The 115,343-nt window shown below is 52.1% G+C and carries 95 protein-coding genes and 2 tRNA genes (1 of these 97 running past the window's edge); 58 read left to right on the top strand and 39 right to left on the bottom strand.

All coding sequences use genetic code 11. The features are described 5' to 3' along the window. The 9 genes from EYY67_RS13585 to EYY67_RS13545 all read left to right on the top strand — a co-directional run. Nucleotides 1–696 carry the 3' portion of a replication-associated recombination protein A gene (locus EYY67_RS13585; RefSeq protein ID WP_119822935.1) on the top strand. It extends 648 nt beyond the left edge of the window, so the window shows 696 of its 1,344 coding nt (coding positions 649–1,344); the start codon falls outside the window, past its left edge; its stop codon occupies nucleotides 694–696. Nucleotides 697–803: 107 nt separating this feature from the next. Continuing rightward, the gene (serS, locus tag EYY67_RS13580; protein ID WP_131693728.1) at nucleotides 804–2,096 is read left to right on the top strand and encodes a serine--tRNA ligase; all 1,293 of its coding nucleotides are present in this window, start codon (nucleotides 804–806) and stop codon (nucleotides 2,094–2,096) included. A gap of 200 nt (nucleotides 2,097–2,296) precedes the next feature. Continuing rightward, nucleotides 2,297–4,753 (top strand): selenate/tellurate reductase subunit YnfE, encoded by a 2,457-nt coding sequence (ynfE, locus tag EYY67_RS13575; RefSeq protein WP_131693727.1) that lies wholly within the window; start codon nucleotides 2,297–2,299, stop codon nucleotides 4,751–4,753. 81 nt (nucleotides 4,754–4,834) lie between these two features. Beyond that, complete coding sequence (gene dmsA, locus EYY67_RS13570; RefSeq protein WP_131693726.1) at nucleotides 4,835–7,282, top strand: dimethylsulfoxide reductase subunit A; 2,448 nt, start codon at nucleotides 4,835–4,837, stop codon at nucleotides 7,280–7,282. 11 nt (nucleotides 7,283–7,293) lie between these two features. After that, nucleotides 7,294–7,911 (top strand): DMSO/selenate family reductase complex B subunit, encoded by a 618-nt coding sequence (locus EYY67_RS13565; RefSeq protein WP_095922658.1) that lies wholly within the window; start codon nucleotides 7,294–7,296, stop codon nucleotides 7,909–7,911. Between the two features lies 1 nt (nucleotide 7,912). Continuing rightward, nucleotides 7,913–8,770: a dimethyl sulfoxide reductase anchor subunit family protein gene (locus EYY67_RS13560; protein ID WP_131693725.1), complete on the top strand. Its 858-nt coding sequence runs from the start codon at nucleotides 7,913–7,915 to the stop codon at nucleotides 8,768–8,770. Between the two features lie 71 nt (nucleotides 8,771–8,841). Beyond that, nucleotides 8,842–9,450: a Tat proofreading chaperone DmsD gene (dmsD, locus tag EYY67_RS13555; RefSeq protein WP_119822218.1), complete on the top strand. Its 609-nt coding sequence runs from the start codon at nucleotides 8,842–8,844 to the stop codon at nucleotides 9,448–9,450. After that, entirely contained in the window at nucleotides 9,450–10,025 is a 576-nt protein-coding gene (napF, locus tag EYY67_RS13550) for a ferredoxin-type protein NapF (protein ID WP_131693724.1), read from the top strand. The genes dmsD and napF overlap by 1 nt, the downstream gene beginning before the upstream one ends. A 130-nt stretch (nucleotides 10,026–10,155) precedes the next feature. Continuing rightward, on the top strand, nucleotides 10,156–11,301 hold the full coding sequence (locus EYY67_RS13545) for an MFS transporter (protein WP_095922654.1): 1,146 nt from the start codon (nucleotides 10,156–10,158) through the stop codon (nucleotides 11,299–11,301). Between the two features lie 203 nt (nucleotides 11,302–11,504). Here EYY67_RS13545 and pflA read toward each other — a convergent pair whose 3' ends face one another. From pflA to ycaO, 4 genes are all read right to left on the bottom strand, one after another. Further along, complete coding sequence (gene pflA / locus EYY67_RS13540; protein ID WP_015689580.1) at nucleotides 11,505–12,245, bottom strand: pyruvate formate lyase 1-activating protein; 741 nt, start codon at nucleotides 12,243–12,245, stop codon at nucleotides 11,505–11,507. Between the two features lie 272 nt (nucleotides 12,246–12,517). Next, a complete protein-coding gene (gene pflB, locus EYY67_RS13535) occupies nucleotides 12,518–14,800 on the bottom strand; it encodes a formate C-acetyltransferase (protein ID WP_095922617.1) in 2,283 nt (760 codons plus the stop codon). Between the two features lie 75 nt (nucleotides 14,801–14,875). Next, nucleotides 14,876–15,733 (bottom strand): formate transporter FocA, encoded by an 858-nt coding sequence (gene focA, locus EYY67_RS13530; RefSeq protein WP_095922616.1) that lies wholly within the window; start codon nucleotides 15,731–15,733, stop codon nucleotides 14,876–14,878. A gap of 475 nt (nucleotides 15,734–16,208) precedes the next feature. Further along, the gene (ycaO, locus tag EYY67_RS13525; RefSeq protein WP_119822220.1) at nucleotides 16,209–17,972 is read right to left on the bottom strand and encodes a 30S ribosomal protein S12 methylthiotransferase accessory factor YcaO; all 1,764 of its coding nucleotides are present in this window, start codon (nucleotides 17,970–17,972) and stop codon (nucleotides 16,209–16,211) included. Between the two features lie 160 nt (nucleotides 17,973–18,132). Here ycaO and EYY67_RS13520 point away from each other — a divergent pair, with 160 nt between their 5' ends. The 15 genes from EYY67_RS13520 (at nucleotide 18,133) to EYY67_RS13450 (ending at nucleotide 34,572) form a co-directional block, all read left to right on the top strand. Then, the gene (locus EYY67_RS13520) at nucleotides 18,133–18,822 is read left to right on the top strand and encodes a DUF421 domain-containing protein (RefSeq protein WP_131693723.1); all 690 of its coding nucleotides are present in this window, start codon (nucleotides 18,133–18,135) and stop codon (nucleotides 18,820–18,822) included. Between the two features lie 172 nt (nucleotides 18,823–18,994). Next, nucleotides 18,995–20,080, top strand: coding sequence for a 3-phosphoserine/phosphohydroxythreonine transaminase (gene serC, locus EYY67_RS13515; protein ID WP_095922614.1), 1,086 nt, complete (start codon nucleotides 18,995–18,997; stop codon nucleotides 20,078–20,080). Nucleotides 20,081–20,182: 102 nt separating this feature from the next. Further along, complete coding sequence (gene aroA, locus EYY67_RS13510; protein ID WP_131693737.1) at nucleotides 20,183–21,466, top strand: 3-phosphoshikimate 1-carboxyvinyltransferase; 1,284 nt, start codon at nucleotides 20,183–20,185, stop codon at nucleotides 21,464–21,466. Between the two features lie 197 nt (nucleotides 21,467–21,663). Beyond that, complete coding sequence (cmk, locus tag EYY67_RS13505) at nucleotides 21,664–22,362, top strand: (d)CMP kinase (protein ID WP_095922612.1); 699 nt, start codon at nucleotides 21,664–21,666, stop codon at nucleotides 22,360–22,362. Nucleotides 22,363–22,518: 156 nt separating this feature from the next. Then, complete coding sequence (gene rpsA, locus EYY67_RS13500; protein ID WP_095925166.1) at nucleotides 22,519–24,192, top strand: 30S ribosomal protein S1; 1,674 nt, start codon at nucleotides 22,519–22,521, stop codon at nucleotides 24,190–24,192. Nucleotides 24,193–24,252: 60 nt separating this feature from the next. Continuing rightward, complete coding sequence (gene ihfB / locus EYY67_RS13495) at nucleotides 24,253–24,537, top strand: integration host factor subunit beta (protein WP_013574835.1); 285 nt, start codon at nucleotides 24,253–24,255, stop codon at nucleotides 24,535–24,537. 225 nt (nucleotides 24,538–24,762) lie between these two features. Next, nucleotides 24,763–27,054 (top strand): ComEC family protein, encoded by a 2,292-nt coding sequence (locus EYY67_RS13490; protein WP_326838840.1) that lies wholly within the window; start codon nucleotides 24,763–24,765, stop codon nucleotides 27,052–27,054. A gap of 38 nt (nucleotides 27,055–27,092) precedes the next feature. Then, the gene (msbA, locus tag EYY67_RS13485; protein ID WP_119822223.1) at nucleotides 27,093–28,841 is read left to right on the top strand and encodes a lipid A ABC transporter ATP-binding protein/permease MsbA; all 1,749 of its coding nucleotides are present in this window, start codon (nucleotides 27,093–27,095) and stop codon (nucleotides 28,839–28,841) included. Next, nucleotides 28,838–29,827, top strand: coding sequence for a tetraacyldisaccharide 4'-kinase (gene lpxK / locus EYY67_RS13480; protein ID WP_095922609.1), 990 nt, complete (start codon nucleotides 28,838–28,840; stop codon nucleotides 29,825–29,827). The genes msbA and lpxK overlap by 4 nt, the downstream gene beginning before the upstream one ends. A 350-nt stretch (nucleotides 29,828–30,177) precedes the next feature. Continuing rightward, entirely contained in the window at nucleotides 30,178–30,387 is a 210-nt protein-coding gene (cspE, locus tag EYY67_RS13475) for a transcription antiterminator/RNA stability regulator CspE (protein WP_013574839.1), read from the top strand. 260 nt (nucleotides 30,388–30,647) lie between these two features. After that, a complete protein-coding gene (locus tag EYY67_RS13470) occupies nucleotides 30,648–30,860 on the top strand; it encodes a cold-shock protein (RefSeq protein WP_095922608.1) in 213 nt (70 codons plus the stop codon). 96 nt (nucleotides 30,861–30,956) lie between these two features. Further along, nucleotides 30,957–32,180, top strand: coding sequence for a winged helix-turn-helix domain-containing protein (locus EYY67_RS13465; RefSeq protein ID WP_119822225.1), 1,224 nt, complete (start codon nucleotides 30,957–30,959; stop codon nucleotides 32,178–32,180). Nucleotides 32,181–32,562: 382 nt separating this feature from the next. Further along, the gene (locus EYY67_RS13460) at nucleotides 32,563–32,745 is read left to right on the top strand and encodes a Trm112 family protein (protein ID WP_056771818.1); all 183 of its coding nucleotides are present in this window, start codon (nucleotides 32,563–32,565) and stop codon (nucleotides 32,743–32,745) included. Then, nucleotides 32,742–33,500, top strand: coding sequence for a 3-deoxy-manno-octulosonate cytidylyltransferase (gene kdsB / locus EYY67_RS13455; protein ID WP_131693721.1), 759 nt, complete (start codon nucleotides 32,742–32,744; stop codon nucleotides 33,498–33,500). Before EYY67_RS13460 ends, kdsB begins: the two co-directional genes overlap by 4 nt. 178 nt (nucleotides 33,501–33,678) lie before the next feature. Next, nucleotides 33,679–34,572, top strand: coding sequence for a YcbJ family phosphotransferase (locus tag EYY67_RS13450; protein WP_095922605.1), 894 nt, complete (start codon nucleotides 33,679–33,681; stop codon nucleotides 34,570–34,572). Nucleotide 34,573: 1 nt separating this feature from the next. Here EYY67_RS13450 and elyC read toward each other — a convergent pair whose 3' ends face one another. Further along, nucleotides 34,574–35,353, bottom strand: coding sequence for an envelope biogenesis factor ElyC (gene elyC, locus EYY67_RS13445; protein WP_095922604.1), 780 nt, complete (start codon nucleotides 35,351–35,353; stop codon nucleotides 34,574–34,576). A gap of 156 nt (nucleotides 35,354–35,509) precedes the next feature. On the opposite strand from elyC, the gene cmoM reads away from it, so the two are divergent. The 7 genes from cmoM to EYY67_RS13410 all read left to right on the top strand — a co-directional run bounded on the left by cmoM (nucleotide 35,510) and on the right by EYY67_RS13410 (nucleotide 46,411). Further along, nucleotides 35,510–36,295, top strand: a complete 786-nt coding sequence (cmoM, locus tag EYY67_RS13440; RefSeq protein ID WP_131693720.1) for a tRNA uridine 5-oxyacetic acid(34) methyltransferase CmoM — start codon at nucleotides 35,510–35,512, stop codon at nucleotides 36,293–36,295. After that, on the top strand, nucleotides 36,292–37,614 hold the full coding sequence (mukF, locus tag EYY67_RS13435; protein WP_095922602.1) for a chromosome partition protein MukF: 1,323 nt from the start codon (nucleotides 36,292–36,294) through the stop codon (nucleotides 37,612–37,614). The genes cmoM and mukF overlap by 4 nt, the downstream gene beginning before the upstream one ends. Further along, on the top strand, nucleotides 37,595–38,326 hold the full coding sequence (mukE, locus tag EYY67_RS13430; protein WP_095922601.1) for a chromosome partition protein MukE: 732 nt from the start codon (nucleotides 37,595–37,597) through the stop codon (nucleotides 38,324–38,326). Before mukF ends, mukE begins: the two co-directional genes overlap by 20 nt. Next, entirely contained in the window at nucleotides 38,323–42,771 is a 4,449-nt protein-coding gene (gene mukB / locus EYY67_RS13425; RefSeq protein WP_119822227.1) for a chromosome partition protein MukB, read from the top strand. Before mukE ends, mukB begins: the two co-directional genes overlap by 4 nt. 362 nt (nucleotides 42,772–43,133) lie before the next feature. Continuing rightward, nucleotides 43,134–44,984, top strand: coding sequence for a L,D-transpeptidase (gene ldtD / locus EYY67_RS13420; RefSeq protein WP_131693719.1), 1,851 nt, complete (start codon nucleotides 43,134–43,136; stop codon nucleotides 44,982–44,984). A gap of 178 nt (nucleotides 44,985–45,162) precedes the next feature. Continuing rightward, nucleotides 45,163–45,714 carry a peptidoglycan L,D-endopeptidase MepK gene (mepK, locus tag EYY67_RS13415; protein WP_095922598.1) on the top strand — a complete coding sequence of 184 codons (552 nt, stop codon included), beginning with the start codon at nucleotides 45,163–45,165 and terminating at the stop codon, nucleotides 45,712–45,714. A 49-nt stretch (nucleotides 45,715–45,763) separates the two neighbouring features. Then, nucleotides 45,764–46,411 carry an MBL fold metallo-hydrolase gene (locus tag EYY67_RS13410; protein ID WP_095922597.1) on the top strand — a complete coding sequence of 216 codons (648 nt, stop codon included), beginning with the start codon at nucleotides 45,764–45,766 and terminating at the stop codon, nucleotides 46,409–46,411. Nucleotides 46,412–46,486: 75 nt separating this feature from the next. Here EYY67_RS13410 and EYY67_RS13405 read toward each other — a convergent pair whose 3' ends face one another. From EYY67_RS13405 to EYY67_RS13385, 5 genes are all read right to left on the bottom strand, one after another. Further along, nucleotides 46,487–47,677, bottom strand: a complete 1,191-nt coding sequence (locus tag EYY67_RS13405) for an amino acid aminotransferase (protein WP_131693718.1) — start codon at nucleotides 47,675–47,677, stop codon at nucleotides 46,487–46,489. A gap of 241 nt (nucleotides 47,678–47,918) precedes the next feature. Then, the gene (gene ompC, locus EYY67_RS13400) at nucleotides 47,919–49,040 is read right to left on the bottom strand and encodes a porin OmpC (RefSeq protein WP_278248211.1); all 1,122 of its coding nucleotides are present in this window, start codon (nucleotides 49,038–49,040) and stop codon (nucleotides 47,919–47,921) included. A 300-nt stretch (nucleotides 49,041–49,340) separates the two neighbouring features. Further along, entirely contained in the window at nucleotides 49,341–50,741 is a 1,401-nt protein-coding gene (asnS, locus tag EYY67_RS13395; protein WP_095922595.1) for an asparagine--tRNA ligase, read from the bottom strand. 256 nt (nucleotides 50,742–50,997) lie between these two features. Further along, entirely contained in the window at nucleotides 50,998–52,203 is a 1,206-nt protein-coding gene (pncB, locus tag EYY67_RS13390; RefSeq protein ID WP_095922594.1) for a nicotinate phosphoribosyltransferase, read from the bottom strand. Between the two features lie 336 nt (nucleotides 52,204–52,539). Continuing rightward, a complete protein-coding gene (locus tag EYY67_RS13385) occupies nucleotides 52,540–53,952 on the bottom strand; it encodes an MFS transporter (RefSeq protein WP_095922593.1) in 1,413 nt (470 codons plus the stop codon). Nucleotides 53,953–54,288: 336 nt separating this feature from the next. Here EYY67_RS13385 and pepN point away from each other — a divergent pair, with 336 nt between their 5' ends. Continuing rightward, on the top strand, nucleotides 54,289–56,904 hold the full coding sequence (pepN, locus tag EYY67_RS13380) for an aminopeptidase N (protein ID WP_119822229.1): 2,616 nt from the start codon (nucleotides 54,289–54,291) through the stop codon (nucleotides 56,902–56,904). Nucleotides 56,905–56,970: 66 nt separating this feature from the next. On the opposite strand, the gene ssuB is transcribed toward pepN, so the two are convergent. Genes ssuB through ssuE form a run of 5 tightly spaced genes read right to left on the bottom strand, consistent with a single transcriptional unit; the run spans nucleotide 56,971 to nucleotide 61,341 of the window. Beyond that, a complete protein-coding gene (gene ssuB, locus EYY67_RS13375; RefSeq protein WP_131693717.1) occupies nucleotides 56,971–57,753 on the bottom strand; it encodes an aliphatic sulfonates ABC transporter ATP-binding protein in 783 nt (260 codons plus the stop codon). Further along, entirely contained in the window at nucleotides 57,750–58,541 is a 792-nt protein-coding gene (ssuC, locus tag EYY67_RS13370; RefSeq protein ID WP_095922590.1) for an aliphatic sulfonate ABC transporter permease SsuC, read from the bottom strand. Before ssuC ends, ssuB begins: the two co-directional genes overlap by 4 nt. An 11-nt stretch (nucleotides 58,542–58,552) precedes the next feature. Beyond that, a complete protein-coding gene (gene ssuD, locus EYY67_RS13365) occupies nucleotides 58,553–59,707 on the bottom strand; it encodes an FMNH2-dependent alkanesulfonate monooxygenase (RefSeq protein WP_095922589.1) in 1,155 nt (384 codons plus the stop codon). Between the two features lie 59 nt (nucleotides 59,708–59,766). Continuing rightward, complete coding sequence (locus EYY67_RS13360) at nucleotides 59,767–60,741, bottom strand: sulfonate ABC transporter substrate-binding protein (RefSeq protein WP_131693735.1); 975 nt, start codon at nucleotides 60,739–60,741, stop codon at nucleotides 59,767–59,769. An 18-nt stretch (nucleotides 60,742–60,759) separates the two neighbouring features. Continuing rightward, nucleotides 60,760–61,341, bottom strand: coding sequence for an NADPH-dependent FMN reductase (gene ssuE, locus EYY67_RS13355; RefSeq protein ID WP_095922587.1), 582 nt, complete (start codon nucleotides 61,339–61,341; stop codon nucleotides 60,760–60,762). A 315-nt stretch (nucleotides 61,342–61,656) separates the two neighbouring features. Here ssuE and pyrD point away from each other — a divergent pair, with 315 nt between their 5' ends. Then, entirely contained in the window at nucleotides 61,657–62,667 is a 1,011-nt protein-coding gene (gene pyrD / locus EYY67_RS13350) for a quinone-dependent dihydroorotate dehydrogenase (RefSeq protein ID WP_119822231.1), read from the top strand. Nucleotides 62,668–62,852: 185 nt separating this feature from the next. Next, a complete protein-coding gene (locus EYY67_RS13345) occupies nucleotides 62,853–63,398 on the top strand; it encodes a cell division protein ZapC (protein ID WP_095922585.1) in 546 nt (181 codons plus the stop codon). Between the two features lie 139 nt (nucleotides 63,399–63,537). Here EYY67_RS13345 and EYY67_RS13340 read toward each other — a convergent pair whose 3' ends face one another. Beyond that, nucleotides 63,538–64,641: a YcbX family protein gene (locus EYY67_RS13340; protein ID WP_131693716.1), complete on the bottom strand. Its 1,104-nt coding sequence runs from the start codon at nucleotides 64,639–64,641 to the stop codon at nucleotides 63,538–63,540. A gap of 110 nt (nucleotides 64,642–64,751) precedes the next feature. Between EYY67_RS13340 and rlmKL the strand changes: the two genes are divergently transcribed. The 6 genes from rlmKL (at nucleotide 64,752) to rmf (ending at nucleotide 72,780) form a co-directional block, all read left to right on the top strand. Continuing rightward, on the top strand, nucleotides 64,752–66,872 hold the full coding sequence (gene rlmKL, locus EYY67_RS13335) for a bifunctional 23S rRNA (guanine(2069)-N(7))-methyltransferase RlmK/23S rRNA (guanine(2445)-N(2))-methyltransferase RlmL (RefSeq protein WP_095922583.1): 2,121 nt from the start codon (nucleotides 64,752–64,754) through the stop codon (nucleotides 66,870–66,872). 5 nt (nucleotides 66,873–66,877) lie between these two features. Further along, nucleotides 66,878–68,782, top strand: a complete 1,905-nt coding sequence (locus EYY67_RS13330) for an ABC transporter ATP-binding protein (protein WP_119822233.1) — start codon at nucleotides 66,878–66,880, stop codon at nucleotides 68,780–68,782. 78 nt (nucleotides 68,783–68,860) lie between these two features. Beyond that, nucleotides 68,861–70,129 (top strand): membrane integrity-associated transporter subunit PqiA, encoded by a 1,269-nt coding sequence (gene pqiA / locus EYY67_RS13325; RefSeq protein ID WP_408637238.1) that lies wholly within the window; start codon nucleotides 68,861–68,863, stop codon nucleotides 70,127–70,129. Further along, on the top strand, nucleotides 70,116–71,768 hold the full coding sequence (gene pqiB / locus EYY67_RS13320; RefSeq protein ID WP_095922580.1) for an intermembrane transport protein PqiB: 1,653 nt from the start codon (nucleotides 70,116–70,118) through the stop codon (nucleotides 71,766–71,768). The genes pqiA and pqiB overlap by 14 nt, the downstream gene beginning before the upstream one ends. Further along, nucleotides 71,768–72,337 (top strand): membrane integrity-associated transporter subunit PqiC, encoded by a 570-nt coding sequence (pqiC, locus tag EYY67_RS13315; protein ID WP_095922579.1) that lies wholly within the window; start codon nucleotides 71,768–71,770, stop codon nucleotides 72,335–72,337. Before pqiB ends, pqiC begins: the two co-directional genes overlap by 1 nt. A gap of 275 nt (nucleotides 72,338–72,612) precedes the next feature. Then, nucleotides 72,613–72,780, top strand: a complete 168-nt coding sequence (gene rmf, locus EYY67_RS13305) for a ribosome modulation factor (protein WP_013574871.1) — start codon at nucleotides 72,613–72,615, stop codon at nucleotides 72,778–72,780. Between the two features lie 138 nt (nucleotides 72,781–72,918). Here the strand turns inward: rmf and fabA are convergent, their stop codons facing one another. After that, nucleotides 72,919–73,437 (bottom strand): bifunctional 3-hydroxydecanoyl-ACP dehydratase/trans-2-decenoyl-ACP isomerase, encoded by a 519-nt coding sequence (gene fabA, locus EYY67_RS13300; RefSeq protein ID WP_013574872.1) that lies wholly within the window; start codon nucleotides 73,435–73,437, stop codon nucleotides 72,919–72,921. A 68-nt stretch (nucleotides 73,438–73,505) separates the two neighbouring features. Continuing rightward, nucleotides 73,506–75,272 (bottom strand): AAA family ATPase, encoded by a 1,767-nt coding sequence (locus EYY67_RS13295; protein WP_119822235.1) that lies wholly within the window; start codon nucleotides 75,270–75,272, stop codon nucleotides 73,506–73,508. A 210-nt stretch (nucleotides 75,273–75,482) separates the two neighbouring features. On the opposite strand from EYY67_RS13295, the gene matP reads away from it, so the two are divergent. Beyond that, a complete protein-coding gene (gene matP / locus EYY67_RS13290; RefSeq protein WP_095922577.1) occupies nucleotides 75,483–75,944 on the top strand; it encodes a macrodomain Ter protein MatP in 462 nt (153 codons plus the stop codon). A gap of 110 nt (nucleotides 75,945–76,054) precedes the next feature. Here the strand turns inward: matP and ompA are convergent, their stop codons facing one another. Both ompA and sulA read right to left on the bottom strand, forming a co-directional pair. Next, nucleotides 76,055–77,131, bottom strand: coding sequence for a porin OmpA (gene ompA / locus EYY67_RS13285; protein ID WP_131693715.1), 1,077 nt, complete (start codon nucleotides 77,129–77,131; stop codon nucleotides 76,055–76,057). 357 nt (nucleotides 77,132–77,488) lie between these two features. Beyond that, nucleotides 77,489–77,995: an SOS-induced cell division inhibitor SulA gene (gene sulA / locus EYY67_RS13280; RefSeq protein ID WP_119822941.1), complete on the bottom strand. Its 507-nt coding sequence runs from the start codon at nucleotides 77,993–77,995 to the stop codon at nucleotides 77,489–77,491. A 217-nt stretch (nucleotides 77,996–78,212) separates the two neighbouring features. Between sulA and EYY67_RS13275 the strand changes: the two genes are divergently transcribed. Continuing rightward, nucleotides 78,213–78,845: a TfoX/Sxy family DNA transformation protein gene (locus EYY67_RS13275; RefSeq protein ID WP_119822237.1), complete on the top strand. Its 633-nt coding sequence runs from the start codon at nucleotides 78,213–78,215 to the stop codon at nucleotides 78,843–78,845. A 22-nt stretch (nucleotides 78,846–78,867) separates the two neighbouring features. Here the strand turns inward: EYY67_RS13275 and yccS are convergent, their stop codons facing one another. Further along, nucleotides 78,868–81,009, bottom strand: coding sequence for a YccS family putative transporter (yccS, locus tag EYY67_RS13270; protein ID WP_095922574.1), 2,142 nt, complete (start codon nucleotides 81,007–81,009; stop codon nucleotides 78,868–78,870). Nucleotides 81,010–81,053: 44 nt separating this feature from the next. Continuing rightward, the gene (locus tag EYY67_RS13265; RefSeq protein ID WP_131693714.1) at nucleotides 81,054–81,515 is read right to left on the bottom strand and encodes a YccF domain-containing protein; all 462 of its coding nucleotides are present in this window, start codon (nucleotides 81,513–81,515) and stop codon (nucleotides 81,054–81,056) included. 176 nt (nucleotides 81,516–81,691) lie between these two features. On the opposite strand from EYY67_RS13265, the gene helD reads away from it, so the two are divergent. Continuing rightward, on the top strand, nucleotides 81,692–83,746 hold the full coding sequence (gene helD, locus EYY67_RS13260; protein ID WP_095922573.1) for a DNA helicase IV: 2,055 nt from the start codon (nucleotides 81,692–81,694) through the stop codon (nucleotides 83,744–83,746). A 50-nt stretch (nucleotides 83,747–83,796) separates the two neighbouring features. On the opposite strand, the gene mgsA is transcribed toward helD, so the two are convergent. Continuing rightward, entirely contained in the window at nucleotides 83,797–84,258 is a 462-nt protein-coding gene (gene mgsA / locus EYY67_RS13255; RefSeq protein WP_095922572.1) for a methylglyoxal synthase, read from the bottom strand. A gap of 118 nt (nucleotides 84,259–84,376) precedes the next feature. Next, a complete protein-coding gene (locus EYY67_RS13250) occupies nucleotides 84,377–85,027 on the bottom strand; it encodes a DUF2057 family protein (RefSeq protein WP_131693713.1) in 651 nt (216 codons plus the stop codon). A 188-nt stretch (nucleotides 85,028–85,215) separates the two neighbouring features. Here EYY67_RS13250 and EYY67_RS13245 point away from each other — a divergent pair, with 188 nt between their 5' ends. Further along, a complete protein-coding gene (locus EYY67_RS13245) occupies nucleotides 85,216–85,629 on the top strand; it encodes a CoA-binding protein (RefSeq protein WP_119822240.1) in 414 nt (137 codons plus the stop codon). A gap of 87 nt (nucleotides 85,630–85,716) precedes the next feature. Here the strand turns inward: EYY67_RS13245 and hspQ are convergent, their stop codons facing one another. After that, a complete protein-coding gene (gene hspQ, locus EYY67_RS13240) occupies nucleotides 85,717–86,034 on the bottom strand; it encodes a heat shock protein HspQ (protein ID WP_131693712.1) in 318 nt (105 codons plus the stop codon). A gap of 124 nt (nucleotides 86,035–86,158) precedes the next feature. Beyond that, nucleotides 86,159–87,352, bottom strand: coding sequence for a 23S rRNA (cytosine(1962)-C(5))-methyltransferase RlmI (gene rlmI / locus EYY67_RS13235; protein WP_095922568.1), 1,194 nt, complete (start codon nucleotides 87,350–87,352; stop codon nucleotides 86,159–86,161). Between the two features lie 98 nt (nucleotides 87,353–87,450). Here rlmI and yccX point away from each other — a divergent pair, with 98 nt between their 5' ends. Beyond that, nucleotides 87,451–87,729, top strand: coding sequence for an acylphosphatase (gene yccX, locus EYY67_RS13230; protein ID WP_095922567.1), 279 nt, complete (start codon nucleotides 87,451–87,453; stop codon nucleotides 87,727–87,729). 6 nt (nucleotides 87,730–87,735) lie between these two features. Here the strand turns inward: yccX and tusE are convergent, their stop codons facing one another. Further along, nucleotides 87,736–88,065 carry a sulfurtransferase TusE gene (tusE, locus tag EYY67_RS13225; RefSeq protein ID WP_131693711.1) on the bottom strand — a complete coding sequence of 110 codons (330 nt, stop codon included), beginning with the start codon at nucleotides 88,063–88,065 and terminating at the stop codon, nucleotides 87,736–87,738. 106 nt (nucleotides 88,066–88,171) lie between these two features. Beyond that, nucleotides 88,172–88,834: an FtsH protease modulator YccA gene (gene yccA / locus EYY67_RS13220; RefSeq protein ID WP_095922565.1), complete on the bottom strand. Its 663-nt coding sequence runs from the start codon at nucleotides 88,832–88,834 to the stop codon at nucleotides 88,172–88,174. A gap of 260 nt (nucleotides 88,835–89,094) precedes the next feature. Between yccA and EYY67_RS13215 the strand changes: the two genes are divergently transcribed. After that, nucleotides 89,095–89,182 (top strand) — tRNA-Ser (locus EYY67_RS13215). A gap of 196 nt (nucleotides 89,183–89,378) precedes the next feature. Beyond that, a tRNA-Ser gene (locus tag EYY67_RS13210) sits at nucleotides 89,379–89,466 on the top strand. 74 nt (nucleotides 89,467–89,540) lie between these two features. Here the strand turns inward: EYY67_RS13210 and EYY67_RS13205 are convergent. Beyond that, nucleotides 89,541–90,458, bottom strand: coding sequence for an AraC family transcriptional regulator (locus tag EYY67_RS13205; RefSeq protein WP_119822241.1), 918 nt, complete (start codon nucleotides 90,456–90,458; stop codon nucleotides 89,541–89,543). Between the two features lie 123 nt (nucleotides 90,459–90,581). On the opposite strand from EYY67_RS13205, the gene EYY67_RS13200 reads away from it, so the two are divergent. The 6 genes from EYY67_RS13200 to EYY67_RS13175 all read left to right on the top strand — a co-directional run bounded on the left by EYY67_RS13200 (nucleotide 90,582) and on the right by EYY67_RS13175 (nucleotide 98,055). Continuing rightward, the gene (locus EYY67_RS13200; protein ID WP_131693710.1) at nucleotides 90,582–91,472 is read left to right on the top strand and encodes an SDR family oxidoreductase; all 891 of its coding nucleotides are present in this window, start codon (nucleotides 90,582–90,584) and stop codon (nucleotides 91,470–91,472) included. 198 nt (nucleotides 91,473–91,670) lie between these two features. Next, nucleotides 91,671–92,759 carry an ABC transporter substrate-binding protein gene (locus tag EYY67_RS13195; protein ID WP_095922562.1) on the top strand — a complete coding sequence of 363 codons (1,089 nt, stop codon included), beginning with the start codon at nucleotides 91,671–91,673 and terminating at the stop codon, nucleotides 92,757–92,759. An 87-nt stretch (nucleotides 92,760–92,846) separates the two neighbouring features. Beyond that, a complete protein-coding gene (locus tag EYY67_RS13190; RefSeq protein ID WP_131693709.1) occupies nucleotides 92,847–94,616 on the top strand; it encodes an ABC transporter permease in 1,770 nt (589 codons plus the stop codon). Further along, nucleotides 94,609–95,676: an ABC transporter ATP-binding protein gene (locus EYY67_RS13185; RefSeq protein WP_095922560.1), complete on the top strand. Its 1,068-nt coding sequence runs from the start codon at nucleotides 94,609–94,611 to the stop codon at nucleotides 95,674–95,676. The genes EYY67_RS13190 and EYY67_RS13185 overlap by 8 nt, the downstream gene beginning before the upstream one ends. A gap of 244 nt (nucleotides 95,677–95,920) precedes the next feature. Beyond that, nucleotides 95,921–97,513 carry a methyl-accepting chemotaxis protein gene (locus tag EYY67_RS13180; protein ID WP_415838656.1) on the top strand — a complete coding sequence of 531 codons (1,593 nt, stop codon included), beginning with the start codon at nucleotides 95,921–95,923 and terminating at the stop codon, nucleotides 97,511–97,513. A gap of 65 nt (nucleotides 97,514–97,578) precedes the next feature. After that, nucleotides 97,579–98,055, top strand: a complete 477-nt coding sequence (locus EYY67_RS13175; protein ID WP_095922558.1) for a GNAT family N-acetyltransferase — start codon at nucleotides 97,579–97,581, stop codon at nucleotides 98,053–98,055. Nucleotides 98,056–98,061: 6 nt separating this feature from the next. Here EYY67_RS13175 and EYY67_RS13170 read toward each other — a convergent pair whose 3' ends face one another. Beyond that, the gene (locus EYY67_RS13170) at nucleotides 98,062–98,661 is read right to left on the bottom strand and encodes a cupin (protein ID WP_119822245.1); all 600 of its coding nucleotides are present in this window, start codon (nucleotides 98,659–98,661) and stop codon (nucleotides 98,062–98,064) included. Nucleotides 98,662–98,903: 242 nt separating this feature from the next. On the opposite strand from EYY67_RS13170, the gene osmE reads away from it, so the two are divergent. Continuing rightward, complete coding sequence (gene osmE, locus EYY67_RS13165) at nucleotides 98,904–99,236, top strand: osmotically-inducible lipoprotein OsmE (protein WP_095922556.1); 333 nt, start codon at nucleotides 98,904–98,906, stop codon at nucleotides 99,234–99,236. Between the two features lie 50 nt (nucleotides 99,237–99,286). Here the strand turns inward: osmE and EYY67_RS13160 are convergent, their stop codons facing one another. Then, a complete protein-coding gene (locus EYY67_RS13160) occupies nucleotides 99,287–101,014 on the bottom strand; it encodes a potassium/proton antiporter (protein ID WP_095922555.1) in 1,728 nt (575 codons plus the stop codon). A gap of 194 nt (nucleotides 101,015–101,208) precedes the next feature. On the opposite strand from EYY67_RS13160, the gene EYY67_RS13155 reads away from it, so the two are divergent. Beyond that, nucleotides 101,209–101,403, top strand: a complete 195-nt coding sequence (locus EYY67_RS13155) for a hypothetical protein (protein ID WP_162928528.1) — start codon at nucleotides 101,209–101,211, stop codon at nucleotides 101,401–101,403. Nucleotides 101,404–101,444: 41 nt separating this feature from the next. Here EYY67_RS13155 and EYY67_RS13150 read toward each other — a convergent pair whose 3' ends face one another. From EYY67_RS13150 to puuD, 3 genes are read right to left on the bottom strand one after another with little or no spacing between them, the layout of a single operon-like run. Next, nucleotides 101,445–102,758, bottom strand: a complete 1,314-nt coding sequence (locus EYY67_RS13150; protein ID WP_131693707.1) for an NAD(P)/FAD-dependent oxidoreductase — start codon at nucleotides 102,756–102,758, stop codon at nucleotides 101,445–101,447. Between the two features lie 50 nt (nucleotides 102,759–102,808). Further along, a complete protein-coding gene (gene puuR, locus EYY67_RS13145) occupies nucleotides 102,809–103,366 on the bottom strand; it encodes an HTH-type transcriptional regulator PuuR (RefSeq protein ID WP_095922552.1) in 558 nt (185 codons plus the stop codon). A gap of 4 nt (nucleotides 103,367–103,370) precedes the next feature. Further along, the gene (puuD, locus tag EYY67_RS13140; RefSeq protein WP_095922551.1) at nucleotides 103,371–104,174 is read right to left on the bottom strand and encodes a gamma-glutamyl-gamma-aminobutyrate hydrolase; all 804 of its coding nucleotides are present in this window, start codon (nucleotides 104,172–104,174) and stop codon (nucleotides 103,371–103,373) included. Nucleotides 104,175–104,545: 371 nt separating this feature from the next. Between puuD and EYY67_RS13135 the strand changes: the two genes are divergently transcribed. Together EYY67_RS13135 and EYY67_RS13125 are read left to right on the top strand one after the other, a co-directional pair. After that, entirely contained in the window at nucleotides 104,546–105,964 is a 1,419-nt protein-coding gene (locus tag EYY67_RS13135) for a glutamine synthetase family protein (protein WP_119822945.1), read from the top strand. Between the two features lie 461 nt (nucleotides 105,965–106,425). After that, a complete protein-coding gene (locus EYY67_RS13125) occupies nucleotides 106,426–107,802 on the top strand; it encodes an APC family permease (RefSeq protein WP_095922549.1) in 1,377 nt (458 codons plus the stop codon). Nucleotides 107,803–108,204: 402 nt separating this feature from the next. Here the strand turns inward: EYY67_RS13125 and sbcB are convergent, their stop codons facing one another. The 4 genes from sbcB to EYY67_RS13100 all read right to left on the bottom strand — a co-directional run bounded on the left by sbcB (nucleotide 108,205) and on the right by EYY67_RS13100 (nucleotide 112,909). Then, nucleotides 108,205–109,632, bottom strand: a complete 1,428-nt coding sequence (gene sbcB / locus EYY67_RS13120; protein WP_131693706.1) for an exodeoxyribonuclease I — start codon at nucleotides 109,630–109,632, stop codon at nucleotides 108,205–108,207. 518 nt (nucleotides 109,633–110,150) lie between these two features. Next, nucleotides 110,151–111,623: a hypothetical protein gene (locus EYY67_RS13110; protein WP_131693705.1), complete on the bottom strand. Its 1,473-nt coding sequence runs from the start codon at nucleotides 111,621–111,623 to the stop codon at nucleotides 110,151–110,153. A gap of 14 nt (nucleotides 111,624–111,637) precedes the next feature. Then, nucleotides 111,638–112,549 (bottom strand): glycosyltransferase family 2 protein, encoded by a 912-nt coding sequence (locus EYY67_RS13105; RefSeq protein ID WP_131693704.1) that lies wholly within the window; start codon nucleotides 112,547–112,549, stop codon nucleotides 111,638–111,640. Nucleotides 112,550–112,552: 3 nt separating this feature from the next. Then, nucleotides 112,553–112,909 (bottom strand): GtrA family protein, encoded by a 357-nt coding sequence (locus tag EYY67_RS13100; protein WP_131693703.1) that lies wholly within the window; start codon nucleotides 112,907–112,909, stop codon nucleotides 112,553–112,555. 955 nt (nucleotides 112,910–113,864) lie between these two features. On the opposite strand from EYY67_RS13100, the gene EYY67_RS13095 reads away from it, so the two are divergent. Continuing rightward, nucleotides 113,865–114,836, top strand: coding sequence for an acyltransferase family protein (locus tag EYY67_RS13095; RefSeq protein WP_131693702.1), 972 nt, complete (start codon nucleotides 113,865–113,867; stop codon nucleotides 114,834–114,836). A 90-nt stretch (nucleotides 114,837–114,926) separates the two neighbouring features. Here the strand turns inward: EYY67_RS13095 and EYY67_RS24510 are convergent. Then, nucleotides 114,927–115,343, bottom strand: a 417-nt coding sequence (locus EYY67_RS24510) for an SGNH hydrolase domain-containing protein (protein WP_278248210.1), incomplete at its 5' end; no start/stop codon positions are given.

Raw genomic sequence — 115,343 nt, 5'->3', positions numbered from 1 at the left:
ATGATGGCGGATATGGCGGAAATCGACGCCAAAGGTTACCGGACATTAACGCCGGAACTGCTCACTGAGATAGCCGGTGAGCGCAGCGCGCGATTCGATAACAAGGGCGACCGTTTTTACGATTTAATTTCTGCATTGCATAAATCGGTGCGCGGTTCCTCACCGGATGCGGCGCTTTACTGGTACGCCAGAATCATTACCGCCGGTGGTGACCCGTTATATGTTGCCCGTCGTCTGCTGGCCATTGCGTCTGAAGATGTCGGTAACGCTGATCCGCGTGGCATGCAGGTGGCGATTGCAGCCTGGGATTGCTTCACCCGTGTCGGTCCGGCGGAAGGTGAGCGGGCCATTGCTCAGGCTATCGTCTATCTGGCTTGCGCGCCGAAAAGTAATGCCGTCTACACGGCATTTAAATCTGCCATGCGCGATGCACGTGAAATGGCCGATTACGATGTGCCTGAACATCTGCGCAACGCGCCTACAAAACTGATGAAAGAAATGGGGCTTGGGGCTGAGTATCGCTACGCGCATGACGAGCCGAATGCATACGCCGCCGGTGAAGATTATTTCCCCCCTGAAATGGCCCGCACACAGTATTATTACCCGACATCACGCGGGCTTGAAGGCAAGATCGGCGAAAAGCTGGCATGGCTTGCCGGACAAGATCAAAATAGCCCGACAAAACGCTACCGCTAACTTTATCGTTGCGGTAAGGTTACCCGTGATAACTCTTTGACACGCTGTCGTTTCAGACAGCGTGCATCATCAAATTAACATTCAATAACGACACGTACAGGATTAGCATGCTGGATCCCAATCTGCTGCGTAATGAGCTAGACGCAGTTGCAGAAAAACTCGCTCGCAGAGGTTTTAAACTCGATGTGGAAACGCTGCGTTCTCAGGAAGAACGCCGCAAAGTCTTGCAGGTAGAAACGGAAACTCTACAGGCTGAACGTAACTCCCGATCGAAATCTATCGGTCAGGCAAAAGCCCGTGGCGAAGACATCGAACCCCTGCGTCTGGAAGTGAATACGCTGGGTGAGAAGCTGGATGCAGCGAAAGCTGAGCTGGATGCATTGCAAAATGATATCCGCGATATCGCTTCTGCGATCCCAAACATGCCTGATGACTCCGTGCCTGCCGGTAAAGACGAGAACGATAACCAGGAAGTAAGCCGCTGGGGTACGCCTCGCCAGTACGATTTCGCTGTGCGTGATCACGTATCGCTGGGCGAAATGGCGGGGGGGCTTGATTTTGCGGCTGCCGTTAAACTGACCGGTGCGCGTTTTGTGGTGATGAAAGGGCAGATTGCCCGTATGCATCGCGCGCTGTCCCAGTTCATGCTGGATCTGCACACAGAACAACACGGCTACCTGGAAACTTACGTTCCGTATCTGGTCAACCAGGAAACCCTGTACGGTACCGGTCAGTTGCCTAAATTTGGCGAAGATCTGTTCCATACCAAGCCACTGGGTGAAGAAGCGGGCAGCAGCAACTATGCACTGATCCCGACGGCAGAAGTGCCGCTGACCAACCTGACCCGTGACGAAATTCTTGAAGAAGACTCTCTGCCACTGAAAATGACGGCGCATACCCCCTGCTTCCGTTCAGAAGCCGGTTCTTATGGTCGTGACACCCGTGGTCTGATCCGTATGCATCAGTTCGACAAAGTCGAGATGGTGCAAATCGTTCGTCCTGAAGACTCCATGAACGCACTGGAAGAACTGACCGGTCATGCGGAAAAAGTGCTTCAGTTGCTGAATCTGCCATACCGTAAAGTGCTGCTGTGCACCGGTGATATGGGCTTTGGCTCTTGCAAAACGTACGATCTGGAAGTGTGGCTGCCAGCGCAAGATACGTACCGCGAAATCTCTTCCTGTTCCAACATGGGTGATTTCCAGGCGCGTCGTATGCAGGCACGTTGCCGTAACAAGACAGATAAAAAACCACGTCTGGTACATACCCTGAACGGGTCTGGTCTGGCGGTGGGGCGTACTCTGGTGGCTGTGCTGGAAAACTATCAGCAAGCTGACGGTCGTATCGAAGTGCCGGAAGTATTGCGTCCTTACATGGGTGGTTTGGAATATATCGGTTAATCCCGCTGTATATTCAATGAAATAACGAAAAAGCGCCTGAGGGCGCTTTTTTTATGCATAAAACCGTGCGCTGGGTTAAGAATTCCGTATTTCTCTTCTCCAACCCTGTCTTTTTTGATAGCAGACAAAGTTTCCTACCTCCTAATTAGTAGTATCCCTGCATTCTGAGTGGGTAACTACCTCATTACCGGAGCGGGAAAATGTCGGAAACTAAACCAGAAATCACCACGGCAAAAAGTGGTATCAGCCGCCGGACGCTGATGAAAACATCCACCCTGGCAGGGCTGGCGATTGCCGCCGGTGGGGTATCGCTTCCTTTCAGCCGTAAAGCGCTGGCTGAGGCGGTGAGTGATGCGAAACCTTCAGCGCCTGAAGATAAAGTGGTCTGGGGTGCCTGCTCGGTCAACTGCGGCAGCCGCTGCGCATTACGTTTGCATGTGCGCGATGATGAAGTTTACTGGGTTGAGACGGATAACACCGGACAAGATATTTATGGCGACCATCAGGTACGCGCCTGTCTGCGCGGGCGCTCTATCCGCCGCCGCATGAATCATCCGGAACGTCTGAATTATCCGATGAAGCGTGTCGGCAAGCGGGGTGAAGGCAAGTTTAAACGCATCAGCTGGGAAGAAGCCTTCGATGAAATTGCCGGTAATCTGAAGCGTATCGTCGCCCGCTACGGCAATGAAGCGGTGTATATCAATTACACCTCCGGCGTTGTGGGCGGTAACATTACCCGTTCCTCGCCTTATGCCTCTCTGGTTGCCCGTCTGATGAACTGCTACGGCGGTTTCCTCAGCCACTACGGCACATACAGTACCGCGCAAATCGCCTGCGCGATGCCGTACACCTACGGCAGTAATGACGGCAACAGCACGTCAGATATTGAAAACAGTAAGCTGGTAGTGCTTTTCGGTAACAATCCTGCGGAAACGCGCATGAGCGGCGGCGGGATCACCTATTATCTCGAACAGGCGCGCCAGCGTTCCAATGCCCGCATGATCGTCATTGATCCGCGTTATACCGATACCGCCGCCGGCCGTGAAGATGAGTGGATCCCCATCCGCCCGGGAACCGATGCGGCGCTGGTCGCGGGTCTTGCGCATGTGCTGATCACCGAGAACATGGTCGATCAGCCTTTCCTTGATGCGTATTGCGTGGGCTACGACGAAAAAACGTTACCTGCGGATGTACCGGCAAACAGTCACTATAAAGCGTACATCCTGGGGCAGGGCGAAGATAAGACGGCGAAAACTCCGCAATGGGCGTCCCGTATTACCGGTATTCCGGCCGATCGTATTGTCAAACTAGCCCGCGAAATCGGACAGGCTAAACCCGCCTACATTTCACAGGGCTGGGGACCGCAGCGTCAGGCCAATGGCGAGCTGACATCGCGCGCTATCGCCATGCTGCCAATTTTAACCGGCAATGTCGGCATAAATGGCGGCAACAGTGGCGCGCGTGAGTCCACCTATACCATCACCATTGAGCGTATGCCGGTGCTGGAAAACCCGGTGAAAACGCAGATCTCCTGTTTCAGCTGGACGGATGCCATTGCCCGTGGCCCGCAGATGACCGCCAAAGCGGACGGTGTACGGGGCAAAGACAAGCTGGACGTACCGATTAAGTTCATCTGGAACTACGCCGGTAACACCATCACCAACCAGCATTCCGACATCAATAAAACCCACGATATTCTGCAGGACGATGCGCAGTGCGAAATGATCGTTGTGCTGGAAAACTTCATAACCTCCTCGGCAAAATACGCCGATATCCTGCTGCCTGACCTCATGACCGTCGAACAGGAAGACATTATTCCGAACGATTATGCCGGGAATATGGGCTACCTGATTTTCATCCAGCCTGCGACGTCCGCTAAGTTCGAACGCAAAGGCATCTACGAGATGATGAGTGAAGTGGCGCGTCGCCTTGGCCCGGACGTTTACAGCAAATTCACCGAGGGCCGCAGCCAGCGGGAATGGTTGCAGTATCTGTATGCCAAAATGCTGGCGAAAGATCCGGCATTACCTGCCTATGAAGCACTGCGGGAAATGGGGATTTATAAGCGTAAAGACCCGGCGGGGCATTTCGTGGCCTACAAAAAATTCCGTCAGGATCCTCAGGCCAATCCGCTGAAAACACCTTCCGGTAAAATCGAAATCTACTCCTCCGCGCTGGCAAAAATTGCCGGCGAATGGGAACTGCAAAAAGACGAAACCATCAGTCCGCTGCCGGTGTATGCCTCAACCTTTGAAGGCTGGGATGACCCGAAACGCAGCCAGTTCCCGCTGCAAATGTTCGGCTTCCACTACAAAGCCCGTACCCATTCAACCTACGGCAATATCGATGTTCTGCAGGCGGCCTGCCGTCAGGAAGTGTGGATTAATCCGATGGATGCGAAAAGCCGGGGCATTGAAAACGGCGACAAAGTGAAAGTCTTCAACGATCGCGGCGAAGTGCGTGTGGCGGCGAAAGTCACGCCGCGCATCATGCCCGGCGTGGTGGCGATGGGGCAGGGCGCATGGCACCAGGCCAATATGAGTGGTGATCGTATTGACCATGGCGCCTGCATGAACACGCTGACGACCCAACGTCCTTCCCCGTTGGCGAAGGGGAATCCTCAGCATACTAATTTGATTCAAATAGAAAAAGTCTAAAGAAGCTACGGACAAAGAGCCACGCTCGATGACACGGTTGTTACATTTTGTCCTTATGATAAGGACGTTACGGAGTAAGCAATGTCAGATTCAAACAGTCAAAAACCTGATACAGGCGGCGGGATCAGCCGCCGTGATTTGGTTAAGGGAACCACGCTCGCCGGTATGGCGGCAGCGGTCGGCGGAATATCGCTGCCGTTCAAATCCATTCGTGCTGAGCAGATTAAGGCGCCGGTCAGCGCCGCAGATGAGAAAATCGTCTGGAGTGCCTGTACCGTAAACTGCGGTAGCCGTTGCCCGCTGCGCATGCATGTCGTTGATAACGAAATCCGCTATGTCGAAACCGATAATACCGGTGACGATAATTATGAAGGGTTACATCAGGTACGTGCCTGCCTGCGCGGGCGCTCAATGCGCCGTCGCGTGTATAACCCCGATCGCCTGAAGTATCCGATGAAACGGGTAGGCAAACGGGGTGAAGGCAAATTCAAACCTATAAGCTGGGATGAAGCCTATGACACGCTGGCGGCCAGCCTCAAAGACATTATTCACCGTTACGGTAATGAAGCGATCTACCTGAATTACGGTACCGGTACGCTGGGCGGTACCATGACCCGTTCATGGCCGCCGGGCAAAACACTGATCGCCCGTCTGATGAACTGCTGCGGCGGTTATCTGAATCATTATGGCGATTACAGCTCGGCGCAAATCGCGGCTGGCCTGAATTACACCTACGGCGGCTGGGCAGACGGTAACAGTCCGTCTGATATCGAAAACAGTAAACTTGTGGTGTTGTTCGGTAACAATCCCGGCGAAACGCGCATGAGTGGCGGCGGGGTAACCTATTACCTTGAGCAGGCCCGTCAGCGTTCGAATGCCCGCATGATCATTGTCGATCCGCGATATACCGATACCGGTGCCGGTCGTGAAGATGAATGGGTACCGATCCGTCCGGGGACGGATGGCGCACTGGCCGCTGCACTGGCACACGTGATGATCACCGAAAACCTGGTTGATCAGCCCTTCCTCGATAAGTATTGCGTCGGTTACGACGAAAAAACCTTACCGGCCGGTGTCCCTGAGAATGCGCATTACAAAGCCTATATTCTCGGCAACGGGCCGGATGGCGTAGCGAAAACGCCGGAATGGGCGGCAAAAATCACTGGCATTTCCGTGGATAAAATCGTCAAGCTGGGGCGCGAAATCGGGCAGGCGAAACCGGCGTTTATAACGCAGGGCTGGGGTCCGCAACGTCATGCTAACGGCGAAATTGCCACCCGTGCGATTGCGATGCTGGCGATCCTGACCGGTAACGTCGGCGTTCACGGCGGTAACTCCGGCGCCCGCGAAGGCGCCTACGAAATTCCGTTTGTCCGTATGCCAACGCTGGAAAATCCGGTTCAGACCAGCATTTCTATGTTCCTGTGGACGGATGCGATTGTGCGTGGTCCGGAAATGACGGCCACGAAAGATGGCGTGCGCGGCAAGGAAAAACTGGATGTGCCGATCAAGTTTATCTGGAACTACGCCGGTAACTGTCTGATCAACCAGCATTCTGATATCAACCGCACTCACGATATTCTGCAGGATGACAAACAGTGCGAGATGATTGTGGTGATTGATAACCACATGACGTCGTCAGCGAAATACGCAGATATTATCCTGCCCGACTGCACGGCCTCTGAGCAGATGGACTTCTGCCTTGATGCCTCGTGCGGCAATATGGATTACATCATTTTTGCCGATCAGGCGATCACGCCACGATTCCAGTGCAAAAATATTTATGAAATGACCAGCGAATTGTCCCGCCGTCTGGGCGTTGAGCAGCAGTTCACCGAAGGACGTACGCAGGAAGAATGGTTGCGCCATCTGTACCAGCAATCCCGCGAAGCGCTGCCGGAGCTGCCTGATTTCGACACTTTCCGCAAACAGGGCATGTTCAAAAAACGCGACCCCGATCAGCATCACGTGGCCTACAAAGCATTCCGTGAAGATCCGGCGGCGAATCCGCTGAGCACGCCATCTGGCAAAATTGAAATCTACTCTGCCGAACTGGCCAAAATTGCCGCTGAATGGGAACTCTCCAAAGAGGACGTGATTGATCCATTGCCGGTGTATGCCGCCGGTTTCGAGAACTATGACGATCCGCTGGCCAGCAAATATCCGCTTCAGATGACCGGTTTCCACTACAAAGCGCGTACTCACTCCACTTACGGCAACGTGGATGTCCTGAAAGCAGCCTGTCGTCAGGAAATGTGGATCAACCCGATGGATGCCGCGCAGCGTGGTATCGCCAATGGCGACATGATCCGCATCTTTAACGATCGCGGCGAAGTGCACATTGCTGCAAAAGTAACGCCACGCATGATGCCGGGTGTTGTCGCACTGGGCGAAGGTGCCTGGTATTCACCGGACAGCCAAAAAATCGACCGTGCGGGCAGCATCAACGTACTGACTTCTCAAAGACCTTCACCGCTGGCGAAAGGTAACCCCTCTCACACCAACCTTGTGCAAGTGGCTAAGGTTTAACGGAGTAAAACATGACAACTCAATATGGCTTTTATATTGACTCAAGCCGCTGCACCGGGTGCAAAACCTGTGAGCTGGCTTGCAAGGACTTCAAAAACTTAACGCCGGACGTCAGTTTCCGCCGCATTTATGAATATGCCGGGGGTGACTGGCAGAAAGACGGGGACGGCTGGCATCAGAATGTGTTCGCGTATTATCTGTCTATTTCATGCAACCACTGCGCGGATCCGGCCTGTACCAAAGTCTGTCCGAGTGGCGCAATGCATAAGCGTGAAGACGGTTTTGTGGTGGTGAACGAAGATGTGTGCATCGGTTGCCGCTATTGCCACATGGCATGCCCGTACGGCGCGCCGCAGTACAACGAAGCGAAAGGTCACATGACCAAATGTGACGGTTGCTACGAGCGCATTGCCGAAGGTAAAAAACCGATCTGTGTGGAATCCTGCCCGCTGCGTGCGCTGGATATGGCCCCGATTGAAGAGTTGCGTGCGAAATACGGTGATCTGGCCGAAGTGGCACCGTTGCCGGCTTCACACTTCACTCACCCAAATATCGTCATCAAACCCAATGCGAATTGCCGTCCTGTAGGCGATACCACGGGTTATCTGGCTAACCCGAAGGAGGTTTGAGATGGGAAACGGATGGCATGAATGGCCTTTAATGGTCTTTACCGTTCTGGGGCAATGTGTAGTGGGTGCCTTTATCGTGCTGGCGATTGCCTTACTGTCGCGACGCACTGTCGATGAATACCGCAGGATCCACCTGTCGATGTTCTTCCTGTGGGTGCTGATGGCGATCGCGTTTATCGCCTCAGTGTTGCATCTGGGTTCGCCGCTGCGCGCATTCAATTCGCTTAATCGTCTGGGCGCTTCGCCGCTGAGCAACGAAATTGGCAGCGGTTCATTGTTTTTTGCGCTTGGCGGGATTTACTGGCTGCTGGCGACTCTCAACAAGATGCCGCGCGCACTGGCTAAAATCTGGTTAATCATGACCATGCTGGCAGGCATTGGGTTCGTTTTCGCGATGTGTCGTGTCTATGAAATCAATACCGTGCCGACCTGGGACAATGCCTACACCGCGTTGCATTTTGCTCTGACGGTGCTGATTGGCGGTCCGGTTCTGGGCTATTTGCTGCTGCGTGGTGCCGGTATCAATGGCTGTGCGCTGCGTCTGCTGCCGGTCGTCAGTCTGGTGGCGCTGATCGTGAGCATGGCCGTGGTGGTCTTGCAGAGTGCGAGTCTGGCGGGCATTAACAGCTCTGTTCAGGCAGCTTCAACCCTGATCCCGCAATACGGCGTGTTGTCAGTATGGCGGCTGGTGCTGATTGTTCTGGGATTGGGCTGCTGGTTCTGTCCGCTCATCATGCGTAAACGTCCGGCACTGGCGTCAATGATTCTGGCTTTCGTGCTGGTGTTTGGCGGTGAGTTGATTGGCAGGGCGATTTTCTACGGTCTGCATATGACAGTAGGTATGGCAGTCAGCGGGTAATTTCGGGTCGTCAGGTTTATCAGGAGGCACGTCACCGGTGGTGATGTGCCTCTGCAACAAATGAGTCAATTATGTCAGCAGAATCAATCAGTTTAACCGGTAAAGTTTTAGGCGCGACATTGTTTTATCCGCCGGGAACCGAAGAAGTCCAGCCTCTGGTCGCATTACTTAAAGCGAATGACTGGATGTCACAGTGGCCTTTCGCTTCTGAGGAGGCAAAAAATCAGGCGAGGCAAATGTTCAGTCAGATTGATGCCGCACCTGAGAATCTGGATGACGCTTATCAGCGCCTGTTCGTGGGGCCTTATGCATTACCTGCGCCGCCGTGGGGCTCGGTGTATCTGGATAAGGAATCCGTAGTGTTTGGCGATTCCACCCTGGCGCTTCGTCAGTGGATGCGTGAAAACGGCATTGAGCCGCATCTGGCGCAGGCGGAGCCGGAAGATCATATTGGCTTGCTGCTGATGATGTCTGCGTGGTTAGCCGAAAACTCGCCGTCATTGCTGGATGATTTTTTGACGCTGCATGTATTGCCGTGGGCGGGCCGCTACTTCGAACTGCTCATTCAGAGAGCTGAACACCCGTTTTATCTTGGCGTGGCTTTACTTGCCGGGTCCACGTTGCAAGGCTGGAAACAGCAGCGTGGGTTGCAGACACCGGTCGTGGATCTGTATTTCTGATGAGCGACTCCCGTGACGCCGGTTATTACCGTGCCTGGATGAGCAGCAGAACAGTCAGCCGCCGTGGATTATTCCGCGGCTTGCTGTCTTCGGGCAAACAGGCGATGGAACAGTCGGCAGGCCCCTCCGCCACCTTGCTGGAACGTCGGGTTTCCCGCCCGCCGCAGGCCGTTGCGGAGCCCTTATTTCTGCAACAGTGCAGCGGGTGCGGACATTGTGCAGTGGCCTGTCCGGTCGGCATTATCCGTGTTCCGGACGGGAAGGCTTCGCTGGCAATTGATTATGCCGAATGTGATTTTTGCGGAGCCTGCACACAGGCCTGTGAAAGCGGGGCGCTGGATCTGAGCGTGCCGATGGATACCGGCTTACGTCCGACAGTTTTGTCACAGTGCCTGGGGCGGATGGATGACTTGTGCAGAATGTGCGAAATTGCGTGCCCACGCACGGCAATATTTTTTAATCAACAGAATCAACCTTCTGTTGATGACGCAAAATGTAATGGCTGCGGTAAATGTAAACTTGTTTGTTATCATGGCGATATCAACTTGTCATTAAAGCGTCATGTATCTTCATAGCCAGGCTTGATTAGCGTTTTCAATCATTCCTCTCCACTTTGTGCTCAGGTCAATTTTTGCCAGATTGACTTTTAATCCGCCAGTGGCATGATGCGCGCAATTTCCTCCTCTTTGTGGTCTTCATCGCCCTATGTCCGCCTATTCCCGACCCGTCGCATTATTGCTGTGCGGACTCCTGCTGCTGACGATTTCTATCGCCGTCTTAAACACGCTGGTACCTTTGTGGCTAAGCCATGAGCAACTCCCAACCTGGCAGGTCGGGATGGTCAGTTCATCCTATTTTACCGGTAATTTGCTGGGGACGTTGCTCGCGGGCGGGCTGATTAAACGTATCGGGTTTAACCGCAGTTATTACCTTTCCTGTGTTTTGTTTGCCGTCGCGACCGCAGGGCTGGCGCTGTCGATGAGCTTCTGGGGCTGGGTCAGTGCTCGTTTTGTCGCAGGAGTCGGCTGCGCACTGATTTGGGTGGTGGTGGAGAGTGCTTTGCTGCGCAGCGGAACGGTGAAGAACCGGGGGCAGCTGCTGGCCGCTTATATGATCATGTATTACATCGGCACGGTGGTCGGTCAGCTTCTGGTGGGCACTGTGCCAACAGCTATCTTCAGCGTGTTGCCGTGGGTAACGGCGCTGATTGTGATTGCTATGCTGCCGCTGCTGCTGACGCATATTGAGAATCAGGACAGCGAGCAGCCGCGTCATGCCGTGATGCCGATGTTCAGACGCCGTAATGCGCGTCTGGGGATCAATGGCTGCATTATTTCCGGCATTGTTCTGGGGTCGTTATACGGGCTGATGCCACTGTTCCTGACCCATCAGGGAATGAGTGATGCGAATGTGGGTTACTGGATGGCCTTGCTGGTCAGTGCCGGGATTATCGGTCAGTGGCCGGTAGGGCGTCTGGCAGACCGTTATGGTCGCCTGATGGTTTTACGTATCCAGATTTTTTGTGTGATCCTCGGCAGCATTGCGATGCTCAGTGGCTATGCGATGGCACCAACACTGTTCATTTTGGGATGTGCGGGATTCACACTTTATCCGGTTGCGATGTCATGGGCTTGTGAGAAAGTGAGTGCTGATGAGCTGGTGGCGATGAATCAGGCGTTACTGATGAGTTATACCCTCGGCAGCCTTGCTGGACCGACGATGACCGCAATGCTGATGCAGAGCTATTCTGACCGCCTGTTGTTCGTGATGATCGCTGTAGTCTCACTGGTGTATCTGGTGATGCTGATGCGTAAAGCGGATCATACGCATAACCCGGTGGCTGCCGCCTGATTACCCTGCATACTTGAAGCCGCCACTGCGTTAGCTACGCTCCCGAACCCGAATCACTGACTTAGGTCAGCGCATCGGGATCTCGTCACTTACCGCTTTGTTGCAACTCCAATTATTTTGGGTAAGGTTTCATTGAGAATCTTAGTCTCATAAAGCAAAAAAGACGCCAAATGGCGTCTTTTTTAATGGGCATAATCGGGTGATTAATAAATCACTTTATGCCCGTAGCTGGCGAGAATGTTTTTCACTCTTTCCATGATCTCTTTGGTCGGTGGGTTTACGCCATCCAGACCATATTTCTCACCCATTGCCGTCCATTTGTGTTTGCCCAACTCATGATAGGGCAGCAGCTCGATTTTCTCGATGTTGGTCATGTCCTTGGTGAACTCGCCCAGTTTATGCGCGGAATCATCATCATCTGACCAGCCCGGTACCACCACATAACGGATCCAGGTGCGCTGATTACGTTTCGCCAGATAGCGGGCAAAATCCAGCGTGCGGTGGTTGGATACGCCCACCAGATTCTGGTGAATATCGTCATTCATCTGCTTCAGATCGAGCATGACCAGATCCGAGACATCCAGTAACTCGTCGATCACCGGATCATAACGGCGGACAAAACCGTTGGTGTCCAGACAGGTGTTAATCCCTTCTTTCTGGCAGGCGCGGAACCAGTCGCGCACAAATTCAGCCTGAAGAATGGCTTCACCACCGGATGCGGTCACACCGCCGCCGGAAGCATTCATAAAGTGGCGATACGTCACCACTTCTTTCATTAAATCATCGACATTGATCTCTTTACCGCCATGAGTGTCCCAGGTATCGCGGTTGTGGCAATACATGCAACGCATCAGGCAACCCTGGAAGAAAACAATGAAACGGATACCTGGGCCGTCAACGGTGCCACAGGATTCATATGAGTGGATGCGACCTTGAACTGACATTGCGGGTTATTCTCCATATTGACCAATGAATAGCAGTCTACATGTGCGGGTGCTGGCCTGGCAGAGATAAACTGGAAACCACAGGTTTATGATACCAGACAATCAATAAGGTTGATTGTCAGCAATGGCGGTACTGCTTTGCCAGAGGTCCACAACGTATAGCGCTCTGGCAAAACAGACTGTCGTACAGACAGTGCAGGGCAGGGAGGGATGAAACAAAGGCTCCACGTTGTGGAGCCTTTTATATCAGACCAGATTACAAGGCTGAATTATTACAGGGACTTGGTGAAAGTACGGGTAATAACATCTTGTTGCTGTTCTTTAGTCAGTGAGTTGAAACGCACTGCGTAACCAGAAACACGGATGGTCAGCTGAGGATAGTTTTCAGGATGTTCCATCGCGTCTAACAGCATTTCACGGTTCATCACGTTCACGTTCAGGTGTTGACCACCTTCGATGGACGCTTCGTGGTGGAAGTAACCATCCATCAGACCCGCGAGGTTGGCTTTACGCACATCATCGTCTTTACCCAGCGCATTTGGAACGATAGAGAAGGTATAAGAAATACCATCTTTCGCGTAAGCAAACGGCAGTTTAGCAACGGAAGTCAGAGAGGCAACCGCACCTTTCTGGTCACGACCGTGCATTGGGTTCGCACCTGGACCAAATGGAGCGCCAGCGCGACGACCGTCAGGGGTGTTACCGGTTTTCTTACCATAAACCACGTTAGAGGTGATGGTCAGAACAGACTGAGTAGCCACAGCGCCACGGTAGGTACGCAGTTTCTGAATTTTCTTCATGAAACGTTCTACCAGGTCACAAGCGATGTCATCTACACGAGAATCGTTGTTACCGAACTGTGGATATTCGCCTTCAATTTTGAAGTCTACAGCCAGGCCGTCTTCGTCACGGATGGTGCTCACTTTTGCATATTTGATAGCGGACAGGGAGTCGGCAGCAACTGACAGACCTGCGATACCACATGCCATGGTGCGATAAACGTCACGGTCATGCAGAGCCATCAGCGATGCTTCGTAGCTGTATTTGTCATGCATGTAGTGAATGATGTTCAGCGCAGTCACGTACTGTTTAGCCAACCAGTCCATGAAGTGATCCATGCGATCCATGACTTTGTCATAGGTCAGCACTTCATCCATCATTGGCGCTTCTTTAGGGCCAACCTGGATTTTCATTTTTTCATCAACGCCGCCGTTGATTGCGTACAACATGGTTTTCGCCAGGTTTGCACGAGCGCCGAAGAACTGCATTTGTTTACCCACAACCATTGGGCTCACACAACACGCGATAGCATAGTCATCGTTGTTGAAGTCAGGACGCATCAGGTCATCGTTCTCATACTGTACAGATGAGGTATCGATAGACACTTTTGCTGCGTACTTTTTGAAGTTCATTGGCAGCTTTTCAGACCACAGAATGGTCATGTTCGGCTCTGGTGAAGGCCCCATGGTGTACAGGGTATTCAGGAAGCGGAAGCTGCTTTTGGTGACCAGCGTACGGCCGTCAACGCCCATACCTGCCAGGGATTCAGTCGCCCAGATTGGGTCACCGGAGAACAATTCATCATATTCAGGTGTACGCAGGAAACGTACCATACGCAGTTTCATGACCAGGTGGTCAATCAGTTCCTGAGCTTGTTCTTCGTTCAGTTTGCCAGCTTTGATATCACGTTCGATGAACACGTCAAGGAAGGTAGATACGCGGCCGAAGGACATTGCAGCGCCGTTCTGAGATTTAACTGCAGCCAGGTAGCCGAAGTAAGTCCACTGTACAGCTTCTTGTGCATTGGTCGCAGGACCAGAGATATCGCAGCCATATTTAGCCGCCATTTCTTTAATCTGACCCAGAGCACGGTGTTGTTCTGAGATTTCTTCACGCAGCTGGATGGTCATTTCCAGATTTACGCCGTTTTCCAGATCGTCTTGCAGAGACTGGAATTGTGCGTATTTGTCGGCCATCAGGAAGTCGATACCGTACAGTGCAACGCGACGGTAGTCACCGATGATACGGCCACGGCCATAGGCATCTGGCAAACCGGTCAGAACACCGGATTTACGGCAGTTCAGGATGTCTTTAGTGTAAACATCGAAAACGCCCTGGTTGTGGGTTTTGCGATAATCAGTGAAGACTTTTTTCAGTGCCGGATCCAGTTCACGACCATAAACTTTACATGAACCTTCCACCATTTTGATGCCGCCGAATGGGATCAGGGCACGTTTCAATGGCGCGTCAGTTTGCAGACCAACGATAGTTTCCAATGATTTGTTGATGTAGCCGGCATCGTGCGAAGTGATGGTAGAGGCAACGTCGGTATCGAAATCTACTGGAGCCTTGGTACGGTTCTCCAGTTTGATACCATCCATTACTTTATCCCACAGGGTGGTTGTCGCTTGGGTAGCGCCAGCCAGGAAGGACTCATCACCTTCATACGGTGTGTAGTTCTTCTGAATGAAGTCACGGACGTTTACGCCATTCTGCCATTCACCAGCACTAAAACCTTGCCATGCGTTGGTCAATTTTTCATTGAGCTTGGACATTTTGCACCTACCTTCTAATTTGGATTTCTTTAAAAATCACGTGTAAAACTGTCGTAACAAGAGTGCCACGTTGGATCAGTGGTGTTTCTCATCGCGAAGATATATGACCCAGTACGTTAACCCTACCAGCAAACCGCCCCCGATAATGTTACCGATGGTCACAGGGATAAGATTGTCGATGATAAAGTTAGTGATGTTCAGTTCTGCGAATTGCGCCGGGGTTGCTCCGACGGCCTGCCAGAATTCGGGAGTCGCAAAGTTTTTCACTACGATGCCTAAAGGGATCATGAACATGTTGGCAATGCTGTGTTCAAAGCCGCTGGCGACGAACATACCCACCGGTAAAATCATGGCGAACATTTTATCCATCAGACTGCGGCCGGAGTAACTCATCCATACCGCAAGGCAAACCATCAGGTTCGCGAGGATCCCCAGACAAACAGCTTCGATAAATGTGTGATGCATTTTATGGTCAGCAGTTTGCAGAACATTCAGTCCCCACAAACCGTTATCAACCATGTATTCACCTGAGAACCAAATCAGAGCCACAAAGAACAGGCAGCCAATCAGGTTACCAATATAGACATTGACCCAGTTGCGCGCCAATTGCCCCCAGGTAATACGCCCGCTGGCTTTCGCAATCACGATAAGCACAGTGGAAGTGAACAGGTCAGCGCCACACACCACGACCAGCATCAGACCCAGTGAGAAGCAGATGCCCCCGACGAGTTTTGCAAGACCATAAGGTACGGTACCGGTGCCTGTAGTGGCGGTGATATAAAAAGCAAAGGCAATAGAAATAAAGACGCCAGCAGTAATGGCTAAAAAGAATGTTTTTAACGGCTGTTTGGTGGCTTTATAAACGCCGGCATCTTCAGCAACTTTTGCTGTAGCGGCGGGTAAAATGAGATCGAAGGGGTTGTCAGCTTTCACATTAACTCTCTTATTCAGGGCTATGCACTGCGCAACGAGATACTAGCAAAGCAGTATAACGTAAAAATTGACGTGGATCATACGAGGGGGTTTTTGGTGGTTTTCAGGGTACTACTGAAGGGGTGGTTTTTTAGTTAACTTATTGAAAATAACAGTGTAAAAACATTTTAATTTTTACAAATAAAGTTGATGGCAGGAGGATTTACTTTTCTTTTTGCGTTAATGGGAATAACTCATTGTTAATTAATGTCGTTAATTTGACTTTGTAAATTTCACCGCCATTTAACGTAAAAAAATAAGTGCCATACTTTTGTCGTAAAAAAGACATCCGGGCTTTATTTCGCGCGGAATTACACGTCATTTTTAAGGCTGAGTCAAACCCCGGAGGTCAAATAGCGCACCGCAAGCGTAAACGCAGGAATAAAAAAACCGGCAGGAATTCTGCCGGTTTGAAAGAGTTTTTATCTGAGTGAGATCAGCTTTTTGCCCAGTGGCGACGTTTCGCCACCTGCAACTTCTCATACGCACCCAGCAGCGCCTGATGAGCCGGTAAGGCTTTAAGCGCCGGATCTACCGCAAACAGGCTGTGGAAACGGACGTCGCCACTGATGGCGGCGGAGGCATCTTCAACTGCTTTCTGGCCGTACATTTTCACAAATGCATTGTAATATTGTGCCGGATCGCGATCTTCTTCCAGAGACAGTTGCAGCAGCGTTTGCAGGCAACGGTAGTAGTTGTTGCGCTCATCGCTGTACACAGACGAGTTGAACTCGTGTGCCCACTCAGCCCAGGTCAATGCCTGATCTAAATCGCCACCCGCCAGCGCCAGCATGGATTTCAGTTCGCCCACACGCAGGGTGTACCAGCCGTTGTCCTTACCGCTGGCAATACCCAGTAATTCACGGACGCGGGTAAAGTCATCGAGACCTTCATCATCGAGCTGAGTGATCATCTCAAGATAGGTTTCTTTCGGCAGATCACTGTCCGGCAAGGCCAGCAGCTGATCACGCAGATGTGCGCCCATGCTGTTATTCGCCAGCAGCAGGTCTTCTGCAGGGTAGATATCCGACATACCAGGGACAATAATGCGACAGGCATACACGTCCAGATGCTCGTAATCTGCGATATACACTTCGGCATCTTCTTTATCAAAGATAGCCATCAGGGTCGCGAATTCTTGTTCTGTCGTGCCGCTGAAACTCCAGTCAGCAAACGGATAGTCGGCGTCCTGCTTGAACATGTCCCATGAGATCAGACCGCTTGAATCGATGAAATGGGTTTCAAGGTTAGCGTGTTCCGCCACTTCTTCGTCATCGAAGGTTGGTGCCGTGAAGACATCCAGATCTTTCAGGCTGCGGCCCTGCAGCAGTTCAGTCACGGTACGTTCCAGTGCGACACCAAAATCAGGGTGTGCGCCAAAGGAGGCGAAACAGGTGCCGTTTGCCGGGTTGAACAGCACCACGCAAATGACCGGGTAGTTTCCACCCAGAGAAGCGTCATAAGAAAGAATAGGGAAACCTTCTTCTTCCAGTTTGGCGATGGCTTCCACCACGCCCGGGTAACGTGCCAGCACGTCAGCAGGAATTTCCGGCAGGCTGATGGATTCGGCAATAATGCGGTTCTTGACGTAACGCTCGAAGACTTCTGACAGCCCCTGCACACGTGCTTCATTGGCTGTGTTACCGGCAGACATCCCGTTAGAGACGTACAGGTTGCCAATGATGTTCATCGGAATGTAAACGGTTTGCAGGTCAGACTGACGGGTAAACGGCAGGGCGCAGATACCGCGATCCGGATTGCCGGACTGCAGGTCGATCAGATCACTGGCAACCAGTTCTTTATCGGCATCATAAAAGGCATGCAGGCGTTCATCCAGAATGCCAGCCGGCAGGCTGTCGTCTTCAGGCAGCGGGAACCACTTTTCATTCGGATAATGCACGAAGTCGCCGTTGGCAATCTCTTTGCCCAGATAGAAATCGGCAAAGAAATAGTTTGTCGACAGACGCTCAAAATATTCCCCCAATGCCGACGCGAGAGCGGCTTTCTTGCTGGCGCCTTTACCGTTGGTGAAGCACAGCGGGCAGTCGCGATCGCGAATGTGCACTGACCAGACGTGGGGAACCGGATTCAGCCAGGAAGCTTCTTCGATATTAAAGCCGAGATCGGTGAGTTTTTGTTGGAAGCGGGAAATGGAGTCTTCCAGCGCCGCGTCTTTACCAGGAATAAAAGTTTGCGTCATTGAGTTCACTTTTGAGCGTGCTAAAAACGCGCAATGATACGGGGTTTTGCGTATGAGCTCCATGTATTCGTGTTAAGAATGTAATCGCGGTGTAACGCGCTAAGCTTGTCTGTAAATCCGCGGCAGGTAAGCCGCTGTTTTCTCTTCCCGTGAGGCATCTATGCAGGCTTTTGATCTGAAACGTATGACGCTGGATAAGTTCCCTCTGGAGTATCTCGGAGAGGTGACATTCCGCTGCTTTTTCATTTTTGTTGTGGTGTTTGTCTTTCTGAAACTGACCGGGCGTCGGGGCGTGAACCAGCTTTCATTGTTCGAAGTGGTGATCATTCTGACGCTGGGTTCTGCCGCCGGTGACGTGACGTTTTATGATGACGTCCCGCTGTTGCCCGTGTTTGCGGTCTTTTTCTCAATTCTGCTGTTTTACCGTCTTTCAACCTGGCTGATGGATAAAAGTCCCCATTTCCAAAACTGGATGGAAGGCAAACCGCTGATCATCATTCGTGACGGCATGTTTGAATGGGAAACCATGGCGCGCGAGAACATCACCAAAGGCGAATTCTACATGGAGTTGCGGCAGAAAGGGGTGGAGCATCTCGGCCAGGTGCGGCTGGCGTTTCTTGAAGCTAACGGCGGCCTGAGTGTTTATTTCCGGCTGGACGAGGATGTCCAACCGGGCCTGCCTGTGTTGCCGGAAGATTACATTGATATCGAGACCCTGATGCTCACCAGCGGGCTGTATGCCTGCCATCAGTGCAGCCTGATTCAAACTTTCAAAGTGGGCGAAAAAGCGGCCTGTCCGCGTTGTCAAAATATCACCTGGGTAAGGGCGCTGAGTACCGTACGGGCGTGAACAGATAATCCTGTTAAATCAGCTTTCCAGGGAGGAATGAACCTTGTGACCTATATCTCATCGCTGTTTATCAGGTCGTGGTGAATAAGCGTTGCAGACTGCTTGTCTCGGATGATAAAACCGTTAAATTAGTGGTTACTATGTGGCTGTCTCAGAGAAGTGGTGAGGGGAAATGACTCAGGTTTATAATTTTAGTGCAGGCCCGGCAATGATCCCGGCTGAAGTGTTGCGTCGTGCGGAACAGGAACTTTGTAACTGGCACGGACTGGGTACATCGGTGATGGAAATCAGTCACCGTAGTAAGGAATTTATCCAGGTTGCTGAAGAATCCGAAAAGGATATCCGTGACCTGCTGAATATTCCCCCGAACTACAAGGTGCTGTTCTGCCACGGTGGCGCGCGCGCGCAATTCGCTGCCGTCCCGATGAACCTGCTGGGCGACAAATCCTCCGCTGATTACATTGATGGCGGTTACTGGGCGCACAGCGCCGTAAAAGAAGCCCAAAAATACTGCTCGCCTAACGTGATTGATGTCACCACCACGATTGATGGCAAGCGTGGCATTCTGCCGATGAACGAATGGCAGCTGAGCGCAGATTCCGCCTACGTGCATTACTGCCCGAATGAAACGATCGATGGTATTGCTATCGATGAAATGCCTGATTTCGGCGACAAAATCGTGGTTGCCGACTATTCCTCTTGTATCCTTTCCCGCCCGATCGATGTCAGCCGTTTTGGTGTTATCTATGCCGGTGCGCAGAAAAATATCGGTCCGGCCGGTCTGACGCTGGTCATCGTTCGTGAAGACCTGCTGGGTAAAGCCCGCACAGAACTGCCGTCTATTCTGGATTATACCGTGCTGGCTGAGAACGATTCTATGTTCAATACCCCGCCAACATTTGCATGGTATCTGTCAGGCATGGTGTTCAAATGGCTGAAAGAACAGGGCGGTCTGCGCGAGATGGAAAAACGCAATCGTGCAAAAGCCGAGCTGCTCTATGGCGCCATCGACCGTACCGGTTTCTACCGTAACCCGGTTGCGGCAGCCAACCGTTCGTGGATGAACGTTCCTTTCCAGATGGCGGATGCTTCTCTGGATAAACTGTTCCTCGATCAGGCGCAGGAAGCCGGTCTGCACGCATTAAAAGGTCACCGTGTTGCTGGCGGTATGCGCGCATCTATTTATAATGCAATGCCCCTTGAAGGCGTCAAAGCCCTGACCGACTTTATGGCGGAGTTCGAAAAGCGCCACGGTTAAGTGCTGGTTTTCGGGCCAGCAAAATGCTTGAGTAAGAAGCCTTAAAAATGACCCCGGCTCACTGTCCGGGGTCATTTTATGAAAAGAAGAATTGGAGAAAGAGTGGAATCCCTGACATTACAACCCGTTGCACTGGTTAACGGCAGCATCAATCTACCTGGCTCAAAAAGTGTTTCCAACCGCGCACTTTTACTGGCTGCTTTTGCACAGGGCACTACCCGCCTGACGAATCTGCTCGACAGCGACGATGTTCGCCATATGCTCACCGCACTGACGCAACTGGGCGTCACACATCGTTTGTCTGCCTCCCGTACCGAGTGTGAAATCGACGGTCTGGGCACGGCTTTTTCCAATGCTAAAGGTCTGGAACTGTTTCTGGGTAACGCAGGGACGGCCATGCGTCCGCTGGCTGCCGCGTTATGTCTGGGTGAACAGGATGTGGTCCTCACCGGTGAGCCACGCATGAAAGAGCGCCCGATCGGACATCTGGTGGATGCATTACGGCAGGGCGGCGCGCAGATTGATTATGTAGAGCAGGAAAACTATCCGCCACTGCGTCTGCGCGGCGGCTTTAGTGGCGGCAATGTCAGCGTTGATGGCAGCGTATCCAGCCAGTTCCTGACGGCGTTGCTGATGACCGCGCCACTGGCAATGAATGACACCACCATTCAGATTAAAGGTGATCTGGTTTCCAAACCTTATATCGATATCACCCTGAACCTGATGAAAACCTTCGGTATTGAAGTGGAAAACCACCAGTACCAGCAATTCAGCATTAAAGGCCAGCAACACTATGTGTCGCCGGGTGCTTATCTGGTCGAAGGTGATGCTTCTTCTGCGTCCTACTTCCTGGCTGCTGCAGCCATCAAGGGCGGTACGGTTCGTGTGACCGGTATTGGTAAAAACAGCATGCAGGGTGATATTCGTTTTGCCGATGTGCTGGAGAAAATGGGCGCAACCATTCACTGGGCTGATGATTATATTGAATGTACCCGTGGCGACCTGAAAGGTATCGACATGGATATGAACCATATTCCTGATGCTGCCATGACCATTGCCACAGCCGCCTTGTTTGCGGAGGGCCCGACAACGCTGCGCAACATTTACAACTGGCGTGTCAAAGAAACCGACCGACTGGCAGCCATGGCCACTGAGCTGCGTAAAGTCGGGGCGACGGTGGAAGAGGGTGAAGACTACATCCGCGTTGAGCCACCACAGTCGCTGAAATTTGCCGAAATTGGCACCTACAATGATCATCGCATGGCGATGTGTTTCTCACTGGTGGCGCTGTCCGATACCCCGGTCACGATCCTTGATCCGAAATGCACAGCGAAAACCTTCCCTGATTACTTCGAACGTCTGGCGGCAATCAGTACGCTGGCATAGTCTTACGTTGTGTCTGCAAAGATAACGGGCATCTATTGATGCCCGTTTTTTGTTACTGAGATTTCGGAACCGTCCGCTTTTTAGGCAACTGAAAAATGGGGGGGTAACAGTTGACTTAAAGGCAGCGTATAATGCCGCTCCTGAATGAGTCCTCTATGGCGAGTGAAGCGGGTATACCCCACCGAAAGGAGACAAAAATGACGGCTTTAACCCCGGTAATCACCGTTGATGGGCCAAGTGGTGCAGGTAAAGGTACGTTGTGTAAAGCGCTGGCCGAAGCCTTTAACTGGCACTTGCTGGATTCCGGTGCCATTTACCGCGTGTTAGCCCTGGCAGCGCTGCATCACCAGGTTGATATTGTCTCAGAAGAGGCGTTAGTTCCGCTTGCCGCACATCTCGACGTTCGTTTTGTTGCTCAGGATGGGCAGTTACAGGTTATTTTGGAAGGTGAGGATGTCACCAATGAAATCCGCACCGAAACGGTAGGCAATACGGCTTCACAGGCGGCGGCATTCCCGCGTGTCCGTGAGGCATTGCTGCGCCGTCAGCGCGCATTCCGCGATGCCCCGGGCCTGATTGCAGATGGCCGCGATATGGGCACGGTTGTTTTCCCTGATGCGCCTGTGAAGATATTTCTTGATGCGAGTTCAGAAGAACGTGCAAACAGAAGAATGCTACAGTTGCAGGAAAAAGGCTTTAGTGTTAACTTTGAACGGCTTTTAGCCGAGATCAAAGAACGTGATGACCGTGATCGTAACAGGGCTATCGCGCCTTTAGTGGCTGCTTCCGATGCGTTATTGCTGGATTCAACCAGCATGTCCATCGACGAAGTCATCGAAAAAGCGCTGGCATATGCCACAGAAATTCTAGGATTACCGCAAAAACAAACCCGGTAATCGAGCCGTAATCTGGTGCTGAAGAATATTCAGTGCCAGTTTTGGCTATAGTTTTTTTTAACCTCGCCGCAAGGATCTGTAGCGGGGCATTTGAAACAACCCCATCCAGCAGGAAGCCAGATGGACGTTAAACTTAAGAACCTAAAGATTATCAACATGACTGAATCTTTTGCTCAACTCTTTGAAGAATCCTTAAAAACAATCGAAACCCGTCCTGGTTCCATCGTTCGTGGTGTTGTTGTGTCTATCGACAAAGATATCGTACTGGTTGACGCCGGTCTGAAATCTGAGTCTGCAATCCCGGCAGAACAATTCAAAAACGCACAGGGCGAACTGGAAATCCAGGTTGGCGACGAAGTTGATGTTGCGCTGGACGCTGTTGAAGACGGCTTCGGTGAAACTCTGCTGTCCCGTGAAAAAGCTAAACGTCATGAAGCTTGGATCACGCTGGAAAAAGCTTACGAAGAATCTGCAACTGTTACCGGTGTTATCAACGGTAAAGTGAAAGGCGGTTTCACTGTTGAGCTGAACGGTATCCGTGCGTTCCTGCCAGGTTCACTGGTAGACGTTCGTCCTGTTCGCGACACGCTGCATCTCGAAGGCAAAGATCTTGAGTTCAAAGTCATCAAACTGGACCAGAAACGCAACAACGTTGTTGTTTCCCGTCGTGCAGTAATTGAGTCTGAGAACAGCGCAGAGCGCGATCAACTGCTGGAAAACCTGCAGGAAGGCATGGAAGTTAAAGGTATCGTTAAGAACCTCACTGACTACGGTGCATTCGTTGATCTGGGCGGCGTTGACGGCCTGCTGCACATCACTGACATGGCTTGGAAACGTGTTAAACACCCAAGCGAAATCGTTAATGTTGGCGATGAAATCACTGTTAAAGTCCTTAAATTTGACCGCGAGCGTACCCGTGTGTCACTGGGTCTGAAACAACTGGGCGAAGATCCTTGGGTCGCTATCGCTAAACGTTACCCAGAAGGTACTAAACTGACGGGTCGCGTTACCAACCTGACTGATTACGGCTGCTTCGTAGAAATCGAAGAAGGCGTTGAAGGTCTGGTTCACGTTTCTGAAATGGATTGGACTAACAAAAACATCCACCCATCTAAAGTTGTTAACGTGGGCGATGTTGTTGAAGTTATGGTTCTGGATATCGACGAAGAACGTCGTCGTATCTCCCTGGGCCTGAAACAATGCAAAAACAACCCATGGCAGCAATTCGCAGAAACCCACAACAAGAACGACCGTGTTGAAGGTAAAATCAAGTCAATCACTGACTTCGGTATCTTCATTGGTCTGGACGGCGGCATCGACGGCCTGGTTCACCTGTCTGACATCTCCTGGAACGTTGCAGGCGAAGAAGCAGTACGTGAATACAAGAAAGGCGACGAAATCGCAGCTGTGGTTCTGCAAGTTGACGCAGAACGTGAACGTATCTCCCTGGGCGTGAAGCAACTGGCTGAAGATCCATTCAATAACTACCTGTCTGTTAACAAGAAAGGTACTATTGTTACTGGTAAAGTCACAGCAGTTGACGCCAAAGGTGCTACAGTTGAATTAGCTGGTGGCGTAGAAGGTTACCTGCGCGCTTCAGAAGCTTCTCGCGACCGTATTGAAGACGCAACTCTGGTTCTGAGCGTTGGTGATGAAGTTGAAGCTAAATTCACCGGTGTTGATCGTAAGAACCGCGTAGTAAGCCTGTCCGTCCGTGCTAAGGATGAAGCAGACGAGAAAGATGCAATCGCTGTTGTTAACAACAAACCAGACGAAAGCAACTTCTCTAACGCTATGGCTGAAGCGTTCAAAGCGGCAAAAGGCGAGTAATGACGGGGGGCGACTCTGTTGCCCCGAAACGGTAGTTTAGCTGCAAAGCTTGGAGGTACTATGACCAAGTCTGAACTTATTGAAAGACTTGCTGGCCAGCACTCTCATATCCCGGCGAAAGCTGTTGAGGATGCAGTGAAAGAGATGCTTGAGCATATGGCTGCAACCTTGGCTGATGGTGAACGCATCGAAATCCGTGGGTTTGGCAGTTTTTCTCTTCACTACCGTGCTCCGCGTGTTGGGCGCAACCCTAAAACGGGCGATAAAGTTGAGCTGGACGGCAAGTACGTTCCTCACTTTAAGCCAGGTAAAGAGCTGCGCGATCGCGCGAATATTTACGGTTAAGGTTTTCGCCTGAACGTAAATGTCTGCCTATAGCGAACGTAAAACGGTACCCATTGGGTGCCGTTTTTTTTGCCTCATAATCTAAGAATTCCCCCCACTTCTGTTCTGAAAACAAAAAGTTTGCGTAATGTCTCGCAGCCTTTTGCTCTCCTGCTTGCCCCTGCCTTGCGTGAAAATCATACTCCGCCACGAACATATGTCCGATAAATGTGAAAGGAGTAAAACATCAAAATCTCACTGGATGAGGCTTCTTTAGCTGTGATAGCCGGCATGATGCCGCTGCTCCTTCTCCCGCAACTTCCTTCCTCTCTTCAGATGATCATGCTGTGTATTGCTGCCGGGTATTGCGTCAGATGTCATCACAAACTGTTCAGCTTGCTGGCTATCTGCCTGCTGAGTTTCAGCTGGGCCGCAGTTCAGGGCAGCATTCAACTGCGCCAGATCTCAGCACTTCAGGGTACCCCGCGCCATGTTATTGCGGTGGCAGAGAGTACTCATCTCGGAAACACCCGTACGTCGTCAGTGTTCTTCAAAATTGAAAAAGTGGACGGCAAAAGGGTATTTCCACCGGTCATGTTCCGTACGAAATGGGACGCGGGAGGAGAAGCACTTTTGGCCGGTCAGCGCTGGGATATGACCGTTAGTTTGCGGCCTGTTCACAGCTTGCTGAATGAAGGCGGATTTGATGCCCAGCGCTGGGCGCTGGCTCAGCATGCCCCGCTGACAGCCACTGTTCGTCGTAGTCAGAGGTTGTCGGCGCAAAGTTCGCTTCGCCAGCAGTTTATTCAACGAGTGCAGCTGAAAATGCCGCCAATGGAAAATACGGCCATTCTGGTCGCACTGGCGTTTGGCGAAAAAGGATTAATCCGGGATGCGGATAAGTTGCTGTTGCAGCACTCAGGCATCGCACATCTGGTGGCGATCTCAGGCTTACATATTGGCATTGCGGCGCTGTTCGGATGGTGGCTGGCACGCGGAATACAATATTTTATGCCGGTAAAGTTAATCGATTATCGTTTTCCGCTATGGGTAAGCGCGGTATTTTTACTGGTTTACACCTGGCTTTCAGGGGGCAACGCACCCGCCATACGTGCAGCGTTAGCAGTATCCTTGTGGATTTTATTGCGCCTTTTCCGTATCCGTTGTCATCCGTGGCAGATATGGCTTTGGGTGGTTTCTGTTCTTCTTCTCGCTGACCCGATGAATTTATTATCCGACAGCTTCTGGTTGTCATGCTTCGCGGTGGGAACACTGATTTTCTGGTTCCAGTGGGCACCGCTTCCTGCCATGTTTCAGCAAGCAAGATATTGGGCGCTGTTACGCTGGGCGCATCTGCAACTGGGGATGACACTTCTCCTGTTACCCTTACAGGTGTGGATCTTTCATGGCATAAACCTTTTTTCCTTTCCGGCAAATATGTGGGCAGTACCGGTAGTTTCGCTGGTCACCGTTCCGCTGGTATTGCTGGCCTTACTGATGAACCTGATGCCATCCGTGCTAATGGATAATGCGCAAACACTGCTCTGGCAACTGGCGGACGCGACGTTAAGGCTGGCGCTGTGGGGAGTCAAAGCATTACCGGATGGCTGGATCCCGCTAGGCGAATCATTTCTGGTCGCAAGCCTGACAGGGTGGATAATGCTTCTGTGCTGGCGGATTTGCCCGTGGAGATATTGCGTTTCACTCCTGCTGTCGATCTTTGCGATCTCATTCGTCTGGCTGAACAGGAACCCGGAAGAGCGCTGGCGGGTGGATATGATTGATGTCGGCCACGGTTTGTCTGTTCTTATCAGTAAAAACGGCAGGGGGATCCTTTACGATACCGGCAACCGCTGGGAAGGGAGTTCCGCCGCTGAGCAAAATATCATCCCTTTCCTAAACTGGAAGAATATTCAGCCAGAACTGATCATTATCAGTCATGATGATATGGATCATCGTGGCGGATTGCCTCTGTTACAAAACCGGTTCCCTGCCGCCAGTGTACGTGAAAGTGCGTTGTCCGGTCAGCATCATCTGAAATGTAAGGCGGGTGAGCAATGGCACTGGCAGGGGCTGGCTTTCAAAGTCTTATGGCCAGAGAAGATGTCAGCGGATGTCGGAAATAATGACAGCTGCGTGATCCGCATTGATGACGGAACATTCAGTTTGCTTCTGACCGGTGATATTGAGGCTGAAACCGAAAAAGCATTAGTCAGGAAATGGCGGAGTGAGCTACAGGCCACGGTGCTTCAGGTTCCTCATCACGGCAGTAATACCTCGTCAACGCCGCCTTTTCTGCGCGCCGTTAAGCCGGTTATCGCACTGGCTTCCGCATCCCGCTTTAATAAATGGCGTCTTCCGGCTGATAAAGTTGTTAGCAGATACAACAAAGCACGCTATGACTGGCGTTCAACGTCCCGTTCGGGTCAGCTTATTCTCTTCATTTATGACGATTATTGGACAATTAAAGGCTTACGCGAGCAATTAATCCCCCGCTGGTATCACCACCGGTTTGGAGTATCGGAAGATAATGAGTAGAATAGACCGCTATTTCTTTCGATGCTGGTTGATATTGCATGATGAACGATAAAGATCTCTCTACGTGGCAGACATTCCGTCGCCTGTGGCCGATGATCACACCTTTTAAAGCCGGGCTGATCGCTGCGGCAATCGCGCTGGTCGCTAACGCCGCCAGTGACACTTTCATGCTGTCTTTGCTGAAACCGTTGCTGGATGATGGTTTTGGTAAAGCTGACCGCTCAATTTTACTGTGGATGCCTCTGGTCGTTATCGGTCTGATGATCGTACGTGGTGTCAGTGGCTATATATCCAGTTACTGTATTTCGTGGGTTTCGGGCAAAGTGGTGATGCATATGCGTCGTCGCCTGTTTGGTCACATGATGAGAATGCCTGTCGCATTTTTTGATCAGCAGTCTACCGGTACCTTACTTTCCCGTATCACCTATGATTCAGAGCAGGTGGCGTCTTCGTCTTCCAGCGCGCTGGTGACGGTAGTGCGTGAAGGTGCGTCCATCATCGGTCTGTTTGTCATGATGTTCTATTACAGCTGGCAGCTTTCGGTGATCCTGATTGTGATTGCGCCAATTGTGTCTGTTGTTATCCGTGTCGTGTCAAAACGCTTCCGTAACATCAGTAAGACAATGCAAAACACCATGGGGCAGGTTACCACCAGCGCCGAGCAGATGCTGAAAGGTCATAAAGAAGTACTGATCTTCGGCGGTCAGAAAGTGGAAACCGCGCGTTTTGATAAAGTCAGTAACCGCATGCGCCAGCAAGGTATGCGTATGGTTTCGGCTTCTTCAATTTCAGACCCGATCATTCAGCTTATTGCCTCTCTGGCGCTGGCATTCGTATTGTATGCAGCGAGCTTCCCGTCCGTCATGGAAACGCTCAGCGCGGGTACCATCACCGTGGTGTTCTCATCGATGATTGCCCTGATGCGTCCGCTGAAATCCCTGACTAACGTCAACTCCCAGTTCCAGCGCGGGATGGCAGCTTGCCAGACACTGTTCTCCATTCTGGATATGGAACAGGAAAAAGACGAAGGGAAACTGGAAGTCAAACGCGTGAAAGGGGATGTCGAGTTCAAAAATGTGACCTTCACTTATCCCGGGCGTGATATTCCGGCTCTGCGCGATATTTCCTTCAGCCTGCCAGAAGGCAAAACGGTGGCCCTGGTCGGTCGTTCCGGCTCAGGAAAATCGACCATTGCGAACCTGCTGACGCGTTTCTATGACATCCAGGAAGGCTCTATTCTGATGGATGGTCATGATCTGCGTGAATACACGCTGTCATCACTGCGTAATCAGGTGGCGCTGGTTTCTCAAAACGTTCACCTGTTCAACGACACCATTGCCAACAACATCGCTTATGCGCGTACCGATATATACTCCCGCGAAGAGATCGAAAAAGCAGCGACTATGGCTTACGCCATGGACTTTATCAGCAAGATGGATAAAGGACTGGATACGGTTATTGGTGAGAACGGCGTACTGCTTTCAGGCGGTCAGCGTCAGCGTATTGCGATTGCTCGTGCCTTACTGCGTGATTCGCCGGTCCTGATCCTTGATGAAGCGACCTCTGCACTTGATACCGAATCTGAGCGTGCCATTCAGGCAGCGCTGGATGAATTGCAGAAAAACCGTACCTCGTTGGTGATTGCGCACCGCTTGTCGACCATCGAAAAAGCCGATGAAATTCTGGTTATAGAAGATGGTCGTGTCGTTGAACGTGGTTCACATGCTGATTTGCTTGAAGAGCGTGGTGTTTACTCGCAGCTATACCGGATGCAGTTTGGCCAATGATTGAGCGCATCTGGTCAGGCAAGTCACCGCTTTATCTGTTACTCCTGCCTCTTTCGTGGCTGTACGGGTTAGTCTCGTCTGTGATCCGTTACAGCTACAAAGCGGGGCTTAAAAAAAGCTGGCGGGCTTCAGTGCCCGTCGTGGTGGTCGGAAATCTGACTGCCGGGGGTAATGGTAAAACGCCGGTGGTGATCTGGCTGGTTGAAACACTTCAGCAGCATGGTTTTCGGGTTGGCGTGGTTTCACGCGGTTATGGTGGTAAGGCTGAGCACTATCCGTTATTACTGACGGAGGCGACGCCAACCACGCAGGCGGGTGACGAGCCTGTGCTGATATTTCAGAGAACGGCCGCACCGGTTGCGGTCTCTCCCGTGCGTTCAGACGCGGTAAAGGCACTGCTCGCGGCTCACGAACTGGATGTGATTATCACTGATGATGGCTTGCAGCATTACGCCCTCAGCCGTGATATAGAAATTGTGGTCGTCGACGGTATTCGCCGTTTTGGTAATGGTCACTGGCTACCCGCTGGCCCGATGCGTGAACGGGAGTCCCGTTTGCGTTCCGTCGATGCGGTGATTACCAATGGCGGCGTTCCTCACGCAGGTGAACTGGCCATGACCCTGCAACCCGGCAAGGCGATAAACCTGAAGACGGGTGAACAGCGCGATGCCGCATCGTTACGAAATGTGGTGGCTATGGCCGGGATCGGGCATCCACCTCGTTTCTTTGCCACGCTGAAACAGCTCGGCCTGACGCTGCAACATGAAGTCGCGTTTTCAGATCATCAGTCATACTCCCCAGAACAACTTTCCGGCATTCTGCAGGCGGATCAATCCCTGCTGATGACGGAAAAAGATGCGGTGAAATGCCGTGCTTTTGCTCAACCGGACTGGTGGTATTTACCGGTCGACGCAAAAATTTCGGGCGTTCTGGCTGAAAAATTACTGCAAAAAATAACTGACCTTATTTTGCAAAAGACCCGCTGAATGCTAAAAAACTCATGAAATGAGCGGTTCTCATAAAAATTTACGTAAATTTAAATCCTGAAGCTCTCTGATTTTAAAGGATTATATTTACGATTCACATTTATTTGCGGAATAATGAAGTAACATGGCTTGCTAATGGTCTGCGCTTATGAGTAAATGCGTGCAGCCTGTGTTGCAGCGCTATTTATGTATGAGTGTAGAGTAAAGCAGTTCCTCCCAGACGTTATCTCTTTCCCGATGATTCCGCTTCCAAGACGAACCTTCTAAGTCCTCCCCATAAGTAATTGTCTGAACTATTGGCTCACATTGCCGAATGGCAGGATTTTATATTTCGTAAAAAGGTTTTAAATATGTCTAAGAAAAATGGTCAGGTTAAGTGGTTCAATGAAAGCAAAGGTTTTGGTTTTATTGAGCAAGCTGATGGCGGTAAAGATGTATTCGTACATTTTTCTGCAATCGCGACCGATGGTTTCAAAACTCTGGCCGAAGGTCAGCGTGTAGAATACACCATTCAGGATAGCCCGCGCGGTCCTGCTGCTGCTAACGTTATTGCACTCTGAGAAGAGGCTGACGTGATGATATGAGTAAGCGTTAATTGCTAATCATATCAGCAGAGTAAAACCCGCCGGATGGCGGGTTTTTCATACCTGAAAAGGTAAAGCGACGTGAATAAAATGTCGCGAAATTTGTAAAAATAATCTTTAAAACAAAATCGCTCATTAGAGGTTTTTTATAAAAAAATAACTTAGAAATGGGCAAACGCATCCGAACAATAATAAAAAAGTGTGTTCATGGATGCCCAAAAGAAAGGATAGAAATTATGATGTTAAAAATGGGTTTAGTTAAATGGTACAATCAGGCTAAAGGCTATGGTTTTATTTGTCCGCTCGATGGTTCTTCTGAAATTTATGTTCAGCGCACTTCCATTGCAAATACGGGTAATAAATCTCTGAGTGCCGGTCAGAAAGTCGAATTCACGACTTACCGCAGTGTTGCGCATGGCCCTTCAGCGGCTGATGTGATTGCGTTCTGAGTCTGATTTTTGTTGTTCGCCGTTGAGCTGAATTTTACGCTCCGGTAAAAATATGCTATCGGTATCCACAGTTAATTAGCTGCCTCGGATACCGATATGTCTCACCCGGTTATATCTCTCGCTTCAGCCCGCACCCTGCATTTATCTGCGCAACACCTTCTCAAGCCCGTCACCCGAAAACCTGTGGCATCTGATGTCGTACAGGCCATCCGCGATATGGGATTACTGCAAATCGATACAATCAGCGTCGTCGCCCGCAGCCCTTATCTGGTGTTGTTCAGCCGTCTCGGCAATTATCCGCCGCAGTGGCTTGAAGATGCGCTGTCCGCTGGCAATATTTTCGAATACTGGGCGCATGAAGCCTGTTTTATTCCTGCTGAGGATTACGGTCTGCTGCGCCACCGGATGTTAAATCCGCAGGGCATGGGATGGAAATTTTCTCAGGCCTGGTTTGATGAACATCAGACAGATATTCAGGCGCTTCTTGGCCATATTGCAGAAAACGGTCCGGTGCGTTCCGCTGATTTCAGTGCAGAAAAAAAATCTAACAGCGGCTGGTGGGACTGGAAACCGCATAAAAAGCATCTGGAAACGCTGTTCACCGCAGGAAAACTGATGGTGTCTGAGCGGCGAAATTTTCACCGCGTATATGACCTGACAGAACGCGTGATGCCCGGCTGGGACGATGCCAGCCAGACCTTAGAACAGGCGGCTGCGGAATACCAGATGCTGCGCCAGTCTGCGCAATATCTGGGTATTTTCAAACCGGAGTGGCTGGCGGATTACTACCGGCTCAAGCGGATCAACACCAAAGCCGTGATCGCTCAGTTGCTGTCTGATGACGAAATTACGCCGGTAGAGGTATCCGGTCTGGACGGAGTTTATTATGTGCATTCCCGGCAGTACTCCTTACTGCAACAGGCCATTGATTCCGGGATCCGCTCTACGGTCACCACACTGCTTTCTCCTTTTGACCCCGTCGTCTGGGACCGAAAGCGTGCCTCAACGTTGTTTAATTTTGATTACCGCATCGAATGTTATACGCCGGAAGCAAAGCGGCAATACGGCTATTTCACGCTACCGGTCTTACAACGCGGTGAACTGATTGGCCGGCTGGATGCAAAAATGCATCGTAAGGAAAAGATACTGGAACTCAAAAGCCTGCATCTTGAACCGGGTGTGGCAGTGACATCACGGCATGCGCGGGATATTCAGGGAGCGATAAGTCGTTTTGCGCAATGGCAGGGTGCGGAGAAGGTTATGAGCGGGCAGTTGCCTGAGGCTCTGAGAAAGATGTGGGGTACGGGCTGGCAGCTTTGATACCGCAAAATAAAACGGCTGCATCAGGCAGCCGTTATTTCACGATGATTGCAGGTGTGACTCAGCATTAGTGGCTGAAGTTAGCGAACATTGCGATGATTTTGTTAATGGTTTTCATTTTTCGTGCTCTTGTCTGAAGTTGATAGTGTGATGTTCATCACAAAAAAATTGTACTCCCACTCAATCTGCAACGCAATCACCCTTCAGTGAAATTTTTTATTCACATCGCTGTAACTTTAAGCGGCCCTTCTCAGAGAGTGATGTGAGGATTAACCCCGGGCGGGGCGTTATGCTATTCTCTGGAACCGCTATCTTATGTTTCCAATGCTTTTTTGCGTCACGCCATGCTGAAAATGGGCGTATTCGCTTCCGGGAGGAATTTATGGATCATCGTTTACTTGAAATCGTTGCGTGCCCTGTATGTAACGGGAAGCTTTACTTTAATAAAGAGTCGCAGGAACTGGTGTGTAAGGCTGACAGTCTGGCTTATCCGGTCCGTGACGGGATCCCTGTTTTATTAGAAAACGAGGCACGCCCGCTTTCTGTTGACGAGACACATCCATGAGTTTTATCGCCATTATTCCTGCCCGCTATGGCTCGAGCCGTCTGCCGGGTAAACCTCTGGCAGAAATCAACGGCAAGCCGATGGTTGTGCATGTCATGGAACGTGCTCTTGAATCCGGTGCAAAACGCGTGATAGTCGCAACCGATCATCCTGATGTCGTGAAGGCGGTGGAAGCCGCAGGTGGCGAGGTCTGTCTGACCCGGCCTGATCACCAGTCAGGTACTGAGCGCCTCGCGGAAGTCATCGAATTGTGTCAGTTCGCCGATGACGAAATTATCGTGAATGTGCAGGGCGATGAGCCTTTGATCCCGCCGGTGATTGTCCGTCAGGTTGCAGAAAATCTGGCAAACAGCGAAGCCGGGATGGCAACACTGGCCGTGCCGATTGAATCGGCAGAAGAAGCGTTCAACCCTAACGCGGTGAAAGTGGTGCGGGATGCCAGAGGCTACGCCATGTACTTTTCACGGGCGGCGATCCCCTGGGAGCGTGAACGTTTCGCGGTGTCAAAAGATACCATCGGCGATACCTTCCTTCGTCATATCGGTATTTACGCTTATCGTGCAGGTTTTATCCGTCAGTACGTTAAGTGGGAGCCGAGCAAGCTGGAGCATATCGAACTGCTCGAACAACTCCGGGTGCTGTGGTACGGTGAAAAAATCCATGTTGATGTCGCGAAAGCGATTCCTTCGGTGGGCGTTGATACGCCAGAGGATTTGGAACGTGTGCGCGCGATCCTGGGGCATAAACGTGCCTGACTGAACGTCATCCGAACGGAATGTCCCGGCATTCCGTTTATTTTTAGTGGTCTCTTTGTTTTGCGCGATGCCTTCCTTTTTCTGCCCCAATTATCCGGTTTTATTTGATCTGAAACGGGGTAATCCTTCGCTGAAGCTTTCATCATAAACGTTACTTTTTCGTCACTGCGAACACGTTATGGAACAGCTAAAAGCCGAACTCAGTATTGTATTAGGCGAACGTCTCTCCCGCCTTGAATGCGTCAGTGAGCAGCCTTATGCCCATCTTTTTTCTTTATATGATGAGCAGGGCTATGCCATGCCTTTGCTGGCGAAAAGTTTTGTCTGTCAGGGGATTGCGGGGCAGGAGGCGTATAAGCTCTCGATGCTGGCGCGGGAAGGCGTGGTGCGGGTGCCGACAGTGTACGGTATGGTCACGACCCATCAGAAACCCTATCAGGAAATTTTGCTGATCGAACGCCTGCGCGGTGTTTCGGCGGAAGCCCCGACAAGAACGCCTGAACGCTGGCTAATCCTGCAGGAACAGATCGTTGAGGCGATGCTGGCATGGCACCGGATTGACAGCCACGGATGCGTTGGCTCGGTCGACAGCACGCAGGAAAATCGCTGGGAAAACTGGTATCCGCAGCGCGTCGAAGTGCTGTGGGCGACGCTGTCTAATCTCCAGGCTCCTGAACTCACACCGGAGGACCGCACGCTTCTGTTCCGCTCGCGGGCGTGCATACCGGCATTGTTTGAGGGATTCGACGATACGCCGGTGCTGGTTCACGGTAATGTGTCATTACGCGGCATGCTCAAAGATCCGCGCAGTGATCAACTGCTGGCGATGATCAATCCCGGCACCGTGTTATGGGCTCCCCGCGAATTTGACCTCTTCAGGCTGTGGGAAAAAGGGATGAGTGAGCAGCTGCTGTTCAGCTATCTGCAAAAAGCACCGGTTTCAGAAAGCTTCCTTGCCCGCCGCTGGTTATATCTGGTGTGGGAATCCGTCGCCCACATGATCCATACCGGAAAACTGGACCGCAGGCAGTTCGATTTTGCACGGCAACAGTTGCTGCCGTGGCTTAACTGAGTTATCTGACTTCAGGCGCGGGAAGGGTTATCCATTGCCATATCCGCCCCAGCGTTTCATACCATGCCCGTTCACTGTGAGAGAGGAACAACGCCTGAGGTAAGGCTTTTTCCCACGGATTGAGCGGGGAATCTATTGCCAGCTGATTGGCCGGTGCCGGAATCGGGTTCAGGCCCAGTTGGCGGAAGAAGATGATTGCGCGCGGCAGATGGTTTGCGGAGGTCACCAGCGCAAAGGGTTGTTCTCCCATCATCGCTTTAACCTGCAAGGCTTCCTGATGGGTGTCCTTCGGTTTATCGAGCAAAATAATATCGCTCTCAGGCACGCCTAAACTGATTGCCACCTTTCCCGCCACTGCCGCACTGCTCATCGGGTTGCTCATGGCCTGCGCACCGGTAAAGACCATTTTAGCGCCCGGATTTGCGCGATAAATACGGATCCCTTCCGTCACGCGCGGAAGACTGTTGCTGATCAGATTAGAACTCGGTGCCCAGGCCGGGTTATAGGTGTAACCGCCACCCAGCACCACGACATATTTTACCGGCGTATGGCCCTGAGTCTGGTAAGTGGGGTAGACCGATTCAATGGGGCGCAGCAGCTTATCAGCCACCGGTTGCAGGCTGAGCAGCAACAGAAGCAGCCAACTCAGTGAAAAAAACACTTTTCCGGTTTTTTGCCAGCGGGTCATCCACAACAACACCAGCGCAACCGCCATCATAAGCAAAATAAAAGGCAGAGGTAATAACAGCCCGCCGAGTGTCTTTTTTAGGATAAATAACATCAAAAACGGGTCCTTTTGAGTGAAAAAACGACATCCGGGCGTGAATCCGAGTCAGGATGATTTATTCTAAGCCAGCCTGTGCCAAAATAGCACTTCACACGGCATCGCCGCAGAGACATCATCAGACAAATTGTTTTCAGAAACAGGGTTCACTTCATGCAGGATCGTAATTTCGACGATATCGCCGAAAAATTTTCGCGCAATATCTACGGCACCACCAAGGGACGTATCCGTCAGGCGGTGCTGGGTCAGGATCTGCATGATTTGCTCCAGATGTTGCCACAGCGGCCACTTCGTATTCTTGATGCGGGCGGCGGTGAGGGGCAAATGGCCTGTGAACTGGCCGCTTTAGGACATAAGGTCTTGTTGTGTGATCTCTCCGGTGAGATGATCCGGCGCGCCGAAGCGGCCGCGCGGGAAAAAGGTGTGAGCGACAACATGCAATTTGTACAATGTCCCGCTCAGCATATCGCCGAACATTTGGAACAGCCGGTTGATCTGATATTGTTCCATGCGGTCATTGAATGGCTGGCCGAGCCTCAGCAGGCACTGGCCGCGCTGGTCGATTGTCTGGCCCCCGGTGGCGCAATATCGCTGATGTTTTACAATATCCACGGTCTGGTCATGCGGCATATGATCCTCGGCAATTTTGCTCATGTCGAGGCAGGTGTGCCTAAAATCAAAAAAAGCTCCCTGTTACCCGATCATCCGCTGGAACCGGCAAAGGTTTATCAGTGGCTGGAACAGTTGGGGATGCAGATCAGCGGCAAAACCGGTGTTAGAGTGTTCCACGATTATTTGCGAAACAGACAACAACATAAACAGGATTTTGATGAGCTTCTGGCGCTGGAACAGCGTTATTGCCGTCAGGAACCTTTTGTTAGTTTGGGACGTTACATCCATGTAATGGCGCACAAACCCATTCTGAAGGACGAATTATGAGTGAATTTTCCCAGACTGTACCCGAACTGGTCGCCTGGGCACGGAAAAATGATTTCTCAATTTCGCTGCCAACGGAGCGGCTGGCTTTTCTTCTGGCGATTGCCACGTTAAACAGCGAGCGCCTTGACGGGGAAATGAGTGAGGGTGAGCTGGTCGATGCGTTTCGTCACGTCAGCAAGGGTTTCGAGCAAACCAATGAGACCATCACCGTACGTGCCAACAACGCCATCAATGACATGGTGCGTCAGCGTTTGCTCAACCGTTTTGTCAGTGAGCTGGCCGACGGCAATGCTATCTATCGCCTGACGCCTCTGGCGATCGGCATTTCAGATTATTATATCCGTCAGCGTGAATTCTCCACGTTGCGCTTGTCTATGCAGCTGTCGATCGTGGCGCAGGAACTCAAGCGAGCGGCGGATGCGGCCGACGAAGGCGGTGATGATTTCCACTGGCATCGCAATGTGTACGCCCCTCTCAAATATTCTGTGGCTGAAATTTTCGACAGCATCGACATGACCCAGCGGATCATGGACGAACAGCAGCAGGGCGTAAAAGATGATATCGCGGCGCTGCTTAATAAAGACTGGCGTGCGGCGATTTCCAGCTGTGAAATCCTGCTGTCAGAAACGTCGGGCACGCTACGTGAATTGCAGGATACGCTGGAAGCGGCGGGCGACCTGTTGCAGGCGCACCTGTTGCGTATTCAGGATGCCACCATGGTGGAGATGGACCTGAGCTTTGTTGATAAGCTGGTCTTTGATTTACAGAGCAAACTCGACCGTATTACCAGCTGGGGCCAGCAGGCGATTGACCTGTGGATTGGCTATGACCGGCATGTACATAAATTTATCCGTACTGCCATCGACATGGATAAAAACCGGGTATTTGCCCAGCGTTTACGCCAGTCGGTGCAGAACTATTTTGATCAGCCGTGGACCCTGACGTTTGCCAATGCCGATCGTCTGCTGGATATGCGTGACGAAGAGCTGGCCTTGCGCAGCGAAGAAGTGACCGGCGAGCTTCCGCCTGATCTCGAATTTGAAGAATTTAACGAAATCCGCGAACAACTTGCGGCATTGATTGAACAGGCATTACAGGTCTATCAGCAACAAAAAACGCCGCTCAATCTGGGCATGGTAATGCGCGAATACCTCAAACAGTATCCGCGTGCCCGACATTTTGATGTCGCGCGAATTGTGGTCGACCAGGCGGTACGCCTCGGTGTGGCTGAAGCAGATTTTTCAGGGTTGCATGCCGAATGGCAGGCAATCAATGATTACGGAGCCAAGGTGCAGGCCCATGTCATCGACAAATATTGAACACATAATGCCAGCTAAGCTGGCGCAGGCACTGGCTAACTCAGTGTTTCCTGCTCTCGACAGCCAGCTGCGTTCTGGCCGTCATATCGGCATTGATGAACTGGATAACCACGCTTTCCTGATGGATTATCAGGAAGAAATGGAACTGTTTTACAGCCGCTACAGCGTGGAGTTGATCCGGGCGCCGGAAGGTTTCTTCTATCTTCGCCCGCGTTCCACCACGCTTATCCCGCGTTCCGTCTTATCGGAGCTGGACATGATGGTCGGGAAAATTCTCTGCTATCTGTATCTCAGCCCGGAACGTCTGGCGCATGAAGGTATTTTTACCCAGCAGGAATTGTACGACGAATTACTGAGCCTGGCAGACGAAAGCAAATTGCTGAAATACGTCAACCAGCGTTCTACCGGTTCAGATTTGGATCGTCAGAAACTCCAGGACAAAGTCAGAACGTCGCTGAACCGTCTGCGTCGTCTGGGTATGGTCTATTTCATGGGCGTCGACAGCAGCAAATTCCGTATTACCGAAGCGGTATTTCGTTTTGGTGCGGATGTCCGCAGTGGCGATGACGCGCGTGAAGCGCAGTTGCGGATGATCCGCGACGGCGAAGCGATGCCTGTCGACAGTGCGTTGTCATTGAACGACGAAAGTGAAGACGGCGAGCCGCTGGCAGGGCCGCAAGGGCATGAGGGCGCAGAGGATGAACAGGAATGATTGAACGCGGTAAATTTCGCTCACTGACGCTGGTGAACTGGAACGGGTTCTTCGCCCGTACTTTTGACCTCGACTCACTGGTCACCACACTTTCCGGCGGCAACGGGGCGGGTAAATCCACCACCATGGCCGCTTTTGTGACGGCGCTGATCCCCGATCTGACCTTACTGCATTTCCGTAATACCACGGAAGCAGGCGCGACCTCTGGTTCACGTGATAAAGGCCTGCACGGTAAATTGCGTGCCGGTGTCTGTTACTCGGTTCTGGACGTGGTGAACTCCCGTCATCAGCGCATTGTGGTTGGCGTTCGTCTGCAACAGGTTGCCGGGCGTGACCGTAAAGTGGACATCAAACCGTTCACCATTCAGGGCTTGCCGGTGGCAGTGAACCCGACGGAAATGCTGACGGAAACCGTTGGCGAACGTCAGGCGCGTGTGTTGCCTTTGCATGAACTGAAAGAGCGCGTTGAAGCAATGGAAGGCGTGCAGTTCAAGCAGTTCAACTCGATTACCGATTACCATGCGCTGATGTTCGATCTGGGTGTGATCCCGCGTCGTCTGCGTTCAGCGTCTGATCGCAGTAAATTCTACCGTCTGATTGAAGCGTCACTGTACGGTGGTATTTCCAGCGCCATCACCCGTTCCCTGCGCGATTACCTGTTGCCGGAAAATAGCGGTGTGCGTAAGGCTTTCCAGGATATGGAAGCGGCGCTGCGTGAAAACCGTATGACGCTCGAAGCGATTCGCGTCACTCAGTCAGACCGTGACCTGTTCAAGCATCTGATTTCTGAAGCAACCTCTTACGTGGCCGCTGACTACATGCGCCACGCCAATGAACGACGTATCCATCTGGATGGTGCGCTGGTGTTGCGTAATGAGTTGCTGTCGAGCCGCAAACAGTTGTCCGGTGAGCAATATCGTCATGTTGAAATGGCGCGTGAGCTGGCCGAGCAAAGCGGTTCGCAAAGTGATCTGGAAACCGATTATCAGGCTGCCAGCGACCACCTGAGTCTGGTTCAGACCGCGATGCGTCAGCAGGAAAAAATTGAGCGCTATGAAGGCGACCTCGAAGAGCTGACCTACCGTCTGGAAGAACAAAACGAAGTCGTTGCCGAAGCCAGCGAACTGCATGCCGAACATGAAGCCCGCGCGGAAGCGGCTGAACTGGAAGTGGATGAGCTGAAAAGCCAGCTGGCAGATTATCAGCAGGCGCTCGATGTGCAGCAGACGCGTGCCATCCAGTACCAGCAGGCGTTGCAGGCCATCGAGCGTGCGCGTGATCTGTGCCAGATCCCGGATCTGAGTATTCAGAACAGTGAGGAATGGCTGGAAACGTTCCAGAGCAAAGAGCAGGAAGCGACTGAAATCCTGCTGATGCTGGAACAAAAAATGAGTGTGGCGTCTGCCGCGCACAGTCAGTTTGAGACGGCGTATCAGCTGGTGGTGAAAATCGCCGGTGAAGTGAGCCGCAGTGAAGCCTGGCAGACGGCGCGTGAATTGCTGCGCGACTGGTCTTCTCAGCAACATCAGGCCGAGCGCGTCGAACCGCTGCGCATGCGTTTATCCGAACTCGAAGGCCGCCTGCGTGAACAGCAGGATGCCGAACGTCAGTTGCAGGAATTCTGCAAACGCACCGGGCAGGATGTGCATCCGGAAGATCTGGACGACATGCAGCGTGAGCTGGAAGTGCAGATCGAAGAGTTGCAGGGTGTCGTTTCTCAGGCGGGTGAACGCCGCATGGAAATGCGTCAGGAGCTTGAGCAGGTTCAGTCGCGCATTCGCGAACTGACCGCCCGTGCGCCGGTCTGGCTGGCTGCACAGGAAGCCCTCAGCCAGCTGAGCGAGCAGAGTAAGGAACCGCTGGAAAGCAGCCAGCAGGTCACCGAATACATGCAGCAGTTGCTGGAAACGGAACGCGAAACTACGGTTGAACGCGACGAAGTGGCTGCGCGTAAACGTCGTATTGAAGGGCAGATCACCCGTCTCAGCCAGCCAAGTGGTGCGGAAGATTCCCGCATGATTGCCCTGGCCGAACGTTTCGGTGGTGTACTGCTGTCTGAGATTTACGACGACGTCACTATCGACGATGCGCCTTACTTCTCTGCGCTGTACGGTCCATCGCGTCACGCGATTGTGGTCCCTGATCTGTCGCTGATCCGCGATCAGCTGGAAGGGCTGGACGATTGTCCTGAAGATCTCTACCTCATCGAAGGGGATCCGCAGTCCTTTGATGACAATGTGTTTGAAGTGGATGAAATGCAGGGCGCGGTACTGGTCAAGACAGGTGACCGCCAGTGGCGTTATTCGCACTTCCCGCAGGTGCCTTTGTTTGGCCGTGCGGCGCGTGAAAACCGTCTGGAAACCCTGCATAAAGAACGCGAAAACCTGTCAGAACGTTACGCGACACTGTCGTTTGACGTGCAGAAAATTCAGCGTGCGCATCAGGCATTCAGCCGCTTTATCGGCAGCCATTTAGCCGTCGCGTTTGACGCCGATCCTGAAGCGGATATTCGTACCCTGAGCGGCCGTCGTGGCGAACTTGAACGTGCGCTGAATGCCCATGAAGGCCAGAATCAGCAGCAGCGTCAGCAATTTGAGCAGGCGAAAGAAGCCATCGGCATGCTCAATAAATTGCAGCCGCGTGTGGGTCTGTTGTGCGACGAAACGCTGATCGACCGCGTGGAAGAGATTCGCGAAGAAATGGAAGAGGCGCAGGATTCTGCCCGTTTCATTCAGCAACACGGCGCCTCACTGAGCAAACTGGAACCGCTGGTATCGGTGCTGCAAAGCGACCCGGAACAGCATGAGCAACTGAAAGAAGATTACGCACAGGCGCAGCATGCACAACGTCTGGCGAAGCAACAGGCCTTCGCCCTGACCGAAGTAGTTCAGCGCCGTGCTCACTTCAGCTATACCGACTCTGCCGGTATGTTGAATGAAAACAGCGACCTGAATGACAAACTGCGTCAGCGTCTGGAACATGCGGAAGCGGAACGTACCCGCGCCCGTGAACAGATGCGTCAGCATCAGACACAACTGACCCAATACAGTCAGGTTCTGGCGTCTCTGAAAAGCTCGTTCGATGCCAAGCGCGATATGCTCAAAGAGCTAAGCCAGGAATTGCAGGATATCGGCGTTCAGGCTGATCCGAACGCGGAAGCCCGCGCCAAAACCCGTCGTGACGAATTGCATACCGCGCTCAGCACCAACCGTGCGCGCTGCAATCAGCTGGAAAAACAAATCACCTTCTGCGAAGCCGAAATGGATAACCTGCAGAAGAAATTACGCAAACTTGAGCGTGATTACCATCAGAGCCGCGAACAGGTAGTGACCTCGAAAGCGGGCTGGTGTGCGGTGATGCGTCTGGTGAAAGACAACGGCGTTGAACGTCGTCTGCACCGTCGCGAGCTGGCTTACATGGATGGCGACGAACTGCGTTCCATGTCGGATAAATCCCTCGGTGCGCTGCGTCTGGCGGTATCTGATAATGAACATCTGCGCGACGTGCTGCGTTTGTCGGAAGATCCGAAACGTCCTGAGCGTAAAATTCAGTTCTACATCGCCGTGTATCAGCATCTGCGCGAGCGTATCCGTCAGGATATTATCCGTACTGATGACCCGGTTGAAGCTATCGAACAGATGGAAATCGAGCTGGGACGCCTGACCGAAGAACTGACCGCCCGTGAACAACAACTGGCGATCAGTTCCAAGAGCGTGGCGAATATCATCCGTAAAACCATTCAGCGCGAGCAGAACCGTATCCGTCAGCTGAACCAGGGCCTGCAGGCAGTGGCGTTTGGTCAGGTGAAAAGCGTACGTCTGAACGTGAATGTGCGTGAAGCGCATGCCGGTCTGCTGGATGTGCTTTCTGAGCAGCAGGAACAGCATCAGGACTTGTTCAGCAGCAACCGCCTGACCTTCTCGGAAGCGCTGGCGAAACTGTATCAGCGTCTTAATCCGCAAATTGATATGGGACAGCGCACACCGCAAACCATCGGTGAAGAACTGCTGGACTACCGAAACTATCTGGAAATGGAAGTGGAAGTTAACCGCGGTTCCGATGGCTGGTTGCGTGCAGAAAGTGGCGCGCTGTCAACGGGTGAAGCGATCGGTACCGGTATGTCGATTCTGGTGATGGTAGTACAGAGCTGGGAAGATGAATCGAGCCGCATGCGGGGCAAAGACATTTCGCCTTGCCGTCTGCTGTTCCTCGATGAAGCAGCCCGTCTGGATGCCAAATCGATCGCCACGCTGTTTGAGCTTTGCGATCGTCTGGAGATGCAGCTGATTATCGCGGCGCCGGAAAACATCAGCCCTGAAAAAGGCACGACCTATAAACTGGTGCGTAAAGTGTTCGGTAATAATGAACACGTGCATGTGGTCGGGTTACGTGGCTTTGCGCCGGAACTGCCGGTACTGGCAGATACGGAAGCTGACGTATCCTGATGGTTTGCAGATAAATCAGACGGTTGAAATTCAAAAGCCCTGGCATAAACGCCGGGGCTTTTTATTTTTCTTCCATTCATTTTGCTTATATTTCTATAAAAAATATCTGGTGATTTAAATAACGGTCAACACAATGCGAAGGCGTTGCGTAATTTATAACCGAATGTCTAAAAACAGCACATAAACACTCAACGGAAGGCTTTATTTCGGCTTGCCGCTGGCTTAGAGTCTTTACGTTATACGCGGACTCTATTTCATTGAGTTCCTACGCAAAAAAAGAAATCTCTTTATATACTTAATCCAAGAGCTGCTGGCTCAATTTTGCGGATTAAATTGGGCACTTTATCGGGAGGCAAGGGAAGATGTTGATGAATCAAAGGTCTCTCAGGTTTTTAGTCGCCAGCTGTCTGCTGGCGAGCGGCCTGTCGCCATGGTTTGCAGCCTGGGCGACGGTACCTACGATGCCGCTGGGGAAAACCACGCTGTCCAGCGTGCAGAGCATGAGTCAGCTTCAGGCGGAACTGCTGCCGCGAGGGATCCGGCCGCTGTATCTGTCGTCCCTGTCATCGCTTTATGCGGCGAACCATATGCAACCTATGTGGAATGATCGGGAAACCGTGCAGATATTCCAGCAACAGTTAGCTGAGCTGGCGATTTCGGGCATCCAGCCTCAGTTCACGCAATGGGTGAAATGGCTGACAGATCCGGAAGTAAAAGGCATGGCGCGCGATGTGGTGTTGTCGGATGCGATGCTGGGCTATTTGCAGTTTACCAGCAGCGTGGAAGCCAATGGCGAGAAATGGTTATACAGCACGACGCCATACAAAATGACCACGCCTTCACTGACGGTGATGAATCAGTGGCAGCTGGCTGTGCGTCAGGGCACCACCGCACATTATTTATCGACGCTGGCACCACAACATCCTTATTACAGCAAAATGCATGATGCGCTGAAAACCATGCTGGCGGATAACCGTCCGTGGCCGGTCATGAGCGGAACGGCCAGTTTACGTCCGGACCAAATCAGCGATGATGTGCCTGCGTTACGGGAGATTCTCACCCGCACCGGCATGATGGTCGCCTCACCGGAAGAGAACAAATCACCAAAACCGACGGACGAAACGATCGCGCCAAATGCGCCGGGTAGTGCCGCCAATGACGATTTATCTGTCGATGAAACGGCGGATAAAGCCCAGCAATCCACGCCAGCCGTCAGCCCGTCTGCGACCTCGGTGCAGGACGTCCTGCCGTCGGTACAGAATGCTGAAACGCCTGCGCCAGCCCCTGCGTTGGCAGTGGCGAATAATCAGTACACCCCTGAATTAGTCGACGCAGTAAAACGCTTCCAGAAATGGCAGGGGCTGGAGGATGACGGAGTTATCGGCGCGCGTACGCGTCAGTGGCTGAATGCGTCTCCGCAATTGCGGGCCACCTTGCTGGCGCTGAATATTCAGCGTCTGCGTATTCTGCCGGGCAATGTAAACACCGGTATCATGGTGAACATCCCGAACTATCAGCTCACTTATTACCTCAATGGCAATGAAGTGCTGTCTTCGCGTGTGATTGTCGGGCGTCCGAGCCGCAAAACGCCGTTAATGAGCAGTGCGCTCAATAACGTGGTGGTGAATCCGCCGTGGAATGTGCCGACTACGCTGGTGCGTGAAGATATTATGCCGAAGGCCATGAATAATCCGACGTACTTCCAGCAACATGGTTATCAGGTGTTGTCCGGCTGGAGCAATGACGCCGAAGTGATCGACCCGTCGATGATTGACTGGGCGATGGTTTCACCGAGCCATTTCCCGTATCGCATTCGTCAGGCACCGGGCGCGAATAATTCCCTCGGGCGTTATAAATTCAATATGCCAAGTTCTGATGCCATCTACCTGCATGACACGCCGAACCATAATCTTTTCAGCAAGGATATTCGCGCGCTGAGTTCAGGGTGTGTGAGGGTAAATAAAGCATCGGAATTAGCCAATATGCTGTTGCAGGATGCTGGCTGGAATGACACCCGTATTTCGTCTGCCTTACAGGGCGGCAATACCACTTATGTGGCGATACGCCATCATATACCGGTAAAACTGTTTTATCTGACAGCGTGGGTGGCGGATGACGGTAAGCCGCAGTTCCGCACAGATATTTACAATTATGATGCGACAGTGAGATCGGGTGCACAAATTTTGCCTCAGGCAGAAATTTTGCTCCAATAAATGCAGTAAAACTAGTCTGATAACGGTCAGAGTATTTGGCCATATGACGAGCGTGAGCCACTGGCACGCTCGTTTTGCATATCGGGGTCCCTTGACTCGCTGAAATTTGCCAGTTAAGGTTCGAAACGGTCCGTTCTGTGACCTATTTTTGACTCTCTTATCGGATAGTAAACTGTACATGAATGAAATCGACAAACATCGCCGTAAATGGCTGGCACTGGGCAGTGCCGCTATGGGGATTGCATTGCTTCCAGGTCGTGCATTCGCCACTCTTTCCACGCCTCGTCCCCGTATTTTAGTGGTTAATAATATAAATACCGGCGAAACCCTCAAAACCGAGTTTTTTGATGGAAAGCGTTACAACAAGGATGAGTTGGCCCGGTTGAATCATTTGTTCAGGGACTATCGCGCGGAAAAAGTTAAGACTATCGATCCTGCCTTGTTCGATCACCTTTACCGTTTGCAGGTCATGCTGGGCGGAACCAATAAACCGGTTCAACTGATTTCCGGCTATCGTTCACTGGCAACCAATAACAGTATGCGTGAACCGGGAAGCGGGGTAGCGAAACACAGTTATCACACCCTCGGGCAGGCAATGGATTTCCATATTCAGGGCATCGAACTGAGTAATATCCGCAAAGCAGCATTAAAAATGCGGATGGGTGGTGTAGGATATTATCCACGAAGTAACTTTGTGCACATCGATACCGGCCCCGCCCGGACCTGGTGATGTGTGTTATTAATGGCCTGCAAATATGCAGGCCATTTTGTGGAGCCTTATGAAAATCCATCTTATTACTGTCACGGCGTTCAGCCAGAATTGCTCACTGATTTGGTGTACCAAAACCAATCAGGCCGCGCTTGTCGATCCGGGCGGTGAAGCCGCAAGAATTATTCAGGAAGTGTCTGCTAAAGGCGTTCTGGTCACGCAAATTTTGCTGACCCACGGCCATCTCGATCACGTCGGCGCGGCGGCAGAACTGGCCGCCCATTATCAGGTGCCGGTCATCGGGCCTCAGAAAGAAGATCAGTTCCTGCTTGATGCGCTGCCAACGCAGAGCCAGATGTTTGGTCTTGATCATTGCGACCCGCTGACGCCGGATACCTGGCTGGAAGAGGGCGATACGGTCAGCGTGGGTGAAGAAACGCTGTCGGTGCTGCATTGTCCGGGCCATACGCCGGGTCATATTGTCTTCATCAATGATAAAGCGCGTATCGCTGTTTCAGGTGATGTGATTTTTAAAGGCGGCGTGGGGCGCAGTGATTTCCCGCGTGGCGATCATCAGGCGCTGATCCATTCCATTAAAACGAAACTATTGCCACTCGGCGATGACATCGTCTTTATCCCCGGTCATGGCCCGATGTCTGATTTTGGCTATGAGCGCAAAACCAATCCTTTCCTGCAGGATGAAATGCCGGTCTGGTAAAAGGTCATGCCTGAAAAGCAAAAAGCCCGTCAGTTTCCTGACGGGCTTTTTTAATCGAGCAACAACGCTTACCTTTTACAGCACCGCGACAATCGCTTCACACAGCGGGGCCATGTTTTCGAGCGTAATACCCGCGACGTTAATACGGCCTGAATTTACCGCATACACACCGAATTCATCACGCAAACGCAGCACCTGATCTTTCGTCAGGCCGCTGAATGAAAACATACCGTTCTGATTAATAATAAAGCTGAAGTCTTGCTGCGCGCCTTTTTCCTGCAATGTGCTGACAAATAACTGGCGCATGCGGTGGATACGCTGTCGCATATCGCTCAGTTCCTGCTCCCACAAGGTGCGCAGGGCATCATTACCCAGAATAGTCGCCACTACCGCTGCGCCGTGTGACGGCGGGTTGGAGTAGTTTGCGCGGATAACCGATTTCATCTGGCTGAACGCACGTTCTGCCGTTTCGGCATCGGCGGTCACCAGCGTACAGGCACCGACGCGCTCATTATATAACCCGAAGTTTTTCGAGTAAGAACTGGCGACCAGTAATTCTTTATGGTTTGCCACGAACAGACGCAGGCCAGCAGCATCTTCTTCAAGACCTTTTGCAAAGCCCTGATAAGCGAAATCAAACAGCGGTAACCAGCCTTTAGCCACTGACAGTTCTGCCAGCTGTGCCCATTGTTCTTCCGTCGGATCAATACCGGTCGGGTTATGGCAGCAACCGTGGAATAACACCACGTCGCCGGCAACGGCTTCGCTCAGACTTTTCAGCATGCCGTCGAAATCCAGACTATGACTGGCGGCGTCATAATAATTGTATTCTGCGACTTCGAGACCGGAAGCAGAGAACACGCCTTTGTGATTTGGCCAGCTCGGATTGCTTACCCATACACGTCTGGCGCTGGTTTGTGTCGCGATGAAATCAGCAGCGATGCGCAGGGCACCGGTACCGCCAGGCGTCTGGGCAGTACGTGCACGTTTATCAGCGATGACCGCGCTGTCTTTACCAAACAGCAGTTCCTGCGTGCAGCGGGCAAAATCAGGCAATCCGTCGATGCTCAGATAGGTTTTAGTGGTTTCATTTTCCAACAGGAATTGTTCGGCTTTCTTCACGCTGGCCAGAACCGGCGTTTTACCCGTTTCATCTTTATAAACACCAATCCCAAGATTGATTTTATTTGAGCGGTCATCAGCGCGGAAAAGATCGGAAAGACCCAGGATCGGGTCGGCAGGTGCTGCAGTGATTTTTTCAAACATGTTGGAAACGTCCATTAGCCTGATATGACGAAAGAGGGCATCAGGTTAACGCCAGCGTCCCCGTTTGCCAACCGTTTGCGGCAAAAAGAAAGCAGAGTTGTGAGAAGGCGTGGGAGATTAAAATATTTTATGAGGGAAGGCAGAAAAACGAAGGCGTCGAGGTTCAAAAATGCAAAAGGCAGAGCCGAAGCTCTGCCTTGATATCCCTTTGATACGCCCGTAAGCGAATCGTTAAGCGATATTAGAACTGGTAAACCAGACCCAGTGCGACGATATCGTCAGTTGCGATGCCGTTAGCTTTGGTGAAGTCATTTTCGTCCAGCAGGTTGATTTTGTAGTCAACATAGGTAGACATGTTTTTGTTGAAGTAGTAAGTCGCACCCACTTCAGCATATTTCACCAGATCCTGGTCGTCGCCGTAAGTGCTGTTCAGGCTCTTACCTTTAGACTGCAGGTACGCTACAGAAGGACGCAGACCGAAGTCGAACTGGTACTGTGCAACCACTTCGAAGTTCTGAGTTTTGTTAGCGAATTGCTGTAAACCATCACGGTTACCGTTGTCTGCGCCGTTACCCGCTTCAGTGTTACCGAACGGAGTCATGTTGTTGGTTTCTGCATACATTGCTGCCAGGTATACGCCGTTAGCGTCGTATTTAGCACCAACAGTCCAGACGTCAGCTTTGTCGCCGTTGCCATCAGCAGTCTGCGCATCAGTACGGTCAGAAGACGCGTATGCTGCACCCAGGTTTACGCCTGCGCCGATGTCATAAGTCGTGGAGATTGCATAGCCGTCGCCGTTTTGTTTAGACACGCCACGGTCGTCGTTCTCGTTTTTACCCTGATATTGCAGAGCAAAGTTCAGGCCATCAACCAGACCGAAGAAGTTGGTGTTACGGTAAGTTGCAACGCCGTTAGTACGACCAACCATGAAGTTATCAGTGTAGGTGTAGGTGTCGCCGCCGTATTCTGGCAGGTTATCGGTCCATGCTTCAACGTCATAGACGGCGCCGTAGTTACGACCGTAGTCGAAAGAACCCGCATCGCCAAATTTCAGACCAGCAAAGCCCAGACGGGTTTTGTTGCCTTCGTCGCCCATGCTTTCTGCGTGGTTAGCCTGAACGTTGTATTCCCACTGGCCGTAACCGGTCAGTTGGTCAGTAATCTGAGTTTCGCCTTTAAAGCCGAAACGAACGTAAGTCTGGTCACCGTCGTTGCCGGTGTCATCAGAGAAGTAATGCAGGCCGTCAACTTTACCGTACAAATCCAGTTTGTTGCCGTCTTTGTTATAAACTTCTGCCGCATTAGCTGCACCAGCAACTAACAGAGCAGGGATTACCACTGCAAGAATATTGCGCTTCATCATTATTATTACCCTCATTGGTTTTATTTGGACACCTGCCACTGCCGTAAATAATTCTTTGCGGAACTATTCATGAGAGTTTGGTGTCTCCTGTGTCTGAACGCACTATTCCATCCGTGGTGAGCTTAATCTACAGCGAAAATGCTACTAAATTACTAAATATGTTTCAGTTAGAAAAAATGTATTTCAAGATGTGTATTTTACGGAACTTTGTGACAGGGATCTATCTTTGAAAATGACTAAGGCCAGCAATGCTGGCCTTAGTTATGTAACTATTCTGTTAATTAAAAATAGTTTAATTAATTAGAAGGTTGCATTACGTGGTGTACGCGGGAACGGGATCACATCACGCACATTTTGAACACCGGTCACATAAGCGACTAAACGTTCAAAGCCCAGTCCGAAACCGGAGTGAGGCACAGTGCCGTAACGACGAAGATCGCGATACCACCAATAATCTTCTTTATTCAGACCCATTTCTTCCATCCGGATGTCCAGAACATCCAGACGTTCTTCACGCTGCGAGCCACCGATAATTTCGCCAATCCCCGGCGCCAGAACATCCATGGCCGCCACAGTTTTGCCGTCATCGTTAAGACGCATGTAGAAGGACTTGATATCTTTCGGGTAATTTTTCACCACGACCGGCGCTTTGAAATGCTGCTCTGCCAGATAGCGTTCGTGTTCAGAAGAAAGATCCACACCCCAGGAAACCGGGTTCTCAAATTTCTGGCCACAATTCATTAAGATTTCTACTGCTTCGGTGTAATCCACCTGCGCGAAATCAGAGGTTACAAAACGTTCAAGGCGGGCAACCGCATCTTTGTCTACGCGTTCAGCAAAGAAAGCCATGTCGTCTGCACGTTCGTTCAGCACTGCCTGGAAAACATATTTCAGCATGTTTTCTGCCAGTGAGGCGATATCGTCCAGTGTGGCAAAGGCCACTTCCGGTTCAACCATCCAGAACTCAGCCAGATGGCGGCTGGTGTTGGAGTTTTCTGCACGGAACGTCGGGCCGAAGGTGTAAACCTTAGACAGGGCACAGGCATAAGCCTCGCCGTTCAGCTGGCCGGATACGGTCAGGAAGGACTCTTTACCGAAGAAGTCTTCGCTGAAGTCGATCTCGCCTTTGTCCGTACGTGGCAGGTTCTGCAGATCCAGCGTGGAAACACGGAACATCTCACCCGCGCCTTCGGTATCGGAAGCAGTGATCAGGGGAGTCGATACCCAGAAGTAGCCGTTTTCGTTGTAAAAACGGTGGATCGCCTGAGACAGGGTGTTGCGCACACGGGCAACGGCACCGATCAGGTTGGTACGCGGGCGCAGGTGAGCTACTTCGCGCAGGTATTCGATGCTATGGCGTTTTGCCGCCATCGGGTAGGTATCAGGATCATCCACCCAGCCCACCACGTTAACGACGGTGGCCTGAAGTTCAAAACTCTGACCTTCGCCTGGCGACGCGACAACTTTCCCGGTGATTTCCACAGAACAGCCGGTCGTCAGACGCAGAACGTCCTCATTATAATTGGGCAGAGAATTATTGACGACGGCCTGTAATGGATTAAAGCAGGAGCCGTCATAAACGGCGACGAATGAGATACCAGCTTTAGAATCTCTCCGGGTACGTACCCAACCGCGTACGGTGACTTCACTGTCAACCGCAGCACGGCCTTGCAGTACGTCGACTACAGGCACAACGCTCATAGATTTCTCTCTTTCTTTATATATGTTGACTAAGAAATATTGGACACCCTGTAAATAGGGATTTTGCTATGTTACTTAGCCTTTCTCAGGACACAAGCAGAAATCGTCGTCAGCGGAGAAGAATTGTGGCGTAAATGGCGGGAGCACGGGGAAATATTGAGAGAGTGAATAAAAGCCGAGCAGAATTAGATCATAACTATATAAAGGAAAGAAAAAGCACACAGCGCGCCCGATTTCTCCGGCGCGCCGTGATGGCTCAGGAGGCTTTTTTGACCAGCGGCAGATCGAAGGCTTTGCGCAGCGCTTTGACAAAGGCTTTATCCTGACAAATCGTTTTGCCCGGACTGTCCGAAAGTTTCGCGACAGGTTTGCCATTACACTGCACCAGCTTGATCACAATATTCAGCGGTTTCACATCCGGAATATTACAGGTCAGGCGCGTACCGATACCAAATACCAGGTTCACCCGCTGATGGAAATGGCGATACAGATGCAGCGCTTTATCCAGATCCAGATTATCGGAGAACACCAGCGTTTTGGTCATCGGATCGATATCCAGCGCCTGATAATGAGCGATGGCTTTTTCACCCCATTCCACCGGATCCCCGGAGTCGTGGCGCAGTCCCTGATAGGCATTGGCGAATTTACTGCCGAAATCACGCAGGAACGCATCCATCGTAATGCAATCGGTGAGGGCTATTCCGAGCTGATCGGGATATTCATCCAGCCACGCTTGTAAGGCGGCGCGCTGACTGTTGGCCAGCACCGGGCTGATTTGCTGATGCGCCTGGAACCATTCATGAGCCTGAGTGCCGACCGGCGTCAGTTGCAGTTTATGTGCTAAGTCATAATTGCTGGTACCGACGAGATAAGGGAACTCATTCTTCAGCGTGCTGACGATGGCTTCCTGAACCGCACCGGAGAAACGACGGCGGGTGCCGAAATCCATCAGACGGAACGCAGAGAGATCAATATCTGAAGCCTGTTCCTTAAAGCGGGCGAGATTCCTGCGCAGCTGGTCAACCGCCATTTGCACGGTAGCCTGCGGCGAACGCTGGCGATGAACCACTTCACTGATAACTGCCAGCAACGGTACTTCCCACATAATCACTTCGCGCCACGGGCCTTCAATACGCACGTGTAAATGCCCGTTGCGATCAGAAACGGTGACATGCTCAGGGTTGTAGCGGAAAGTTTTCAGCCAGTTCAGGTAATCCTGCGTGAAGAATGGCAGGCCGGAAAGGTAGATGAACTCATCGTCCGTGAGCGCCAGGTGACTCATCATCTGGATTTGCTGACGGATTTCACTGACATATTCGCCCAGCAGTTCATCGCCACGGCAACGGAACTCGGCCACGACGCTGATGTTGCGATAGCGATGGTAGACCGCTTGCTGCATGTGAAGCTTGTAGGCATCGGTATCTAACAGCGAAGTCAAAATCGGGGAGGCGTATGGAGTCATAGCGCGTTTACAGCATCCTCGTCAGAAACTGAGTGTTTGAACACAAACAACCGTTCCGTAAAAAAAACGTTCTGGATAAAACAGCAAAGTCTGTGAAGTATACCGTATTATCCCGCTAAAGAACCCTCATCACATCATAATTGTCTGTGAATGGTCGAGGCTTAAATGTGCTTAAACGCAGGTAATTCAGGCAAACAGGCGAGTTTTCGGATTAAATAAAGCACAAATTGATTACATACATTTAATCAATCTGACAATTTGAAAGAAAAAAACGGGGCGATTAAACCCCGTTTTTTCCATGTTCAATTCGCTACGTTTGTTCACGATAGTAAACGATCAGATATTTTCCAGATTGATGCCCCGGGTTTTCGGTCCGAAAATACCGATCACCAGCATCACGATCAGCATGCTGACCACAATGAAGGCGATAACGCCCTGTGTCCCGGCGGCCTGCAAAATCAGGCCAATCAGGATGCTGCTGAACACCGTGGATAACCGGCTGAAGGAATAGCAAAAGCCCACGGCACGCGCACGAATATGCGTCGGAAACACTTCTGTCTGGTAAGCGTGATAACTGAACGTCAGCCAGGCATTGGAATACGTGATCAGGAAACCGCAAATCACCAGCATCACAGGGTTATTCTGCAAGGCGAACAGCGTGCCGAAAACCACGGTCATCAGCGATGAAAGCACGATTTGCCATTTATTCTCGATCTTATCGGCGTAGCGGCTGCAAATCAGCGATCCGAGCGGATAGGCGAGGGTAATAAAGAAGGCATACAGCAAACTGTGCGTCACCGTTGTGCCTTTGCCGGAAAGCAGGGCCGGTAGCCAGTTACCAAATCCAAAGAAACCAATGGCCTGGAAAAAGTTCATCACAGTCAGCATCAGGGTGCGCTGGCGATATTCAGGTGACCAGATCTCCCTGAATGTGCCTTTGCGCGGTAAATTCCCCGTATTTTCTTCTGCAACATAGGCCGGGCTGCGGGTCACGCCGCAGCGTTTTTCCATCGCCGTAACCACATGATGCGCGTCTTCATGCCGTCCTTGCTGTGCCAGCCAGCGGGCCGATTCAGGTAAATTTTTGCGTACAAACCAGATAATCAGCGAACACAGCGCCCCGGCAATCACCACATAACGCCATCCGGTCAGACCGAAGAAGGTTTGCGGCACCAGCCACCATGACATCAGCGCAACCGCAGGCACGGAAAGGAACTGTATAAAGAAGGCGAAGGCAAACGCACGACTGCGCAGATGGCTCGGTACCCATTCGGTCAGATAGGTATCTATTGTCACCAGTTCCAGTCCGAGGCCAATCCCGACCAGAAAACGGCACAAAATAATGCCTTCCGCGCTGTTCTGAAATGCCATCAGCAGAGAAAAACAGCCATACCACGCCAGGGCAAACATAAATGTCATGCGCCTTCCGAAGCGGTCTGCGTTGGGCGCCAGCAGGCTGGCCCCGAAAAAAAGACCCAAAAATGTGGAAGAAGCGAACGCCGCCTGATCGGATATACCGAAGACACCGGCGCTTCCGACATGAAATATGTTTTCTGCGATTAATCCTGAACTTATGTATCCCGTCTGGAAAAGATCATAAAGTTCGAAAAAGCCGCCGAGCGAGAGCAAAATGATGAATCGCCAGAGTCCGGCAGAGGGCGGGAGTGCATCAATGCGGGCGGATAATGTATTGTTATATATTGTTTTTTGTTCTGTTATTCCCGGTTCCGGGGCGCAGGTGTGACTCATTTTAGGGGTAGCCTCAGTGATTCGTCGTATTCATGATCATGCTAATGACTCCTGATCGGATTTAAATATTGAATTTATGTAATGAAGAAGAAAATAGAGCATAAAAAACTGCGCAAACCGGCCTGATGAAAAGTACAGTTTTATCGCTCAAATATGTGATGGGGATCTGATTGCGCGCTGAACGGGCAAAAACACCGTTTTGCAGAAATTTCTGTGTTTTGGTTGAAAGGTGCGCATATGCACTCACAAACCGGCAACAATCTGGGATTTCCTGATGCCTGTGTTAGAGTTTAGAGATACGTCATTACGATTAACAAAAACGTCAAAAGGTTTTTTATGACTCAATTGCCACAAGCCAAGTTCCGCCATGATTATCGTGCGCCGGACTACACCATCACGGATATTGACCTTAATTTCGAGCTTGATGCACAGAAGACCCTTGTGACTGCCATCAGCCAGATCAAGCGACAGGGTGCAGAAGGCGCACCGCTGGTGCTCAACGGTGAAGATCTGACGCTTATCAGCGTCAAAATTAACGGTCAGGACTGGCCGCAATATCAGGTCAAAGAAGGTGCGCTGGAAATTACCGGTCTGCCGGAAGCCTTTGAACTGGCGATTGTGAACGAAATCCATCCGGCCAAAAATACCGCGCTGGAAGGCCTGTATCTTTCCGGTGAAGCCTTATGTACGCAGTGTGAAGCCGAAGGTTTCCGCCACATTACCTATTATCTCGATCGTCCGGATGTGCTCGCACGTTTCACTACCCGCATCGTGGCCGATAAAGCCCGCTATCCGTACCTGCTCTCCAACGGTAACCGCATTGATCAGGGTGAGCTGGAAGGCGGCAAACACTGGATCAAATGGCAGGATCCGTTCCCGAAACCTTGCTACCTGTTTGCCCTGGTCGCCGGTGATTTCGACGTACTGCGCGATTCCTTTAAAACCCGCTCCGGCCGCGATGTGGCGCTGGAACTGTTCGTCGATCGCGGCAATCTGGACCGCGCCGGCTGGGCGATGGAATCCCTGAAACAATCCATGAAGTGGGACGAAACCCGTTTCAATCTGGAATACGATCTCGACATCTTCATGATCGTCGCCGTTGATTTCTTCAACATGGGTGCGATGGAAAATAAAGGCCTCAACGTCTTTAACTCCAAATACGTGCTGGCGAAAGCCGAAACCGCCACCGACAAAGATTACCTTGGTATTGAAGCGGTGATCGGCCACGAATATTTCCATAACTGGACCGGTAACCGTGTGACCTGCCGCGACTGGTTCCAGCTGAGCCTGAAAGAAGGGCTGACCGTTTTCCGTGACCAGGAATTCAGCTCCGATCTGGGATCGCGTTCGGTGAACCGTATCGATAACGTCCGTGTGATGCGTGGCGCGCAGTTCTCTGAAGATGCCAGCCCGATGGCGCACCCGATCCGTCCGGAAAAAGTCATTGAAATGAACAACTTCTACACCCTGACGGTGTATGAAAAGGGTTCAGAAGTTATCCGTATGCTGCATACATTGCTGGGCGAAGAGAAATTCCAGGCCGGGATGCAACTGTACTTTGAGCGTCATGACGGCAGCGCCGCCACCTGTGACGATTTCGTGCAGGCGATGGAAGATGCGTCCAACGTGGATCTGTCTCTGTTCCGCCGCTGGTACAGCCAGTCCGGTACGCCAATACTGACCGTGCGTGATGACTATGACGTGGAGAAACAGCAATACACCCTGACGGTCAGCCAGAAAACACCGGCAACGCCAGATCAGAGTGAGAAACTGCCTCTGCACATCCCGCTGGATATCGAACTCTATGATCCGCAGGGCGAAGTGATTGCGCTGAAACAAAACGGCCAGACGGTCAGCAATGTCCTGAACGTGACCGAAGCGGAACAGACGTTCGTCTTTGATGATGTCGAATACCCGCCGGTGCCTTCTTTATTACGTGAATTCTCCGCGCCAGTGAAACTCGATTACAAGTGGGGCGATCATCAGCTGACCTTCCTGATGAAATACGCCCGTAACGATTTCGCCCGCTGGGATGCGGCGCAAAGTCTGCTGGCGATTTACATCAAGCTGAACGTGGCACGTCATCAGCAGAAACAACCGCTTTCCCTGCCGCTGCATGTGGCGGATGCGTTCCGTGCGGTATTGCTGGATGAGAATATCGATCCGGCACTGGCGGCGCAGATCCTGACCCTGCCGTCTGATAATGAAATTGCTGAACTGTTCGAGATTATCGATCCGGAAGCAATCAGTGCAGTGCATGACGCGATTACCCGTTGTCTGGCGACTGAAATGGCCGATGAGTTCCTGGCGGTGTATAACGCCAACCGTCTGCCAGCGTATCGCGTGGTGCACGAAGATATCGGTAAACGTTCACTGCGTAACACCTGCCTGCATTATCTGGCCTTTGCCGATGTCACGCTGGCTGACCAGTTGGTGAAAGCGCAGTTCGAACAGGCTGATAACATGACCGATTCTCTGGCGGCGATGTCCGCTGCGGTCTCGGCGCAATTGCCATGCCGTGAATCGCTGATGGCGGCTTACGATGAACGCTGGCATCACGACGGTCTGGTCATGGATAAATGGTTTATCCAGCAGGCGACCAGCCCGGCAGCCGATGTGCTTGAGAAAGTCCGTTCACTGCTCAATCACCGTTCATTCAGCATGGGCAACCCGAACCGCGTCCGTTCGCTGATCGGTGCCTTTGCGTCGGCGAATCCTTCCGCTTTCCACGCGGCAGATGGCAGCGGTTATCAGTTCCTGACGGAAATGCTGACTGATCTCAACACCCGTAACCCGCAGGTGGCTGCGCGTATGATCGAGCCGCTGATCCGCCTGAAACGCTATGACCAGAACCGCCAGGCGCTGATGCGTCAGGCGCTGGAACAGCTGAAAGGGCTGGAAAATCTGTCCGGTGATTTGTTCGAGAAGATCAGCAAAGCGTTAGATGCGTAAGCGTAAATAGCAGAAAAGCAAAAGGGCGATGGAGACATCGCCCTTTTTTTGTCCGGTAACTTCTGATCAGTGCTGTGCGCGTTTCGCTTCCTGCACGCTGGTCTGTGACGCTTGCGGCGTCAGCACCCGTTCCAGCACTTCCGCTTCCAGTTCCGCCAGTCTTGCCGAACCTTTGCGACGCGGGCGCGGCAAATCCACCGTTAAATCCATGCCAATCTGACCCTGATCGATCAGGATCACCCGGTCAGCCACCGTCACCGCCTCACTGACATCGTGCGTCACCAGCAATACGGTAAAATCATGTTGCTGCCATAAACGCTCGATCAGGCTCTGCATTTCGATACGCGTCAGGGCATCCAGTGCGCCCAGAGGTTCGTCCAGCAGCAGCAGACGGGGGCGGTGGATCAGTGCACGCGCCAGCGCCACCCGTTGTTTCTGTCCGCCGGATAAGGCTGACGGCCAGTCGTCGGCGCGATCCGCCAGCCCGACTTCTTCCAGCGCGGCCAGCGCGGCTTCACGCCATTTGCCTTTTAAGCCTAAGCCGACGTTATCAATTACTTTTTTCCACGGCAGCAGACGGTCATCCTGAAACATCAGCCGCGTATCTTCACGCACCTGACTCAGGGGTGCGCTGGCGCTGAGCAGTTCGCCCTGTGTGGTTTTTTCCAGACCGGCCAGCAAACGCAGCAGGGTACTTTTGCCACAGCCGCTGCGCCCGACCACCGCCACAAACTGACCGGGTGGAATGCGCAGATTGATATCGTTCAGCACGGCGCGGTTGCCGTATTTTTTGGTGATACCGGACAAGGTTACCGGCGTGCCTTGCGGGATACGTGCGGGTGCGCTCATGCGGCGTCTCCTTGTTTTTTCTGATAAGCAGGGTGCCAGCGCAGCCAGACACTTTCCAGCAGGCGGGCAAGGACATCGGCGAGTTTGCCCAGAATGGCGTACAGCACGATAGCGACCACCACCACGTCAGTCTGTAAAAACTCGCGGGCGTTCATTGCCAGATAACCGATGCCGGAGTTGGCAGAAATGGTTTCGGCCACGATCAGCGTCAGCCACATAAATCCAAGCGCAAAGCGCACGCCGACCATAATCGACGGCAATGCGCCGGGCAGCACCACCTGAATAAACAGCGGGAAGCCGGACAAGCCATAACTGCGTGACATCTCCAGCAGGCCACGGTCGATATTGCGGATCCCGTGATAGGTATTGAGATAAATCGGGAACAGCGTCCCCAGCGCCACAAGGAAAATCTTGGCGGATTCGTCAATACCGAACCACAGGATCACCAGCGGGATCAGCGCCAGATGTGGAATATTGCGCAGCATTTGCAGGGAGCTGTCGAGCAACCGTTCGCCCCAGCGTGACAGCCCGGTAATAAAGCCGAGCAGTAAACCGAGGCTGCCGCCAATCGCGAAACCAATCAGTGCGCGGAAGGTGCTGATTTTCAGGTTTTGCCAGAGGTCGCCGCTTTTCGCCAGTGTCCAGAACGCTTCGACTACCGCGCTTGGCGCAGGCAGAATGCGGTTGGATAACCAGCCTGCTTCGACGGCCAGTTGCCAGCCGCCGATTAACACCACCGGCACCACCCACGGCGCAGCACGATTCAGCCAGCGTTGTGTCGTTGTCATTTCTGCTCTCCTCAGTGCTGACTGGCGGCGCGTTTAGTCGCAAAATCATGCGCGACCAGTTCACCGCGTGGCAAAATCGCTTTTTTCACCGTGTTGTCGTCTTCCGGTTTTGCCAGATCCAGATGCGGGAACAACAGTTCGCTGACGCGGTACGCTTCTTCCAGATGCGGATAGCCGGAGAAAATAAAGGTGTCGATGCCCAGATCGGCATATTCCTGCATACGCGCAGCCACGGTCGGACCATCGCCCACCAGCGCCGTGCCGGCACCGGTACGCACCAGACCGATCCCCGCCCAGAGATTCGGGCTGATTTCCAGTTTGTTACGGTCTCCGCCGTGCAACGCTGCCATGCGGTGCTGGCCGACGGAATCGGTTTTGGCAAACGCCGCCTGCGCCCGCTGGATAGTTTCTTCATCCACGTTGGCGATCAGCTTGTCGGCGGCGCGCCAGGCTTCTTCATTGGTTTCACGCACAATCACGTGCAGACGGATGCCGAAACGCACGGTGCGGCCTTTCGCCGCCGCTTTGGCCCGGACCTGTTCAATTTTCTCTTTCACCAGCGCCGGTGGCTCGCCCCAGGTCAGATAGAGTTCAACCTGCTCAGCGGCCAGATCCTGCGCTTCGTCGGAGGATCCGCCAAAATACAGCGGCGGGCGCGGGTACTGCACCGGCGGGTGCATCAGGCTCGCCCCTTTCACCTGAATGTGTTTGCCTGCGTAATCCACCGTTTCGCCTTCCAGCACGCGACGCCAGATGCGGGTAAATTCTGCCGAGGCTTCGTAACGTTCTTTATGATTGAGGTGCAAACCCTCTGCGGCCAGTTCTGCCGGATCGCCGCCGGTCACCAGATTGAACAGGGCGCGGCCACCGGACAACCGGTCAAGCGTCGCCGCCTGACGTGCGGCCAGGGTCGGAGAAATTATTCCCGGGCGCAATGCCACCAGAAACTTCAGCCGCCGGGTGACGGAAATCAGCGACGCCGCCACCAGCCATGAGTCTTCGCACGAACGGCCGGTCGGCAACAGCACGCCGCCGAAACCTAAACGGTCCGCTGCCTGCGCAATCTGCTGAAGATAGCCGTGGTCAACCACGCGTGCGCCTTCGTCAGTGCCTAAATAGCGGCCATCGCCGTGGGTAGGTAAAAACCAGAAAACGTTCAGACTCATTGTTTTGTTCCTCTCAAAGTGTGCGATTCGTTACCGCTCGGCGGCGGCTAAGTGGGTGTTCAGTTCGCTTGTACGGTGGGTTTCCAGATGCGGTCTTTGATTTCAACCGGCTTCGGTAAAATATGGTTCTGATAGAACAGGTCGGCGGTTTGCTGCTGGCGCTTTTCCGTTTCGCTGCTGACCGGCGTGATCGGCATGTCCGGCAGATGGTCCAGATAAGACGCCACGACTTTGTCAGGCAGCCCCATCGACTGGGAAAGCAGTCTGATGCTTTGCTCACGGTCGGTTTTGGTCAGCGCATTCGCCTGCGTCAAGACTTCCAGAACCTGACTGATAAACTGAGGATTCGCTTCGGTATATTTCTTCGGCGCAAGGTAGAAAGAGCCGGTCTGATGCAGCGTTGAACCGTCCGTTAATACCCGGACGTCCCCCTGAACCTGTGCGGCAGAATAGTACGGATCCCAGATGGCCCAGGCGTCCACGTCATGCTGCTGGAAGGCGGCGCGTGCATCGGCAGGCGTCAGATACACCGGCTGAATGTCGCTGAATTTCAGGCCCGCCTGTTGCAGGGCACGAAGCAATAAGTTGTGCGAGCTGGAGCCTTTCTGGAAAGCGACTTTATGGCCCTTAAGATCTGCTACCGTTTTGATCGGGCTGTTGCTGTCGACCAGAATCACTTCTGCTTTTGGTTTCGGAGGCTCGGAGCCGATGTACAGCAAGTCAGCGCCCGCGGCCTGCGCGAACAATGGCGGTAAATCGCCGGTGCCGCCCAGATCAATGCTGCCGACGTTCAGCGCTTCAAGAATTTGGGGTCCGGCCGGGAATTCGACCCAGCTGATTTTGGTGTCCGGGAAGCGTTTTTCCAGCAACTGGTGTGATTTCGCCAGTACCAGTCCGACAGATCCTTTCTGATACGCGATGCGTAACTGCGCAGGATCCTTTTCCTGTGCGGTGGCCGTGCCACTGAGGATCAGGCTGGTCAGCAGGCCAGCCACAAGCGGGATCCGGCGGAGTAAAGAGAAAGAAGCAGGCATCATTAATTCCTTTTAACGTCAGACGCGCAGGGCTTGCGCAGAAAGGGAAGCGACAGACGGCAGTGCCGGGCGACGGCGGCTCAGCGCCAGATAAAAGTTTTCCAGAGATTCAGTCAGGCGCTCTTCCAGGGCGGGCGCGAGTTTTGCCGGGAACGTCTGGTAATCGGTGATCAGGCTGTCATCGGCGAAAACGCCCTGTAACACTTCCTGCGCTTTCAGCGAGGCCAGAACCGGTTTGAGGGCGTAATCCACCGCCAGCATATGGCCGATCGATCCGGCGGTGGCCAGCGGCAACACCACCTTATGATCCAGTGCGCGTTCCGGCAGTAAATCGAGCAGGGTTTTCAGTGCGCCGGAAAAAGAGGCTTTATATACCGGTGTGGCGACAATCAGCCCGTCCGCACTCGCCAGCTCGGCATTCAGCTGCTTTAACTGCGGGCTGCCGAAATTGGCGAACAGCAGGTCATCAGCAGAAAAATCCTGAATATTGTAGGTAAAAACTTCAACGCCCCGGCTCGCCAGCCACTGATGACTCAGCGCCAGCAGGGAAGAGGATCGGGAAGGTTGTCGCGGGCTGCCTGCCAGTGTCACTACACGCATTTGCTTATTCCTTATAACAATCTGTTATAGAACTATCATTTTTCTTAACGAAGTGAAGTAAACCTAGCAGGCAGAAGCCGCGCAGCGGAAATCTCAATTTTGGCTATGGAAAGTTTCAAAACAGATAAAGCGCGTGTTTAGCGGGCCAGACGGCCATGACGGGAAGAGGGAGAAAAGTGAATTAAAGGTAACCAAAAAGTAATCGTTTGCGCAGCGACGCATTTATTCAGCCAATATGCCGGTTATCGTTTCCAATTATCCCACGCTTAGTCGATAATACCGCCCCGTCTAGCCACCGGGAATCCAGGAGTCTCCATGTTGTATCCTCTAGTAAGGAAAGCACTGTTTCAGCTCGATCCAGAGCGCGCCCATGAGTTAACCTTCCGTCAGTTAAGCCGCATTTCCGGCACCCCCTTCGAATTTCTGATCCGTCAGTCCGTACCGACAAAACCGGTGACCTGCATGGGATTGTCCTTTAAGAATCCTTTGGGACTGGCCGCAGGTCTGGATAAAGACGGCGAATGTATTGATGCTCTCGGGGCAATGGGCTTTGGATTTATCGAAGTTGGTACGGTCACACCGCGTGCGCAGGCAGGGAATGATAAGCCGCGTTTATTCCGTATCGTTGAGGCAGAAGGCCTGATTAACCGCATGGGCTTCAATAACCATGGCGTGGATAATCTGGTGAATAATGTCAAAAAATCCCATTTTGGCGGCATTCTGGGGATTAATATCGGTAAGAATAAAGACACGCCGGTCGAGCAGGGCAAAGATGATTATCTGACCTGTATGGAAAAGGTATATCCGTACGCAGGTTATATTGCGGTGAATATTTCATCACCGAACACGCCGGGATTACGCTCATTACAATACGGCGAGGCGCTGGATGATCTTCTGGCTGCCATTAAGAATAAGCAGCTTGAGCTTCAGCAACGTCATCAGAAATATGTGCCGGTCGCCGTGAAGATCGCGCCGGATCTTTCTGAAGAAGAATTGATCCAAATAGCCGACAGCTTAGTGCGTCATAATATGGATGGCGTGATTGCGACCAATACCACGCTCGATCGTAAACTGATCCAGGGGCTGAATTATTGCGAACAAATTGGTGGCCTGAGCGGTCGTCCGGTGCAGCTGCGCAGCACAGAAATTATCCGCATGCTGTCGAATGAATTACAGGGTCGTCTGCCTGTTATTGGTGTCGGCGGGATTGATTCATTAACCGCAGCCCGTGAAAAAATGGCCGCAGGCGCGTCCTTAATTCAAATCTATTCCGGCTTTATCTTCAAGGGACCGGGTCTGATCAAAGATATTGTTACCCATATCTAATATTTTTTATCCTGAAGACGAGTCAGGGGTTTATTTATTAACCCGGCTCGTCTATATTTTGTCCACTGACCGTAATTCAGGCTCAGGATTTGTCTGATATCGTTTCATTGCTGAAAAATCTATTCTTGCCTGAATAGCAGGTAATGAAGTCAGACAGAGGGCATAAGGGCACACAGGATGACGAAATGAAAATCAAACCAGATGATAATTGGCGTTGGTATTTTGATGCAGAGCATGACCGGCTTATGTTGGATCTCGCCAATGGCATGATTTTTCGTTCCCGTTTCCCGGCTAAAATGCTGACACCTGATGCTTTCGGAAATATGTCATTTTGTGTCGACGATGCGGCGCTCTATTTTGATTTTGAAGAGCAATGCAAATCTATTCGTCTGGCGGCTGAACAGCGCGCCGAATTAGTTTTAAATGCATTAGTCGCTTATCGCTTTTTAAAACCGCTGATGCCAAAGAGCTGGCATTTCACTCAGCAGATGCGTCCTTTCCAGCCGGCCAACGGTCAGCTTGCTCAGGTGCAGGTCATGGAAAGCGGTGAACAGGCGACGTTGCTGGTGGTGGAATCGGGCGATAATGCCAGTCTGTGCCTGCTGGCGCAGGAAAGGCTGACTGTGGCAGGGCGCGGTATGGTGCTCGGCGATGCCATTAAAGTGATGCATGATCGTTTAATGCCTGCCGCCTTCCGCGTTGATAATAATGTCTACGATCAGGCAGTGTAAATTACCCTCCATATTTCAAGTTGCAGATGCGTTGGCTGCGCTCAGTCACCCGAATCACTGACCTGTGTAAGCTCATCGGGATCCCTTCACTTGCCGCGTTACTGCGACTCGAACTATTTTGGGTAATGGCGAAATATTTTTAGCCGAGCACAATATCCGTTGCCGGTATGCAACTGCACGACAAGATCGTTCCGTCTTTCCCCACTGCACTTTCTTTCAGCGGCGACACTTGCCCTTCTTTCAGCGTCATTCTGCATGCTCCGCAAATCCCGGCACGACAGGAATAGGGGATACGTAATCCCTGCAATTCCAGCTGCTCAAGCAAAATTTGCTGATTGTTGCCGGTAAACTGTGTGCCCTGATAATTAATGCTGACGTCTTGCGCGGTGTTCTTTGGTGCGTCGACATTTTCAATGACTTCGCCCGCGCCGTACGGACGCGGCGGCTTGATCGCCAGTACCTGCACGCTGTCACCTGCGCGGATCACGCCGCTGTTGCGGGCAATCATGTTCTGACCGAAATCGACATCGCCGTCGCTGGCAGTGCGGTAACTTTGCAGGGTTTTCAGCGGTTCGCCACGTGGGTGTTTGCGACCTTTCTCAATGCTGACCGTGGTAAAAATACAGCGACTGCACGGTTTCACCAGATCAAAAATAACCTCACCGATGCGGATCGTCTGCCAGCTGTCTTCGGCATAAGCCTCTGCGCCGCTGACCACGATATTCGGCCGGAACTGTTCAATGCGCACGCCGCCCGGGCAACGGCGCTGCAAATCCTGCATGGAGGCTTCATTGATCAGCAGATACGGGAAACCGTCAGCAAAGGACAACGGCACGTCAGGATGCTTCTTCACCCGGCGCGTGGGTTCATCGCCTACCCACCGCAGTTGCACATCCCGCTTTAAATAACCACTTAACCAGTGATTTACGGGTTCCGGCGCGATGAGTGAGGTAAACTGATTGCCCCAGACTTTCGTCGGCGAGTTATCGCCGGCGAAATCATGAAATTTGACGCTGATGCTGTCGCCTTCCGGCGCACAAATCATCAGTCCATCGGGCAGCAAAACCGGCGTGAACAGGACCAGATTCGGATACTGGCGGGCTGTAATGAACATGCCTTGCGGATCGGTGATCATGAACTGGCGATCAAATGCCAGACCGGTGGCAGTGACCAGCGAGTGCGAAACTTGCAGGCCGCGCATGGATTTGACCGGGTGAACGAATAAACGTGAAAGAATGGGCACTGAAGACTGCCTCTCAGAATGTAAAGTCTTAAGAAGAACCAGAGACTTTATGACAAGCGGCGGGGATTAGCTATAATGCGCAACAATTTTATTTTTGGTGATATGTCGATATGAACTCTTTGTTTGCCAGCACGGCGCGTGGACTGGAAGAACTGTTAAAAAGCGAACTGGAAACGCTGGGTGCGCAAGCCTGCAAAGTTGTGCAGGGAGGGGTGCATTTTGAAGGTGACGATCGCCTGCTGTACCGTAGCTTACTGTGGAGCCGTCTGGCTTCGCGCATCCTGTTGCCGCTGAACGAATTTAAAGTTCACAGCGATCTGGATCTTTACCTTGGCGTGATGGCGATCGACTGGCCGTCCGTCTTCGGCGTGGATAAAACCTTTGCCGTGCATTTCAGCGGTCTGAATGAAGAGATCCGCAACAGCCAGTACGGCGCGCTGAAAGTAAAAGACGCCATCGTCGACAGCTTTACCCGCAAGATGGACGAACGCCCGAACGTGGCAAAACAGCAGCCTGACATCCGCGTCAACGTCTTCCTGCAACGTGATACCGCCAGCGTCGCGCTGGATCTCAGCGGCGAAGGCCTGCATCAGCGTGGCTACCGTGACCTGACCGGTCAGGCTCCGCTGAAAGAAAACCTGGCGGCTGCCATTGTGATGCGTTCCGGCTGGCAGGCCGGTACGCCGATGGTCGATCCGATGTGTGGCTCCGGTACGCTGCTGATCGAAGCCGCGATGATCGCCGCCGATCGCGCACCGGGTCTGCATCGTCAGCACTGGGGTTTCACCGGCTGGAACAAGTTTGACGCCGAACTGTGGCGCGAACTGACTGCCGAAGCCCAGGTGCGCACCCGCCGTGCCGTGCAGGAAACCCCTTCCCGCTTCTTTGGTTCCGATATCGATCGTCGCGTGATCGAAATGGCGCGTGCTAACGCCCGTCGTGCCGGTGTCGCTGAACTGATAAGCTTCGAGGCCGCCGAAGTCGGTAAACTGGTCAATCCGCTGCCGGAAGGCCCGGTGGGTACGGTGATCAGTAACCCGCCATACGGCGAGCGTCTGGAAAGCGAACCGGCCCTGATTGCCCTGCACAATATGCTTGGCCGCATCATGAAGACCAAATTTGGCGGCTGGCAGTTGTCACTGTTCAGTGCGTCACCGGAACTGCTGAGCTGCCTGCAACTGCGCGCTGAGCGTCAGTTCAAAGCCAAGAACGGCCCGCTGGAATGCGTGCAGAAAAACTATCAGCTGGCAGAAAACCCGACGGGTGCTGCCGGTACGCAAATGGCGGAAGATTACGCTAACCGTCTGCGTAAAAATGTTAAGAAACTGGAGAAATGGGCCAAACAGCAGGGCATCGAATGCTATCGCCTGTATGACGCTGATTTACCGGATTACAACGTGGCGGTTGACCGTTACGGCAGCAAAGTGGTGGTGCAGGAATATGCGCCGCCAAAAACCGTTGATGCGCAAAAAGCCCGTCAGCGTCTGTTCGACGTGATTAACGCCACGATGTCTGTGCTGGATATTTCCTCCAGCCAGCTGATCCTGAAAACCCGTGAGCGCCAGAAAGGCACCAGCCAGTACGAGAAACTGGCGCAGAAAGGCGAGTTCCTGCTGGTTGAAGAATTCAACGCTAAACTGTGGGTTAACCTGACGGATTATCTCGACACCGGTTTGTTCCTTGATCACCGCATCGCGCGCAAAATGCTCGGTGAAATGAGCAAAGGAAAAGACTTCCTGAACCTGTTTGCCTACACCGGAACTGCCAGTGTGCACGCCGGTCTGGGCGGCGCACGCAGCACGACGACCGTCGATATGTCCCGTACCTATCTGGAATGGGCGGAAAAAAACCTGCGTGCCAATGGCCTGACCGGCCGTCAGCATCGCCTGATCCAGGCGGATTGCCTGTCTTATCTGGGCATGTGCGATGAACAATTCGATGTGATCTTTATCGATCCACCGACGTTCTCCAACTCAAAACGTATGGCCGAAAGTTTTGACGTACAGCGTGATCATCTGGCTCTGATGAAAGATCTGAAACGCATTTTACGTCGCAACGGCACCATTATGTTCTCCAACAACAAGCGCGGTTTCCAGATGGATCTCGACGGACTGAGTAAACTGGGGCTGAGCGCGAAAGAAATCACCAGCCAAACCCTGTCACAGGATTTCGCCCGTAATCGTCAGATTCATAACTGCTGGCTGCTGTCCCATGCCGGCGAGGAAAAATAAAGTTTATGTCGTTAATTAGTATGTCAGGTGCCTGGCTGTCATTCAGTGACTCGCCGCTGTTGGATAACACCGAATTACACATCGAGCCGAATGAGCGCGTCTGTCTGGTTGGCCGTAACGGCGCCGGTAAATCGACGCTGATGAAAATCCTCAACCGTGAAGTGCCGCTCGATGACGGGCGCATTGTGTATGAGCAGGATTTGATTGTGGCGCGTCTGCAACAGGATCCGCCGCGCAATGTTGAAGGTACGGTGTTTGATTTCGTCTCGGAAGGTGTGTTCGAACAGGCCGAGCATCTGAAAGCGTATCACGCGATTTCGCATCTGGTCGAAAGCGACCCGAGCGAGAAGAACATGAACAAACTGGCTCAGGTGATGGAAATCCTTGATCACCAGGGCTTGTGGCAACTCGACAGCCGCATTAATGAAGTGCTGCTGAAACTGGGTCTGGATGCGGATACAGAGCTGAAATCCCTGTCCGGCGGCTGGCTGCGTAAAGCGGCACTGGGTCGTGCGCTGGTCAGCGCGCCGCACATTCTGCTGCTCGACGAACCGACCAACCACCTGGATATCGAGAGTATCGCGTGGCTGGAAGAATTCCTGAAAGAATTCCAGGGCAGCATTATCTTCATTTCCCATGACCGTTCTTTCATCCGCAACATGGCGACGCGTATTGTCGATCTCGATCGCGGCAAACTGGTCTCCTATCCGGGCAATTACGAAGCGTATCTGCTGGCGAAAGAAGAGGCGCTGCGTGTCGAAGAGTTGCAGAACGCCGAGTTTGATAAAAAACTGGCGCAGGAAGAAGTGTGGATCCGTCAGGGTATCAAAGCCCGCCGTACACGTAACGAAGGCCGCGTCCGCGCCCTGAAAGCCCTGCGTAAAGAGCGTTCAGATCGCCGTGAAGTGATGGGCACGGCTAAAATGCAGGTGGTTGAAGCCGCGAGTTCCGGCAAGATTGTCTTCGAAATGGAAGACGTCAGCTACTCGGTGGCCGGTAAACAACTGGTCAGCCATTTCTCCGCTCAGGTCATGCGCGGCGATAAAATCGCGCTGGTCGGTCCGAACGGTTGTGGCAAAACCACCTTGCTAAAACTGATGTTAAGTCAGATTAAGGCAGACAGTGGCCGTGTTCACTGCGGCACCAAGCTGGAAGTGGCGTACTTCGACCAGCACCGTGCTGAGCTGGATCCTGAACGTACGGTGATGGATAACCTTGCAGAAGGTAAGCAGGAAGTGATGGTTAACGGCCGCGCGCGCCACGTGCTGGGCTATTTACAGGACTTCCTGTTCCACCCGAAACGCGCAATGACCCCGGTGAAAGCATTGTCTGGCGGTGAGCGTAACCGTCTGTTGCTGGCTAAATTGTTCCTGCGTCCAAGTAACCTGTTGATCCTCGATGAGCCGACCAACGACCTGGATGTGGAAACCCTCGAACTGCTGGAAGAGATGATCGACAGCTATCAGGGTACCGTGATGCTGGTGAGCCATGACCGTGAGTTTGTTGATAACTCCGCAACCGAGTGCTGGATTTATGAAGGCGACGGCGTCATCAACAGTTATGTCGGCGGTTACCATGACGCACAGCATCAGCGCCGCAACCAGAGGCCAATCCGTCCTGCGGCTGCAACCGAAAATAAACCGGCTGCGCAACCTAAGGCAGAACCGGCAAAACGCACGGCGAATAAGCTCAGCTATAATCAACAACGTGAACTGGAACAATTGCCTGCGCAAATCAGCGCGCTGGAAGAAAAAATCAGTGCACTGCAACAGCAAATGAGCGATGCGAACTTCTTCACACTTCCTCATGAAGAAACTCAGCAAGTGCTCAATGCTTTCGCTGCTGCAGAGCAGGAGTTAGAGCAGGCGTTTGAACGTTGGGAAGCGCTGGAAGCGCAGAAAAACGGCTAACACTGCATCATGATTGGCAACCGGATTAAGGGAAGACCGGTTGCCGATATTCATAGTCTTTCCGCTGTTGAGGAGTCGATAGTGTGTTCTGACGCCCATGACCCGCACATCTTATGCCCCCAGTGCGACATTCTGGTGGCAATACCTGGTCTGAAAATCGGGCAAAAAGCCGTATGTCCTCGTTGCCATACCACGCTGACATCCCGCTGGAATGAGCCACGCAGACGTCCTGTCGGTTATGCCATCAGCGCCTTATTCATGCTGTTGCTGGCCAACCTTTTTCCTTTCGTTAATATGAATGTTGCGGGGCTGAGCAGCGAAGTGACGCTGGTACAAATCCCTCAGGTTCTGGTTTCAGAAGACTACGCCAGCATGGCGTCGCTGTTTATGGTGGTGGTGCAACTGCTTCCCGCCGTCTGCATGCTGTCTATTATTATCCTTTGTCAGGGTTTCAATATTCCTCTTCGCTGGAAAGTCGGCATTGCCCGTACCTTATTCCGGCTGAAAGCCTGGTGCATGGTCGAGATTTTCCTCGCGGGCGTGCTGGTCAGTTTCGTGAAACTGATGGCCTACGGGGATGTGGGCGTGGGCACCAGTTTTTATCCTTATGTTCTGTTCTGCCTGCTGCAACTGCGCGCATTTCAGTGCACCGATCGTTTGTGGATGTGGAATCACATCGAGCCGGCACCGCCGGTTGCGCAGCCGCTGCGCGTGGGCGAAAGCGGCCTGCGTCAGGGATTGCGTTCCTGCCATTGCTGTATGGCGATTTTGCCGGTGGATCAGAAAGAATGTGGCCGCTGCAAAACGCAGGGCCATGCCCGCCGGAAGAACAGCCTGCAATGGACGATGGCGCTGCTGGTCACGTCCATTCTGTTATATATCCCGGCGAATTTACTGCCGATTATGATCACGCAGGTGCTGGGAAATCCTATCCCGTCTACGATCATGGCCGGGGTCGCGTTGTTGTGGAGTGAAGGTTCATACCCTGTGGCACTGGTTATTTTGATCGCCAGTATCATGGTGCCGACATTGAAAATGATCGCCATCGGCTGGTTATGCTGGGATGCCAACAGCGATAAACAGATCGACAGGGAGCGGTTACACGTTGTGTATGAAGTGGTTGAGTTTGTTGGTCGCTGGTCAATGATTGATGTGTTTGTCATTGCGGTACTTGCGGCACTGGTAAGAATGGGGCAACTGATGAGTATTTATCCGGATATTGGCGCGCTGCTTTTTGCCGGCGTTGTCATTCTCACCATGTTCGCTGCAATGACATTTGACCCAAGGCTCATTTGGGATCGTGCTGGAATGAAGTCTACAAAGGAGCCACAAGATGGCAGGAAATAACATGGCAGAGAATGACGGAACTGCCAAAGTCGAAAAAATTAAACGCTGGTCTCCGGTGTGGATCGTGCCGATTGTCACGGCGCTGATTGGTGCATGGATCCTGTTTTATCATTACAGCCATCAGGGACCGGAAGTTACGCTGATCACTACCACGGCGGAAGGCATTGAGGGCGGGAAAACCACCATCAAAAGCCGTAACGTCGACGTGGGGAAAGTGGAGAGTGTGACCCTGAGTGAAGACCTGCAACAGGTCATCATTAAGGCGCGCCTGAATACCGGCATGGAAAAAATGCTCCGTGACGATTCTGTGTTCTGGGTGGTGAAACCGCAAATCGGACGGGAAGGAATTTCCGGTTTGGGCACGTTGTTGTCCGGTGCTTATATTCAGTTGCAGCCGGGTAACAAAGGCGGCGAAAAATCAGAATATAAACTGGATGATTCCCCGCCGCTGGCTTCGCCTGATGCTAAAGGTATCCGCGTAATTCTGGAAAGTGAGCGTTCAGGACAGCTTAATCCGGGCGATCCGGTGCTGTTCCGCGGTTTCCAGGTCGGTACTGTGGAAACCAGCCACTTTGATCCGAAAGCCCGTAACATCAAATATCAGCTCTTTATCCGTGCACCTTACGACACGCTGGTCACAGACAATGTGCGTTTCTGGAAAGACAGTGGCGTGAACTTTGATATGTCTGCCGCCGGTATGCGGGTGGAAATGGGGTCACTGACCACGCTGTTCAGCGGTGGCGTCAGCTTTGATATCCCGAATGGCTGGACGCAAGGCAATGAAGCGAAAAACGGCGATGATTATAAGCTGTTTGACGATCAGAAAAGCATTCAGGAATCACTGTATACCCGCCACATGGATTACGTGATGTTCTTCTCGGATTCTATTCGCGGCCTGCAACCTGGCGCGCCTGTTGAATTCCGCGGCATTCGTCTGGGTACCGTGGCAGAAGTGCCTTATCCGCTGAATGCGCTGAAACAGCAGATGTCTGAGGATTACCGCATTCCGATACTGATCCGTATTGAACCCGATCGCTTTGCGCAAATGCTGGGCAGTAATTTCAATATTGAAGATCATATCCGTGACGGTATCGCGCATGGTCTGCGTGCGTCGATGAAATCTGCGAACCTGTTAACGGGCGCGATGTACATTGACCTCGATTTCTATCCAAACGAGAAGCCGTGGAAAGGTCCGCTGGAAATTTCCGGCCATAAACTGCTGCCGACCGTGAGCGGTGGTTTCGCGCAAATTCAGCAGAAACTGATGACCACGCTGGATAAAATCAACAATCTGCCGATCGAACCGATGATGCGTGAGGCCACCAGTACGCTGGCCGAAAGTCAGAGAACGATGCGGGCGACGCAGAAAACAATCGAATCACTGAATGCGATTGTGAGCAGCAAAGAGATGAAGAACCTGCCGCAAGATATGCAGCAGACGTTGATTCAGCTTAACCGCAGCCTGAAAGGCTTCCAGCCTGGTTCTCCGGCGTATGGCAATCTGGTTGGCGACATGCAGAGTCTGGATAAAACCCTGCGTGAACTGCAACCGGTACTGAAAACGCTGAACCAGAAAAGTAATGCACTGATTTTCGCCGCCCCTGGGCAAGATGATCCTCAGCCGAAGAAGGCCAAATAATGATGAAATGGATACCTGTCGTCTTAGCATTATTCCTGACTGCCTGTAGCAGCAGTGACCAGAAAACCTACTACCAGTTGCCTGTGCTGAGCAGCACAGCGTCAACCGGCAGTGTGATGTCCACAGGTGCCGCTACACAGCGCCACCTGTGGGTTGAACGGGTCAGTGTTGCGGATTATCTGGCAGGCTCAGGGTTGGTATATCAGACCAATGATGTGCAGTACACGCTGACCCAGAATAACCTCTGGGCCAGCCCGCTGGATCAGCAGCTTCACCAGGCGCTTGTGACGTATTTGCGTCGTGATTTGCCGGGCTCAGTGGTGTCAACTCAGGCTTCCAGTTCGGACGACCAGGATGTGCTGAACGTGAATGTCACCGGTTTCCATGGCCGTTACGACGGTATCGTCGTGGTCAGCGGAAGCTGGAGCCTGACAAGAAATGGCCAGATGATTCAGCGCGATTTCGCCCTGAATCTGAAACAAAATGAAGATGGTTATGATGCACTGGTCAGGACGCTGGCGACCGGATGGCAGCAAGAAGCGGGCCAGATAGCCGCGCAGATAAGATGACGATTTTTTAAGCTTAATATTTTTTAAGTGATACATAAAAAATCCCGGTTTCTGACCTTTCAGATGCCGGGATTTTTTTATGGTGATCAGCCAGATGAGGCATTAGCCAGCGCGATTATCTTGCGCGCAATCTAATAATATAGCTCACGAATGTGACATTGGCGTGAAATTTGCGCATTGACCTCTCCCCATATTGCAGCTATTTGTTAGGTGTGGACGCAGAAGCGGCCCACTGTTTTCTTTCCACCTGACCTGAATAATGAGGGATATAAGGCATGAAGAGACAAAAACGCGATCGCCTGGAACGGGCACAATCACGTGGATACCAAGCAGGTATTGGCGGACGCTCAAAAGAGATTTGTCCGTACCAATCATTAGATGCCCGATCACATTGGCTCGGGGGTTGGCGACAAGCCATGGAGGACAGGGCCGTTACCGCTTAAGCGGCTCCCCTGTCAGAATAAGGAACAACCTCCGCTGCGCGCGGAGGTTTTTGTTTGCAGGCCAGAGTGCCCGTACCGCAGACATAAAAAAGGTGAACCCGTAGGCTCACCCTTTTTCAGACGTCGTGCAGGGCTTTATCAGAAAGCCGCAGCGTCTTTGAACAGACCCACTTTCAGATCAGTAGCGGTGTAAATTACCACGCCGTCAACCAGCACTTCACCATCAGCAACGCCCATGATCAGTTTACGGTTGATCACGCGTTTGAAGTTCAGACGGTAGGTGACCAGCTTCGCGGTTGGCAGAACCTGACCGGTGAATTTCACTTCACCCACACCCAGTGCGCGGCCTTTGCCTTCGCCACCGAGCCAGCCCAGATAAAAGCCCACTAACTGCCACATGGCGTCCAGACCCAGACAGCCAGGCATAACCGGATCGCCGATGAAGTGGCAACCGAAGAACCACAGATCAGGATTGATATCTAATTCAGCTTCAACATAGCCTTTGCCATGGGTGCCGCCATCTTCTTGCATCTTCACGATGCGATCCATCATCAGCATGTTGCCTGATGGTAATGGAGGGCCACCAGCACCGAACAGTTCACTGCGGCCAGAAGCTACGAGGTCTTCTTTCGTATAGGAATCGCGTTTATCTACCATGTTCTATGTAAGCCTTATTTTAATGAAGGGCGAAGTTTAGCGAACAGCTGTAAGCTGAACAACTCCGATCAGCTGTGATTGAACCAGTTCAACCAGCGAAGAGGCCACGGATAACGCGGGCTGCCTTGCGATGTGACCAACGCTATGCGCTGCTGAATCAATCCCAGCAGGCTCGGACGCTCTTCTTCAGCTTCTTCTTCGTTTGTGTAAATCAGTCCGGTCAGGATAGGCAGCGCGTCGGCTGCGTTATCAACTGCCCATAAGTGAAACTGGCCTTCGCGAACGGCGTCCAGTACTTGCGGATGCAGGCACAGGTTGCGCACGTTGCTGGTTGGCAGAATGACCCCTTGCTTACCGGTCAAACCGCGACGCTGACAAACTTCGAAGAAACCTTCGATTTTCTCATTTACGCCACCAATAGGTTGCACATTCCCAAACTGATCGACAGAACCGGTTACCGCAATCTGCTGGTTAATCGGCTGCATCGACAAGGCACTGATCAGTGCACAAAGTTCAGCAAGGGACGCGCTGTCGCCGTCCACTTCACCGTAAGATTGTTCAAAAACAATCGACGCGGAGAAGGGCAGAGGCTGGTCGAGTTCTAACTCGGAAATCAGGAAAGCCTGCATAATCATCATGCCCTTGGCATGCAGATTACCGCCTAATTCAGCTTTACGTTCAACGTCAGTAAATTCACCGTCGCCGGTGTGTACGACACAACTAATCCGTGAAGGTTCACCCAGTGCGCGCGGATGGCCAGGGTATTCCAGCACCGACAGGCCGTTAATCTGTCCGACCACTTCGCCTTCCGTCTCGATACGGATTTGCCCCAGCTCAATTTCATCCTGCATGCGTTCCTGCAAATAGCTTTCACGCCATGCACGGGCATTAGAGGCAGCTTCAAGAGATTTCGCGCTGAGCAACTCATCTTCATTATAGAGCGCGGCTTCACTTAACTGTGCACTCAGCCAGACCGGATCCAGCGTCAGGCTGCCCTGATCGGTGCTGTGGCGTATCGCCATTTTATGAAATTCGGGCCAGGCATCGGCGGCCAGACGGGGGATCTCAAGCTCGTCGGCCAGTGTGTTCACATAACCACACCAGGTTTCCATGTCGCTTTCTTCGGTCAGCGGCAGGTCGGCTTCGAATTCGCCATAAATGGCCGATTCCATCAGCTCCGGTTCCATATCGCTCAGATCACCCAGTGACAAGCGGTCACCGACCAGAATCAGGCGAATATCCAGCGGCATTGGCGGAACCGTGACCGGCAGAGGTTTGGCTTCATCAGGAGAAACCCAGTGATACTGGCCTTCGGTGATCATCTGCTTAAGACGCAACCACATCAGCGGCTGGGCAATAAGGGTACGAATTGACAGCACCAGAACGCCGCCATTGACCTGATGAATCAGACCCGGCTCAAGCTGGATCTGGTCTTTGTACACCCTGACGCAACCAAACAGTTGCTCCGGCTCAATCCACTCGCGGTACTGGCAGGTGAATTTTGCCGCGAAGGCATCTTCCGCAGATTTAGCGGCCAGCAGCGTGATCTTATTGCCTTCAATATGATAACGGTTGCCGGTGATTTCAGCCGTTTCGGGCAGCAGTTCGCTGACGACCTGAGCGATACGTGACAGATATTCACGATTTTCCTGCGCCTTGAGCGTCATAAAACGCGGGCGTGAGCGGGGATGACAAAACAGCGTTAAACCATTTTCCAGCCGAGGCTGAGTTCCAGCGAAATCGACAGGGGCTAACTGGGCAGCCGTTGCAAAAATTGCCTCGTAAGGCGCGGAGTCGGGCAGTAAAAGCTGCCAGTCAAGTCGGTTATTGGTCAATGTGTTAGCTGTTTTCTATAAAAAGGGAAAGAGCGATTATACAAGAATAAATCCGGCTGCATACAATGAGAGTCAAAGAGGAAATGCGGTTAGCGCACATTGCTGAACAGGTGCGCAAAAAACAGGCAGAATTAGCCGGTTTATTTGGGGTGAAAATTGAATTAAAGCTGTTATGCTTAGTAAAGTTACGGGGTCACCGAAGAGTTCACGATGAAATATCAGCAACTGGAAAATCTGGAAAGCGGTTGGAAATGGAAGTATCTGGTGAAAAAACACCGGGAAGGTGAGCGGATCACTCGCCATTTAGAAAACAGCGCTGCACAAGAATCCGTGAATCAACTTCTCAGACTGGAAAACGAACCGGTCAAAGTGATGGACTGGATCGCGAATGATATGAATCCGGCGCTGGAAAATCGCCTCAAACAAACCATACGGGCCCGCCGTAAACGACACTTCAATGCTGAGCATCAGCACACCCGTAAGAAATCCATCGATTTAGAGTTTCTGGTGTGGCAGCGTTTGGCCGGTCTGGCGCAAAGGCGTGGGGCAACATTGTCTGACACAATCATTCAGTTGCTTGAGGATGCTGAGCGTAAAGAAAAATACGCTAATCAGATGTCTTCATTAAAAGAGGATCTGCAGCAAATCCTTGGCAAGAAAGATCTCGGGTAATTTCGTTACCGTTCCGCAGAGAATACCGCTTTGTTCTGTTATTGCAGCCATAAAAAAAACCCCGCCGAGGCGGGGTTTTTGATATCTGTAGCAAAAGCTAAAGTCTGTTATTAAGCCTGTGGCTGAGTAACAGTATCTTTGTAGCCTTTAACTTCGATTTCTACACGACGGTCTGGTGCCAGGCAATCGATCAGAGCAGCACGGCCTTTAACGGAGTCACAGGTAGAACCGGTAACTGGGTTAGATTTACCCTGGCCTTGTGCAGAGATCTTGTTAGCAGGGATACCTTTAGATACCAGGTAATCTACTACGCTCTGAGCACGTTGCTCAGACAGTTTCTGGTTGTATTGTTCTGAACCGATACGGTCGGTGTAACCCAGAACGATAACAGAACCGTCTTTAGGATCGATTGAGCTCAACTGGCTGTACAGCTGATCCAGAGCCTGTTGGCCTTCTGGTTTCAGAGTCGCTTTGTTGAAGTTGAAGAGAACGTCAGATTTCAGAGTGAATTTCTTAGTTTCTACAACTGGAGCTGGAGCTGGTGCTGGAGCAACAACTGGTGCAGCTGCTTCATCTTGACCGAAACGGTAAGAAACACCCACAGACAGCATTGCGTTATCAGGACGTGCACCAACGGTAGCTGCGTCACCAATGTTGTTAACCCACTGGTAGTCCAGACGGGTAGCCCAGTTTTTGGTCACTGCGTATTCAACACCAACGGCTGCCAGTGGAGAAACACCGGTGTCGTGGTCGCTGATGCGGCCAGCTGCGCCATTGTCGAAGTTACCTTTAGAGTCTGCACGCCAAACCATACCACCCAGACGGGTGTACAGGTCCAGATCGTCAGTCAGTGGGTAGCTCAGTTTAGCAGCCAGCTGAACGCCTTGTGCTTTGAACGCGCCGTTGTTTACGCTGCCTTTAGAAGGCATACGGCCAAGCCAGTCATATCCCATTTCAAAGCCCAGGTATTGGTTCGCTTGGTAACCCAAGAACGCACCTGCACCCAGTTGGCTTTCGTGGGTAGGGCCGTTGCCGATACCTTCGTAAGCATTTGCGAAACCAGTGTCATGGTATTGGGACCAGCCCAATTTACCACCGGTATACCAGGTGTTATCTTTAGGGGCGGCTTGCGCTACGGTAGCGAAACCTGCCAGTGCCACTGCTAATGCGATAGCTGTCTTTTTCATTTTGCGCCTCGTTATCATCCAAATAGGCAATTGAGCTTTAAGCTTTTTAAGCCCTTGGTTAAAATCCTTACGCCAAGATTATTGCTTCATTTCAGAACTTGCCACTTTACGTTGGCATTATTGAGCAACCTTGGCGTTGTAAAGTCTACAACGTGGCGCGAAACTTACAAGCTTGATGTGTTAACACCGTGGAAAAAAAGGGAAAAACGTACACATTTCTTAACGGCTTTGACTATTTACTGACAAAATCTGGCGTCAAACTACATTCCGAATACCCGTTTTTACTGGGCTGGCGACCTTTGACAGCACAAATCACTAACTTCCCCATTATTTTCATAGGAAAGTTCCTATTTTGAACTAATGGTATACAGAAGAGTGAATTTTTACTGTTGAGTGATGTCCACCTGCTGAATTCTGATCGTTTGTTGGCTTCATGATGAAGCCATAAGCGCCCCCCTGACGTGCTGCAATTTGCAGTCTTTCACGTTCCGCATCATTCAAATCGGGTAGCCATCCGAGCACCACGCTGTAGTTTCCTGTCTGCAATGCTTTCTCCATCGCATCCACCGTCGACATCGCGGTGATCTGATTCACCTGAACCATTTTATCGACCGGCAATCCAGATTCTGATAACCAATGACGGCTGAGCTTTTGCTGCGGCGTGAGCCATAACAGCCAGCGGGACTGCATACCCAGATGTTGGAGCAAAGGCAGGAGTAACTGCGCAAAGGCGGGTTGGCTCGCACTATAGACGAACTCAGTGATCAGACCATTATTCAAGGATGCAGACGTATTTACCTGTGCGCGATTAACCGGCAAAGCAAGCTGACTAAAATGATGATTTGTATGATGTTGAGTTCGCATAGTGATGTACCCCAGTGAGTTACTGTATGAATGTACAGTACTCTGGCGATGAGCAAAGATCAACCCAATTTTTTCCAAGACGTCTCGCAAATTTTGAAGGCAACGGACTGCAACTGCATTTTGTGTTTGTTGCGCTTCGCGACATTGAGTATTTTGCATTTAGCTGTTCTGGTAACTCAAATTGGTCGTCAGGAATTAATGTGAAAAGGATAACGCAATGATAAACAAATCAAAAAAAAGAGTACGTGAGTGCCTGGCCCTGTTTGCCCCATTGGGCAACATTCGTTCCCGCACCCAATTTGGCGGTTTCAGTCTGTCCGCCGACCGTGTCATGTTTGCCCTGGTCTCTGACGGAGAATTATATCTCCGTGCCGATAAAGAAACGGAAGTCCATTTTCGCCGTAAAAAGATGGAGAGACTGATTTACCGCAAGCGCGGCATGGACGTTCAGTTACGCTATTTTAAAGTGAGTCCGGCCCAATGGAGCGATCCTGAGGCGTTATGTAAGCTGGGCAGGCTGGCGTTACAGGGGATGCAACGCGACATCGCCGTGAGAAAAAACAATGAAGCGGGGAGGTTGAAGGATTTACCGAATCTCACACTGGCGCTTGAGAGAATGCTCTGGCAGGCGGGAATTGAGAACTCCGGAGATCTGCGTCTTCACGGTGCCTGCCAGACTTATTTGAAATTGTGCGCAATAAAAAAAAAGAACTTGGGCATTAATCTACTGATGGCTCTGGAGGGGGCGATTCTGGGCTTTCACGAGGCCGCTTTGCCGATGGCTTCCAGAGAATCATTAACTCACTGGTTTAACCATCAGCAAGAGCAGCAATCGACGATCCTCCACTAAGGAGCGTCACACACGCCTGCCGTCAGAGGGCACTCTGTGCAGGCAGGATTTTAGTATTGAGACTGGTGAGTTCAGGTAAATGGGCCACCAGTAATCCAATTTGCTGAAGGACAAGTTGCTCTTTACTGTCACTGTCCGTCGTCCGCATCTGGATGCGGGCAGTGAGTTGCTCCAGCGCGTGATGGATGCGCTCAGCCTCTGAAGGAAGATGGTGTAACGCGCCATCCACACAGCAGGCTGCATCATCAAGCAATTGCAGCGTTTCAGCGTCATTAAGTTTTTCACGATGCGCACCCAGCGCAGAAATGTAACTCAGCATGGTGTGATTCAGGCACAGCAGCCGGAATGCGGCCTCAAGCGTCGCCGGATCATTATTCTTCTCAGAACTCATATTCGAAACGACGGAGGCCAGTTCAGCATCACAGTTATGCGCATCGCGCCGGGCGAGCCGGTAATCAAGGCTGTTATCTTTGCCCTGATGGTACTGCACCAGAATGGCATCGAGATAACGGCAGTTCGCATCAAAGGTTTTGCTGACCACCTTATCTATCTGGCGGAATTTCCAGTCAGGCCAGATGTAGGTCACCGCAGCCCAGGCAATACCACAGCCAATCAGGGTATCGATGACACGAGGTATGGCGACTTCAAACCCTTCACCCAGCAAATTGAAACACAGCAAAACGAGCAGGGTAATGAACATGGTTGCCTGCGCGTACTGCACGGTACGGAAGGCAAAGAACAACAATCCGCTGATAACGATCAGGATCATTTGTCCGTCAACGGAAGGCACGAAATACAAGATAGGAATGCCCAGCGCAATACCGGCCAGCGTCCCGATTATCCTCAGCGCCAGTCTGCGGCGGGTCGCGCTGTAGTTTGGCTGGCAGACAAAAAGACTGGTGAGCAAAATCCAGTAGCCATGATTTAAGCCACTGACCTGAATAAATACATAGCCGATAAACAGCACCACTGACATGCGCACCGCATGGCGAAAAAGCACAGACTGAGGGGTAAAATGGCGGGATATGCGCAGCCAGATGTCATCCAGACCGGTCAGACGATCCTCGGCAAACGGGCTTTTCCCCGTCTGGTTTTCCGGCAGTGACTGCTCAGATTCAATGTTTGCCAGCTGGGCATCAATCGCATGCAGATTGCGCAAAAGATGCCGCAAGGCCTGCAACATTTCCCGATGTTCATTCTGAGATTCCAGCCGTTTCAGCGCTTCTTCAAGGCGAGAAAATGCCCGTTCAAACTGGCTGTTATGGGTGTAGGGCTGGCGGTAGAGAATGCATTGCGACAGCTGTAAGCAGGCGCGGGCCTGCATGCTCATCAGGCGTTGAAAGCGGAACAGAATATCGCTGTGATGGAATTGTTCGCTCAGTTTAAGGTATTTCACGTGCGATGAACTGGCGCGCTCATGAATGTCCTGCACCACAAAATAATAATGCAGTGTCCGGCGGGTGCCTTTCTGACCCCGGTCGCCTTTGAGCCGGGTTTGCAGCGTATTTTTCGTCTGATTTAGCGTAGAAACCAGCTGACCGTTAGCCATCGCCAGATCAACCAGTTGCTGATTATTGTCTTCCTGGTCGGGATCAAACAACGTGGCCTTGGCTTCCAGATACGCCGCCAGCTGAGTGAAACAGCGGGAGATCTGATCCTGCAACGGCCTTATCGGGAAAATAATATGGCCCGCCAGCGTCAGCAGGTTATACCAGATCGCACCGGCCAGCAGGATCAGCGGCTGCTGATACCAGATGTGATACATGCTGGTGCCCAGCATCGTATAAATGGCGATCAGTAACGCGCCGAACGCAATCGTGGCGTAACGCTGACCGAGCGCGCCGAGAAGGATGAATCCGCAGGTCGAAATCATCAACCCCGGCGCAAATAACCACGGGTAGGGGAACAGCAATTCTATTGACGCAGAGGCAATGAAAAAGCACACCAGGGTAATCACCAGATTACGCAGGCGGCCGGTGAGCCGATCATCGAGATCGGCCAGTGCGGCCGCCACGACACCGAGTGTCAGCGGAATGGTCAGCGTAATCTGGCCCAGCCACCAGGGCACGGCAGCGGCCCCTGTCAGGGCAATGAAAATCCTGATGTGATAAAGAACATTGCTGTTATAGGCATAACGCCTTAAACCCGGTGCAATAGAAAGCACGGAAAAACCCCACGTTAAAATTCAAAAATGATGAAAAATCGCGATCAGCGAATGCGTCCGTTTTTTATCTGACGGCTTGCATTGGCTTCACGAACTTGTTTTGCCAGCTCGACGGATACCACCCTGCGGCCCACGGGCCAGAGAGCTATGGCAGCGATTTTAAAATTCGCAATACCCACCGGGATGCCGATAATACTGATACATTGCGCGATACCGGCGACAATATGCGACAAGCATAACCACCAGCCGAAGAAAATAAACCAGAAGATATTCAACAGAGTACCACCGCCTGACAGCAGCACGTTGCGTTTTTCCGGGTACAGGTCGTCGACGTGTACCGCTTCGTTGCCAAAGGGCATCAGCGAAAGACGGGTGATTTCCCAGCACGAACGGGTCAGCGGCAGGGTGAAAATCAGCACGATACTGACCAGTGTGGCGAACAACCAGGCGAGCGTGGTGAAAAATCCGCCCAGAACAAAGTTAAGAATGTTGAGTACGGTACGCATGTCAGCTCTTCCCAAAGAATTTAAAAAGTTGAAAAAATTCATGTTCCCTGCAAAGAAACATACCTCTTATTCTACCTTGTTTTGGAACGTGGATCGCCTGCGCTTATCAAAGGTAAACTCTTAAATGCACTTGCATGTAAAATGACTGAATTAAAGAGAAAAAACGGTGTGATGATATGGAATTGAAATCGACCTCATTCGGGAAACATCTGGCGCAACACCCCTATAACCGGGTGCGTCTGCTCAATGCCGGCGTGGAAGTCAGCGGCGACAAACATCACTACCTGATCCCTTTTAATCAGCTCATCCAGATCCGCTGTAAGCGTGGCATCGTCTGGGGGGAACTTGAGTTTGAATTACCTGACCAAAAAGTGGTGCGCCTGCATGGCACGGAATGGCAGGAAACGCAGCGTTTCTACCATTACCTCCTGAACATCTGGCAGACCTGGAGTCTGGAGATGAGCGAGGTCAGCGCCGGGGTATTGCACGGCCAAATCGAAAAAATCACGCAGATAGAACAGCAGGATAAATGGTTCAAACGCGCTGATCTGGCGGATGTGCAGAAGGACATCGCCGACGCTTTTTCTGCCATCCCGGTGCCTGTTGAACGTCTCAGCGAATTTGATAATTGTCGGGAAGATTACCAGACCTGCCTGCGCTGGCTCGAGCAGGGGAAACGCAGCGTTGATCAGCGCAATCTGGCGTGGACCGAAAGGGTGATTGCCGATAATCGTGACTTTTTCGATACGGTGGAAGTGTCGCCCCTCAATGACAGCCAGTGTCGCGCCGTCGTCAATGGCGAAGATGCGGTACTGGTGCTGGCGGGGGCGGGCAGCGGCAAAACATCGGTGCTGGTGGCCCGCGCGGGCTGGCTGTTGCGCCGTCAGGAAGCATTACCGGAACAGATTTTGTTGCTGGCTTTTGGCCGTCAGGCCGCCGATGAAATGAACGGACGTATAAAAGAGCGTTTGCAGACAGAAGGGATCAAGGCGAAAACGTTTCACGCCCTTGCATTGCAGATTATCCAGGAAGGCAGCAAGAAAGTGCCTAAAATCAGCAAGCTGGAAACCGATTCAAAGGCGCGCCGCAGTCTGCTGATCAAAACATGGCAACAGCAATGTGCTGAGAAAAAAGTGCAGGCCAGCGGCTGGCGGCAATGGATGACAGACGAACTGGAATGGACGGTGCCTGACGGTGATTACTGGAAAAATAAATCGCTGGCGGAGCGTCTGGGCAGCCGGCTGGAACGCTGGCTCAGCCTGATGCGCATGCACGGCGGCAGTCAGGCCGAAATGATTGAAAGCGCGTCGGAAGAAGTGAAGGACCTGTTCACGAAACGCATCCGGCTGATGGCACCGTTGCTTAAAGCCTGGAAAACGGCGCTGAAAGAAGAAGGGGCTGTAGATTTCTCCGGCCTGATCCATCAGGCGGTCAATATTCTGGATAAAGGCCGGTTTGTCAGCCCGTGGAAGCATATTCTGGTGGATGAATTTCAGGATATCTCACCCCAGCGTGCGCTGCTGCTGTCGGCGTTACGTAAGCTCAACAAACATAGCAGTCTGTTTGCGGTCGGTGATGACTGGCAGGCGATCTATCGTTTCAGTGGCGCAGAGCTTTCCCTGACCACCGCATTTGCCGACAATTTTGGCGAAGGGGCGCAATGTGCGCTGGATACCACTTATCGCTTTAATGACCGTATCGGCGAAATCGCCAATAAATTTGTGCAGCAAAACCCCTATCAGCTGAAGAAACCGCTGAACAGCCTGACCAAAGGCAACAAGAAAAATGTGGTGATCCTGCCAGAAGATCAGCTGGAAAAGTTACTGGATAAACTCAGCGGCTATGTCACGGCCGACGAGCATATTTTGGTGCTGGCCCGTTATCATCATCTTCGTCCGCAGATTCTGGAAAAAGCGGCCACGCGCTGGCCGAAACTCAATCTGGATTTTATGACCATTCACGCCAGTAAAGGGCAACAGGCTGAATACGTGATTATTGCCGGTTTGCATGAAGGCAATGACGGTTTCCCTGCACCCGCGCGGGAATCGTTGCTGGAAGAGGTGTTATTGCCGGAGCCTGAAAACTTTATGGATGCCGAAGAACGGCGCTTATTGTATGTGGCGATGACCCGCGCAAAACATCAGGTCTGGCTGCTGCAGGACAAAACCCGCCCTTCGGTTTTTGTCGAACAACTTGAAGATCTCGGCGTGCCGGTACAGCGCAAGCCCTGAAATGACAAACCCGGCTTTTGCCGGGTTTTTTATGACGATGTACTGACCTATCACTCTTTCAGACGTGCCCATAAATAGCGCTGATAATCAGGAATGGTGATGTCCACTTCGGACTGGAATAACGGAGACTGGATCAGGAAATCCGCCGTAGCCAGATTGGTCGCGACCGGAATATTCCAGACCGTCGCCAGACGCAGCAGGGCTTTCACGTCCGGATCATGCGGCACGGCATTCAGCGGATCCCAAAGGAAAATCAGCATATCGATTTTGCCTTCTGCGATCATGGCGCCCACCTGCTGGTCGCCGCCCATCGGACCGCTCAGCATGCTTTTAACATTAATGCCGGTGCTGCGCTGCACCAGATTCCCCGTAGTGCCGGTCGCGTAAAGCACATGCTTCGACAGTTCATCCACGTTTTTGTCCACCCATTTCATCAGGGTGTTTTTACAGTGGTCATGCGCAACCAGAGCTATGTGTTTTTGTTTTGCGATCGTGCGGGTGGTGTATTCCATCTAATTCCCTTCAACGCGAAAGTAAGAGTGGATCACAGAATACTGAAACTCCGTTTTACTGCATAGCTCAGGGGCAATAATTCGGCGTTAAGAAGGGGAATGCGTGATGCAGATTAAATTACGAGGTCTGTTCCTGTTTATCCGGAAGCGTTAACCAGAGCAATAAACGCTCAATGCCTGCATTCGCCGCCAGACGCGTCCACAGCGGATGGAGATACGCGATAGAGATTTGTGAAGGCGTTTCAGTGGCTAAAGCCGATTTTTTATCCGTGCTGGCCCTGGCAAACGACGGCACGGCCGCACGCGCGCCCGACAAATTGTAGGTCATCATTAACTTTTCAGCGTCAGCGGCATGGCCGGGATTGTACATATTCAGAACATCGCGCTGTGTTGGCATTTGTCTGCCCTGGTCGTCAACCAGCTGATAGTTCATCTGCTGACTGAATTGCGCCGTTTCATCTTCACTGGTCAGTTTTGGCAGCACGAAAGACACTGAGCGATTGCCTTTAGCATTGAAGGTAACGATAAGGGCAGGGGAGTGGTAAAGCTGCGGTGGATTGGCCCGCATCGTTTTGCTGACCTGAAACAGGATCTGATGCTGGCCGCCGTCAAGTTCAAGACTGTCCGCACCTTTAAGGATTGCGCCAGACATTTGTTTGCCGTCGATAACCAGAACATCGACATCGGGGGACAGTTTGAGTGAGGTCGCCGAAGCTGACACCATCAGGCTGAGACTCGCTAATGCGACCAGCGCATGACAGACTTTCATTCTTCTCTCCCCGGATACCCCATTGCTCCTTCGCTATTATTCCGCAATGCGGATTGTGTGTCAAAGTTTTACAAAATGTTTTAATTTCACACGCCATGGCATTTCACGCGGGACTTTTTCTGCCGCAGGCTGTCGGATTGGTCATGCTGCGTTACACTTAACCCATACCGGTCAAAGGAGATAATCCCGTGCAAGACAATGATATCCGCAAGATCCTTGAGGAAGTAAAAACCATCGCGCTGGTCGGTGCCAGTGATAATCCGGGGCGTCCGAGCTACGGCGTCATGGCCTATCTGCTGTCTCAGGGCTTTGACGTGATCCCGGTCAGCCCGAAACTGGCAGGGCAGGAACTTCTGGGGCAGAAAGCCTACGGTTCGCTGGCGGAAATCCCTCATCCAATTGATATGGTGGATGTATTCCGCAATGCGGATGCCGCTTATGGCGTGGCGCAGGAGGCGATTGCGATTAAAGCGAAAGTATTGTGGCTGCAACTTGGGGTGATCAATGAGCAGGCTGCCGTGCTGGCTAAAGAGGCAGGTCTGAAAGTGGTGATGGACCGCTGCCCGAAAATTGAACTCCCGCGGCTGGGCATGGAAAAATAATCACGGTCCTGCGGTGGGCTGAAAAAGTGACAAAAAAACCGGCTGTAAAGGCCGGTTTTTCATATCAACAGGTTTTAGCGAGATGGCTCAGTTACGCAGGCGCGGTGCCTGTAACTGGCTGCGGATCGATTCGGCTAAGTCATCCAGAGAGGTTTGTTCCGGATGTGAACGCGCCGCTTCATGATCAATCTGAATTTCCGCCAGGTAGGTATGCACCGGCTGGCCTTCCTCATCTTCCATCACGACATGGTACCAGGGCGCGGTGCGCATGGAATCGTCAGCAGCGACATCATCTACGTCGGGCTTATCGAGCGAATACTCTGCATCGACATCAATCACTACGCCTAAATAACCTAACATTCTGTGGCGTATCTGCTGGCCGATACCGAATTTACTGGCAATCATAGTCACCTCCCAAAATAATTCACTTATCTCTATATGGAGATAAAACGTGCTATTTCAAGTTCTGACCACGTAATCTGCGTAAAATTCGCCCGCGTGCCGTCGTAACAGCACGCAGTGCTTACCTTCAGTTCATGACCAGGCAGGCAAAACCTTTCAGATACAATCCTTCCGGATAAGCGCCGGTCACCGGATGGTCAGCGGCCTGACGGAACTGCTCAACGAACTGTATTTCACGGCCCGCATCCAGCGCCGCATCGGCCAGAATTTTCTGGAACAGATCGGTCGGCAACAGACCGGAGCAGGAGAAGCTGAGCAGGATACCGCCCGGACGCAACAGTTGCAGCGCCAGCATATTGATATCTTTATAGCCGCGACAGGCGCTTGCCAGCTGATTTTTGTTCTCCACGAATTTCGGCGGATCCATCACAATCATGTCGAACTGCTGACCTTCCGTGCGGTATTTACGCAGCAACTGGAAGACGTCTTCGCGCACGAATTCCGCTTTTGACAGGTCCAGTTTGTTCAGCTCAACGTTCTGGCGGGCCACGTCGAGTGCGGCCTGCGAGGTATCCACGTTGGTCACTTTTGTACAGCCGCCCATCAGTGCCGATACAGCAAAAGCACCGGTGTAGGAGAAGCAGTTGAGGACATTACGGCCTGCGGCATAATTGCGTGCGGCAAGACGGCTGTCACGCTGATCAAGATAGAAGCCGGTTTTGTGGCCTTCTTTGATATCAACCAGCAGGCTCATCCCGTGTTCCTGAATGGGCAACAGGGCAGGAGGCTCGTCACCCACCACATGGCCTTGCGTCAGTTCCAGACCTTCTTTTTTACGCACCGCCACATCAGAGCGATCCCAGATGGCGCACTCCGGATAACAATGTTGCAGCGCCGCGATGAGCGGAGCACGCTGGTATTCCGCACCGGCTGACAGCAATTGCAGCACCAGAAAATTCTGGAAACGATCGATAGTAATACCGGGCAGGCAGTCGGATTCACCGGCAATCAGGCGATAACCGTCCAGTCCGTCACGTTTAGCGATATAGTCTCGCCAGCTCTGCGCCTGTTGCAAACGACGGATGAAAAACGCGATATCAATGTCTTCATCCTGCTTAAATGTCCAGACGCGCGCACGGATCTGTGAGGACGGCGAATAGGCACCGCGTGCCAGCCATTTTCCCTGACTGTCTACAATATCTATAGTCTCGCCGGAATGGGCTTTACCTTCGATGCGTGCAACAGCACCGGAAAACACCCACGGGTGGCGACGAAGAAGTGATTTTTCACGGCCTTTGGCCAGAATTAAACGTGCAGTCATAAAATTAGGTTCTGTCGGTTCGGAGACAAAAAAGAGCGACATTGTCCGGTCATGCAGGTGAAATTGCAACGAACCATACCGCTAACGGAGAGAATATTATGGCAACAGTCAGTATAGCCGCCTATGTGTACGGCATGGTGCAGGGCGTCGGTTTTCGTTTTGCGACCCAACATCAGGCAACCGGATTGGGGTTAACCGGTTATGCGAAAAATCTTGAGGATGGCAGCGTCGAAGTGGTGGCGTGCGGGGATCAGGAAAAAGTCGACCAGCTGTTAGCCTGGCTGAAGCAGGGCGGGCCGAAACATGCCCGGGTGGATCGCGTGCTCAGCGAACCGACCGCACCCGGTCATTACAGCGATTTTAAAATCAAATACTGAAGTCTTTTACAGGCACTTCACTGGCTTGGGCAGACCGGCAATTTTGGTCGCCTGTTTGGCCGGGCCTTTCGGGAACAGCCGGAACAGATAGCGGCTGTTGCCTTTCTCTTCGCCGTATTTCTGTGCCATCGCCTTCACCAGCATACGCACGGCGGGTGAAGTATTGAATTCGAGATAAAACCCGCGCACGAACCGTACCACTTCCCAGTGCGCGTCGGTCAGCGTGATGTCTTCCTGTGCGGCCAGCAGAAGCGCCATCCCTTCCTGCCAGTCCTGACTGTTTTTCAGGTAACCCTGAGCGTCGGTTTCAATAACCTGACCTTCAAACTCCAGCATACAACCTCAAACCCGTAAAAATGCAGCCACCAGTTTAGCAAAAACAGCGGACAGTAAAAATAAAAAGCCCCGCACAGGGGCGGGGCTTCGGTTTACATCAGGCTCATCAGTTACGTGATGACATCCCCAGAATGCTCAGCAGGCTGACAAAGATGTTGTACAGCGAGACATACAGGCTGACGGTCGCGCGAATATAGTTGGTTTCGCCGCCGTGAATGATGTTGCTGGTTTCCCACAGAATCGCACCTGCGGAGAACAGAATAAACAGGCAGCTGATCGCCAGTGACAACGCCGGGATTTGCAGGAACAGGTTGGCGATCACCGCCACCAGCAGCACCACAAAGCCTGCCATCATCATGCCGGACAGGAACGACATGTCTTTGCGCGTGGTCAGCACATAGGCTGAACAGCAGAAGAACACCAGCGCGGTACCGCCCAGCGCCAGCATAATAATGTCACCGGCACCGACTGAAAGCAGCGAACTCAGCAATGGCCCCAGCGTATACCCCATAAAACCGGTCAGGGCGAAAGCCGATAAAATACCCGCCGGGCTGTTGGCCGTGCGGTAGGTCAGGAACATCAGCCCGTAGAAGCCGACGATAGTCAGCAGGAAACCGGGAGAGGGCAATCTCAGAACCGTGCTCGCCGTCGCCGTGATCGCGGAAACGCCGAGGGTCAGTGCTAACAGAAAATAAGTATTACGCAGCACCCGGTGCGTGCTTAGCAACGAGCCAGCGCGTGATGACGAAGAGGCAACGATACGATCCATAATAAAATTCTCACTCTTAACAAAAAGTTGGAGTCGGTGAAAATACAAACAGATTGCAGTGTAAGGAGTGGTGTTGCGTCATTAAAGACGTTTTACCCTTCTTTACCTGCTCAGGGCGGGCAGGGCGCGGTTTCCCGACGTCAAAATCGTCGTTATGATGCTTAAATCGCCATTTGAGAACGGAATGGCGTTTTTTCAGGCAAACGAACAGAATCAGGCTTTACAAGCGGATCGCCACTGTTTATAGTTCGCTTCGTTGCGGAGGGGTGGCCGAGCGGCTGAAGGCACCGGTCTTGAAAACCGGCGATGGGAAACCATTCGAGAGTTCGAATCTCTCCTCCTCCGCCATAAACAACACAAGAAAGCTGCTAAGTCATTAGCGGCTTTTTTTGTGTCTGTCATTTATGAACATACATTGTGAAGGCGATGTAAATGTTCATAAAATCAACAAACTAGACCGAAAATAATGTTTGCATCTTTTTTTCTGTCTTGTATACTACGCCCCGTACTGAACGACTGACGTCGTAAAGTGCTTGTTGTTTACGGAGGGGTGGCCGAGCGGCTGAAGGCACCGGTCTTGAAAACCGGCGATGGGAAACCATTCGAGAGTTCGAATCTCTCCTCCTCCGCCATAAACAACACATCAAAGCTGCTAAGCCATTAGCGGCTTTTTTTGTGTCTGAAATTCAGGCATCCCTGCCTGACTTCAGCGTATGGCCTGCTGGCCGTACTGTCTCGGCGAACATCCGAGTGTGCGTTTGAACGCTGTGCTGAAGGCACTTTCAGAGTCATAACCGAGTGACAGGGCTACCGCTGAAACCGGTTCTTTACTGTTTGCCAGCCGGTCTCCGGCCAGCAACATCCGCCAGCGCGTCAGGTATTCCAGCGGCGCACTGCCGACGGCCTGCTTAAATTTCTGCGAGAACACGGAGCGCGACATGCCCGCCCGTTCCGCCAGCGTCTGCACCGTCCAGCGTTGCGCAGGATTTTCATGCATCGCATTCAGTGCTTTCGATAACTGCTTATCTGCCAGCGCGGCAAACCAGCCACTGTTTTCCCCTTCCGGCGCGTTATCGACGTGCATCCGCAGCGCCTGAACCAGCATCATGTGCGCCATGTGCTGTGCGATCAGTAATCCGCCGGGCCGCTGATCACGTAATTCCTGCATCATCCGCTCAACTGCCCAGCGCAAACTCTCTTTGTCGGATTCTTTCGAGATATGCACCACCGGCGGCAGCATCGCCAGCAATGTGGCGGCGTTAGTGCCGCTGACCGCAAACCGGCTGCCGGTCAGAAAGAAATCCCGGCCGCCGTTGCAGGACACCGTACCGCCATCCAGCGCCTGCTGGAAAATCGGACCAGCATCGACGGGCGGAATACTCAGATCGCTGGCGAGCCGAAAAGGTCGGCCGCCAGGCAACACAAAACAATCACCGGCTTTGAGATGTACCGCGCCGGGCACATCGTCTACCGCCAGCCAGCATTCGCCGGTAATGATCGCATTGCATTTAATCGACTGATAATGGTCGGGAAATTGTACCGACCACGCCCCTCCGGCTTCAAAACCTTTGGACATATAACTGCGCGGCTTCAGCAGCGATAACACATCAGAAAGAGGATCCATTAATGACTCCGGACGATCGCAAAGATAATGCGGACATTAGCGCATAGATCGTCTTTTCTCCAGTGCCTATAGTGTGCTGCGTAAGCCATTCACCTTTATCAGCCAACCACAGGGGATTTTAAGATGCGTGTATTCGTGACAGGAGCAACGGGTTTTGTCGGTTCTGCGGTGGTGCAGGAATTACTGCGTGCCGGTCATCAGGTGCTGGGGCTAGCCCGTTCGGATGCTTCGGCGCAGGCGCTGACTGACGCGGGGGCTGACGTGCATCGCGGCAGTATTGAAGATCCGGACAGTCTGACGTCCGGCGCGGCGCAGGCAGACGGCGTGATCCACACGGCGTTTATCCATGACTTTTCGAAATTTCTCGAGAATTGTGAAAAAGACCGGCGGGCAATTGGCGCACTGGGTGCGGCGCTGAAAGGCACGGATAAACCGCTGATCGTGACATCCGGCACCGCGCTGGTAAACACCGGACGTCTGGCGACGGAAAAGGATTTACCTGATCCGCAGGGACAGAATCCCCGAGTGGCCTCTGATCTCGCGGTTGTCGCGCTGGCGGAGCAGGGCGTGCGGGTATCACTGGTGCGGCTGCCGCCGTCGGTGCACGGCGCGGGCGACCACGGTTTTGTGCCGATGATCATCGCGATGGCGCGGGAAAAAGGCGAATCAGCGTATCCCGGTGAAGGCGAAAACCGCTGGCCTGCCGTTCACCGTTTTGATGCGGCGAAGGTGTTTGTGCTGGCGCTGGAGAAAGGCGCGCAGAATGCGATTTATCATGCGAACTCAGAGGAAGGCGTCCCATTTCGCGAAATTGCCACACTGATTGGCAAGCACCTTAACCTGCCGGTGGTCAGTAAAAACGGGCAAGATCTGACGGCGCACTTTGGCTGGTTCACGCATTTTGCTTCGCTGAATAATCCGACCTCCAGTCAGATCACCCGCGATATTCTGGGCTGGACACCGGCGCATCCGGATTTACTGACAGATATAAATACGGCCGGATATTTTAAATAATCCTCTTTGAACCGGACGCAAAACAGGTCTTTCCGGTGGCCTGTTTTGCGTTTTCCTCCGTGGTTTTTATGGTGTTAATTGCCTAAAAAACGCCCCGACTCACAAATCGTGAAGATAAAAAAATTACCCCATTGCCTGCCCGATGTTATGCGCTATGTTGATTTTTAGTTTCCCAAATGTAACTAGAGGTTAACAATAATGAAGAACAACTTACGATTCTCTCTGATTGCTGCGGCTGTAATGATGTCTTCCTCTGCAATGTCTGCATTACCTCAGGGCTACCCGGCCGGTTATCAAAAAATCGTCGATGCGGCGACCAAAGAAGGCAAAGTGGTGGTCTATTCCACCACCGACACCAAAGCCGCAGGCCCGCTGATCCAGGGCTTTGAGGCCACGTATCCGGGTATCAAAGTCGAATATAACGACATGAACAGCACCGAACTGTACAACCGTTATATCAGTGAACAGGCGGCGGGCGGCACCAGTGGCGACGTGGTCTGGAGTTCCTCCATGGACACGGCGCTGAAACTGGCGACCGACTACGCGCAGGAATACAAATCCCCGGAACAGGCGCAGTTACCAAAATGGGCGGTGTGGAAAGACAAAGCCTACGGCACGACCTATGAGCCGGTGGTGTTTATCTATAACAAACGTCTGATCCCGGCCGGTGATGTGCCGGACTCGCACGCGGCACTGGCGAAACTGATTGCCAGCCAGACCGAAAAATTCAACAAAAAAGTGACGACTTACGACATCGAAAAATCCGGCCTCGGCTTCATGCTGTCGGTGCAGGATTTCAAAGCCGATCCGAATTATTTCAAAACGCTGGCTGACGTCGCCAAAGGCGGTTTAGCGGTGCAGTCTTCCACCGGCACCATGATGGAACGCGTTTCTTCCGGCGAAAACCTGATCGGCTTTAACATCCTTGGTTCTTACGCCGAGGCCCGCGCCAAAACGGATCCGTCACTCGGTATCTCCTATCCGAAGGATTACACCCTGGTGCTCTCCCGCGTGTCCTTCATCAGTCAGGAATCGAAAAACAGCAACGCCGCCAAACTGTGGCTGGACTACGTGCTGTCTGAGAAAGGGCAGAGCATTCTGGCCAATCAGGCGGATATCCCGTCTATCCGTAACGATATCGAAGGCAAAAACGATATCGACGGCATGACCAAAATGTTGGGCAATGCGCTCAAACCCATCCCGGTGGATGAAACCTTGCTGGAATACCTGCAACAGAAAAAACGCCTCGACTACATCAAACAGTGGCGTACCGCAGCTGCCAAGTAGTGGCATATCGAAGCGCGTCACTTTCCGTCGCGCTTCCTTTTTCCTGCCTGATTTCGCTCTCCTTGTTTCTAACCGAAGGGAAGTAACATGAACGCATTGCGCAGAAAGTGGCAGAGCCTGCCGCGCGGCATTGTGGTGTTGATAACGGCGCTGATTATCTACATCCCGTTGTCGTTCATCGTGATACAAAGTTTCCTCTCCGCGCCGTTCTTTTCGCCGTCGAAAGAATGGAGCCTTGAATCTTTTGGATTCATCTTTACCGATCCGGATTTCTATAAGGCGCTGAAAAGCGGCTTTATTCTGGCCTTCGGGCTGGTGGTGATCGCCATTCCGCTCGGCGGGATCCTGGCGTTCCTGATGGTGCGTACCGATTTACCGGGCAGACGCGTGATTGAACCGCTGATCCTGGTGCCGATTTTCGTCTCGCCGATGGTGCTGGGTTTTGGTTATGTGGTGGCGGCCGGGCCGGTCGGGTTCTTCTCGCTGTGGGCGCAGTCGATCATTGGGTTCGTGCCGTGGAACATCTACGACATGTCGAGCATCGTGGTGATTGCCGGTCTGACGCACGTTCCGCACGCGTATCTGTATATCTCCTCGGCGCTGCGCAGCGTCGGGTCGGATGTCGAAGAAGCCGCGCGTACCGCCGGTGCCTCGCCGTTGCAGGTGATGACCGCCGTCAGTCTGCCGATGGTGCGCCCGTCGATTCTCTACGCCACGGTTCTGTTGTTTTTCCTCGGGCTGGAAGTGTTCGGGCTGATGCTGGTGCTCGGCGACCCGGAAGGCAACATGGTGCTGGCGACCTATCTGTATCAGCTGACCAACAAACTTGGCACGCCGTCTTATCACCTGATGGCTGCGGTGGCCGTGGTGCTGATTTGTATCACTATTCCGCTGGTGATGTTGCAGCGCCGCCTGATGCGTACGGCCAACCGTTTTGTCACGGTGAAAGGTAAGGCGTCACAGGCGCGAGCCTTGCCGCTTGGCAAATGGCGCTGGGTAGCCGGTGCCGTGGTGGCGTTCTGGCTGACGGTGACCATCGGCGTTCCGCTGATTGGCGTGATGCTGCGCGCGTTTATCTCCAACTGGGGTGTCGGCGTGTCCATCTGGGATGAACTGTCACTCAATACGTTTCGCACGATCTGGGAACAACCCAACCTGCTGCGCGCTATCGTCAACTCCATGGCGATTGGTGTGATCGGCGGTGCGCTGGCGGTGGCCTGTTATCTGTTTATCGGCATCGCGATGCACCGTAAACCGGACGGCGTGACCCGCTTCCTCGATTACAGCGTACTGGTGCCGCGTGCGGTGCCGGGGCTGCTGGCCGGTCTGGCGTTTCTGTGGGTGTTTCTGTTCCTGCCGATGTGGCTGGATAACGCGCTCAAATCCGGCTGGCTTTCCGGTATGCCGTGGTCGCAGTGGCTGCGCGATAACCTGGTGGTCTGGCTGCGATCGCTGCGCAGTACGATTTTCAGTGTCTGGCTGGCGTATACCGTGGTGTGGATGGCGTACGGCCTGCGGCTGATCTCCTCGACGCTGTTGCAGGTCGGGCCGGAGCTGGAAGAGGCGGCGCGCAGTACCGGTGCGACGCGCGGGCAGATCACCCGTCACGTCACCATTCCGCTGTCGCGTTACGGCCTGATTGGCTCGTGGCTGCTGATGTTCCTGATTTTCGAGCGCGAATATTCCACTGGTGTCTATCTGCTGTCGCCGGGCACGGAAACCATCGGCTCGATGCTGGTTTCCCTGTGGGCGGCGGGTGCCATTGATATCGTTGCCGCGCTCTCCTTTATTAACATCCTGCTGGTGGTGTTAGGTCTGGGTATTGCCCTTCGTTTCGGAGTCAAATTACATGATTGAATTATCGGTCGACAATCTGCACTTAACTTATGGCGACAATCCGGTGCTGAAGGGCGTTTCCATGGAACTGAAACGCGGCGAAGTGGTGTCATTGCTCGGGCCTTCCGGCAGCGGCAAAACCACCTTACTGCGGGCGGTGGCCGGGCTGGAAAAACCGGTGAAAGGCACCATCGTCATTGGCAAAAACAAAGTCTACGACGGCACGCCGCGCAGCGAAATTCCGGCCGAAGAGCGCAATCTCGGGCTGGTGTTTCAGTCTTACGCGCTGTGGCCGCACAAAACCGTGTTTGAGAACGTGGCGTATCCGCTGAAACTACGCAAAGTATCAGCCGGGGAAATCACTCAACGTGTGCAGGACGTGCTGAATCAGCTGGGGCTGGGGCATCTGGGCAAGCGCCATCCGCATCAGCTTTCCGGCGGACAGCAGCAGCGCGTGGCGATTGGCCGTGCGCTGGTTTACAACCCGCCGGTGATCCTGCTCGATGAGCCGCTGTCGAACCTTGATGCCAAACTGCGTGAAGAAGCGCGGGTTTTCCTGCGCGAACTGATCATCAAACTCGGGCTGTCGGCGCTGATGGTGACGCACGACCAGAACGAAGCGATGGCGATTTCGGATCGTATTTTGTTGCTCAACAACGGCAAAATTGAACAGCAGGGTACGCCGCAGGAAATGTACGGTTCGCCGAAAACGCTGTTTACCGCAGAGTTTATGGGCAGCAACAACCGTCTGCACGGCAAAGTCACTGAAGTGCGCGACGGCAAAGCGCGCATCGAAGGCAGCGGCTGGGTGCTGTGGGGGCAGGCGGGAGAGGGCGTGCAGGCCGGACAGGATGGCACGGCGGTGATCCGCGTCGAACGCGTGGTGCTGGCCGACGGACCGGGCGAGAATCAGCTGGAATTACCGTTGCTGACCAGCATGTATCTCGGTGACCGCTGGGAATATCTGTTCCGCACGGCTGGCGATGATTTTGTCATTCGCGCGTATGGCACCGACGTGCGCGACCCGCAGCATTGCCGTCTGGCACTTCCCGAAAACCATGTGTGGATCTTCCCTAAATAATACCCGTCATACTTAAAGCTGCAGGTGCGTTGGCTGCGTTCAGGGACCCGAATCACTTACTTATGTAAGCTCATCGGGATCCCATCGCTTGCCGCCTTCCTGCAGCTTCAATTATTTAGGGTATTACCGTAAGTCGGACAATTTATTGAAATATTTCTGTCATTTCCCGCGAGTAAAATTCTGCTTCTTGTTTAAATAATGCAGAATAATCATGAATTTAACCACTCTTTCACTTACTGGTAAGATGCCATTCAACAGATTGTTTCGATCTGCTTTCTTCAGACGTCCACGGGGAATACTTTTTGGGGTAATTTGTGTTATCGCCCTATTTTCTGCTTTGCAGATTTTCTCCACCGTCGTGCTCACCAACATCCTGCAGGATGCGCGAAACAACGTGATCGCCACCGAAAATTTGCGTCAGCAACAAGCCGTGATGGATAAAGCCCGCATGGAACTGCTGATGGCCAGTGACAAACTCAACCGTGCTGGCATTTATTACATGCAGGATAAAGAAACCGGCTCGGTCGGCAGCTGGAACAGCCTGATGGAAGAATCGCTCGGCTCACTGACCGCATCGCAGAAAGCCTTCACGCAGTTTCAGAAGATGACCAAAGACGGCAATCAGGCCGCCACAGACCTGAAGGCCAGCTATCAGATGTTCTGCGACGGGTTGCGTGAACAGGCGGATGGTCTGCAAAAAAACAACAATATTGATGCTTTCTTTGAAGTGCCGATCCAGGCGTTTCAGGATGATTTCAGTCAAAAATATTATGCTTATCTGGCTGTTAACGAACGGACGGCAGTGTCACTGAGCGACCGGCTGTTGAATGCACTGACACAGGCGAAAACCCTGTTTATGGCTGCGCTGGCCATTCTGGCGGTGATTGCGGTGCTGGTCTGGCGCGGGGTGTCTGCGTGGATTATCCGTCCGTTGCAACGCATGATCGGGCACATCAGCGTGCTGGCTGCCGGGGATTTATCGCGCGATGTCGAAGACGATAATGCGCGGGTAACCGAAGTCCGCGAGCTGGGCGTCAGCCTGCGTAATATGCAGCGCGGGCTGCAAAAACTGGTCAGTGAGGTGCGTGATGCGTCTGCGCACATCATGCTGAATATCGATCAGATGGCGAAAGGTAATGAGCAATTATCGGCACAGGCGGCGATTCAGAGCACAGAGCTGAAAGCCGCCACCGAGCACATCACGCATCTTAATGAACGGGTGAAAGAAAACGCCCTCCATGCGCAGCAGGCCAGCAAACGGGCCGAGCAGGCGAAAGGCGTGGCGACACGCGGCGGTGAAGTGATGGGGCAGGTGGACACCGCGATGAAAGAGATCGTCAGCCAGTCGTCAGAAATGAGCAGCATCGTTTCGATGATCGACAGCGTGGCGTTCCAGACCAACATTCTGGCGCTGAATGCCGCCATTGAAGCGGCGCATGCCGGGCAGCACGGACGCGGGTTTGCGGTGGTGGCGAAAGAAATCGGTCTGCTGGCGCAAAAGAGCAGCCATTCGACGCGCGGTATCCATCAGCTGATTGACGGATCCGTGCAGCAAATCGGTCGCGGCTCCGCATCGGTCAATGTGTTGAGCCAGAGTCTGGAAGAGATCATTCATATCTTCAACGGCCTCAGCGCGCTGGTGAAGGAGATTTCAGAAGCGACGCAGTATCAGGGGCAAAGTGTTCACGATGTCTCCGAACGCATCACCGCGCTCAAGCAGGTGACCCTGCAAAATGGCAAACTGGCCGATCATGCCGCGGCGTCATCCCGGCAGTTACTGGATCAGTCGCAGCGGCTGGAAAAAGCCGTGGCGCGGTTTGCCCTGACAGCGGCCTGAGGCTTGACAGGCACGCTGCCGCCGGACAAATTGTGACATCACCTCAGTCATCTGGAAGATTTTGAATGGTCATCAACGGGCTGGAAATTTGTTCGCTGGCAGAAAATACGGGACATATCCCGGCAATTTCGCAACTTCTTCATGAAGAATGGTCGGCGTTTGAAAACTGGGCGGAACCGGCGCGGATCAGTCAGCGCTTACAGACGCGTATCAGCGCCGGTCACCATGAGTTCACCCTGGTGGCGCTGGCGGATGAACAGGGGATTGCGGGCACCGCCAGTGTGATCCGTTATGAACTGGCCGATCGTGCGGAACGGGAATACTGGCTGGGTGAAGTCTTTACCTGTGCGCCTGTGCGCGGAAAAGGCATCGGCAGCGCGCTGGTGCGGGCCTGTGTGAAAAAAGCCCGCGCCGCAGGCATTGACGCGCTGTGGCTGTACACGCCGGATCAGCAGGCATTGTATGCCCGTCTGGGCTGGCAGGAAGCTGAACAACGCGAGCTGGCGGGGGAGCAGGTCACGGTGATGATGCTGCCGCTGTGACCGGTTTTACTTTTTATGCCAGACCAGCATGCTGCCTTCACTGTGTCCGGTCACCGGATCGGTGGCAGGCAGCGGCACGTCCTTCACCGCTTTGGTCCGTGCCGCCAGTTGCGGCAGCTCGTCGTGGCATAAATCGGCTTTCATCCCCGGCGGATACGCGCCGACCAGCATAAAATCTTCATCCGCTGAAATCTGCTTATGGCCAATTCCGGCAGGCAGCAGCAATACATCCCCGACGTTTACCTCAATAATCTTGCCGTGTTCACCGCCGAGTTGCAGTTTCGCCGTACCGGCAAACACGCCCAGCGCCTCCGGGGTATTGGAGTGGAAATGGGTGAAGGTATACACCGGATAGCGCCACTGTGGCGGCCAGCCGTTTGAACGGAAAAGGTGTTCGAGGTAACCGGCATTATCGGCGGTATCAGGCGGAATGACGCGGTGATAAATCAGTACCGGCAGGGTGTTATTCGGCACACCGCCGTCAGGTTTGTTAATCAACACTGTATCCATAGCAACCTCTCTGGGCGTCGCGAAGCCTTTCCGGGGGAGTGGCATCAGGGCAAAAACACCCAGCAAAGTAACGAACCGGCGTCGATCCAAATGCATCAGGAATGGCTCCTTGTCGCGCAATCAATGGCTTACCTCTTTCATGTATAGATCAAAAAGCGCTGAATATCCTCTTTTCACTCACAGAAAAAATGTCCGTCAGGCCGCGCTAAAAAGGTTATTTCCGGTTATCAGAAAAAACTTAAAATCTGTAGCAATCAACAAATAGAAGTCATATCGGCTGGCAAAATCCCTTATGTCCTCTATGCTTAACAAGACAAAAATACTCAGGAGGAGAAGTTATGAATAAGAAAATGTTACTTGTGGTTGCTACAGCAGTTTCGGTACTGGCAGGGTGTCAGACTTACGACCGTGCAGCGAGTTACGTGAAAGAGCCGGTTGTCAGCGACGTGAAAGTCGGGATGACGAAATCGCAGGTTCGTGCCATTGCAGGGCCGCCGTCAACGGAAGCGACTCTGGTTCATGCGAAAGGGACTTGTCAGACTTATGCGGTCGCGCCGCGTGATGGTAAAGCACAGACTTACTTCGTCAGCTTTAACGACACCGGTCATGTCATGAATAAAGGCTATCAGTCTTGTTCAGACTACGACAAAGACCCGCAAGCCGGTCAGTAATACCGTAATGATTTAGCTCCTCCCCCTGCGAAGGGTGGGGAGCTATAATTTTATGCCTTCTGCGTCACAATCCTCACACCGACTTTACTGACCCGATTCCCGTCCATTTCCGCAATTGTCCACGTCAGTCCGTCCCATTCGATATGGTCACCGATAACCGGTTCGCCACCGAGCAGTTTGATCACGAAATGCCCCAGGGTTTGCGACTGATCGACCGTCTCTTCCAGATTCAGACCATACAGTTGTGAAATCGCATCCAGCGGCGCATCGGCCTGCAAAATAAAGTCACCGAAGAAGCGGTCATCCAGCACCACTTTATTGCTGTCGCTGAACAGTTTGCCCAGTTCCGGTAAATCTTTTTCCTGGCCGATCACACACAGAATATCGCCTTCCTTCAGCCGCGTACTGCCGGTCGGATGCAGCATCTCTTTGCCCCGGAATAACGCCGCGATGCGTGTTGCCTGCGGCATTTGCAGATCACGCAGTGCAGCACCGACGCACCATTTGTCGGAACCCAGCTGATACACAAACTGTTCCCAGTCGTTGTACACATCGATATCCAGCCCGACGCGGGAAATGGGGGTCGGTTGCGGCGGCACCAGCACTTTGGCTTTTTTCGCCGCAAAGCCTAATGACGTGCCCTGAAGAAGCAGGGAAACCAGCACGATAAAGAAGGCGACATTGAAATACAGCGTCGCGTTAGGCAGACCGGCCATCATCGGGAACACCGCCAGAATGATCGGCACCGCGCCGCGCAGACCGACCCACGAGATAAAGAACCGCTCGCGCAGGGTAAAGTTTTTGAACGGGATCAGGCTGACGAACACCGACAGCGGACGCGCCAGCAGGATCATCCACAACGACAGCGCCAGCGCCGCGATGGCAATCGGCAGCAGATCGCTGGGGGTCAGCAGCAAACCGAGCACCAGGAACATGCCGATCTGGCTCAGCCACGCCAGTCCGTCGAAGGTCTGCAAAATGCCGTGGCGGTTGCGGATCGGCATATTGCCGAGCATCAGACCGCACAGATACACCGCCAGAATGCCGCTGCCTTCCAGTGACATGGTCGCCGCATACACCAGCAAACCGCCGCTGAATGCCAGCAGCGGATACAGACCGGCCGCCAGGGTAATTTTGTTGATAAGTTTATGCAGCAGCCATCCGCCGCCGACACCAAACACAATGCCGAGACCAAACTGGCGGACCACATCCACCACAAACATCAGGCTCAGGCCGTGCTGGCCTTTGGAAATCATGTCGATCAGGGTGATGGTCAGGAACACTGCCATCGGGTCGTTGCTGCCGGATTCAATTTCCAGCGTGGCGCTGACACGTTCGTTCAGGCCCTTACCGCCGATCAGGGAGAAGACGGCCGCCGCATCGGTCGAGCCGATAATTGCGCCAATCAGTAAGCCCTGCATCAGGTTGATATTAAACAGCCATGCGGCGGCCAGTCCGGTCAGACCGGCGGTGATCAGCACGCCGACGGTGGCCAGCGACAGGGCAGGCCACAGGGCAACGCGGAAAGATGAAGCGCGGGTCCGCATCCCGCCGTCGAGTAAAATCACCGCCAGCGCCAGGTTACTGACCAGATACGCGGCCGGGTAATTATCGAACGCAATACCGCCAATCCCGTCGACACCGGCCAGCATGCCGATTGCCAGGAAAATGACCAAAATAGGGATGCCAAGCTTAGAAGAGAACGAACTGAGCAAAATGCTCGCCGCAACTAACAGGGCGCCAATAAAGAAAAGTGTATTAATCGTGCTGGCGTCCAAGAGTGTTCTCCTTGTAAAGCATGAATGGCGAGGGGGCGGGCGGTGTCGTCATCAGTGACAATGCCTTTAATTTATCAGGAAAATGAGCGCGTTGCTGAGGTCATTTAGGATTTTTATTAGTTGCACTTAAGAATTAAAAACTATGCTTAGAGATGAACAATGTCTTTGTGCAGTTGATCAAAAAGGAAACCACAATGAGTGAATTTACCGGTGTACACCGTGAGGTGATGAAAGACGGGGCGATCAAACATGTGCTGATCCGCGATGCGGCAGGCAATGAACAGTCGATTGCCGCAAAAGATTACATTTCGCAAGGGATCGAGCCAGATCTGAATGAGTTGCCCGAAGTCGGCACTGACAGCGAATTTCCGGTGGCGGGAAAAGCCTGACAAATCGTTATTCCCCGCAGAATACCTGCGGGGAACAACCGTCAGACGCCCAGCCGGTCGCGCAGGGAATAATACGCCGCGCCGAGCATGGTAAACGGCACCTGGAAGTTGCGGCCACCGAAGAACGGCATGTGCGGCAGCCGGGCAAAGGCATCGAAACGTTCGGCATCGCCGCGCAGCATTTCAGTGATCAGCTTGCCGGCCAGATGCGTCAGCGTCACGCCGTGTCCGCTGTCACCCTGCATGTAATAGACGTTATTTTCCAGCCGGCCAAACTGCGGCAGGCGCGATAACGTCAGCAGGAAATTGCCGCCCCAGCGGTAATCAATCTTCACGCCTTTCAGCTGCGGGAAGGTGCGGTTGAGTTTAGGCAGGATCACCGAATCGATATTCGGCGGATTTTTGCCGCCGTACGTCACGCCGCCGCCATACAACATGCGGTTATCGGCGGTGAGACGGAAATAATCGAGCAGGTAATTGCAGTCTTCGACGCAGTAATTGTTCGGCAACAGCGAGAGCGCCATGTCATCCGACAGCGGTTCAGTGGCGACAATTTGCGAGCCACACGGCATGCTGAGGCGCGTCAGGCGCGGCGCAAGTTGCTGACTCAGATAGGCGTTACCCGCCAGAATCACATACTTCGCTTTGACCTGACCTTTGGCGGTATGCACCCGTGCCGGTTCGCCGTGTTCGATGCGCGTGGCGGCGGAGCCTTCATAAATCCGCCCGCCGTGACGGCGTACCGCTTCGGCCTCACCCAGCACCAGATTCAGCGGATGAAGGTGACCGCCGTTTTTATCCAGCAGCCCGCCGACATAACGGTCGGTGGCGATTTCGCGGCGGATGGCGCTTTCATCCAGCAGTTTCAGTTCAGTATGACCGTACCGGTTCCACAGCTTTTGCTGATCCCGCAGTTTCGCCAGCTGGCGCGCACTGAGGGCGGCAAAGATGCAACCGGGACGGTAATCGCAGTCGATGGCGTACTGGTCGATACGCTGACGGATAATGTTCGCGCCTTCAAACATCATGCTGCCGAGCATATCGGCGGTCTGACGTCCGTAGCGGTCTTCAATCACATCAATGTCGCGGCTGTAGGAATTGACCACTTGTCCGCCGTTGCGCCCGCTGGCGCCCCAGCCGACGCGGGCGGCTTCGAGCACCACCACGTCATACCCGGCTTCGCAGAGATATAAAGCAGAAGAGATGCCGGTATAACCGGCACCGACAATACAGACATCGCACTCAATATTGTCCGTCAGCTCCGGCCACGGCGCGTGGTCGTTGACGGAACTGGCGTAATAGCTGTCGGTGTGCGGCACACCGGCAGCGCGGGGACTTCCTGTTTGAGCACTCATGGTGACATCCTTCTTTGGGTTCCCGTTGCCACGCCTGGAGCCGATGACAACTAGAAGGTATTAGGGGTATGTGCGCTGACAATCCTGCAAATCCGCGACGAAATATTACTGAAGCTGTGTGGGTTCGCGGTGTTAATGGCATAGCTTTGTCCCGCACGCAGCGGGTAACTCTGACCGTTGACGGTTAAAATGATTTCTCCTTCTAACAGGGTGCCGACTTCCTCGCCCTGATGTTTGATTTTGTCGCCAGTGGTGCTGCCGGGCTGATACGTTTCCAGCAGCATGGCGACGGTATGGTTTGGCGTGCCGTTGTGGACCATCCGCATGGACACGCCACGGCTGCCGATCTCAATCAAATCCGCCGCATTGATCACGATCCGCGGCTCATTACTCTTATTCTCTTCGGCGAAAAATTCCGAAAGTGACAGCCCGTACACCCGCAACAATTTTTGTAGCGTACTGACGGCGGGGCTGACTTTATCCTGTTCAATGGTGCTGATGGCGCTATGTGTCAGGCCAGACAACTCGGCGGCTTTGCGTTGTGACATCCCGAGTTGCTGGCGAATTTCAGAAAGCCGGCGACCAGGCGCCAGACTGACTTCGCTCATCCGTTTATTCCTCTACGGCGCTCCGGACCTGATGGCCGTTGCGACAGGCAGCAATAAAAGCGTTAAACAGCTGACGCGACACGGGGTCTGTCAGGCTGTGCCATTCCGGATGCCACTGCACACCAAGGGCAAACGGATGATTGCGGACACTCACGGCTTCCACCAGATTGTCCGGTGCGCGTGCTTCCACGGTCAGTTCCGGCCCCAGACGGTTGGCTCCCTGACCGTGAAGGGAGTTCACCTGAAACTGCTGATAATCGGGTAATAATTCTGAAAGTAAGCCGCCCGGTTCGATATGCACCGGATGCACCACGTCATATTGATTGTCATGCGGCAGGGTGGTGTCTTCGCGGTGATCCATATAGCCCGGCACCTCCTGCACTTTGCGGTACAAACTGCCACCGGTGGCGACCACCAGTTCCTGCAAACCACGGCAGGCGGCGAAAAGCGGGATTTTCTTATCCAGCGTCGCGCGGATAAGCTGCAAACTCAGGCGGTCGCGGCCGGGATCGGCCAGCGCCTCGACACCTTCTTCACCGTACTGATGTGGCTCAATATTGCTGGGACTGCCGGTGAGGAAGATGCCGTCCAGACCGCGCAGAATCTGGTCTATCGCCCCTTCGCGTGCTGCCAGTTCGTGCGGCAGACAGACGGGAAGGGCATCGGCGTTAAAAATGGCGTCCAGATACTTTTCATGGACCGTGAGGGCAGGGTTTTCATCAACCGTGTTTTCACACATCACTACCCCAATGACCGGTCTGTAAAGGGTCTCTTTCCCCGTGGATGCCGTGGAAGATATATTGCCCATAATACCGCCTCGTTGAGTAGATGAATTGACTGACAGCCCGCGCCTCCCCGCACGTGACCGCTCAGAATATTGACCTTTCATTGACCAATTTAGCAGCGCACTGGTCGCTTTTCAAACGGATATGTTGCGAGAATGTAGGTGTTGCAAATAATTAATGTTAAGGCTAGGGTTAATGATATGGCCGTTATTTTGAGCAATAAACGGCTCGGACATAAGCAGTTTGAGCGTAAAGCGAGAGGATCCCATCACCATGAGAGCACTGCGTTGAACAGAGTAATTACCCGGTAAAGCATGACCGGCTGGCATCATGGTGGTGCCTGATATGCCGGAAACCAGCAAATGGCGGATAACCTATGCAAGCGACTGAACTGATGAACGAAATCAAAAAAGAGATTAGCGAACCCCTCGCTAAGCACGCTGAAGAGCGAAGTAGCGCGTTCCAGGATGAAGTGTCTCAATACCTGGAGCGTCACCCGCTAACCCTTCACGTCGACGTCCTGCTCACCGATCTCAATGGCTCCTTCCGCGGCAAACGCATTCCCGTCTCAGCACTCCGTAAACTCGAAAAAGGCTGTTATTTCCCGGCATCGGTTTTCGCCATGGACATTCTCGGTAATGTCGTGGAAGAAGCCGGATTAGGCCAGGAACTGGGCGAACCCGACCGCACCTGCGTACCGGTCCCCGGCACCTTAACGCCTTCTGCCGCCGACCCCGAACACATCGGCCAGTTGCTACTGACCATGCTTGACGAAGATGGCACTCCCTTTAACGTTGAACCACGCAATGTGCTGAACCATATCTGGCAAACATTGCGCCAGCGGGGCTTATTCCCGGTGGTAGCGGTAGAGCTGGAGTTCTATCTGCTCGACAGGCAGCGGGATGCGGAAGGCTATATCCAGCCGCCGTGTACGCCGGGCACGCAGGAACGCAGCGTGCACACTCAGGTTTACTCGGTGGATAATCTCGATCATTTCGCCGATGTGCTCAGTGACATTGACCGTCTGGCGCACATTCAGGGGCTACCGGCGGATGGCGCGGTGGCGGAATCTTCGCCCGGCCAGTTCGAAATTAACCTGCACCACAGTGAAAATATTCTGCGTGCCTGCGATTACGCCCTGATGCTCAAACGTCTGGTGCGGCTGGTGGCAGAAAATCACGAGATGGACGCCACCTTTATGGCGAAACCTTACGACGAATACGCGGGCAGCGGGATGCACATCCATCTCAGCGTGCTCGACGACAACGGCAAAAATCTCTTTGCCGGTGCCAATGGCGAAGATTCAGAGCTGATGAAACGCTCTCTCGCCGGCATGATTGCGCTGATGCCTGCCTCGATGGCGGTGCTGGCGCCAAACGTCAATGCTTTCCGCCGCTTCCAGCCGGGCATGTATGTGCCGACGCAGGCGTCGTGGGGCCATAATAACCGTACTGTTGCACTGCGTGTGCCGTGCGGCGGGACTGCCGATCACCGTGTGGAATACCGCGTGGCCGGTGCCGATGCCAACCCATATTTAGTGGTCGCCACCGTGCTGGCGGGCATGTTGTATGGTCTGGATAACGACCTGCCGTTGCCGGAACCGGTCACCGGTAACGGTCTGGAACAGGAAGGTATTCCGCTGCCAATCCGCCAGAGCGACGCGCTGTATGATTTTGATGACCAGCCTGCGCTGAAAAAAATCCTCGGCGAGCGTTTCTCGCAGGTTTATCACACCTGTAAATCCGATGAACTGTTGCAGTTTGAGCGAAGGGTGACGGAAACAGAAATAGACTGGATGTTACGTAACGCGTAATACGGTTAACGAATACGCGCATCATGTTCAATGCCGGAAAAGAATTTGTAACTCAACGCCTCTGAATGTTGTCATTCATGCATGATTTGTGCAAAATACGCCGCACTGCAGATAACCGACGCTTAAAGGCGCCGGTTATTTTTTTTGTATATGCAGTACCCAAACTAATTTAACAGAGGCCGGACCCAGATCCGGATAGATAACAAGGTTCGTGTGCGACCCCAAATCAAAAACGGTCGCCACTATGAGGAAATGTAACATGGGGCAATACTTCAAACCTGTACCGGTGCCCGCCGGTGCTTCTTTCAGCTGCGGCCAAATTCGCACAGCCTTCACCTCCGCGTTCAGCGACGTGAAGATCTACCCCCCGTTTACTGGTAATAACTCCCGAAGTTTTCCCTGTACGTTGCGTTCAGAGGCGTTTAAGCGCCCGGTGTCTGCAATTCAGGGAGGGCTGAACCATGTCTGCTAATGCATCTGCCGCTCCGGCCACTCAGCGCGTACAACTGCGTAAAACCCTGACACTGGTTCAGGTGGTGATGATGGGTCTTGCCTATCTGCAACCGATGACTATTTTCGATACGTTCGGCATTGTCTCCGGCCTGACCGATGGTCACGTCGCAACCGCGTACATCTTCGCGCTGATCGCCGTTCTGTTTACCGCCGTGAGCTACGGCAAACTGGTGCAGCGTTTCCCGTCTGCCGGTTCTGCTTATACTTACGCGCAAAAAGCCATCAGCCCGCACGTCGGCTTTATGGTCGGCTGGTCATCACTGCTGGACTACCTGTTCATGCCGATGATCAACATCCTGCTGGCGAAAATCTATCTGGAAGCCATCTTCCCTGGCGTGCCGTCGTGGATATTTGTCGTGGCGCTGGTCGGTATGATGACCGCCTTCAACCTGCGCGGCATCAAGATCGTGGCTAACCTGAACAGCATTATTGTTGTCGTGCAGGTGGCGATCATGGTGGTGTTCCTGGGTCTGTTAGTCCGTGGCGTTTACATGGGCGAGGGCATGGGCACGCTGGCGACCACCAAGCCATTCTTCAGTGAGAATGCGCACGTGGTGCCGATGATCACCGGGGCGACCATTCTGTGCTTCTCGTTCCTGGGCTTCGACGGTATCAGTTCGTTGTCAGAAGAAACGCCAAATGCGGGTAAAGTTATCCCGAAAGCGATTTTCCTGACCGCGCTGATTGGCGGCGTCATCTTCGTCGTGGTGTCTTACTTCCTGCAGTTGTACTTCCCGGATATCTCGCGTTTCAAAGATCCGGACGCTTCTCAGCCTGAAATCATGTTGTACGTGGCCGGTAAGTTCTTCCAGTCCGTCATCCTGTGCTTCAGCTGTGTAACCGTTCTGGCATCCGGCATGGCTGCACATGCGGGTGTTTCCCGTCTGCTGTACGTGATGGGCCGCGACGGCGTATTCCCTGAAAAACTGTTCGGTTATGTGCATCCGAAATGGCGTACCCCGACCTTCAACGTGTTGCTGGTCGGTGTGGTGGCGATGTCTGCGGTGACCTTTGATCTGGTAACCGCGACGGCGCTGATTAACTTCGGCGCGCTGGTGGCGTTCACCTTCGTGAACCTGTCGGTGATTTCACAGTTCTACATTCGTGAAAAACGTAACCGCACGCTGAAAGATCACATCAACTACCTGATCCTGCCGGTGATTGGTGCGCTGACCGTCGGTGCGTTGTGGCTGAACCTGGAATCGAGTTCGATGACTCTGGGCTTAGTCTGGGGCGCGATTGGCCTCGGATATCTGGCGTTCATCACCAATGCGTTTCGTAAGCAGCCTCCGCAAATGAGCGGGGAGATAGCGCCGGAAGCGTGATTTTTGCCCTTCCCGGCGAAGGGGAGGGTTGGGGTGGGGTATTAAAGCGAAATCAACGAGTTGAAGTTTGCTTTGACGAGGTGTTAGCCCTTAAAACCCCCTCCCAACCTCCCCCTTCGCAGGGGGAGGAGCAAACACACGACGGCTTAATCATACCGCTGCGGTTGAGTGAGTTAACTGCTCTGCTCCCTCCCCTGCGAAGGGGAGGAGCAAACACACGACGGCTTAATCATACCGCTATGGTTGAGTGAGTTAACTGCTCTGCTCCCTCCCCTGCGAAGGGGAGGGCTGGGGTGGGGTATTAAAGCGAAATCAACGAGTTGAAGTTTGCTTTGACGAGAGGTTAGCCCTTTATACACCGCTCGCAGCCTTTCCCCTTCGCAGGGGGAGGAGCATCACCGGTTAACCCACCAGTTTCTTCCCATATTCAAACAGCGCCTTGAGAAGCGCCATCTTCTCAACATCCCCCTCATGCAAGTTATAGAGCGATTCAAGCTCTAAAATGTACGCCTGCACACGTTCGTCCGTCAGTTTCTCCTGCCGGTGCAACATCCAGCGCTTCTGCTCGGCATCGGTCAGCGTGGCGGGGTAGTTGCGCGCGCGGAAGCGGAACAACAACGGCTCGATGCGGGAATCATTAAAAGTCAGATCCAGTGCGGGCAGATTTTCCGGACGGGTTTCCAGAATAATGCGCATTGCGGCGCGATCGGCATCGCTGAAGAAACCGTCGTAAAGGCGGGCATCCACGTCATCGGAAGGTGTAAACGGCTCAGCCTCGGCGAACATGGTGACCACTTTCTCGCGCACCTGCGGGTTCTGCCGCAGTAACTGCAAATTCTCGAGACAACGCTGACGGTCAATCCCCAGCCGTTCGGCATTTTCTGGTAACAGCGTTTTGGCCGGTGCCAGCACCGGACATTTATTGATATGCACCAGCTTGACCGGCAGCGGAGACTGACCCGCCTGCAACGCATCGCGGCGGCTGTACAGACGTTCACGCATCTCATCAGGATCGAGATCTAATAACGTCGACATATCACCGGCGAGATCGCACATGATCACGGCGTTCTTATTTTCAGGATGCCAGGCCAGCGGCGCGACCCAGGCGGTATTACCGCGTGCTGCGCCAAACATACCGGAAACATGCACCAGCGGCGCCATCGCAGGGATGTCGATCAGGGTATTGAGTTTATGTTTGCTGCGGTGTTCAAGCAGAAAACTGAACAGACGCGGCTGCGCCTGCTTCACAAGTTTCGCCATCGCGATAGTCGCGTAAACGTCGGCCATCGCATCATGGGCATTTTCATGCTCGATGCCGTTGGCCCTGGTCAGATGCTCAAGGCGGAAACTCGGGAATCCGTCATCGTTTTCCGGCCAGTTGATCCCTTCCGGACGCAGCGCATAACAGGCGCGCATCACATCAAGCAGATCCCAGCGGGAGTTACCGTTCTGCCAGCTGTAGGCATACGGGTCGTAAAAGTTGCGATACAGGATATTGCGGCTGACTTCATCGTCGAAACGGATATTGTTATAACCGACAATGCAGGTGCCCGGTACGCTGAATGCCTTGTGGATTTGCGCGGTAAATTCCGCTTCGATCACGCCGCGTTCCAGCGAGATCTGCGGTGTAATACCGGTGATCATCACCGCTTCCGGTTCCGGCAGGTAATCGTCAGAAGGGCGGCAATAAATGACCAACGGTTCTTCGATGATGTTGAAGTCTTCGTCAGTTCTCACCCCGGCAAACTGCGCCGGACGGTCCAGCGCCGGATTCTTACCGAAGGTCTCGTAATCGTGGAAGTAGAACGTTTTTTGCGGCTTGTCTGACATGGCGTTTGGGGGCCTGTATTTGTAAGGGTTGTCTGTTCAAAACCATGTGTGAACAATCTTAATGAGTCTGTAAATGCTCGTTCCGGGTCAAAAGTATCGAATGAAGTTTACACAATTCAACTGTTCGCAAAGGTACATTGGATACAACGTCATTTTCACAGTGTCGGGAATATTATCACGCCTCTTCGCGACACTAAACCAGGTTCCCTTTGAGGAAAGTCGCATTTTGGGAGTCACAGCTTTCTGGGGGTGATGGGATTTGGTGTAAGATTATAACGAGTGCCGCCCGCACTCCACGCTGAATTATCAGACGCCGTCTGAATTGGCGGCGGGCTGGAGAAAGGGTAATTCTGATAGTGAAGGATCCGACATTACTAACTGAGCGTTGTATCTAATCCTGGGGCAGGTCAGAGCCTGTTGGGTGCCACAGCGGTTAACGTTTCAAGCAGCGTAGGCACTCTTACCGGGATCTTATTAATTAAGGGGTGAGAAAGAGGCCACTAGAGGGGCCTCTTTTCTTAGAACTTGACGTCGAACCTCTTGTTTATTTCTTTGTCTGGCTGGATTTTAATACTAATATTATTATCGATAACCCCGTTTGACTTCAGAGTCCATGATATTTCGCGTCCGCGTGTTACAGGAATCGGCCAATTATCAGAATCCTTGCTAAACGGGACATATAATATCATCTCTCTTTTATGCGATGACACCGCAGACTTAACCTGGTCAATCATGTTCTGCGTAACCGCATTGGCTTTATTGTATGTAAGTCCATTATTTTGCGGCTCTTTCAATGAGTTTTTTTGGTTTGTGCATACATTAAGAAGAATCAACAAGACAATAGGTGCCAAATAATTTGCACATTTTGATTTTAGTAATGATGAAAGTCCAAATGACGAGATTACTATCATATACATAATAACTCCCCACATCACGACTGGCTTGCTAATATATCTTGGGCTTGACTTGGCGCTTATCAAAATTAACGCCGTGAAAATAACGACCATAGATATTACAGAGATAGCTAACGTTGCATTGCTAATTATTCTGTATTTTCCTTTTGTTATACATCCATAAATACACGTCATAAAACATAAAATAAAAACAAAAATGAAAGCGCCGCTCATCTGTGATAGTAAGTCTAGTGCATTGTGAATCGCTCCAGAGATATCAAGCGATGACTTCTCCATTCGCTCAGCTCTCCCTCCATTAGCTTCGAATATAGTAGACACAAACCACATCACTAGAACAAGTATGTGCAGAGGGTATTTAGTTATGGTGCCAGCAATCTTGAATTTTGACTGGATTAACTCAACAAGAATAACTGACCCGCATGTGACTGCCAGAATAATGCTGGAAAAAATGTTGGAAAAAATTGATAAATAAATAGACAGTACGATGAAACCTGAAAGTACCGGATATGTGCTAAGAAGTGCTTTTATTTCATGGCCTTTGCGAAGGAAGTAAAGTGTAACTGAGCCGTTAATCAAAGCAGGGAGTAAGTAATGATAATAACATGTTAAATTTTGCTCCCAAAGCATATAGGTGCTCTTATTGTCATTAAGCGTCCTAAATAATCCAAACAGGCACAGGTAATGGAATGCAGCAATAACAAGACCTGCATACTGAGAGCAATGCATTCTCTCAATGGCAAAGAGATAAAACTGTCTGAGATAAACCACGACAAGAACCGCTATCAGTGCAGCTGTAAAAAATGTAGTAGACTGAAGGAATGTCAGGCCAAGAGGCATCAGCATAAAAGATGCCACGTTAATAAGAAGAGGGAATGACACCTCCGGAACGACTTTTATCGGATTGAAACCATGCCATTCAGGCCATGCTTCTCGCCCAAAAGAAAGGTTAAACCACTCATCACCTGTGAAAATTGTTGTCGGATGAATGAACCCAAAAAACACGAATACAGACAGCAACACAAAAATATAGAATGAGCACTCTATCTTACTACCTATAAATCCCTTCACCTTTATCATTACATCCTCCCAAATTATTTTTTCAAAACATATCGAGGTCGTTTTTTGACCTCGATATAAATCCTTCCAATATACTCACCTAGAACACCAATGCCGATCAGCTGAACACCGCCTAAGAAGAGTATTGATACCAGCATGGAAGGATATCCTCGCACCGGATTTCCAAATGCAAGGGTGTCTAAAATCATCCACGCACCATATACGAACGCCATTCCAGCCACGAATAAGCCTATATAGGTCCACATACGCAATGGGAACGTCGAGAAGCTCGTAATCCCTTCAAGCGCTAAATTCCAGAGCTTCCAGCCATTGAACTTGGTATTTCCTGCAACGCGCTCAGCCCTGGCATACTCAACCACATCTGTACGCCCACCAACCCAACTCAGCACGCCCTTCATGAAAAGGTTTCGCTCAGGCAGCAGTTTGATGTTTTCCACGACATCGCGAGACATCAGACGGAAATCACCAACGTTTTCTTCAATTTTTGGATTGCTGATTTTGTTATGCAACTTATAGAACCACTCAGCAGTCTTGCGCTTAAGCCTGCCATCAGCTGAGCGGTCTATCCGCTTTGCCAAGACCATTTCTCCACCGGATTTCCATTTCTCTATTAAATGAGGGATGACTTCAATCGGGTCTTGAAGGTCAACGTCAATCGGGATTACAGCTTCACCGGTAGCGTGGTCTAGTCCGGCGAACAGCGCAGGCTCTTTTCCAAAGTTTCTGGTGAATGACAGAGGCACAACAAGCGGATCAGCAATCGCAAGCGCATTTATAATTGATTCTGTCGCGTCTTTACTGCCGTCATTAATGAATAATATTTCAACCTCATGTAGCCGAAGCCCTTCAAATTCCCGGACGGCTTTATAGAAGATTGGAATTGCTTCCTCTTCATTAAATACCGGCACGACCAGAGAGATTTTCATTTTTTAATCCCTAAAGACAATGAATTTCGAATAGATAAAACCGCAAACAAGGCTTATAGCTGAGAAGGCGATTAAGGTGATGATAGGCGCCATGTCCGACTTATCTGCTGCCCAACCAACCAATGCACTTAATGATCCCATAAAGGCCACATACAGAATATATTTCGTCGTTGTGGTTGATGCCTTGAAGGTGAATTTTGCGTTTGCGTAAAAACTAAAACTTACTGCAAGCGCGAAACCAGCGAAGTTTGCCAGAGCTTGAGTTGAGCTAAAGACGTAAATGCAAATGGCAAACACCACCCAATGAATGAGCGTGTTCAGGATGCCTATTGATGTATATTTGGCGAATAGATTTAACATTTAGAAATCAGTGTATTCGGAAAAGTCTGAAGTTTAGCACCAGATTGGAGCTTGATCGACCCTTATAATTGGCGGTGCTCTATTTATAACCAGTTTTCATGAGGTGGCTATGGGGGGAAAGGATTTGGGTTTTGATGTTGTGTATCGAAGTAAAACTAGCAACCGCATTGATCCGGGCAAGTACGTGTTCTTCCAGCGTTTCAAGGGGCATGGTGGAGGATACTGGCTTGGTTAGGCTTATGATGAATGGTTCGGCTTTGTGATTGAGCGGGCAGTGTCGATTCGGGAGGGAACGGAGTTGCTTCAGACAATTGGGGGGCAGCAGAAAGACATTGTGAGGTTAGATGATAGCCTGGATAGCTTCATGCTGATGAGTGAGTGAAAAATGGTAGTGAGTACACAATTTCGTACATATAGCGATGTGTCGGTAAGTATGATGTAGTTAAATCATCAAGTTACTGCCTAATGTATGTAATCCTGAAAGTAGAACGTCTTTTGCGGCTTGTCTGACATGGCGTTTAGGGGCCTGTATTTGTAAGGGTTGTCTGTTCAAAACCATGTGTGAACAATTTTAATTAGTCTGTAAATGCTCGCTCCCGAGCAAAGGGAACGAATAAAATTCACACAATTCAACTATTCGTAAAGGTACATATTTGTGACGGATATATATTGACTCACCCGGTGTGCTGAATGATATTTTATGGCGCTAATTGAATGAGGGATTTAACTTCGAGTAGTTTAATGGAATTATTGGCTGTTTTTATTTTATCTGCTTGTTGCTATCTTAAATGTATCACTTACCTGGAATGCATGACTTTACTTATATCAGTTGATTCTCAGGAACTTTGTTAGTTAGGCTTAAGTGAAAATTTTGTTATTGGAGCCATACTATATTGAAAGTATGGTAAAAAATTTGTAATATCATAACTTAAATCCTCTATTGAGTGCTTACAAAATGCGCAATAATGCATTGGATGCAGTAAAACTTTTGGCCTGCTTCTTCATTATGGTTGTTCATGTGGGGAACTATAATGAATTACCTGCTCTATATGGTGATCTTTTCAGGGTTTCGTCAAGATGGGCGCTGCCATTTTTCTTTCTTTCTTCGGGTTACCTGATGGGGATGGCAAAAGAGCTAGATGTTGGGAGGAAATTGAACAGATTAGTCTCGATCCTTTTTTATTCATCAATTATCTACATACCCATTATATATCGCGCTGTGGGTGGCAATATTGAAAAACTTATAGGTAAAGTGATTTCTGCTGACACTTTACATGGAGGAACATTTTTCCATTTGTGGTTTATCAGCGCGTTAATCCTGGGAGTTGTTCTAACGAATTATATGTTGAAAAACGTCAGTCTCAGATGGTCTTTATTTATTGCTTTCCTTATCATTATAGGATGCTGGTATGGAGATTTAATAAAGTCATTAGGCTATAAAATATATATATTCTACCCGCTTCGCACTTTGATTGCCTTCTCATTAGTATATTTAGGCTTTATCCTGGCAAAGACTAATGCACTGAGTATGATAAAAAATAGTATATCTGTCTTTGTTATTATTTTAGGCATAATGGCAATGATAACTGAAGTTTATCTGATGCACCGTTTTTATGGCGCCGATATGAATGAGAGACAATTTCCTCTTATGTGCGTGCCCGTATCCGTCTTTTTGTTAGCTTTAAGTGTGAATATAAATATAAAAGATAATTTAATATCTCGCCTTGGCAAGGATTTCTCACTCGGCGTTTATCTGATACATCCGTTCTTGCTTTATATCGCTGTACATGATGTGGGGTATTTCATCGCACAAAATTCATCTGTGAAGTTGGTATCATGCTTTGTGATCTCAATTTTTATTCTTATCTTTGCCAAAAGATACGTCCCCTTAGTATATAGAAAAATTAATGGAATAGGTGTTCATTAATTGACAACTCTCCTGCTTTAATGCTTGGAGCAGGAGAGTTGTTAAAAACGGGAAGCTGGAACAACATCCATTATAAATTCTATGGATACATCATCTGCGTAGGGTTTGCAATATCTCCCCAACAAACCACTCTGATCCCTCATTTGATAAATGGGCACTATCCCATTGTATTGGGTAAGCTTTTTGTTTGATTACGGTTGCCTTGCATGATAATTCAGTACACATCATATCTAGTGGGGATATATATGTAACGTTTGGATATTTAAGTGCCATTTTTCGTAACAGCTTATCATTTTTTACTACATTGTAATGGTCATCAAAATATTTCCGAGATACTTCTCCTGTTTGTGTCAGACCAAATTTTTCAACAATATTTGGTAAAGTATCCTGCCAGAACGGAAATGGTCCTATGACGTATATGTTTTTTATATTATTTTCTAAAGATGTGGGGCATTTTCTGGGCTCAATACTAAAACCGCTAAGCAGTGCATCTATGATGATTATGTT

The sequence above is a fragment of the Rahnella victoriana genome (assembly GCF_004330295.1).
GTDB classification, from domain to species: domain Bacteria; phylum Pseudomonadota; class Gammaproteobacteria; order Enterobacterales; family Enterobacteriaceae; genus Rahnella; species Rahnella victoriana.
This window is presented reverse-complemented; position numbering and strand designations above follow the sequence as displayed.

Bases quoted from the DNA above. Each gene is read 5' to 3' on its own strand.
- ihfB (WP_013574835.1), top strand. From the start codon at position 24,253: ATGACCAAGTCTGAACTTATTGAAAGACTTGCTGGCCAGCACTCTCAT.
- pqiC (WP_095922579.1), top strand. From the start codon at position 71,768: ATGATGAAATGGATACCTGTCGTCTTAGCATTATTCCTGACTGCCTGT.
- mukF (WP_095922602.1), top strand. From the start codon at position 36,292: ATGAGTGAATTTTCCCAGACTGTACCCGAACTGGTCGCCTGGGCACGG.
- cmoM (WP_131693720.1), top strand. From the start codon at position 35,510: ATGCAGGATCGTAATTTCGACGATATCGCCGAAAAATTTTCGCGCAAT.
- mukB (WP_119822227.1), top strand. From the start codon at position 38,323: ATGATTGAACGCGGTAAATTTCGCTCACTGACGCTGGTGAACTGGAAC.
- EYY67_RS13100 (WP_131693703.1), bottom strand. From the start codon at position 112,909: ATGTTAAATCTATTCGCCAAATATACATCAATAGGCATCCTGAACACG.
- cmk (WP_095922612.1), top strand. From the start codon at position 21,664: ATGACGGCTTTAACCCCGGTAATCACCGTTGATGGGCCAAGTGGTGCA.
- EYY67_RS13105 (WP_131693704.1), bottom strand. From the start codon at position 112,549: ATGAAAATCTCTCTGGTCGTGCCGGTATTTAATGAAGAGGAAGCAATT.
- EYY67_RS13200 (WP_131693710.1), top strand. From the start codon at position 90,582: ATGCGTGTATTCGTGACAGGAGCAACGGGTTTTGTCGGTTCTGCGGTG.
- mepK (WP_095922598.1), top strand. From the start codon at position 45,163: ATGAATGAAATCGACAAACATCGCCGTAAATGGCTGGCACTGGGCAGT.
- tusE (WP_131693711.1), bottom strand. From the start codon at position 88,065: ATGCTGGAGTTTGAAGGTCAGGTTATTGAAACCGACGCTCAGGGTTAC.
- EYY67_RS13205 (WP_119822241.1), bottom strand. From the start codon at position 90,458: ATGGATCCTCTTTCTGATGTGTTATCGCTGCTGAAGCCGCGCAGTTAT.
- EYY67_RS13170 (WP_119822245.1), bottom strand. From the start codon at position 98,661: ATGCATTTGGATCGACGCCGGTTCGTTACTTTGCTGGGTGTTTTTGCC.
- pepN (WP_119822229.1), top strand. From the start codon at position 54,289: ATGACTCAATTGCCACAAGCCAAGTTCCGCCATGATTATCGTGCGCCG.
- ycaO (WP_119822220.1), bottom strand. From the start codon at position 17,972: ATGACGCAAACTTTTATTCCTGGTAAAGACGCGGCGCTGGAAGACTCC.
- dmsA (WP_131693726.1), top strand. From the start codon at position 4,835: ATGTCAGATTCAAACAGTCAAAAACCTGATACAGGCGGCGGGATCAGC.
- EYY67_RS13125 (WP_095922549.1), top strand. From the start codon at position 106,426: ATGTCTGCTAATGCATCTGCCGCTCCGGCCACTCAGCGCGTACAACTG.
- EYY67_RS13520 (WP_131693723.1), top strand. From the start codon at position 18,133: ATGCAGGCTTTTGATCTGAAACGTATGACGCTGGATAAGTTCCCTCTG.
- pyrD (WP_119822231.1), top strand. From the start codon at position 61,657: ATGTTGTATCCTCTAGTAAGGAAAGCACTGTTTCAGCTCGATCCAGAG.
- ldtD (WP_131693719.1), top strand. From the start codon at position 43,134: ATGTTGATGAATCAAAGGTCTCTCAGGTTTTTAGTCGCCAGCTGTCTG.
- pncB (WP_095922594.1), bottom strand. From the start codon at position 52,203: ATGACTCCATACGCCTCCCCGATTTTGACTTCGCTGTTAGATACCGAT.
- EYY67_RS13135 (WP_119822945.1), top strand. From the start codon at position 104,546: ATGAACGAAATCAAAAAAGAGATTAGCGAACCCCTCGCTAAGCACGCT.
- rpsA (WP_095925166.1), top strand. From the start codon at position 22,519: ATGACTGAATCTTTTGCTCAACTCTTTGAAGAATCCTTAAAAACAATC.
- EYY67_RS13095 (WP_131693702.1), top strand. From the start codon at position 113,865: ATGCGCAATAATGCATTGGATGCAGTAAAACTTTTGGCCTGCTTCTTC.
- EYY67_RS13265 (WP_131693714.1), bottom strand. From the start codon at position 81,515: ATGCGTACCGTACTCAACATTCTTAACTTTGTTCTGGGCGGATTTTTC.
- rmf (WP_013574871.1), top strand. From the start codon at position 72,613: ATGAAGAGACAAAAACGCGATCGCCTGGAACGGGCACAATCACGTGGA.
- EYY67_RS13560 (WP_131693725.1), top strand. From the start codon at position 7,913: ATGGGAAACGGATGGCATGAATGGCCTTTAATGGTCTTTACCGTTCTG.
- rlmKL (WP_095922583.1), top strand. From the start codon at position 64,752: ATGAACTCTTTGTTTGCCAGCACGGCGCGTGGACTGGAAGAACTGTTA.
- ssuB (WP_131693717.1), bottom strand. From the start codon at position 57,753: ATGAGCGCACCCGCACGTATCCCGCAAGGCACGCCGGTAACCTTGTCC.
- EYY67_RS13195 (WP_095922562.1), top strand. From the start codon at position 91,671: ATGAAGAACAACTTACGATTCTCTCTGATTGCTGCGGCTGTAATGATG.
- EYY67_RS13175 (WP_095922558.1), top strand. From the start codon at position 97,579: ATGGTCATCAACGGGCTGGAAATTTGTTCGCTGGCAGAAAATACGGGA.
- EYY67_RS13565 (WP_095922658.1), top strand. From the start codon at position 7,294: ATGACAACTCAATATGGCTTTTATATTGACTCAAGCCGCTGCACCGGG.
- EYY67_RS13110 (WP_131693705.1), bottom strand. From the start codon at position 111,623: ATGATAAAGGTGAAGGGATTTATAGGTAGTAAGATAGAGTGCTCATTC.
- puuR (WP_095922552.1), bottom strand. From the start codon at position 103,366: ATGAGCGAAGTCAGTCTGGCGCCTGGTCGCCGGCTTTCTGAAATTCGC.
- yccA (WP_095922565.1), bottom strand. From the start codon at position 88,834: ATGGATCGTATCGTTGCCTCTTCGTCATCACGCGCTGGCTCGTTGCTA.
- serS (WP_131693728.1), top strand. From the start codon at position 804: ATGCTGGATCCCAATCTGCTGCGTAATGAGCTAGACGCAGTTGCAGAA.
- ynfE (WP_131693727.1), top strand. From the start codon at position 2,297: ATGTCGGAAACTAAACCAGAAATCACCACGGCAAAAAGTGGTATCAGC.
- sulA (WP_119822941.1), bottom strand. From the start codon at position 77,995: ATGCGAACTCAACATCATACAAATCATCATTTTAGTCAGCTTGCTTTG.
- elyC (WP_095922604.1), bottom strand. From the start codon at position 35,353: ATGTTATTTATCCTAAAAAAGACACTCGGCGGGCTGTTATTACCTCTG.
- pflA (WP_015689580.1), bottom strand. From the start codon at position 12,245: ATGTCAGTTCAAGGTCGCATCCACTCATATGAATCCTGTGGCACCGTT.
- EYY67_RS13460 (WP_056771818.1), top strand. From the start codon at position 32,563: ATGGATCATCGTTTACTTGAAATCGTTGCGTGCCCTGTATGTAACGGG.
- mgsA (WP_095922572.1), bottom strand. From the start codon at position 84,258: ATGGAATACACCACCCGCACGATCGCAAAACAAAAACACATAGCTCTG.
- EYY67_RS13450 (WP_095922605.1), top strand. From the start codon at position 33,679: ATGGAACAGCTAAAAGCCGAACTCAGTATTGTATTAGGCGAACGTCTC.
- ssuE (WP_095922587.1), bottom strand. From the start codon at position 61,341: ATGCGTGTAGTGACACTGGCAGGCAGCCCGCGACAACCTTCCCGATCC.
- puuD (WP_095922551.1), bottom strand. From the start codon at position 104,174: ATGGGCAATATATCTTCCACGGCATCCACGGGGAAAGAGACCCTTTAC.
- helD (WP_095922573.1), top strand. From the start codon at position 81,692: ATGGAATTGAAATCGACCTCATTCGGGAAACATCTGGCGCAACACCCC.
- ompA (WP_131693715.1), bottom strand. From the start codon at position 77,131: ATGAAAAAGACAGCTATCGCATTAGCAGTGGCACTGGCAGGTTTCGCT.
- EYY67_RS13410 (WP_095922597.1), top strand. From the start codon at position 45,764: ATGAAAATCCATCTTATTACTGTCACGGCGTTCAGCCAGAATTGCTCA.
- msbA (WP_119822223.1), top strand. From the start codon at position 27,093: ATGATGAACGATAAAGATCTCTCTACGTGGCAGACATTCCGTCGCCTG.
- EYY67_RS13330 (WP_119822233.1), top strand. From the start codon at position 66,878: ATGTCGTTAATTAGTATGTCAGGTGCCTGGCTGTCATTCAGTGACTCG.
- sbcB (WP_131693706.1), bottom strand. From the start codon at position 109,632: ATGTCAGACAAGCCGCAAAAAACGTTCTACTTCCACGATTACGAGACC.
- EYY67_RS13180 (WP_415838656.1), top strand. From the start codon at position 95,921: ATGCCATTCAACAGATTGTTTCGATCTGCTTTCTTCAGACGTCCACGG.
- ssuC (WP_095922590.1), bottom strand. From the start codon at position 58,541: ATGACAACGACACAACGCTGGCTGAATCGTGCTGCGCCGTGGGTGGTG.
- EYY67_RS13470 (WP_095922608.1), top strand. From the start codon at position 30,648: ATGATGTTAAAAATGGGTTTAGTTAAATGGTACAATCAGGCTAAAGGC.
- EYY67_RS13345 (WP_095922585.1), top strand. From the start codon at position 62,853: ATGAAAATCAAACCAGATGATAATTGGCGTTGGTATTTTGATGCAGAG.
- lpxK (WP_095922609.1), top strand. From the start codon at position 28,838: ATGATTGAGCGCATCTGGTCAGGCAAGTCACCGCTTTATCTGTTACTC.
- dmsD (WP_119822218.1), top strand. From the start codon at position 8,842: ATGTCAGCAGAATCAATCAGTTTAACCGGTAAAGTTTTAGGCGCGACA.
- EYY67_RS13275 (WP_119822237.1), top strand. From the start codon at position 78,213: ATGATAAACAAATCAAAAAAAAGAGTACGTGAGTGCCTGGCCCTGTTT.
- ssuD (WP_095922589.1), bottom strand. From the start codon at position 59,707: ATGAGTCTGAACGTTTTCTGGTTTTTACCTACCCACGGCGATGGCCGC.
- EYY67_RS13185 (WP_095922560.1), top strand. From the start codon at position 94,609: ATGATTGAATTATCGGTCGACAATCTGCACTTAACTTATGGCGACAAT.
- EYY67_RS13545 (WP_095922654.1), top strand. From the start codon at position 10,156: ATGTCCGCCTATTCCCGACCCGTCGCATTATTGCTGTGCGGACTCCTG.
- EYY67_RS13150 (WP_131693707.1), bottom strand. From the start codon at position 102,758: ATGAGTGCTCAAACAGGAAGTCCCCGCGCTGCCGGTGTGCCGCACACC.
- rlmI (WP_095922568.1), bottom strand. From the start codon at position 87,352: ATGACTGCACGTTTAATTCTGGCCAAAGGCCGTGAAAAATCACTTCTT.
- EYY67_RS13155 (WP_162928528.1), top strand. From the start codon at position 101,209: ATGAGTGAATTTACCGGTGTACACCGTGAGGTGATGAAAGACGGGGCG.
- EYY67_RS13385 (WP_095922593.1), bottom strand. From the start codon at position 53,952: ATGAGTCACACCTGCGCCCCGGAACCGGGAATAACAGAACAAAAAACA.
- pflB (WP_095922617.1), bottom strand. From the start codon at position 14,800: ATGTCCAAGCTCAATGAAAAATTGACCAACGCATGGCAAGGTTTTAGT.
- serC (WP_095922614.1), top strand. From the start codon at position 18,995: ATGACTCAGGTTTATAATTTTAGTGCAGGCCCGGCAATGATCCCGGCT.
- mukE (WP_095922601.1), top strand. From the start codon at position 37,595: ATGTCATCGACAAATATTGAACACATAATGCCAGCTAAGCTGGCGCAG.
- osmE (WP_095922556.1), top strand. From the start codon at position 98,904: ATGAATAAGAAAATGTTACTTGTGGTTGCTACAGCAGTTTCGGTACTG.
- matP (WP_095922577.1), top strand. From the start codon at position 75,483: ATGAAATATCAGCAACTGGAAAATCTGGAAAGCGGTTGGAAATGGAAG.
- hspQ (WP_131693712.1), bottom strand. From the start codon at position 86,034: ATGATTGCCAGTAAATTCGGTATCGGCCAGCAGATACGCCACAGAATG.
- yccX (WP_095922567.1), top strand. From the start codon at position 87,451: ATGGCAACAGTCAGTATAGCCGCCTATGTGTACGGCATGGTGCAGGGC.
- cspE (WP_013574839.1), top strand. From the start codon at position 30,178: ATGTCTAAGAAAAATGGTCAGGTTAAGTGGTTCAATGAAAGCAAAGGT.
- ompC (WP_278248211.1), bottom strand. From the start codon at position 49,040: ATGATGAAGCGCAATATTCTTGCAGTGGTAATCCCTGCTCTGTTAGTT.
- pqiB (WP_095922580.1), top strand. From the start codon at position 70,116: ATGGCAGGAAATAACATGGCAGAGAATGACGGAACTGCCAAAGTCGAA.
- EYY67_RS13360 (WP_131693735.1), bottom strand. From the start codon at position 60,741: ATGCCTGCTTCTTTCTCTTTACTCCGCCGGATCCCGCTTGTGGCTGGC.
- asnS (WP_095922595.1), bottom strand. From the start codon at position 50,741: ATGAGCGTTGTGCCTGTAGTCGACGTACTGCAAGGCCGTGCTGCGGTT.
- EYY67_RS13405 (WP_131693718.1), bottom strand. From the start codon at position 47,677: ATGTTTGAAAAAATCACTGCAGCACCTGCCGACCCGATCCTGGGTCTT.
- fabA (WP_013574872.1), bottom strand. From the start codon at position 73,437: ATGGTAGATAAACGCGATTCCTATACGAAAGAAGACCTCGTAGCTTCT.
- EYY67_RS13465 (WP_119822225.1), top strand. From the start codon at position 30,957: ATGTCTCACCCGGTTATATCTCTCGCTTCAGCCCGCACCCTGCATTTA.
- napF (WP_131693724.1), top strand. From the start codon at position 9,450: ATGAGCGACTCCCGTGACGCCGGTTATTACCGTGCCTGGATGAGCAGC.
- EYY67_RS13250 (WP_131693713.1), bottom strand. From the start codon at position 85,027: ATGAAAGTCTGTCATGCGCTGGTCGCATTAGCGAGTCTCAGCCTGATG.
- EYY67_RS13190 (WP_131693709.1), top strand. From the start codon at position 92,847: ATGAACGCATTGCGCAGAAAGTGGCAGAGCCTGCCGCGCGGCATTGTG.
- kdsB (WP_131693721.1), top strand. From the start codon at position 32,742: ATGAGTTTTATCGCCATTATTCCTGCCCGCTATGGCTCGAGCCGTCTG.